Origin of the sequence: Microcystis aeruginosa NIES-2549 (assembly GCF_000981785.2) — a bacterium.
GTDB classification, from domain to species: domain Bacteria; phylum Cyanobacteriota; class Cyanobacteriia; order Cyanobacteriales; family Microcystaceae; genus Microcystis; species Microcystis aeruginosa_C.
Map to the genome: position 1 here is coordinate 2,501 of NZ_CP011304.1, position 115,343 is coordinate 117,843.

The 115,343-nt window shown below is 42.7% G+C and carries 94 protein-coding genes, 2 rRNA genes and 6 pseudogenes (2 of these 102 running past the window's edge); 45 read left to right on the top strand and 57 right to left on the bottom strand.

Translation table 11 applies throughout. From position 1 onward, the window contains the following. Positions 1-2,251, top strand: a 23S ribosomal RNA gene (locus tag myaer_RS00015); it begins 629 nt to the left of the window's first position. A 55-nt stretch (positions 2,252-2,306) separates the two neighbouring features. Next, positions 2,307-2,424, top strand: a 5S ribosomal RNA gene (rrf, locus tag myaer_RS00020). Between the two features lie 47 nt (positions 2,425-2,471). Here the strand turns inward: rrf and myaer_RS00025 are convergent. From myaer_RS00025 to kaiC, 3 genes are all read right to left on the bottom strand, one after another. After that, positions 2,472-5,096 carry a trans-splicing intein-formed DNA polymerase III subunit alpha N-terminal partner DnaE-N gene (locus myaer_RS00025; RefSeq protein WP_046660447.1) on the bottom strand — a complete coding sequence of 875 codons (2,625 nt, stop codon included), beginning with the start codon at positions 5,094-5,096 and terminating at the stop codon, positions 2,472-2,474. Positions 5,097-5,179: 83 nt separating this feature from the next. Next, positions 5,180-6,010: an amino acid ABC transporter substrate-binding protein gene (locus tag myaer_RS00030; protein ID WP_046663543.1), complete on the bottom strand. Its 831-nt coding sequence runs from the start codon at positions 6,008-6,010 to the stop codon at positions 5,180-5,182. A gap of 73 nt (positions 6,011-6,083) precedes the next feature. Further along, positions 6,084-7,604 (bottom strand): circadian clock protein KaiC, encoded by a 1,521-nt coding sequence (gene kaiC / locus myaer_RS00035; protein WP_046660448.1) that lies wholly within the window; start codon positions 7,602-7,604, stop codon positions 6,084-6,086. Between the two features lie 326 nt (positions 7,605-7,930). Here kaiC and myaer_RS21460 point away from each other — a divergent pair, with 326 nt between their 5' ends. Further along, entirely contained in the window at positions 7,931-8,080 is a 150-nt protein-coding gene (locus myaer_RS21460; protein ID WP_174236811.1) for a hypothetical protein, read from the top strand. Positions 8,081-8,158: 78 nt separating this feature from the next. Here myaer_RS21460 and myaer_RS00045 read toward each other — a convergent pair whose 3' ends face one another. From myaer_RS00045 to myaer_RS00070, 6 genes are all read right to left on the bottom strand, one after another. Then, a complete protein-coding gene (locus myaer_RS00045) occupies positions 8,159-9,085 on the bottom strand; it encodes a branched-chain amino acid transaminase (RefSeq protein WP_046660449.1) in 927 nt (308 codons plus the stop codon). A gap of 23 nt (positions 9,086-9,108) precedes the next feature. Further along, positions 9,109-10,869, bottom strand: a complete 1,761-nt coding sequence (locus myaer_RS00050; RefSeq protein WP_046660450.1) for a M61 family metallopeptidase — start codon at positions 10,867-10,869, stop codon at positions 9,109-9,111. Between the two features lie 144 nt (positions 10,870-11,013). Then, complete coding sequence (locus myaer_RS00055) at positions 11,014-13,464, bottom strand: transglycosylase domain-containing protein (RefSeq protein WP_046660451.1); 2,451 nt, start codon at positions 13,462-13,464, stop codon at positions 11,014-11,016. Positions 13,465-13,571: 107 nt separating this feature from the next. After that, positions 13,572-14,153, bottom strand: coding sequence for a rod shape-determining protein MreD (gene mreD / locus myaer_RS00060; RefSeq protein ID WP_046660452.1), 582 nt, complete (start codon positions 14,151-14,153; stop codon positions 13,572-13,574). Further along, positions 14,120-14,869 (bottom strand): rod shape-determining protein MreC, encoded by a 750-nt coding sequence (gene mreC, locus myaer_RS00065; RefSeq protein WP_046660453.1) that lies wholly within the window; start codon positions 14,867-14,869, stop codon positions 14,120-14,122. The genes mreD and mreC overlap by 34 nt, the downstream gene beginning before the upstream one ends. A gap of 73 nt (positions 14,870-14,942) precedes the next feature. Further along, positions 14,943-15,983, bottom strand: a complete 1,041-nt coding sequence (locus myaer_RS00070; protein ID WP_046660454.1) for a rod shape-determining protein — start codon at positions 15,981-15,983, stop codon at positions 14,943-14,945. Between the two features lie 222 nt (positions 15,984-16,205). Between myaer_RS00070 and myaer_RS00075 the strand changes: the two genes are divergently transcribed. Beyond that, entirely contained in the window at positions 16,206-16,556 is a 351-nt protein-coding gene (locus tag myaer_RS00075; protein WP_046660455.1) for a single-stranded DNA-binding protein, read from the top strand. Between the two features lie 56 nt (positions 16,557-16,612). Here the strand turns inward: myaer_RS00075 and myaer_RS00080 are convergent, their stop codons facing one another. Next, positions 16,613-17,422 (bottom strand): aminotransferase class IV, encoded by an 810-nt coding sequence (locus tag myaer_RS00080; RefSeq protein WP_046660456.1) that lies wholly within the window; start codon positions 17,420-17,422, stop codon positions 16,613-16,615. A gap of 29 nt (positions 17,423-17,451) precedes the next feature. On the opposite strand from myaer_RS00080, the gene myaer_RS00085 reads away from it, so the two are divergent. Continuing rightward, on the top strand, positions 17,452-19,077 hold the full coding sequence (locus tag myaer_RS00085; RefSeq protein WP_046660457.1) for an ArnT family glycosyltransferase: 1,626 nt from the start codon (positions 17,452-17,454) through the stop codon (positions 19,075-19,077). 257 nt (positions 19,078-19,334) lie between these two features. Beyond that, the gene (gene gcvP / locus myaer_RS00090) at positions 19,335-22,280 is read left to right on the top strand and encodes an aminomethyl-transferring glycine dehydrogenase (RefSeq protein ID WP_046663544.1); all 2,946 of its coding nucleotides are present in this window, start codon (positions 19,335-19,337) and stop codon (positions 22,278-22,280) included. Positions 22,281-22,319: 39 nt separating this feature from the next. Here gcvP and lpxB read toward each other — a convergent pair whose 3' ends face one another. Beyond that, a complete protein-coding gene (gene lpxB / locus myaer_RS00095) occupies positions 22,320-23,549 on the bottom strand; it encodes a lipid-A-disaccharide synthase (protein ID WP_046660458.1) in 1,230 nt (409 codons plus the stop codon). A gap of 169 nt (positions 23,550-23,718) precedes the next feature. Continuing rightward, entirely contained in the window at positions 23,719-24,555 is an 837-nt protein-coding gene (lpxA, locus tag myaer_RS00100) for an acyl-ACP--UDP-N-acetylglucosamine O-acyltransferase (RefSeq protein ID WP_046660459.1), read from the bottom strand. A gap of 502 nt (positions 24,556-25,057) precedes the next feature. Here lpxA and myaer_RS00105 point away from each other — a divergent pair. The 9 genes from myaer_RS00105 to myaer_RS00145 all read left to right on the top strand — a co-directional run bounded on the left by myaer_RS00105 (position 25,058) and on the right by myaer_RS00145 (position 35,375). Then, positions 25,058-26,377: a four-carbon acid sugar kinase family protein gene (locus tag myaer_RS00105; protein WP_046660460.1), complete on the top strand. Its 1,320-nt coding sequence runs from the start codon at positions 25,058-25,060 to the stop codon at positions 26,375-26,377. Between the two features lie 195 nt (positions 26,378-26,572). Continuing rightward, the gene (locus tag myaer_RS00110) at positions 26,573-26,923 is read left to right on the top strand and encodes a hypothetical protein (RefSeq protein WP_046660461.1); all 351 of its coding nucleotides are present in this window, start codon (positions 26,573-26,575) and stop codon (positions 26,921-26,923) included. 12 nt (positions 26,924-26,935) lie between these two features. Next, on the top strand, positions 26,936-27,763 hold the full coding sequence (gene minC, locus myaer_RS00115; protein WP_046660462.1) for a septum site-determining protein MinC: 828 nt from the start codon (positions 26,936-26,938) through the stop codon (positions 27,761-27,763). Positions 27,764-27,943: 180 nt separating this feature from the next. Then, positions 27,944-28,744, top strand: coding sequence for a septum site-determining protein MinD (minD, locus tag myaer_RS00120; RefSeq protein WP_002764793.1), 801 nt, complete (start codon positions 27,944-27,946; stop codon positions 28,742-28,744). Positions 28,745-28,773: 29 nt separating this feature from the next. Further along, positions 28,774-29,049, top strand: a complete 276-nt coding sequence (gene minE / locus myaer_RS00125; RefSeq protein WP_002802177.1) for a cell division topological specificity factor MinE — start codon at positions 28,774-28,776, stop codon at positions 29,047-29,049. A gap of 8 nt (positions 29,050-29,057) precedes the next feature. Further along, the gene (locus tag myaer_RS00130; protein ID WP_046660464.1) at positions 29,058-29,246 is read left to right on the top strand and encodes a hypothetical protein; all 189 of its coding nucleotides are present in this window, start codon (positions 29,058-29,060) and stop codon (positions 29,244-29,246) included. 279 nt (positions 29,247-29,525) lie between these two features. Further along, on the top strand, positions 29,526-32,582 hold the full coding sequence (ppc, locus tag myaer_RS00135; RefSeq protein ID WP_046660466.1) for a phosphoenolpyruvate carboxylase: 3,057 nt from the start codon (positions 29,526-29,528) through the stop codon (positions 32,580-32,582). Between the two features lie 366 nt (positions 32,583-32,948). After that, on the top strand, positions 32,949-34,232 hold the full coding sequence (glyA, locus tag myaer_RS00140) for a serine hydroxymethyltransferase (protein ID WP_046660467.1): 1,284 nt from the start codon (positions 32,949-32,951) through the stop codon (positions 34,230-34,232). 78 nt (positions 34,233-34,310) lie between these two features. Then, positions 34,311-35,375 carry a glycosyltransferase family 4 protein gene (locus tag myaer_RS00145; protein WP_080949691.1) on the top strand — a complete coding sequence of 355 codons (1,065 nt, stop codon included), beginning with the start codon at positions 34,311-34,313 and terminating at the stop codon, positions 35,373-35,375. Between the two features lie 65 nt (positions 35,376-35,440). Here myaer_RS00145 and myaer_RS00150 read toward each other — a convergent pair whose 3' ends face one another. The 3 genes from myaer_RS00150 to myaer_RS00160 all read right to left on the bottom strand — a co-directional run bounded on the left by myaer_RS00150 (position 35,441) and on the right by myaer_RS00160 (position 37,630). Further along, positions 35,441-35,773: a DUF5615 family PIN-like protein gene (locus tag myaer_RS00150; protein ID WP_046660469.1), complete on the bottom strand. Its 333-nt coding sequence runs from the start codon at positions 35,771-35,773 to the stop codon at positions 35,441-35,443. 5 nt (positions 35,774-35,778) lie between these two features. Further along, entirely contained in the window at positions 35,779-36,000 is a 222-nt protein-coding gene (locus tag myaer_RS00155) for a DUF433 domain-containing protein (RefSeq protein ID WP_004163945.1), read from the bottom strand. A 73-nt stretch (positions 36,001-36,073) separates the two neighbouring features. After that, a complete protein-coding gene (locus myaer_RS00160) occupies positions 36,074-37,630 on the bottom strand; it encodes an ATP-binding protein (protein WP_046660470.1) in 1,557 nt (518 codons plus the stop codon). A 357-nt stretch (positions 37,631-37,987) separates the two neighbouring features. On the opposite strand from myaer_RS00160, the gene myaer_RS00165 reads away from it, so the two are divergent. Next, positions 37,988-39,241 (top strand): competence/damage-inducible protein A, encoded by a 1,254-nt coding sequence (locus myaer_RS00165; RefSeq protein WP_046660471.1) that lies wholly within the window; start codon positions 37,988-37,990, stop codon positions 39,239-39,241. Between the two features lie 207 nt (positions 39,242-39,448). Next, the gene (locus myaer_RS22230; protein WP_002757361.1) at positions 39,449-39,580 is read left to right on the top strand and encodes a hypothetical protein; all 132 of its coding nucleotides are present in this window, start codon (positions 39,449-39,451) and stop codon (positions 39,578-39,580) included. A gap of 83 nt (positions 39,581-39,663) precedes the next feature. Here myaer_RS22230 and myaer_RS00170 read toward each other — a convergent pair whose 3' ends face one another. After that, on the bottom strand, positions 39,664-41,259 hold the full coding sequence (locus myaer_RS00170; protein WP_046660472.1) for an Hsp70 family protein: 1,596 nt from the start codon (positions 41,257-41,259) through the stop codon (positions 39,664-39,666). A 191-nt stretch (positions 41,260-41,450) separates the two neighbouring features. Here myaer_RS00170 and myaer_RS00175 point away from each other — a divergent pair, with 191 nt between their 5' ends. Both myaer_RS00175 and myaer_RS00180 read left to right on the top strand, forming a co-directional pair. Next, positions 41,451-42,050 (top strand): Uma2 family endonuclease, encoded by a 600-nt coding sequence (locus myaer_RS00175; RefSeq protein WP_046660473.1) that lies wholly within the window; start codon positions 41,451-41,453, stop codon positions 42,048-42,050. 99 nt (positions 42,051-42,149) lie between these two features. Beyond that, positions 42,150-42,617: a DUF29 domain-containing protein gene (locus myaer_RS00180; protein ID WP_002784916.1), complete on the top strand. Its 468-nt coding sequence runs from the start codon at positions 42,150-42,152 to the stop codon at positions 42,615-42,617. 77 nt (positions 42,618-42,694) lie between these two features. On the opposite strand, the pseudogene myaer_RS00185 reads toward myaer_RS00180, so the two are convergent. Continuing rightward, positions 42,695-42,859, bottom strand: a pseudogene (locus myaer_RS00185) (Uma2 family endonuclease); the annotation flags it as partial. Positions 42,860-42,994: 135 nt separating this feature from the next. Here myaer_RS00185 and myaer_RS00190 point away from each other — a divergent pair. Beyond that, on the top strand, positions 42,995-44,491 hold the full coding sequence (locus tag myaer_RS00190; RefSeq protein ID WP_046660474.1) for an IS5-like element ISMae6 family transposase: 1,497 nt from the start codon (positions 42,995-42,997) through the stop codon (positions 44,489-44,491). A gap of 50 nt (positions 44,492-44,541) precedes the next feature. Here myaer_RS00190 and myaer_RS00195 read toward each other — a convergent pair. From myaer_RS00195 to accC, 3 genes and pseudogenes are all read right to left on the bottom strand, one after another. Further along, positions 44,542-44,958: pseudogene (locus myaer_RS00195) on the bottom strand (Uma2 family endonuclease); the annotation flags it as partial. 26 nt (positions 44,959-44,984) lie between these two features. Beyond that, positions 44,985-45,554, bottom strand: coding sequence for a Uma2 family endonuclease (locus myaer_RS00200; RefSeq protein WP_080949692.1), 570 nt, complete (start codon positions 45,552-45,554; stop codon positions 44,985-44,987). 43 nt (positions 45,555-45,597) lie between these two features. Then, positions 45,598-46,944 (bottom strand): acetyl-CoA carboxylase biotin carboxylase subunit, encoded by a 1,347-nt coding sequence (gene accC, locus myaer_RS00205; RefSeq protein WP_002802160.1) that lies wholly within the window; start codon positions 46,942-46,944, stop codon positions 45,598-45,600. A gap of 276 nt (positions 46,945-47,220) precedes the next feature. Between accC and hisD the strand changes: the two genes are divergently transcribed. After that, positions 47,221-48,477, top strand: coding sequence for a histidinol dehydrogenase (gene hisD, locus myaer_RS00210; protein WP_046660475.1), 1,257 nt, complete (start codon positions 47,221-47,223; stop codon positions 48,475-48,477). Between the two features lie 5 nt (positions 48,478-48,482). On the opposite strand, the gene myaer_RS00215 is transcribed toward hisD, so the two are convergent. Continuing rightward, a complete protein-coding gene (locus myaer_RS00215) occupies positions 48,483-49,697 on the bottom strand; it encodes an ABC transporter permease (RefSeq protein WP_046660476.1) in 1,215 nt (404 codons plus the stop codon). Between the two features lie 404 nt (positions 49,698-50,101). Further along, positions 50,102-51,676: a glucose-6-phosphate isomerase gene (locus tag myaer_RS00220; RefSeq protein ID WP_046660477.1), complete on the bottom strand. Its 1,575-nt coding sequence runs from the start codon at positions 51,674-51,676 to the stop codon at positions 50,102-50,104. Positions 51,677-51,876: 200 nt separating this feature from the next. Between myaer_RS00220 and dusB the strand changes: the two genes are divergently transcribed. Continuing rightward, on the top strand, positions 51,877-52,884 hold the full coding sequence (gene dusB, locus myaer_RS00225; protein ID WP_046663547.1) for a tRNA dihydrouridine synthase DusB: 1,008 nt from the start codon (positions 51,877-51,879) through the stop codon (positions 52,882-52,884). A gap of 281 nt (positions 52,885-53,165) precedes the next feature. Here the strand turns inward: dusB and myaer_RS00235 are convergent, their stop codons facing one another. The 12 genes from myaer_RS00235 to crtO all read right to left on the bottom strand — a co-directional run bounded on the left by myaer_RS00235 (position 53,166) and on the right by crtO (position 67,754). Then, complete coding sequence (locus myaer_RS00235; RefSeq protein ID WP_046660478.1) at positions 53,166-53,369, bottom strand: type II toxin-antitoxin system HicB family antitoxin; 204 nt, start codon at positions 53,367-53,369, stop codon at positions 53,166-53,168. Positions 53,370-53,580: 211 nt separating this feature from the next. Then, complete coding sequence (locus tag myaer_RS00240; RefSeq protein WP_046660479.1) at positions 53,581-53,856, bottom strand: hypothetical protein; 276 nt, start codon at positions 53,854-53,856, stop codon at positions 53,581-53,583. Then, positions 53,853-54,080, bottom strand: coding sequence for a hypothetical protein (locus myaer_RS00245; protein ID WP_002735837.1), 228 nt, complete (start codon positions 54,078-54,080; stop codon positions 53,853-53,855). Before myaer_RS00245 ends, myaer_RS00240 begins: the two co-directional genes overlap by 4 nt. 402 nt (positions 54,081-54,482) lie before the next feature. Beyond that, positions 54,483-55,775 (bottom strand): hypothetical protein, encoded by a 1,293-nt coding sequence (locus myaer_RS00255; RefSeq protein ID WP_046660480.1) that lies wholly within the window; start codon positions 55,773-55,775, stop codon positions 54,483-54,485. Positions 55,776-56,402: 627 nt separating this feature from the next. Further along, positions 56,403-57,689 carry a glutamyl-tRNA reductase gene (locus tag myaer_RS00265; RefSeq protein WP_046660481.1) on the bottom strand — a complete coding sequence of 429 codons (1,287 nt, stop codon included), beginning with the start codon at positions 57,687-57,689 and terminating at the stop codon, positions 56,403-56,405. 184 nt (positions 57,690-57,873) lie between these two features. Continuing rightward, positions 57,874-58,911 (bottom strand): class II fructose-bisphosphatase, encoded by a 1,038-nt coding sequence (gene glpX, locus myaer_RS00270; RefSeq protein WP_046660482.1) that lies wholly within the window; start codon positions 58,909-58,911, stop codon positions 57,874-57,876. Positions 58,912-59,408: 497 nt separating this feature from the next. Further along, a complete protein-coding gene (locus myaer_RS00275) occupies positions 59,409-60,170 on the bottom strand; it encodes a sulfite exporter TauE/SafE family protein (RefSeq protein WP_046660483.1) in 762 nt (253 codons plus the stop codon). Beyond that, a complete protein-coding gene (locus myaer_RS00280) occupies positions 60,171-60,722 on the bottom strand; it encodes a DUF2854 domain-containing protein (RefSeq protein ID WP_046660484.1) in 552 nt (183 codons plus the stop codon). Positions 60,723-61,015: 293 nt separating this feature from the next. Further along, positions 61,016-62,698 carry an alpha/beta hydrolase gene (locus tag myaer_RS00285; protein WP_046660485.1) on the bottom strand — a complete coding sequence of 561 codons (1,683 nt, stop codon included), beginning with the start codon at positions 62,696-62,698 and terminating at the stop codon, positions 61,016-61,018. A 347-nt stretch (positions 62,699-63,045) separates the two neighbouring features. Then, the gene (locus myaer_RS00290) at positions 63,046-64,356 is read right to left on the bottom strand and encodes a mechanosensitive ion channel family protein (RefSeq protein WP_046660486.1); all 1,311 of its coding nucleotides are present in this window, start codon (positions 64,354-64,356) and stop codon (positions 63,046-63,048) included. Position 64,357: 1 nt separating this feature from the next. Then, positions 64,358-65,650: a sugar ABC transporter substrate-binding protein gene (locus myaer_RS00295; protein WP_046660487.1), complete on the bottom strand. Its 1,293-nt coding sequence runs from the start codon at positions 65,648-65,650 to the stop codon at positions 64,358-64,360. 457 nt (positions 65,651-66,107) lie between these two features. Next, a complete protein-coding gene (gene crtO / locus myaer_RS00300; protein WP_046660488.1) occupies positions 66,108-67,754 on the bottom strand; it encodes a beta-carotene ketolase CrtO in 1,647 nt (548 codons plus the stop codon). Between the two features lie 145 nt (positions 67,755-67,899). Here crtO and myaer_RS00305 point away from each other — a divergent pair, with 145 nt between their 5' ends. Beyond that, the gene (locus myaer_RS00305) at positions 67,900-68,226 is read left to right on the top strand and encodes an STAS domain-containing protein (protein WP_046660489.1); all 327 of its coding nucleotides are present in this window, start codon (positions 67,900-67,902) and stop codon (positions 68,224-68,226) included. Here the strand turns inward: myaer_RS00305 and myaer_RS00310 are convergent. Further along, positions 68,223-69,359: a SpoIIE family protein phosphatase gene (locus tag myaer_RS00310; RefSeq protein WP_046660490.1), complete on the bottom strand. Its 1,137-nt coding sequence runs from the start codon at positions 69,357-69,359 to the stop codon at positions 68,223-68,225. The genes myaer_RS00305 and myaer_RS00310 overlap by 4 nt on opposite strands. A gap of 170 nt (positions 69,360-69,529) precedes the next feature. Between myaer_RS00310 and myaer_RS00315 the strand changes: the two genes are divergently transcribed. The 3 genes from myaer_RS00315 (at position 69,530) to myaer_RS00325 (ending at position 71,726) form a co-directional block, all read left to right on the top strand. Then, entirely contained in the window at positions 69,530-69,973 is a 444-nt protein-coding gene (locus tag myaer_RS00315; protein ID WP_046660491.1) for an ATP-binding protein, read from the top strand. Then, entirely contained in the window at positions 69,942-70,766 is an 825-nt protein-coding gene (locus tag myaer_RS00320) for a sulfurtransferase (RefSeq protein ID WP_046660492.1), read from the top strand. The genes myaer_RS00315 and myaer_RS00320 overlap by 32 nt, the downstream gene beginning before the upstream one ends. Positions 70,767-71,174: 408 nt before the next feature. Further along, a complete protein-coding gene (locus myaer_RS00325) occupies positions 71,175-71,726 on the top strand; it encodes an NYN domain-containing protein (protein WP_002802138.1) in 552 nt (183 codons plus the stop codon). A 111-nt stretch (positions 71,727-71,837) separates the two neighbouring features. On the opposite strand, the gene myaer_RS00330 is transcribed toward myaer_RS00325, so the two are convergent. Next, positions 71,838-73,013: an esterase-like activity of phytase family protein gene (locus myaer_RS00330; RefSeq protein WP_046660493.1), complete on the bottom strand. Its 1,176-nt coding sequence runs from the start codon at positions 73,011-73,013 to the stop codon at positions 71,838-71,840. 37 nt (positions 73,014-73,050) lie between these two features. On the opposite strand from myaer_RS00330, the gene myaer_RS00335 reads away from it, so the two are divergent. Then, positions 73,051-74,235 carry a tetratricopeptide repeat protein gene (locus myaer_RS00335; protein ID WP_046660494.1) on the top strand — a complete coding sequence of 395 codons (1,185 nt, stop codon included), beginning with the start codon at positions 73,051-73,053 and terminating at the stop codon, positions 74,233-74,235. Positions 74,236-74,519: 284 nt separating this feature from the next. Here myaer_RS00335 and myaer_RS00340 read toward each other — a convergent pair whose 3' ends face one another. Beyond that, positions 74,520-74,909 carry a hypothetical protein gene (locus myaer_RS00340; protein WP_002733765.1) on the bottom strand — a complete coding sequence of 130 codons (390 nt, stop codon included), beginning with the start codon at positions 74,907-74,909 and terminating at the stop codon, positions 74,520-74,522. A gap of 160 nt (positions 74,910-75,069) precedes the next feature. Here myaer_RS00340 and queA point away from each other — a divergent pair, with 160 nt between their 5' ends. From queA to myaer_RS00365, 5 genes are all read left to right on the top strand, one after another. Beyond that, the gene (gene queA, locus myaer_RS00345; RefSeq protein ID WP_046660495.1) at positions 75,070-76,167 is read left to right on the top strand and encodes a tRNA preQ1(34) S-adenosylmethionine ribosyltransferase-isomerase QueA; all 1,098 of its coding nucleotides are present in this window, start codon (positions 75,070-75,072) and stop codon (positions 76,165-76,167) included. A 131-nt stretch (positions 76,168-76,298) separates the two neighbouring features. Further along, on the top strand, positions 76,299-77,987 hold the full coding sequence (locus myaer_RS00350) for a serine protease (protein ID WP_046660497.1): 1,689 nt from the start codon (positions 76,299-76,301) through the stop codon (positions 77,985-77,987). A gap of 595 nt (positions 77,988-78,582) precedes the next feature. Then, positions 78,583-79,689, top strand: coding sequence for a glycine cleavage system aminomethyltransferase GcvT (gene gcvT / locus myaer_RS00355; protein ID WP_046660498.1), 1,107 nt, complete (start codon positions 78,583-78,585; stop codon positions 79,687-79,689). Between the two features lie 157 nt (positions 79,690-79,846). Further along, entirely contained in the window at positions 79,847-81,577 is a 1,731-nt protein-coding gene (locus myaer_RS00360; RefSeq protein ID WP_046660499.1) for an Rqc2 family fibronectin-binding protein, read from the top strand. A 724-nt stretch (positions 81,578-82,301) separates the two neighbouring features. Continuing rightward, positions 82,302-84,113: a proline--tRNA ligase gene (locus myaer_RS00365; protein WP_046660500.1), complete on the top strand. Its 1,812-nt coding sequence runs from the start codon at positions 82,302-82,304 to the stop codon at positions 84,111-84,113. 369 nt (positions 84,114-84,482) lie between these two features. On the opposite strand, the pseudogene myaer_RS00370 reads toward myaer_RS00365, so the two are convergent. The 9 genes and pseudogenes from myaer_RS00370 to pdxH all read right to left on the bottom strand — a co-directional run. Then, positions 84,483-84,653 (bottom strand): annotated as a pseudogene (locus myaer_RS00370) (nucleotidyltransferase domain-containing protein); the annotation flags it as partial. 185 nt (positions 84,654-84,838) lie between these two features. Continuing rightward, positions 84,839-85,060, bottom strand: a complete 222-nt coding sequence (locus myaer_RS00375; protein ID WP_046660501.1) for a hypothetical protein — start codon at positions 85,058-85,060, stop codon at positions 84,839-84,841. 27 nt (positions 85,061-85,087) lie between these two features. Then, entirely contained in the window at positions 85,088-85,582 is a 495-nt protein-coding gene (locus tag myaer_RS00380) for a nucleotide-binding protein (protein WP_046660503.1), read from the bottom strand. After that, a complete protein-coding gene (locus myaer_RS00385; RefSeq protein ID WP_008203693.1) occupies positions 85,566-85,856 on the bottom strand; it encodes a UPF0175 family protein in 291 nt (96 codons plus the stop codon). The genes myaer_RS00380 and myaer_RS00385 overlap by 17 nt, the downstream gene beginning before the upstream one ends. An 82-nt stretch (positions 85,857-85,938) precedes the next feature. Continuing rightward, the gene (locus tag myaer_RS00390; RefSeq protein ID WP_002739840.1) at positions 85,939-86,208 is read right to left on the bottom strand and encodes a type II toxin-antitoxin system RelE family toxin; all 270 of its coding nucleotides are present in this window, start codon (positions 86,206-86,208) and stop codon (positions 85,939-85,941) included. After that, entirely contained in the window at positions 86,201-86,449 is a 249-nt protein-coding gene (locus tag myaer_RS00395; protein WP_002739617.1) for a type II toxin-antitoxin system Phd/YefM family antitoxin, read from the bottom strand. Before myaer_RS00395 ends, myaer_RS00390 begins: the two co-directional genes overlap by 8 nt. Before the next feature lie 67 nt (positions 86,450-86,516). Next, positions 86,517-90,596, bottom strand: coding sequence for an NB-ARC domain-containing protein (locus myaer_RS00400; RefSeq protein ID WP_052734149.1), 4,080 nt, complete (start codon positions 90,594-90,596; stop codon positions 86,517-86,519). A gap of 118 nt (positions 90,597-90,714) precedes the next feature. Further along, on the bottom strand, positions 90,715-91,017 hold the full coding sequence (locus tag myaer_RS00405) for a trypco2 family protein (protein ID WP_046660507.1): 303 nt from the start codon (positions 91,015-91,017) through the stop codon (positions 90,715-90,717). Positions 91,018-91,248: 231 nt separating this feature from the next. Next, positions 91,249-91,893 carry a pyridoxamine 5'-phosphate oxidase gene (pdxH, locus tag myaer_RS00410; RefSeq protein ID WP_002787824.1) on the bottom strand — a complete coding sequence of 215 codons (645 nt, stop codon included), beginning with the start codon at positions 91,891-91,893 and terminating at the stop codon, positions 91,249-91,251. A 51-nt stretch (positions 91,894-91,944) separates the two neighbouring features. Here pdxH and myaer_RS00415 point away from each other — a divergent pair, with 51 nt between their 5' ends. From myaer_RS00415 to myaer_RS00425, 3 genes are all read left to right on the top strand, one after another. Next, positions 91,945-92,715: a segregation/condensation protein A gene (locus tag myaer_RS00415; RefSeq protein ID WP_046660508.1), complete on the top strand. Its 771-nt coding sequence runs from the start codon at positions 91,945-91,947 to the stop codon at positions 92,713-92,715. 717 nt (positions 92,716-93,432) lie between these two features. Then, positions 93,433-94,887 (top strand): DNA methyltransferase, encoded by a 1,455-nt coding sequence (locus tag myaer_RS00420; protein ID WP_002778098.1) that lies wholly within the window; start codon positions 93,433-93,435, stop codon positions 94,885-94,887. Between the two features lie 37 nt (positions 94,888-94,924). Then, positions 94,925-96,031, top strand: coding sequence for a hypothetical protein (locus myaer_RS00425; RefSeq protein ID WP_046660509.1), 1,107 nt, complete (start codon positions 94,925-94,927; stop codon positions 96,029-96,031). A gap of 309 nt (positions 96,032-96,340) precedes the next feature. Here the strand turns inward: myaer_RS00425 and tadA are convergent, their stop codons facing one another. From tadA to myaer_RS21805, 5 genes and pseudogenes are all read right to left on the bottom strand, one after another. Then, a complete protein-coding gene (tadA, locus tag myaer_RS00430; protein ID WP_046660510.1) occupies positions 96,341-96,829 on the bottom strand; it encodes a tRNA adenosine(34) deaminase TadA in 489 nt (162 codons plus the stop codon). Continuing rightward, a pseudogene (locus myaer_RS00435) lies at positions 96,814-96,906 on the bottom strand (glutaredoxin); the annotation flags it as partial. The pseudogene myaer_RS00435 and the gene tadA, both read right to left, overlap by 16 nt. A gap of 85 nt (positions 96,907-96,991) precedes the next feature. Then, the gene (locus myaer_RS00440; RefSeq protein ID WP_046660511.1) at positions 96,992-97,981 is read right to left on the bottom strand and encodes a transposase family protein; all 990 of its coding nucleotides are present in this window, start codon (positions 97,979-97,981) and stop codon (positions 96,992-96,994) included. A gap of 71 nt (positions 97,982-98,052) precedes the next feature. Beyond that, positions 98,053-98,220 (bottom strand): annotated as a pseudogene (locus tag myaer_RS00445) (glutaredoxin domain-containing protein); the annotation flags it as partial. A gap of 653 nt (positions 98,221-98,873) precedes the next feature. Beyond that, a pseudogene (locus tag myaer_RS21805) lies at positions 98,874-98,942 on the bottom strand (glutaredoxin); the annotation flags it as partial. Positions 98,943-98,974: 32 nt separating this feature from the next. Between myaer_RS21805 and myaer_RS00455 the strand changes: the two are divergent. The 4 genes from myaer_RS00455 to myaer_RS00470 all read left to right on the top strand — a co-directional run bounded on the left by myaer_RS00455 (position 98,975) and on the right by myaer_RS00470 (position 101,944). Further along, positions 98,975-99,535: a 5-formyltetrahydrofolate cyclo-ligase gene (locus tag myaer_RS00455; protein WP_046660513.1), complete on the top strand. Its 561-nt coding sequence runs from the start codon at positions 98,975-98,977 to the stop codon at positions 99,533-99,535. Positions 99,536-99,779: 244 nt separating this feature from the next. After that, complete coding sequence (locus tag myaer_RS00460) at positions 99,780-100,097, top strand: hypothetical protein (RefSeq protein ID WP_046660514.1); 318 nt, start codon at positions 99,780-99,782, stop codon at positions 100,095-100,097. A gap of 221 nt (positions 100,098-100,318) precedes the next feature. Continuing rightward, on the top strand, positions 100,319-101,332 hold the full coding sequence (locus tag myaer_RS00465) for an aldo/keto reductase (protein ID WP_046660515.1): 1,014 nt from the start codon (positions 100,319-100,321) through the stop codon (positions 101,330-101,332). A 171-nt stretch (positions 101,333-101,503) separates the two neighbouring features. Continuing rightward, positions 101,504-101,944, top strand: coding sequence for a hypothetical protein (locus myaer_RS00470; RefSeq protein ID WP_046660516.1), 441 nt, complete (start codon positions 101,504-101,506; stop codon positions 101,942-101,944). On the opposite strand, the gene nagA is transcribed toward myaer_RS00470, so the two are convergent. After that, positions 101,900-103,051, bottom strand: a complete 1,152-nt coding sequence (gene nagA / locus myaer_RS00475; protein WP_046660517.1) for an N-acetylglucosamine-6-phosphate deacetylase — start codon at positions 103,049-103,051, stop codon at positions 101,900-101,902. The two genes, myaer_RS00470 and nagA, sit on opposite strands and share 45 nt — an antisense overlap. A 643-nt stretch (positions 103,052-103,694) precedes the next feature. Between nagA and myaer_RS00480 the strand changes: the two genes are divergently transcribed. From myaer_RS00480 to myaer_RS00490, 3 genes are all read left to right on the top strand, one after another. Continuing rightward, the gene (locus myaer_RS00480) at positions 103,695-104,489 is read left to right on the top strand and encodes a metallophosphoesterase family protein (protein WP_080949796.1); all 795 of its coding nucleotides are present in this window, start codon (positions 103,695-103,697) and stop codon (positions 104,487-104,489) included. A gap of 78 nt (positions 104,490-104,567) precedes the next feature. After that, entirely contained in the window at positions 104,568-105,386 is an 819-nt protein-coding gene (locus myaer_RS00485; RefSeq protein WP_046660519.1) for a SirB1 family protein, read from the top strand. Positions 105,387-105,547: 161 nt separating this feature from the next. Further along, the gene (locus myaer_RS00490) at positions 105,548-106,012 is read left to right on the top strand and encodes a VOC family protein (protein ID WP_046660520.1); all 465 of its coding nucleotides are present in this window, start codon (positions 105,548-105,550) and stop codon (positions 106,010-106,012) included. On the opposite strand, the gene myaer_RS00495 is transcribed toward myaer_RS00490, so the two are convergent. From myaer_RS00495 to myaer_RS00515, 5 genes are all read right to left on the bottom strand, one after another. Then, on the bottom strand, positions 106,009-106,776 hold the full coding sequence (locus myaer_RS00495; RefSeq protein ID WP_046660521.1) for a hypothetical protein: 768 nt from the start codon (positions 106,774-106,776) through the stop codon (positions 106,009-106,011). The genes myaer_RS00490 and myaer_RS00495 overlap by 4 nt on opposite strands. 3 nt (positions 106,777-106,779) lie before the next feature. Continuing rightward, the gene (gene fabZ / locus myaer_RS00500; RefSeq protein ID WP_002740973.1) at positions 106,780-107,259 is read right to left on the bottom strand and encodes a 3-hydroxyacyl-ACP dehydratase FabZ; all 480 of its coding nucleotides are present in this window, start codon (positions 107,257-107,259) and stop codon (positions 106,780-106,782) included. A 93-nt stretch (positions 107,260-107,352) separates the two neighbouring features. After that, a complete protein-coding gene (locus myaer_RS00505) occupies positions 107,353-108,492 on the bottom strand; it encodes a SpoIID/LytB domain-containing protein (protein WP_046660522.1) in 1,140 nt (379 codons plus the stop codon). A 218-nt stretch (positions 108,493-108,710) separates the two neighbouring features. Then, entirely contained in the window at positions 108,711-109,364 is a 654-nt protein-coding gene (locus myaer_RS00510; RefSeq protein WP_046660523.1) for a Coq4 family protein, read from the bottom strand. Positions 109,365-109,435: 71 nt separating this feature from the next. Further along, positions 109,436-109,726, bottom strand: coding sequence for a YiaA/YiaB family inner membrane protein (locus myaer_RS00515; RefSeq protein ID WP_046660524.1), 291 nt, complete (start codon positions 109,724-109,726; stop codon positions 109,436-109,438). A gap of 149 nt (positions 109,727-109,875) precedes the next feature. Between myaer_RS00515 and myaer_RS00520 the strand changes: the two genes are divergently transcribed. The 3 genes from myaer_RS00520 to hcp form a co-directional block, all read left to right on the top strand. Continuing rightward, positions 109,876-110,871, top strand: coding sequence for a hypothetical protein (locus myaer_RS00520; protein ID WP_046660525.1), 996 nt, complete (start codon positions 109,876-109,878; stop codon positions 110,869-110,871). Between the two features lie 445 nt (positions 110,872-111,316). Beyond that, positions 111,317-114,139, top strand: a complete 2,823-nt coding sequence (locus myaer_RS21810) for a tetratricopeptide repeat protein (RefSeq protein WP_235614785.1) — start codon at positions 111,317-111,319, stop codon at positions 114,137-114,139. 441 nt (positions 114,140-114,580) lie between these two features. Continuing rightward, positions 114,581-115,343, top strand: the 5' portion of a protein-coding gene (gene hcp / locus myaer_RS00535) for a hydroxylamine reductase (protein WP_046660526.1). It continues 866 nt past the right edge of the window; 763 of the gene's 1,629 nt are visible here — the first part of the coding sequence; its start codon is at positions 114,581-114,583; its stop codon lies off the right edge, out of view.

Genomic DNA, 115,343 nt, shown 5'->3' on the forward strand with positions numbered 1-115,343 from the left:
GGGGAAGACCCCACAGCCCCAGCGAAAGCGAGTCTGAATAGGGCGAAGCGTCATAATTTGTAGACCCGAACCCGGGTGATCTAACCATGGCCAGGATGAAGCTTGGGTAAAACCAAGTGGAGGTCCGAACCGACTAATGTTGAAAAATTAGCGGATGAGCTGTGGTTAGGGGTGAAATGCCAATCGAACTCGGAGCTAGCTGGTTCTCCCCGAAATGTGTTGAGGCGCAGCGGTAGTGGAAGTTTAGTCGGGGTAAAGCACTGTTTCGCCGCGGGCTGGGAGACCGGTACCAAGGCGAGGCAAACTCTGAATACGGCTAAAAAAACTACCAGTGAGACGGTGGGGGATAAGCTTCATCGTCAAGAGGGAAACAGCCCAGACCACCAGCTAAGGTCCCCAAATGATAACTAAGTGAGAAAGGAGGTGGGAGTGCATTGACAACCAGGAGGTTTGCCTAGAAGCAGCAATCCTTAAAAGAGTGCGTAATAGCTCACTGGTCAAGCGCTCCTGCGCCGAAAATGAACGGGGCTAAGTTATCTACCGAAGCTGTGGACTACATTGTAGTGGTAGGGGAGCGTTCTATAGGGGGTGAAGCAGTAGCGGCAAGCAGCTGTGGACTCTATAGAAGTGAGAATGTCGGCTTAAGTAGCGAAAATGTGGGTGAGAATCCCACACCCCGAAACCCCAAGGTTTCCTCCGCAAGGCTCGTCCGCGGAGGGTCAGTCAGGACCTAAGGCGAGGCTGAAAAGCGTAGTCGATGGACAACGGGTTAACATTCCCGTACCGATTAATGATTGTGCCGGAGAACGGAGAAGGTCAACGTCAGCTGGATGTTGGTTACCAGTGCAAGCAGTCGAGGCGATGAGAGGTGGAGAAAACACCAGGAGCTAAGACGCGAGTCCCACCTCCCACGGGAGGGAAGTGGCGCTGATCAAGCTTCCTAGAAAAGCCCGAACCACGTTAATCATTAATTGCCTGTACCCGAAACCGACACAGGTGGGGAAGTAGAGAATACTAAGGGGCGCGAGATAACTCTCTCTAAGGAACTCGGCAAAATGACCCCGTAACTTCGGGAGAAGGGGTACCCTCGCAAGAGGGTCGCAGTGAATAGGCCCAGGCGACTGTTTACCAAAAACACAGGTCTCCGCCAAGTCGTAAGACGCAGTATGGGGGCTGACGCCTGCCCAGTGCCGGAAGGTTAAGGAAGTTGGTCAGGAGTAATCTGAAGCTGACGACCGAAGCCCCGGTGAACGGCGGCCGTAACTATAACGGTCCTAAGGTAGCGAAATTCCTTGTCGGGTAAGTTCCGACCCGCACGAAAGGCGTAACGATCTGGGCACTGTCTCGGAGAGAGACTCGGCGAAATAGGATTGTCTGTGAAGATACGGACTACCTGCACCTGGACAGAAAGACCCTATGAAGCTTTACTGTAGCCTGGAATTGGCTTCGGGCTTCGCTTGCGCAGGATAGGTGGGAAGCTTTGAAACTCTCCTCGTGGGGAGAGTGGAGCTAACGGTGAGATACCACTCTGGCGAGGCTAGAATTCTAACCCTGACCCCTAATCGGGGCGGGAGACAGTTTCAGGTGGGCAGTTTGACTGGGGCGGTCGCCTCCTAAAAGGTAACGGAGGCGCGCAAAGGTTCCCTCGGTCCCGTTGGAAATGGGACGATAGAGTGCAAAAGCAGAAGGGAGCTTGACTGTGAGACCCACAAGTCGAACAGGGACGAAAGTCGGCTTTAGTGATCCGACGGCACCGCGTGGAAGGGCCGTCGCTCAACGGATAAAAGTTACTCTAGGGATAACAGGCTGATCTCCCCCAAGAGTTCACATCGACGGGGAGGTTTGGCACCTCGATGTCGGCTCATCGCAACCTGGGGCTGAAGTCGGTCCCAAGGGTTGGGCTGTTCGCCCATTAAAGCGGTACGTGAGCTGGGTTCAGAACGTCGTGAGACAGTTCGGTCCATATCCGGTGTAGGCGTAAGAGCATTGCGAGGAGCCTTCCTTAGTACGAGAGGACCGGGAAGGACGCACCGCTGGTGTACCTGTTATCGTGCCAACGGTAAACGCAGGGTAGCCATGTGCGGAGCGGATAACCGCTGAAAGCATCTAAGTGGGAAGCCCACCTCCAGATGATTGCTCTCATGGCATTAAGCCAGTAAGGTCTCGGGTAGACTACCCGTTGATAGGCTCTAGATGGAAGCTCGGTAACGAGTGCAGTCGAGGAGTACTAACCGACCGAGGGCTTGACCTGATTCTTCTTTCACCACTTTTTCCCTAGCTTTTGCAGTCTTGAGGGTTCTACCCTTCCTGGTGTCTTTAACGTGATGGCACCACTCCGATTCCATCCCGAACTCGGTTGTGAAACTTCACCGTGGCCAAGATACTTGTCGGGTTGCCGACCGGGACAATAGCTCGATGCCAGGATTATTCTTTCCTTCCCCTCAATCTCACCAGATTGGGGGGTTTGGTTTTTAGGAAAAATCAGAGGATTTTAAATCTAAACCTCGCTCAAATATTGTATCTATGGCTAACATTTCTCCGTCGCTAGTCATAAATTTATGATCTTTGGTTGCTTGGATAGTTTGCCCATTTTCTAGGGTGTATTCAAAGACCTCTTGTAAACCCCGCTCGTGCCATTGAGAGATTGGTTGACTATAAACAAAACCATTTTTATCTACACTATAAACAGTGCAGTTAATTTCTTCGCTCACAATTTTAGCAATTGGTAATAATCCGTACTCCTCAGTTAAAATTAACGTCTCACCTCCCAGACAATATTCGGCAAAATTTACCATCTGTTCAAAGAGATTTTCAGCGATTCTTTTTTCCACACCATTTTTAGCAGCACCATCGATAAACATCTCCCTTTGTTTCTGCATTTCGGAAGCTTTTTTCTTACCCATTGCCCGACGCAATAGATCCGCTTCTCCTAGGGAATAACCCGCTAAATCCTGCGCCATTTTCATAATCTGTTCTTGATAGACTAAAACTGCGTAGGTTTCCTTAAGAATTGGTTCCAATAAAGGATGATCATAACGAATGGGTTCTCTACCGTGTTTTCTGCCAATAAAGAGAGGAATTAATCCCGCATCTAAAGGTCCGGGGCGATAGAGTGCTAGGATTGAAGATATGTCCTCAATACCCGATGGTTTTAACTCTTTAACGATCTGTTTCATCCCCGAAGATTCTAACTGGAAAATACCTTCTAAATCCCCCTCTTCTAGTAATCCGTGGGTTTTGAGAATATCGGGAGGTAGTTTTTTATGTTCTCCTTTAGCACGAATTTGCAGGGCTTTTCTTTCATCTAAAGGCAATTGATCCAGATCGATATCTATGCCCTGATTTTGTTTAATTAAATCGGCGGTTTTTTTCAAAGTAGTTAAATTTCTTAACCCTAAAAAGTCCATTTTTAACAATCCCAATGATTCTAAATCCTCCATGAAATATTGGGTAATTACCGCCCCATCATTATTTTTCTGGAGGGGAACCACTTCATCTAAAGGTTGGGAAGAAATGACGACTCCCGCAGCATGAACTCCGAAGGTTTTGTTAGTACCTTCGATACGAATTGCCATATCTAACCAATGACGCACATGGGGTTCCGTATCGTATCTTTCTTTAAATGCCGGTTCGGGAGTTTCATCGGAAATCATCACTTTTAAAGGTGTGGGTTTACCGCGAGAAACGGGAATCATTTTCGCCATTTTATCCGATTCGGCATAGGGAATATCTAACACCCGCGCCACATCTTTTAAGACAGCTTTTGATGTCATACGGTTAAAAGTAATGATTTGAGCAACATTAGCCTCCCCGTATTTTTCCGTAACGTATTGGATCATTTCATCCCGTCTCTCGATACAGAAATCCGTATCAATATCAGGCATAGATTTCCGTTCAGGATTGAGAAAACGCTCAAATAATAAACCGTGATGAACGGGATCAATATTGGTTATTTTTAAAGAATATGCTACCAAAGAACCCGCCGCAGAACCGCGTCCTGGACCGACGGGAATATCATGATCTCTAGCATATTTTACATAGTCCCAAACGACGAGAAAATAGGTAGAAAATCCCATTTTCTGTAGCATTTTTAATTCGTATTCAAGCCTTTCTTTGTAAACAGGCTCAATCTCATGACGAGAAGGACATTTTAATCTTTCTAGTAATCCTAACCAAGCAATTTCTTCTACATAACTATCAGCAGTATGTCCCGCAGGAACTGGATAATTAGGCAGTCTCGGTTCATTAAATATGTTATAAGGTTCGACTTTTTCTGCTACTTCTAAGGTGTTATTAATCGCTTCTTCAATCACATCTTCTGGCAGATGATCACGGAAAAGTAAGCGCATTTCATCAGCAGATTTTAAGTATTCTGTGCCACTATAACGGAGGCGTTTGTCTTCAGTAATTAACTTGGCAGTTTGAATACAAAGCAAGGCATCGTGTGCCTCTACATCGTAACAGGAAATAAAGTGAGAATCGTTAGTAGCAACTACTTTAATTCCTAATTCTTTAGCAATTTTAACTATTTCTACATTGACAATCCGATCTTCTTTGGAACCGTGGTCTTGAATTTCTAAGTAAAAATCATCACCAAAAAGTTTTTTATACCATTTAGCAGTTTCCTTAGCCAGTTTCCTGTTATTAGCTAAAATCGCTTGGGGAATCTCTCCACCCAAGCAAGCACTGGTAACTATCAATCCTTCGTGGTATTGTTGGAGTAACTCTTTATTAATACAAGGACGAGCAAAAATCCCTTTACCCTGAATACCTTTCAGATTAGAAATAGTCGTTAATTTAACCAGATTTTTATAGCCTTGCGTGTTTTTGGCTAAAACAACTTGATGATATTTTCGGTGGCGAAGATTGACTTCAATATCGCCATTGACTACATACATTTCGTTGCCAATAATTGGTTTTATTCCCTTATTACGGCAGGTTTTAATTAATTCGATCGCACCATACATAACTCCATGATCGGTTAAAGCGATCGCCGGTTGTCCTAATTCGATCGCTCGATCAATTAGTGCCGGTAATTGGGAAGCACCATCAAGTAAGCTATAATCACTGTGAATATGTAAACCGACAAAAGACATAATTTTTCAGGAAAAAGTGACAAAGAAAAAGAAAAAAACCTAGAATCTACTTACTTTTAATTTTCAGCAATCACAGTCTATTTTTAGGGTTGGTTGAGAATCCTATAGGGGAAAGAACTTTCTTCTAAATTAAACCATTGTTCTCGCAGTTTCTGGTTATCATTGCTGCCAACAACAGTATCAACAAATTTTTTCCATTCGGGATCGTTTTTGGGTAAAATACAGCCATAAAGTTCGGTGGTAATCGGTTGACTGGGTAGTAGCACAAATTGTCGCGGATCCTGTCCTTGTTTAACGATTTCCCCCAGTAGAAGAATTCCATCACTAACCACTGCGTTTACTTCTCCCCTTTGTAATTTTGCCACTGCCTCACTTCGATCGCTGACAGCTTGCCAATTAGCCAGAGGATAGATATAACGAATAATACTATCGGTGGTGGTGTGGGGAATATAGGCGATCGCAACTGCCGCTAAAGTGTTATTAATATCTATTTTATCAACATTTTCCCTTTTAGTTAAAAATTGCGCTCCCGTCATAAAATAGGGAATAGAAAAATTAACCTTTTCTAGTCTTTCCTCCGTGATTGTTGCCGCATTACAGGATAAATCTACTTGTCCCTGTTCCACTTGCTGAAAACGATTGTTAGTCGTCGCTTCTGTAAAGGTTATTGTAATCGGTTTACCTAATTCTTGTGCTAATCGACGTTGGACTAAGCGCATTAATTCCACTCCGTAACCTGTCCATTGTCCCGTTTTCTCATCGATATAACTAAAGGGAACAGCATCTTTTCTAGCGGCCGCTTTTAATTCTCCTGTGCGAGCAATTCTTTGTAAAACTGTTTCTGCCAAGGCTGATAAATGTAGATTATTTATCAGTAAAAGACCTAGAAAAATAAACCAAAAGTTTTTAGACATATCAAGAAAACAAGAAGGAGATAGGGAGAAAAAAGCTAACCACCGACGCGCGATTAGCAAATGCCGCTATATTTTAACTACGATCCTCAAATAATCCACTCAAACGTTCTACTTCTGTTTGTGCTGTGTACATAGGAGTTCCGGCCAGAATTCCAGTAACATTGCGGAAAGGTTGACCGATGTGCATACCTTGATGATCGATCGAAAACTCACGAATATCCTTATCGTGCATAGAACCGCGCATTTTTAAAACAGTGATACCGCGGCGCATTTCTCCATACATTTCCACATAACGCAGCAGAATAATTGAATCGGTAATTGTAGAAATATGCGCTTCTGTAATCGAGGAACCTCCTAATAAAGTGGGAGTGGTGGAAGTAAATAATCCTCCCACCTCTTTTTGCTTAATAAAAGAAGTCAAACCGATAATAAATTCCCGAAATCCTTTCAGATTAGAAACCCTTTCTAAAGCAGATAAACTATCTACTGCCACTCGATTAGGTTGAAACTCCTCGATAATTTCCTTCATCATAATTAAATGATTTTCTAAACCCGTAGTTTCGGGATAACGGCAGACTACCTTTAATTTACCTTCCTTTTCCATGCGGTCATAATCCACCCCCCAACCGGTAGCATTTCTAAATAACTGTTCGCGACTTTCCTCGAAGGCAAAAATTAAACATCTTTCCCCATTGCTTACTCCCCCGGCCATAAATTCTGTCACCATCAGGGTTTTTCCTGTTCCTGTGGCTCCCGAAACCAAAATAACCGAATCGCGGAAGAAACCACCCCCACACATTCTATCGAGTTCGAGGCTGCCGGAAGTAATACGAATATTAGAGGATTTTTGTTCTAATTCAATAGCTGACAAAGGAATAATCACGGCCCCTTTATTGGGAATAATTGTAAAAGGAAATTCTCCTTTTTGGTGATCGGTTCCCCGATATTTTAAAATTTCGATCGTCCTTCTTCTTTTCTCATCGGTTAAAACGTTGCGTAAAATCACCACATTATCGGCCACAAACTCCTCCACCCCATAACGACTGATTTCGCCGTATTCTTGGGTTCTTTCCGCGGTCATAATCGCTGTTACTTCCAATTCTCGCAAAGCGGTTGCTAGACGAAAAAGATCACTTCTCACTTGAGCGCTATCACTCAAATGGCTAAAAATTGCGCCTAAAGAATCCATAGACACCCGTTTAGCTTTATTTTTGCGGATAGCAAACTCAATGCGAGCGATTAATGCGCCTAGGTCGTATTCTCCTGTCACCATCGGCTTTTCTTCCGGTTGGGGGGAAGCATCGACAAAGGCCCATTGGCGATTCTCCTCCCACTGCCGGATATTCCAACCAAAACCACCCATATTTTTTCTCAGTGCTTGGGGTGGCTCCTCGAAGGTGACAAAAACGCCATTTTCTCCATTTTTGATGCCTTCTGCGAGAAATTGACAGGCAAAAACCGTTTTAGCACTTCCTGCCGTCCCCGCTATCAAAGTTGCTCTTCCTTTCGGTAATCCCCCTTCCGAAAGAAAATCAAAGCCGGGGATTCCTGTTTCTAACTTCTCAATCAACTCTAGGGGATTATTTTGCGTCATTTAAGTTCTCTATGAAAACGAGCTAATGTTTATTGTACCTATTTCAGTGACCAGTGATACCGGAAATTGATCCCTAGTTTGAGAGTTTGAGCATTGGTAAGAAAATTTCCAAGACATCGTTTAAATGCAGGACAGCTTCACCCAAGCATAAAGAGATTGGTTACGTTCAAGGAAAACTATATAAGCAGGTAAATCTTAGCCACAATTAACCAAAACGGTAACAAACTAATAGTCAGAATCAAAGTAAGTTTTGTATTTAGTTGATTAATACTATTCTTGACAACTTTGATAGAGTTTAAGGTATAATCATAGTTATTTGCTCTACTATGAAAAATACAACCGATAGTAATCAAAATCAGCAAAAAACCGATAATCAAAGACAAAAAATAGCAAGAGATAATAAACCCATCCTGAAGATTAATCCTAATCAAACTATACCTTACATACAGGAAGGAGCCAAACCGAAAAATGAATAATTTCCGTTCATTTCAGGGTTCCTTGAGATGCGCCATTATTTGACGCATCTCAAGGAAAAATCAAGTAAAGTTCCCTAACTATAAAGGAACTTGAGTAATCCAATCTTGATACTTTGGTTCCTGATTGAGAACGATAGAACTTAACTTTTCTTTTAACTGATAAGTAATCGGTTTAGCCGGGGGTAAAGAAAAAGTTTCAATCTTTTTAATCGGAGTAATTTTCGCCGCAGTGCCACTTAAAAACACCTCATCAGCGATAAATAACTCCGTCTTATCTACGGGTCTTTCAATAACCGGAATACCCAAATCCCGCGCGATAGTTAAAACACTATCTCTAGTAATACCCTCTAGGATATCTTGGTCAAAACTAGGAGTAATTAGCTGACCATTTCTGATGATAAAAATATTCATTCCCGTCGCTTCACAGACCTTGCCTTGAGAATTCATTAAAATTGCCTCATCAAACCCCGATTCTACCGCTTCCGTTTTTGCTAAAGCAGAAGTGATATAAGCGGCGCTAATTTTACCTCGCAACGGGAAACTTCTATCCTCCTGACGATACCAAGAACTAATCCGACAGTTAACCCCATCGGCTGCTAAATAATCATCCATTTCTAGACCATAGACTAGAAAATCCTTCTCGATACCATGCAATCGCGGTGCAATTCCCAACCCCGAACTATAGACAAGGGGACGAATATAAAAAGGTCGGTTACACTGATTCTTTTTCACAAAATCGATAATTATTTGATAGATTTTATCAGCAGAAATCTCGTAATTAAGAAACTTAGCACTTTGACTTAAACGCTGACAATGACGTTCCAATCTAAATAATAATATCTGTCCTGGATTGCTAGGGTCGGGAGTACCTCGTAAACCCCCAAAAGCGGCAGTTCCGTAGTGTAGTGCGTGGGTAGCAACGGATAATTTTGCCTCAGTAAAAGGGATAAATTTATTCTCAAAATAGGCGAGAGGAAGGAAAGGAATTTCGGCGGTAATAGACATTTTTTTGTTGATTTAACCAAGAATTAAACGGGATTTACCCATGCGGAAAAATTTTGTTTCTGGCTATTAGAAGGATTTTCTACCCTGATAATTTCATAGCGAATCGTCTGCGGGGCAGCCAGTGGAACAGCAAGGGTTCGCAATTCATCGAGATGAAAGACTGTTATCTGAATAATATCACCTGCGCGGTAGTCTTTTAATCTTCCGTTTAACTGTTCCGCCGTCACCCGCAATCCATCGATAGCCAATAACTCATCATCAGCATTAATTCCCGCTTTTTGGCAAGGGGAACCCATCTCGACAAATTTAATTATTTCTTTACCCGCTTCACTCTGTACCCGCATTCCCAGATAAGGTATCGTCTCCCCATTGCCAACACCCCGCAGATAGAGTCCAAAAGGTTCAAGATATTCATTAAAGGGTAATTCTGCCAAACCGTCGATATAACGCCGGTAGAAGTCGCTTAAATCCACTCCAGCGGCAGATTCGAGAATTGCCTGCAATTCCCCATCGGTATAACCAATCTCCTCTTTCCCGAAATGTTGCCACATCGAGCGTAAAACATCATCGAGAGAACGACGGTTATCGGTGTGGGTGCGAATTAGTAAATCGAGAAGCAGCGACAATAATTCCCCCTTGAGATAGTAGGAAATTTGACTATTATCGCTATTGCTATCCCGTCGGTAGAGTTTTATCCAAGCATCGAAACTCGATTCGCCTAGAGGTTGGACAAGACGGCCGGGTATATTGAGATAACGAGTAATTTCTTTGCTTAAAAGCTCTAAAAAAGTCTTACTATCGTATATTCCCGCCCGTAGAGGGATTACTATATCGTAATAACTGGTGGTTCCTTCGGCAAACCAGAGGGAAGAAGTATAATTTTCTGCGTCATAATCGAAGCTTTCTAAAGCTTTTGGTCGAATACGCTTGATATTCCAGAGATGAAAGAACTCATGGGCGACTAATTGCAGAAAACGATTATATTTATCCTTATCTCGTAATCCCAAACGCGCATAGTTAAGGGTACAGGAATTTTTATGTTCTAGTCCCCCGTAACCGCTGGCCGAAAGATGTAGCAAAAAGAGATAATTATCATAGGGGAGTCCACCGAACATAGCCGACTCGGTTTGAATAATTTTAGTGGTATCAGCGATAATTTGACTAGGATTGGCGTTTCCCCGTCCCCAGATAGCTAATTGATGGGGTTTTCCCTCGACGACAAAATCGTATAACTGATGAATACCCACTTCCACGGGACTGTCCACCAGGGTATCAAAATCGGGAACGTGAAAGGTGTTTTTCTGTCCGGGTAAAGATTTTAAGGCAGTGGTAACGCGCCAATCGGCATGGGGGGGGATAATTGTCAGGGTGAGGGGATGTTTTTGATAATCGGGGATATAGAAAAATAAAGCGGCCCCGTTGAAGTAACCGTGAGTATCATCGAGATGGTTGGTTCTGACGGTTAAATCGTGGGCAAAAACGCGATATTTGACCGTTATTTCGGAACTGTCACCATTGTCAATCTGCCAGTGATTTTTAGCAACTTTGCGACTCTTGAGGTTAACAGCTTGAAAATCTTGGACTAAACGGGAGTATTCCCGCACTAGATAGGAACCGGGAGTCCAAACCGGCATTTTTAGGTTTAAAATCGGAGCTTGCCAACCGGTAATTTGTAGAGTGACTTCAAAGAGGTGTGAAGTCGGTTCCGACATAGCCACTTGATAGCTGAGACTTAAACGAGTTGAGGAGATGGTAGTGGGGGAAATAAGACTGGTCATCGGCATTACACAAGCTTTTAAGTTATTATAGCGGCAAGCTTTCGGCCAATTTACCCGGTTTCGCCGCCAAAAATCCGATGGTTTTGCAAGATTTTACCGAGCAGTTTTGGCACTGTAACCCCCGCAGGATTTGCGGTTTTTTTTGCCGATTCAGCGTCTTTCTGCTGGGGGTGCGGGAGGAGCCACATCGGGGGGAGGAGTTACCGGTAGGGGAACCGAACGAGTTTCGGGAGCTGCCACAGTGACGGGAACGGTAATCGGTTCGGCTGCTGCGGGGGCCGTATTTTGAGGACGAGGAGCAGCGGCACTGGTAGGAGCAGTCCTAGTACGCCGACGACTAGAACGGCGTTGGCTCGGTTCGCTAGTATTAGAACGGACGATAGTTTGCTCACGACTTACCCGAACCCGTCGCCGTCTGCGGATAGGTCCTTCGGTGGGGGAACCCTCATCGCTGCTGGCTAAACGATTGTTAGTAGTTTGGGTAAAGTAGGTACGTCGGGGTTTAATTGGTTCCGCTTTTAATGTCACCGGACGTTTGCCTAAATTCGGTTCTGGGAAACCTTGATAGGGAATATCCTTGATTGCTTCTAACATAAATTGTCGCCACATCCAAGCGGACATGGTACTGGCTCCATTGGTGGGTTTATTATTGTCATTACCGAGCCAAATTCCCGTGACTAATTGGGGAATATAACCGATAAACCAAAGGTCGCGAGCCTTGTCAGAAGTGCCAGTTTTTCCTGCCACCGGACGACCAATTTGTGCGGGGGTTCCCGTTCCCGAATTAACCACATCCTGCAGCATCCAAGTCATCGTCGCTGCCGTGTTTTGATTGAGAGCAGTTTTCGGTTTAAAATTGGCTTGATAAATTACTTTACCATTGCGATCGAGTACCTGATTAATACCGTAAACTGGTTGATGCACACCATTATTAGCAAAAGTGCCGTAGGCGCTGGTCAATTCTAAAAGATTGACTTCCGAAGCACCCAAAGCCAAAGAATAAGTGGGTAAAAGTTTCGACTGGATACCCATATCTTGAGCTAATTTAATCACCGGATTCCAACCCACAGCTACTAACACCTGAACTGCCACCACATTCAGGGAAGAAGTCAAAGCATCGCGCATGGACACCGCGCGGCCGCTATACCTATCACCGTAGTTTTCCGGTTTATAACCATCCACCACATACTGAGCATCTTTATAATTAGAATAGGGGGATTTACCCGCCGCAATCGCCGCCGCGTAGACAAAAGGTTTAAAAGTAGATCCCGGCTGACGTTTTGCTTGTGTCACCCGATTGAACTGATTCTTATCGTGGTCAATTCCCCCGACCATAGCCTTAATTTGCCCATTTTTGGGGTCAATTGCCACTAAAGCCGCCTGTTGGAAGTTCTGCCACCTGCCATAACGAGAAACCGCTCTTTCTACCACTTCCTCCGCTTCGCTTTGCCAACGAGGATTAAGGGTAGTTTTTACCACCAATCCCCCCGCTTCTAGGGTTTTAGCGGGAACCAGTTGCGGCAGTTCTTTTTCCACATAATCGGTAAAATAGGCCGCTTGCCGTTGCAGACGTTTTAGGGGACTGGTTTTCAGTCCTAGGGGAGATGCGATCGCTTGTTCTGCTTGAGCGTTAGTAATAAATCCCACCTCGGCCATAGTTTTGAGGACGATATTACGCCGTTCTAGGGCAGATTTAGGGTTTTCGAGGGGAGAATAGAGACTAGGAGCGGGAACAATGCCAGCAAGGGTGGCAGCTTCGGCTAGAGTTAATTTATCGACGGGTTTACTGAAATATAACCAAGCGGCATCGGCAAGACCGTAGGCCCCGGAACCGAGATAAACTAGGTGGAAATAACGCTCTAAAATCTGGTCTTTTGTATATTTATCTTCTATTTTCTGAGCGATACGCATTTCGCGTAATTTGCGATCAAAACTCCTTTCTTGGGATAAAAAGACAATCCGGGCCAATTGTTGGGTGATGGTGCTGCCTCCCTCCACCACTCCCCCGGCTCTCAGGTTAGAAAAGAGAGCGCGAGCAATACCCTGGCCATCAACTCCCCCGTGTTCGCGAAAACGGCGGTCTTCACTAGCGATAAAGGCCTCCTGTACCAGTGGGGGAACTTGGGCAATTTTCACGGTTTCGTAAGTGCTAGGGCCATTTTGCTTGAGGATTTCCCCATTAGCGGCTTGAATGGTTAGGGTGCCTGGACGAGTATATGTTTGTATATCGGCGATATTTTGCGGTAGAGAGGTTTCAAGGCGATAAATGCCCCAACCTACCCCCAAAATGCCCCCAGTTACGCCTAATCCCAATCCCAAGTACAAGCCAAAGCGGGGATGTTGTCGCCATTGCGGTAAGGGGGAATTATCGAGCAGGGTAGTAAATTTGTTCTTCAGGGGTTTTAACGTCTCTAGAGCCTTGCTACTGGTTCGGGAGACTAAATTGACCTTTTTTTCTTCAGAAGCCGCTTCTACTGGCTTTTCCCCAGCAACGGGCGCAGATTCGGAGTCGATAGGATCGACTTTAGGGGGTTGCTGGGAATTCTCTAATTTATTAGCGAGATTATGAAAAAATTGACTAAGTTTTTGTTTGTATTTCATGTTAGTTGAGCGGGTGTGGGAAGTGGGGAAGTGGGGTGTGGGGTGTGGGGTGTGGGGTGTGGGGAGAATAAATAAAAATAATTTCCCGACGACCGACTCCTGACTCCTTAAAGATCGCTAAATTGTCGCCACCATTGCTGGAGAGGGTAATAGAGGAGGGGAGTCCAGAGACTACTAAGCAGAGCAGAAGTGAGGCCAATGCGTTGATAATCGAGCCAAAGATCGGCGAGATTTTTGCCTCCTTGTAGATAGTATTGAAAAGCGATCGCACCATCGGCGATTAAAGTCATAACAAAGACAATTAGGACCACGGCGATCAATTCTTCTTTAACATAACGTTGTCGGTGTAAACGGGAAGTGAGGAAGCCGATCAGACCAAAAACCATGATATGGGAAGGATAATTAGAGGTAAGACTATCTTGAATAGCACCGAGCGCTAATCCGGCCACCACACTATCGAGACAAGAGCGATTGAGACTCCAACTAACCAACCAAATCAGTAACCAATTGGGAGAGATGCCTAAAATCTCCATACCGGGCAGCCGCATTAAGGAAAGAAAGGTACAGAGAAGCAGTGAAGCGATAGTGACTAAAATATTCAGGATAAAACGAGAACGGGCTGATAAACGGCTTAATTTCAGCATAATTCCCCCTCTCACTGCTGAGGTTGCGGGTGAACGAAGACCCATTCGAGATTGTCCACAGTGGCGGTAAATTCAATTTTGGCGGTGGGGGCGGGATTTTCCTGTAAATTAAGGGAAATTATGCGACCGATGGGCAAACCTGGCGAAAAAAGACTACTAAAAGCCGAAGTCGTCACCACATCTCCCGGTTTCACATCGGGAGCTTTTTCAAAAAAGCGCAGGGTAGCGACTTGGGAATCCTGACCTTGAATCAAACCCATGGACCGACTACGATTTACCGTTGCTCCGATGCGACTTTGGGAATTACTGACCAATAAAACTTTGCTGGTGTGGGGAGTAACTTCTGTAATCCGTCCCACTAAACCGCCAATTCCCGTCACCGAAGCACCCACTGGCACACCATCGGCGCTACCCCGACCAATAATTACCTGTTGCCACCAATCATCGGCGCTGCGGCCAATAATTGGGGCAGAAATCAGGGGTTTTTTCTGGGTTTGATAATAACCAAGCTGTTTTTTTAATTGTTGATTTTGATATTCGACTTCACTTAAACGATTTTGTAATTCTCGCACCCGTTGATCGGCCAGAAGTTGCTCTTGCAGATTAGTTTCCTCTCCCTGAAAAGGGCGGGTTAATAAACCATACAATTCTAAAATCGCCCCACTTTGATAGGTGCGAATGTACCAAGCCCCCCCCAGAGCGGCAGCGAGCAGAAAAAGCCGCCATCCCTGCTGTGTCCATTTTCGTCGTGCTGAATACATGAGCGATTTTAAACCTCTTGGCTGTGTAGAGTGAGAATCCGTGTATTTTGCCGCTAACCGATCCTAGTGACCTTTAGACATTGCGAGTTGTTTCATTAACGATCCGCTCAAAGAGTTTCTGATTTTTTAACACTTCTCCCGTGCCTTTGACCACACAGCGCAGGGGATCTTCAGCGACATGGGTAACGATACCGGTTTCGTGACTGACTAGGCGATCGAGTCCCCGTAATAAAGCACCTCCTCCCGCTAACATGATGCCGCGATCGATAATATCGGCCGCTAATTCGGGGGGAGTTTTTTCTAGGGTACGTTTGATCGCATCAACGATCACGGAAAGTGGCTCATCCATACTTTCCCGCACTTCCTCCGCTTTGATCGTCACGGTGCGGGGTAAACCGGACATAAGATGCAATCCCCGCACTTCCAGAGGAGGAAATTCATCTCCGGGGGAGGGATAAGCCGAACCAAGGCGAATTTTAATATCTTCGGCCGTGCGTTCCCCGATAATCAGGTTATGGACTTTTTTCAGATAGGCGATAACTGCTTCCGTCAGTTCATCCCCGGCCACACGGACTGATTCGCTGATCACGGTCCCATCAAGACTGAGAATGGCCACTTCCGTGGTGCCACCACCGATATCGATGATCATATTACCCGTCGCTTCCGAGACGGGTAAACCGGCACCCAAGGCCGCCGCAACCGGTTCATCAATTAACCCCACTTCTCGCGAGCCGGCATTTTTGGCCGCATCCACCACCGCACGTCTTTCTACTCCAGTAATGCCACTGGGAACACCGATTACCATGCGGGGATTGCCAATCGTGCCATCGAGCGCTCGTTTGATGAATTCCGCTAACATGATCTCGCAACTGTAAAAATCGGCGATTACCCCATCGCGCAGGGGTCGCAGAGCGGTGACATGGCCCGGAGTGCGACCGAGCATTTTTTTGGCCTCCTCCCCGACGGCGACCGGGTTACGATCTTGATCGATCGCCACTACCGATGGTTCCTCTAAAACGATGCCTTTCCCTGATACATAAACGAGGGTGTTTGCTGTCCCCAAGTCTATACCTATGTCCCTTGATAAGCCTAGACCTCTAAAAAAACCCGCCACTTGTTTTCACTCCTGTTCTTATAAAACGTTGCTATAGCTAGACTTTCGATCGAATCGACTTGGATTTTATTAGGTTTTGTTTCTCAAGTCTAGTTAATTATCGCTTCTTTCTCTCCAGATTTACGCAAGTCTTCGGCCTAATTTTCTGGCTGCCCACCGGTCAAGTCCAAGGTTTCGGGCTAAAATAAACATACTATTGTACTAAATTGAGGATTTAAGACCATGAGTTTAAATCTGGTTCATTTGGTGGGACGAGCGGGGAGAGACCCAGAAACCAAGTATTTCGAGTCGGGTAAGGTTTTATGTACCTTGACTTTAGCGGTTAATCGTCGCTCTAAAAATAGCGATCAGCCGGATTGGTTCGATCTGGAAATTTGGGGCAAAACGGCGGAAGTAGCCGCTAATTATGTGAAAAAAGGCGGTTTAATCGGGATTAAAGGTTCTTTAAAAATGGATACCTGGAATGATAAAAATACGGGATTAGCTCGCTCTAAACCGGTGATTCTCGTCGATCAATTAGATTTACTCGGTTCTAAACGCGATAGTGAGGCTTATTCCGAGCGAGAATTTTAAAGCTTGAGCGGCATTATTTCCCGATTTTAGGTGTGTTACCAGAGGCTAACACACCCTTATTTATTATCTAATTGACTGGAAAAATATTGCTGTAAATCTGGTAAAATTTCTCTATAAATAGCTGTATTTATGTCTATATCCCAGCCAAGAATAGAATGAAAAGGAATAATTTCTACCACGGAATTACTATAGGCGATCCCTTGTAAAGTCCCGACAAATTCCGGAGTCCAGAGATTTTCTTGCAGGGAAATATTTTGTTTTTTTAACCAGCCGATCAAAGCCGAGCGCCCGATCCCGGGTAAAATATCAGCAGTAAGCAGGGGACTGTACCAGCAATTATCTTTCCATCCCCATAAATTGCCCGTGCTAGTTTCTAACCAATTCCCGACTCGATCGACTAATATCGCCTCTTTTGCTCCTTTTTTTTGAGCCGTTTGTGACGCTAACCAAGGGGTCAAATAATTACCCGTTTTATGTTCTCCTAAAACTCGTTGCCAAGTGGGATTATCTATTACCCACCCAATAATTCCCCGCTCTTGTCTAAGGTGTAAATCTTCAGGAAGAAATCTGCCTTTAATCCACTCCCTACCATCGGGAAAAATTGTGATTCTCAGGACAGGATAGAATAGGGATAATTTTTCTGATCCTTGGCGAATTCGCTGCCAATCGGGAGCGGGCCAGTGGAAAACCTGTAAACTAGAGTGCAGACGTTGGAGATGGTCTTGCCAATGGGTCAGGGGATGATCTAAGCTTTGTTGATAGATACGCAGGGTAGTAAAGATTGTGGCCCCATAAAGCAGTCCAATATCATCAATACCCAGACTTATTCGCTCATCCTCGATTAATTCGCCATTATACCAATACATAATCAGTTAACTGTTTACTGCCCTAGCTTATGAACCGTCAAAAATTTACTTGGGGATATTCTAGTTATAAATTGCGTCAGAGAGAAAATTTTAAAGAATTTCTGTGTTTACTGGGATTATTAATAGCGGCCTTAATTATCTATCTAGTGGGATTAGGTAATTTACCCTTGCGGGATTGGGATGAAGCGACCATCGCTCAGGTGGCCAAGGAAATTAGCCAAACCCCACTGGAACAATTGCGCTGGTTATTTCCCAGTTTTTGGGGTGATCCCTACCTGAATAAACCGCCGTTGATTCACAGTTTAATTGGTCTAACCTACCATTTTTGGGGCATTAATGAGGCCAATACTAGACTAATTCCCGCTTTTTTTACAGCTTTATCGGTGCCGCTTCTCTATCTTCTCGGTCGAGAAATTTTTCCCGCTCGTTTGCCAGCTTTACTGTCGGCCTTGATCTATCTAACTCTTTTGCCGGTGGTGCGCCATGGCCGTTTAGCCATGTTGGATGGAGCGGTATTATGTTTTGAAATCCTGATGTTTGTTGGTTTACTGCGCTCACGACGCGATTTACGCTGGTCTGTGGGGGCGGGGTTGGGATTTGCCCTCCTTTGTCTGACTAAGGGTATTATGGGGCTATTATTGGCGGGTATCGGCTTTATTTTTCTGCTCTGGGATACCCCCCGGTTATTAACGTCTGCCTATTTTTGGTCGGGTTGGTTATTGGGAGCAACCCCCGCTTTTGCCTGGTATAGCGCCCAATTTTGGCACTACGAGCGGGAGTTTCTCGATTCCCTTTTTGTTCAACAGTTAAAGCGAGTGAGTGACGATCTGGACAATCATCGCGGACCGTTTTGGTATTATCTGCTAGAAATTATTAAATATAGTTGGCCCTGGTTAATTTTCTCGGTTTGGGGTTTACGTTTAGCTCGTCAGGAATATCTCTACAGTTGGGCGAAGTTACTGTTAGTTTGGACGGGTGTTTATCTGCTGGTGGTTTCGGTAATGGCGACTAAATTGCCTTGGTATATTCTGCCGATCTATCCGGCCTTGGCTTTAGCGGCCGGTTATGCCTTGGCGCAGGTGGTTAATCTTCCCATCGATCTCCCCTATAATCCAATCTGGTCAATTATTCTGGGTATGATCGGCGTTGTGGCGGGTTTATTAGCTTTAATGGCCTATGTCCCCGGTAATTTTGCCGCTATCGAACCTATCCATCCCTTAATTATTTTAACCTTATTGTCACTTTCTCTGACCATGGTGACAACGGCGATTTTGTTAGCTCGGCGCTCGGAACAATTCAGCGTGGTTTTACTCTGGGGAATGTTGGTTTCTTTGTTTATTTTTGTCAATTCTCCCCTGTGGATCTGGGAATTAAATGAGAATTTCTCCGTCAAACCTGTGGCGATTTTAGTACAGAAATATGTGCCGGCCGATCGCCCTGTTTATATTGCTTTTGCCTACGAGCGTCCCTCATTAAATTTTTATAGTGGTCGTCGGGTTTTTCCCCTTGCTGCTGAAGAATTAATCAATCATTGGCAAAGTCACAAGCAACCTTACCTAATTATCGATCGTCAAACCAAAGAAGCTACTGATTTAGAAGGGTTAAAGGTGATCGGGTCCACGGATTCTGGTTGGTTTTTGGTGACGAAGCAGTAGTGATACTAAATCCGTTGAGTATAGGCTACATATCAGGACAGGCAAAAGGCAATAGGCAATAGGCAAAAGGAGCAATAGATAATCAGTTTTTAATAACCAGATTTAGTATGAGGTTAATTTTGTCCATAGGTGGATAGCAAATTAGCTTAGACTTTAACTTGCTGGCTTCAAATATTACAAAACTTTTACAAGTTGCGTTAAAATCACCCCTAGCGATAAAACGCAACACTTTTGTAATTGTTGAAACCGAGATTAATATGCTAAATAGGTCAATTACGGCCGAGAAAACCGAGGAATTCGCTCCTGCTGACCTGCAAGACCTGCTAGACTGTACCGATAGCTTTGTTAACCGTCACATTGGACCGACGGAGACGGAAATCGAGAAAATGCTGGCGGTTTTGGGTGTTGCTACCGTTGAGGAATTAATCGCTAAAACTGTCCCCGCAGCAATTCGTTTACAAAAAAGCCTTAATCTAGCACCTGCCTTGAGTGAATACGCCGCTCTTGCCCAATTAAAAGCTATTGCCTCCAAAAATCAGGTATTTCGCTCCTTTATTGGCATGGGCTACCATGACTGTATCACCCCGCCGGTAATTCTCCGCAACATCTTAGAAAATCCGGGTTGGTACACCGCCTATACTCCCTATCAAGCGGAAATCGCCCAGGGACGCTTAGAAGCTCTCTTAAACTTCCAAACTCTCATCACTAGCTTAACCGGTCTCGAAATTGCTAACGCTTCCCTCCTCGATGAAGGAACAGCAGCTGCAGAAGCGATGAGCATGAGTTACGGACTGTGTAAAACTAAAGCCAATGCTTTCTTTATCTCTAGTAGTTGCCATCCCCAAACGATTGAAGTTGTTAAAACCAGAGCGATTCCTTTAGGTATTGATATTATTATTGAGGATCATCGTCTCTTTGACTTCCAAACGCCGATTTTTGGCGCATTATTACAATATCCAGCCACCGATGGCGTAATTTATGATTATCGGCAATTTATCGCCAAAGCGCAGGAAAATGGGGCTTTAGTCACCGTTGCCGCCGATATTCTCAGTTTAGCTCTGTTGACTCCCCCCGGCGAATTGGGGGCTGATATTGCCGTGGGTAGCAGTCAACGCTTTGGGGTTCCTTTAGGTTATGGGGGTCCCCATGCCGCCTATTTTGCCACCAAAGATGCCTATAAACGCAGTATTCCGGGGCGCATTGTCGGGGTATCGAAGGATAGTCAGGGTAAACCCGCACTGCGTTTAGCTTTGCAAACCAGGGAACAACATATCCGCCGGGATAAAGCCACCAGTAATATTTGTACCGCACAGGTGTTACTAGCGGTGATTGCTTCCATGTACGCGGTGTATCACGGACCGGAAGGAATCAAGAAAATCGCCCAAAGAGTGCAGAAATTAACCGCTTTATTGGCAACTGGTTTAAAACAGTTGGGTTATGAGGTGGGGAAAGAACCGCGCTTCGATACGCTCAAGGTTACGGTATCCACGGGGGTTAAGGATCTCCTAGCCAAGGCAAAAACCCATAAGATTAATCTGCGTTATTTTGATGACAATAATTTAGGGATTAGTCTCGATGAAACCACCAGTCTCAGGGATGTGTGGGATTTATGGCAAATTTTTGCCCCCACCGAGGAATTACCCTTTACCACGGCGGAATTAGTCGAGAAAATTAGTCTAGAATTACCCGCTAATCTAACCCGTACCAGTGCCTATCTTACCGAGCCGGTGTTCAATCGTTACCACTCGGAAACGGAATTACTAAGATATCTGCACCGTCTGGAAACAAAGGATCTAGCCTTAAATACTTCCATGATTCCCCTCGGTTCCTGTACGATGAAACTCAATGCCGTAGCGGAGATGATTCCGGTAACTTGGGCAGAATTCGGCAAATTACACCCTTTTGCCCCGATTGACCAAGCAGAAGGCTATCAACTGCTCTTTCAACAGTTAGAGACTTGGTTAGGGGAAATTACCGGGTTTGACGGCATTTCTCTACAACCGAACGCTGGTTCTCAGGGAGAGTATGCCGGTTTACAGGTGATCCGAGCCTACCATGAAAGTCGCGGTCAAGGTCATCGTCAGATTTGCTTAATTCCTGAGTCCGCTCACGGGACTAATCCTGCCAGTGCCGTTATGTGTGGTATGAAAGTAGTGGCGGTTAATTGCGATTCTCGGGGCAATATTGATATTGATGACCTGAAAACTAAGGCCCGGAAGCATCAGGATAATCTAGCGGCTTTGATGGTAACGTATCCTTCCACTCACGGCGTTTTTGAACAGGGAATTAGCGAAATTTGCGCCTTGATTCATCAATACGGTGGTCAAGTCTATATGGATGGCGCCAATATGAATGCTCAGGTGGGTTTATGTCGTCCGGCGGATTTTGGCGCCGATGTCTGTCACTTGAATCTCCATAAAACTTTCTGTATTCCCCACGGTGGGGGGGGACCCGGCATGGGACCAATCGGAGTAAAATCCCATTTAGTGCCTTTTCTGCCCGATGTTTCCCTAGTTTTGGCGAAATTATCCCCAGAAACCGCTAACGGTAAGCATCAGGACTCGATTGGGGCAATTTCGGCCGCGCCTTGGGGTAGTGCCAGCATTTTGGTGATTTCTTGGATGTATATCGCTATGATGGGGGCAGCGGGCTTGAAAAAAGCGACAGAAGTGGCAATTTTGAACGCTAATTATATGGCTTTTCGTCTGGAGTCGGCCTATCCGGTTTTATTTAAGGGTAGCGCGGGAACGGTTGCCCATGAGTGCGTGATCGATTTACGTCCCCTGAAAAAACAGGCCGGCATCGAGGTGGAAGATGTGGCAAAACGCTTGATGGATTTCGGTTTCCACGCGCCGACGGTTTCTTGGCCCGTGGCGGGTACAATGATGGTGGAACCCACGGAAAGCGAATCTTTGGGCGAATTAGACCGTTTTTGTGAAGCTTTGTTAACTATCTATCAAGAAGTACAAGCGATCGCTAATGGTAGCATGGATCCCCACGATAATCCTTTGAAAAATGCCCCCCACACAGCCGCAGTTTTAACTGCCGATGATTGGAGTCGTCCCTATTCCCGTCAACAGGCAGCTTACCCGCTTTCTTGGCTAAAAGATTATAAATTCTGGCCGGTAGTGGGACGGGTTGATAATGCTTACGGGGACAGAAATCTGGTTTGTTCCTGTGAGGGTATGGACGCTTATAAGTAATCGTAATTCCTTGATAATATTTGGTGGGGTAGTGGCAAATTACCCCGCTTTTTTCTGGTTTTTCGGAACTTGATCCGTAAAATTAAGTACCTCTCGTGCCACTCGCTCACAACTGCCTACTGTTCCTAAACCGGCCCTAGTTTCTGCGTATTCATCTAACATTTTTTGGCGACGTTGCTGATTTAATAATAGGTCTAGACATTCCTGCATAATTCTCTCTGGATTAGCTTCCTCTTGTAATAATTCGGGAACAATTTCTCGCATTAGAACTAAATTTACCGGTGAGACAAATGGTACAGAAAGCTTCATAATATTGCGGGCAATCCAAGCAGTAACTGCACTTAAACGGTAAACCACCACCTGCGGCACGTTTAACAAAGCAATTTCGAGATTAACTGTACCAGACTTAGCCACAGCCAGATCGGCTGCGGCAATCGCTTCTAAAGTCTGATCTCGTTCCATAATGACCGCATTTAATCCATATTCCGCTACTAATTCTCGCATTTTTGGTTCGTATAAAGCTAAGGGAACGGGAATTAAAAACTTAATATCGGGTATTTTTTCCTGTAATTTTTTAGCAGCAGCGCACACCGTAGGCACGAGATATTTAAACTCCTGTTGACGGGAAGCAGGTAACAAAGCGATCACGGTTTCTTCGGGTTTTATTGCCCATTTTTGCCGCATTTCTTGCCGATTGGGAGCATTAGCCATACGATCAACTAAAGGATGTCCCACCCAAGTTACCGGTAAACCTTTTGTTTCAAAAAAACGAGCTTCGGCAGGAAAAATTGCCAATAATTTATCGGTGACGGCGATTAATTTTTCCGTATTAAATAACTTTTCTGCTGTGGACCTTAGTTTAGCTGAGGGGATATTTTCTTCCGACCAAATCCACACCTGTGGGGCAATATAATAAATAATTGGGACATCGGGAATAATTTTTTTAGCCGATTGACCGATCGCCACATTTGCCCCCACATAATCAATTAAAATAATGATATCAGGGGGATTATCTCTAAAAAACTCTTTTGCTCGTTTTTGTAGTTGTAAGGTTGGCAAAATAAAGGGGATAGATTCAATTAATCCCATGGCAGCCAGTCGAGTGGTTTTACCCAACATTTTTGCTCCGGCTAACTCCATGCGATCGCCACCTAGGGCAAAAATTTCTAACTCAATTTCCTGGGTTTTAGCCAGTTTAAAAAGGGATTCAATCAGCATGGCTGCCTGTAAATCACCCGATACCTCACCCGTACTAATAAATATACGCATTTGGATAATTATTTAATAATAAAAGAATTCAGAAGTCAGGAGATAGGAGATAGGAGATAGGATTCAGGAGATTATTTTTATTTATTTTTCCCACTTCCCTACACCCCACACCCTACACCCTACACCCCACACCCTACACCCCACACCCCACAGACTGTTCCTCAATAAATTATTTCCCCGGAATTAAACCGCGACGTTTTTCTCCTGTGGTAGAGGATTGTAAAAATTGACAGAGATGTTGAACATGGGGGTTATCGGTTAAGAGAGAAACTTGTTCTAAAGCCTCCTGAAGATTTATATTAGAACGATAGATAATCCGAAAAGCTTTTTTCAGTAAAGCTAGATCTTCATCGGTAAAACCTGCTCTTTGTAAACCGACTAAATTAAGAGTTCGCACCCGACAGGGATTGCCTTCTACTAAAGTAAAAGGGGGAACATCGCGATCAATACGACTCATTCCTCCTAACATGGCCATTTTGCCAATATGAACAAATTGATGTACTCCTAAAACCCCCCCGATAACTGCTTTTGATTCGATCTGGACATGACCGGCCAAGGCGACACTATTAGCGATAATAATGTTATCTTGCAAAATACAATTATGGGCAACGTGAACATAGGCCATTAATAAATTATTATTGCCAATTTGGGTAACTTCTCCCGTATCGGTGGCGCGATTAATCGTGACAAACTCGCGAATTTGGTTATTATCACCAATTTCCACGCTACTTTCGCCACCTTTATACTTTAAATCCTGTGGTTCATTACCAATAACAGCCCCAGAAAAAATATGATTACCCTTGCCAATTTTAGTCGGACCCTCAATGACCACATGGGCATCAATAATTGTATCAGCTTCAATTTCCACATTGGCCCCGATCACAGCATAGGGACCAACTTTAACCTTGGGATCAAGTTTTGCCGACGGATGGATAACCGCAGTGGGGTGGATTAACGTATTCAAAGGGAAGTCTCCCGCGCTCAACTTCGTCACTGTATGAATCATCGGAAATTTTGGGTCTGAAACCCCGCCGTTCTACGGCGGCTTTACGTTAGAATTAAAAGGCCAGTCTCGAAAACCAAGTGGACGGCGCAGCACCTTGAAAACTCGGCTTAGGGGGTTCCGACCAGAAAAGCTTGGCCGGGTAAAAAGTCTAAGCAACAAGTACAAGAAGCTATAGGCGGTCAACGTACCGTGGGACACACGGAATCGGGCTTCTGAAATGGGGCGAAAGTCTGTGGACTCTGTGTAAGACAGTACATGGTTTTTTAACTGTGGTATGCGACGGTGGTGGAAGCAGAAACTTAAATCGTGAGGTTTAGGAATCGCCGCACTTTTAGGGCGGCGAGGATGTCAAGGTATAGCTTATCCTATATTGGACAGATTGTGATCAAGATTGATAGCGGTTGCTTGCGGAGGGGACGACTTTAATGGGGAACCAGAACCCGATAAACTATTAACCAGATTCTCTTGGTTCCTTCGTCCCTCCCATCCTGATAAAAAATATATGAGTAATAATAGACCTAAAATTATAGTCTTAGATGACGACCCGACAGGTTCCCAAACAGTCCATAGTTGTCTGTTATTGATGCGGTGGGATGAAGATACTCTCCGCTTGGGATTGGCAGATAATGCGCCAATTTTCTTTGTTTTGACCAATACTCGCGCTTTAACCCCCGAAAAAGCCGAGTCTGTCACGCGAGAAGTCTGTCATAACCTGAAAACTGCCTTAAATAAAGAGGGAATCGAGGATTTTTTGGTGGTTAGTCGTTCCGATTCTACCCTGCGCGGGCATTATCCGATCGAAACTGATGTTATTGCCGAAGAATTGGGCGGTTTTGATGCTCATTTCCTGATTCCAGCCTTTTTTGAGGGGGGGAGAATCACTCGCGATAGTATTCACTATTTAATCATCGATGGCGTTCCCACTCCCGTCCACGAGACGGAATTTGCTCGCGATTCGGTTTTTGCCTACCATTACAGTTATCTGCCGGATTATGTGGAGGAGAAAACGAAAGGTAAAATTAAAGCAGATGATGTGGAGAGATTTTTGCTGGCAGATATCCGTCAAGGTAGTTTAGAACGACTGCAAAAGCTCAAAAATAATCAATGTGGGGTGGTAGATGGGGAAACTCAAGCGGATCTCGATCGCTTTGCTGAAGATATTTTAACCGCCGCAGGGGAGGGAAAAAAATTTTTATTCCGTAGTGCCGCCAGTATTTTAACTTCTTTGGCTAATTTAGGAACTCAACCGATCGCACCCGAATCTATGGGTAAGTATAAGCCCACGGGGGAAGCCGGGGCAATTATCGTCGGTTCCCACGTCAAAAAAACTACCCAACAATTAGATGAACTGCTTCAACAACCCAACACCGTCGGAGTCGAAATCGATGTGACGGCATTGCGCGATCGTCCTGACCAACGAGAGCAACTCCTAGCACAAGTTCTGGAAAAAGTCAAGCTTATTCACAAAAATAAACAAACCCCCGTGATCTATACCAGTCGGCAAGAGTTAACCTTTGCCTCTGTGCAGAAACGCCTTGATTTTGGGGTTGCCGTCTCCACCCTGTTAATGGACATTGTTAAGGGTTTACCCAGTGACATCAGTTTTTTAATCAGTAAAGGCGGAATTACCTCCAATGATGTCTTAAGTACGGGTTTAAGCCTGCAATCAGCCCGTTTACTCGGTCAGATTCTCCCCGGTGTCTCCATGGTCCGCACAGAAGCCGATCATCCCCTCTTTCCTAATTTACCTGTGGTTCTTTTCCCGGGTAACGTCGGTGATGTCCAAGCTTTAGCTACAGTTTATCAACGTTTGTGTCAATAGGAGGCAATCAGTAATCAGTGATCAGTTATCAGTTATCAGATGTGAGTTTTCAGTTCACTGATTACCGAAAAAAAGCTCCCCTCTCCCTTCTCTCCCCTCCCCAATTCATAATTCATAATTCATAATTCCCACTGCTGCTGGCTGCTCAAGGTTCATAATGAAAGAAACATCTATACTGATAGCCGGTTAATTTTTATGAAAACTGTTGTCGATAGGGACTTGCAAAGGCTAGAAGATTTAATTATCAACGGACAAAAAGCAATCGAAACTCGTTTCACGGCGATCGAGAATAGTATCGTCGAAATTCAGGCTGATATTGGCGAAATTAAAGCTGATATTAAGGAAATCAAGCAAGATGTTAAATCCCTAGAGATAGGACAGGCAAAATTAACCGAAAGAGTCGAAGGGATGGATAATCGCCTCAAAATAGTCGAGGGCAGTCAAAAAAATCAAATTTGGGCATTGATAACCATTTTAGGCGGTTCACTAATTACCGCTTCCGTCGGTTTGCTGATCGCTATTTTGCGCTTTGTCTTTTTTAAGTAAAAAATTATCTTTATGGATGAAACTAAAACCGGAATAAATCAAGAAATTGACCTAGAAACCGAAAAAATTGAGCCATCAGCCTCGGTAATGGAAAGATACGCCCAAATCCACCTAAAAAGTGAGGGCGAGAAATTGGTGCTAATTTTACCCAAAACTGGTGCCGGGGAGACAAGTCAGGATTGGACAGATATCTTGACAGGATTAAAATATTATCTCCGTAATAGCGGCCAAAACTGCCCCGCTAGAACACCAGTACACCTACGGGCCAACAATCGCCTGATGGATACACGGCAACTACAAGCGATCGCCACAATTTTAGACAGTGCCGAATTACCCCTGCACACCATCGAAACCCAAAGAAGACAAACCGCAGTAGCAGCGGCAACCATGGGTTACAATGTCGAACAAATGCGCTCCAATCCAGGGGTTTTCGGGGATGAGCAACCTCCCCAATCTCCCCTCGCCGAACCTTTGTACTTAAAAACTACCCTGCGATCGGGTGTAGAAATCCGTCACCCGGGTACAGTTATGGTCATGGGCGATGTCAACCCCGGCGGATCGATCGTCGCTGATGGCGATATATTAGTTTGGGGGAGTTTACGCGGTGTGGCCCATGCGGGATTCCGCGGCGATCAAGCGGCAGTAATTATGGCCCTGCGAATCGATTTAACTCAACTGAGGATCGCGGAATTAGTGGCACGGGCCCCAGCTTTAGACAGCGATCGCATGGAACCAGAAATTGCCTGTATCAGCGAAGGAGGAATTCGCATCATTGGGGCTTATAATTTTTCCAGAACCTACACCTTTAAAGATCAAGTTGGATGGGTCGAAAAAAGGTGATCAGTGACCGGTAAACAGTGATCAGTAAACGGTGATTCAGTGACCAGTAAACATAGGGATTAACTGCGTTGAAATGAAAAACTCTATCAAACCAATAACTGATAACTGATAACTGATAACTGATAACCAGTAACTGATAGCTGATAACTGATAACTGATAACTGATAACTGATATAAATTATGGCTCGTGTAATTGTGGTGACATCGGGAAAGGGAGGAGTCGGTAAAACGACGGTAACGGCGAACTTAGGTTCAGCCTTATCTCAATTAGGCTGTCGAGTCGCCCTTGTCGATGCCGATTTCGGACTGAGAAATCTCGATTTATTGTTAGGATTAGAACAGCGTATCGTTTATACTGCCCTCGATGTGGTGGCGGGAGATTGTAGCCTTGATAAAGCTTTAGTTAAGGATAAAAGACAGGAAAATCTGGTACTATTACCGGCGGCACAAAATCGTACCAAAGAGGCAATTACTGCCGATCAAATGAAGGATTTAGTCGCCCAATTGTCAAAAAGTTATGATTATGTATTGATTGATTGCCCGGCAGGAATTGAAATGGGTTTTCGCAATGCGATCGCCGCTGCCCAGGAAGCGATCATAGTTACTACCCCAGAAATGTCGGCAGTGAGAGATGCCGATCGAGTGGTGGGATTACTAGAAAGCGAGGATATTAAAAGTATCCGTCTGATTGTCAACCGGCTGCGGCCGGAAATGATTCAACTCAACCAGATGATCAGCGTCGAGGATATTCTCGACCTCTTGGTAATTCCCCTGCTGGGGATTATTCCCGACGATCAAAGAATTATTATTTCCACTAATAAAGGGGAACCATTAGTATTAGAGGAGAAGACTTCTCTCCCTTCTATGGCCTTTAGAAACATTGCCCAACGTTTACAGGGTCGCGATGTGCCGTTTCTAGATTTAATGGCCGGTCAGGAAGGTTTTCTTACCCGTCTGCGTCGTCGCTTATTTGGGCCTTAAACTCTCTCATCTCAACCCCTTAACCTACTATGAATGACCTGATCGATAAACTTCTCGCATGGCGCGGTTCGGGCAAAAGTGGCGACCAAGCTAAAAAACGCTTAAAACTCATTCTAGCCCATGATCGCGCCGATCTTAGTCCCGAAATTCTCAATATGATGCGTCAAGAAATCTTAGAAGTGGTCAGTCGTTATCTTGATATCGACACCGAGGAAACCGAGTTACTCTTAGAAAGTGACCAACGAACTACCGCCCTGATTGCTAATTTTCCGATTCGTCGCATTAAACGCCGTCCTTTAACCTAGAAATTGCCATGAAAACTAAACCGATCGAGCTTTGGCTTAGTCTAGCGGTTAGTCCCTTTCTTCTCTCCTATTTAGCCCTGCGTTCCCTCAATCATTGGTTAATGGAATTAGGCCGGGAAAGTGAGGAAGTGTTTCGGGGCGATCGCTTGCCGCTGCTCAATATTCCCGATCAGTTACCGGTCAACAGTGACCAATAATCCAAGAAAAAAGTGCTTTTGCCCCCTGAAAAGAGGCAATAATAGTGAAATTTTTGTTAAAAATCGGAAAAACTGTGATTCTTTGGCATATAATCTCATTTCTGACAAACCCTAAGAACTAATCCCAATCGATCAGTTATCAGTGATCAGTTATTGCTTTGATAGAGTTTTTCATTTCAAGGCAGTTAATCCCTATTTTCACTGATTACTGTTTACTGATTACTGATTACTGATTACTGTTTACTGTTTACTGTTTACTGATTACTGATTAGTGAAATTATGAGCGTCCTTGTCCCCTCAACCGAAACCGAACAGGATATTTTCAGTACTTCCAACCTGTTTCTGCAGCAAAGACTGAAATTAATCGAAGATTTATGGAAAGAAGTCTTGGTCTCCGAATGTGGTCAAGAATTAGTGGATTTACTGGAATTACTGCGCCATCTCTGTTCTGAGGAAGGACAAGTGACCGATGATAGTGCGGAGGCAACGATCGCCAAAATGATCGAAGACTTGGAACTAGGGGAAGCGATCAAAGTTACCCGGGCTTTTGCCCTCTATTTCCAGTTAATCAATATTATTGAACAACACTACGAACAAAGGGCTCAGCAACTACTGCGACGGACGGTGATCGGGGAAGAAAACGAAAGTCCCAAGGCGGGCCCACCGCAAAAAAGCCTTTTAGCCACCATTGTCGGGGCCGATTGGCTGGAAAAAACCCTAAACGAGTCCGATAACTCCAGCCCAAAATCGGGACTATTTCACTGGTTATTTCCCTATCTCAAACAGGTTAACGTCCCCCCCCAAGAAATCCAGCGTCTTCTCGATCAGTTAGATATCCGTCTGGTTTTTACGGCCCACCCCACGGAAATTGTCCGTCACACCATTCGCATTAAACAGCGCCGCATTTCGGGTATTCTCGAAAAACTCGACCAAGCAGAGGAAATCTTTCGCAGCATGGGGTTAACTAACTCCAGAGAAGCACAAACAGTCACCAAACAGTTAAAAGAAGAAATACGTTTTTGGTGGCGAACAGATGAACTACATCAATTTAAACCCACCGTCGTCGATGAGGTGGATTATGCTCTGCACTACTTCGATGAGGTTCTCTTCGATTCCCTACCCCAGTTAACCCTACGTCTGCAGCAAAGTCTACAATCCTCCTTTCCCCGTTTACAGGCGCCGAAAAATAACTTCTGTCGCTTCGGTTCTTGGGTGGGGGGGGATCGGGATGGCAATCCCTCCGTTACCCCCGAAGTCACCTGGAAAACCTGCTGTTATCAGCGCAATCTCGTTATTAAAAAATATCTCGATGCTATTCACGACCTGACCAGTATTTTAAGCGCCTCCCTGCACTGGTGTCACGTCTTGCCGGAGTTGCTGGACTCCCTGGACAGAGATAAACAGCAAATGCCCGAAATCTATAGCCAGTTAGCCATCCGCTACCGTCAGGAACCCTATCGCCTCAAATTAGCCTTTATTCAAAAACGTCTGGAAAATACGCGCGATCGCAATAATCGCCTTAATGACCCGGAAGAACGACAATTATTAACTAAACTCAACGAAACCAACATCTATCGCTCTGGTTCCGAGTTTTTAGCCGAATTAAAGTTATTACAGCGCAGTCTCTTGCAAACCGGTCTTTCCTGTCAAGAACTGGATCAACTGATCGCCCAAGTAGAGATTTTTGGCTTTGTCCTAACTCAGTTAGATTTTCGGCAAGAATCCACCCGTCACGCCGAATGTATCGAAGAAATCGCCGCATATCTGGGAGTTTTACCGAAACCCTACGGCAAATTAACCGAATCAGAAAAAATCGCCTGGTTAGTGGAGGAATTAAAAACCCGTCGGCCCTTAATTCCCCGGGAAATGCCCTTCTCGGAAAGAACCTGCGAAACCATTGAAACCCTGCGAGTTTTAAGAAGTCTGCAAGGGGAATTCGGTTTGGACATCTGCCAAACCTACATTATCAGCATGACCAACGAGGCCAGCGATGTGCTAGAAGTGCTGTTATTAGCCCAAGAAGCCGGTTTATACGACCCCGCCACTAGCCGCAGTTCCCTCCGCATCGTTCCCCTCTTTGAAACCGTCGATGACCTCAAACACGCCCCCGGCATCATGCAGACTTTGTTTGAATTGCCCCTCTACCGGGCAGCCCTAGCCGGCGGTTACGACCATTTAGCGGCTTTAAACGGGGAGGACGTGACCCCGGAACCGGCGATCCTCGAACCGGGTAATTTACAGGAGATTATGGTCGGTTACTCCGATAGTAACAAGGATTCTGGCTTTTTAAGCAGTAATTGGGAAATTCATAAGGCCCAGAAGGCTTTACAAAAAACCGCTAAACAATACGGCGTGGATCTACGTCTTTTTCATGGCCGGGGCGGTTCCGTCGGTCGCGGTGGGGGTCCGGCCTACGCCGCTATCCTCGCCCAACCCCGGGGAACTATTAACGGTCGCATTAAAATCACCGAACAGGGCGAGGTTTTAGCCTCGAAATACTCTTTACCGGAATTGGCCTTGTATAACCTCGAAACCGCCGTAACGGCAGTTATACAGGCAAGTTTACTGGGCAGTGGTTTCGATGATCTCGAACCCTGGAATCGCATCATGGAGGACTTGGCCACCTGTTCACGGCAAACCTATCGCAGTTTGATTTATGAAGAACCGGACTTTTTAGACTTCTTTCTGTCTGTAACTCCCATTCCTGAAATTAGTCTTTTACAGATTAGTTCCCGACCGGCCCGCCGGAAAAGTGGTCAACAGGATTTAAGTACCCTGCGGGCAATTCCCTGGGTGTTTAGTTGGACGCAAACTCGTTTTCTTTTACCGGCTTGGTATGGTTTAGGGACAGCTTTACAGATGTTTCTCGATGATTCTCCTAGCAGAAATTTGGAATTGTTACGTCATTTTTATCACAAGTGGCCTTTCTTCCAGATGGTGATTTCTAAGGCAGAAATGACTTTATCAAAGGTGGATCTACAGATGGCCTATCACTACGTCAGTGAACTTTCTAAACAGGAAGATCGAGAACGTTTTGAACGTCTGTTTGAAAGGATCAAAGAGGAATATAATCGCACCAGCGAGATTGTTCTCCAGATCACCGGCGAGAAAAATTTATTAGATAATGATCCGAATTTACAGCGCTCGGTGCAGTTACGCAACGGTTCGATCGTTCCCCTCGGGTTCCTACAGGTGTCTCTCCTGAAGCGTTTACGTCAATACAATAGTCAAGCCCAATCCGGTGTGATTCATTTCCGCTATTCTAAAGAGGAGTTATTAAGGGGCGCTTTAATGACGATTAATGGTATTGCCGCAGGGATGAGAAATACCGGTTGATTACAGATAATTAATGGTAGTTTTCGGGTGGTTATCTTGAAGGTAATCCCCCTATTTTTTGGAGTTGTCAACTTTTTGTAGAACTTCTACTAAGTTGTTATTTTTAAAGGGAAAATCACCGCTAAAATTGGGCTTTATTGCCGATTTTATCACTCAATACCCACCCGGAAGGATTCTACTGGTTAATATTACTATTATCTATTAACTAAAAATGAATATTTTACCGCTAATAGTTGACAATCGACGATCGATCCCGAAGAGAAGCAATTAAGCTCACCGGTGTGTCGGAAGATTAGAGATTGTGCCAAAATGGAGAAAGTGACCGAATGATTACAGGTAAATTGTTAAAGAAAGGATCGAGTAACCGTGACTGATACGAACTTAGATATACTATCCCTGACCGATCCAGCGATCGCAGGGATTTTGCAAAAAGAACTGCAACGTCAAAGAGATCACCTAGAATTAATCGCTAGTGAAAACTTCACCTCGGCTGCCGTCATGGCCGCCCAAGGTTCGGTTTTAACCAACAAATACGCGGAAGGACTGCCAAAAAAACGCTACTATGGCGGTTGCGAATACATTGATGAAGCGGAACAATTAGCGATCGATCGGGTTAAACGACTATTTGGGGCAAACCACGCTAACGTACAACCCCACTCCGGGGCCCAAGCTAATTTCGCCGTTTTCCTGACCCTCTTGCAGCCAGGCGATACGATTATGGGCATGGATCTCTCCCACGGTGGTCATCTTACCCACGGTTCCCCCGTTAACGTTTCCGGGAAATGGTTCCGAGTGGTACAGTACGGAGTAAGTCCCGAAAGCGAACGCCTTGACTACGATCTCATCCTTGACATCGCCCGCAAAGAAAAACCAAAACTAATTATCTGCGGTTATTCTGCCTACTCGCGCCGGATTGATTTCGAGAAATTCCGCGCCATCGCTGACGAAGTGGGGGCCTACCTGATGGCAGATATCGCCCATATTGCCGGTTTAGTGGCCACTGGTCATCATCCTAACCCCCTACCCTACTGTGATGTGGTAACTACCACCACTCACAAAACTCTGCGCGGTCCTAGGGGGGGGTTAATTATGACCAAAGACGAGGAATTAGGCAAAAAATTCGATAAATCCGTCTTCCCCGGTACCCAAGGCGGACCCCTAGAACACGTGGTCGCGGCAAAAGCAGTGGCTTTTGGGGAGGCCCTGAAACCAGAGTTTAAAATCTATTCGGGCCAAGTAATCGCTAATGCCCAAGCTTTAGCCGGTCAGTTGAAGGCTAGAGGGATTAAAATTGTCACTGATGGTACGGATAATCACTTGATGTTACTCGATTTAAGATCCGTGGGCATGACTGGGAAAGAAGCCGATCGCTTGGTCAGTACCATCAATATTACCGCTAATAAAAATACTGTTCCCTTCGATCCCGAGTCTCCCTTTGTCACCAGTGGTCTGCGCTTGGGTTCCCCGGCTATGACCACCAGAGGACTAGGAGAAACGGAATTTATCGAGATTGGCAACATTATCGCCGATATTCTCCTTAATCCAGGGGATGAAGCCCTGAGAACTGCTTGCCGTCAACGGGTAGCAAAACTCTGTGAAAGCTTCCCCCTCTATCCCCATCTCCATATTTCCGTCCCCGCCTTGGCCTAAAACGAGAGATAATAAAAACTCATAATTGGTGATTGCCTGTCAGTTGCCAATTGTGAATTAAATCGCCCCCCAATTCCCATGTCCGGAGATTTATACTATCTAATTGCCTTTCTGATCGCCCATACCGTGGTACTTTGGAGTACCCCCCTCGTCAGAACCGTCGGACTGAAAAGCGGTTACGTCGATAAACCCAACGAAAGGAAGGTCCATGAAAAGCCTATGGTTCGACTGGGGGGAGTTTCGATCTTTATCGGCGCTTTAACTGCCCTCCTGATTGTTTGGTGGTTGGGAGGGTTTGCTGGTTTAAACAGCGATCGAGAATGGGAAGTGTGGGGCGTAACCCTAGGCGGTTTGGGCTTTTTTCTCATCGGTCTAGCGGATGATCTTTTTAATCTTTCGCCCCTCAATCGTCTGGTAATGCAGTTTAGCGTCGCTTTTCTAGCTTGGCAAGCCGGCGTTAGGATCGATTTCCTCTCTATTCCCTTCGGCGATTTATTACAAATTCATTGGCTAAGTTTACCGATTACTCTCCTCTGGTTAGTGGGGATGGCTAATGCGATTAACTGGATTGACGGTTTAGATGGATTAGCGGCGGGGGTTTCGGGTATATCTGCCGTGGTGATTTTGATTGTAACTTTGGTGATGGGACAACCGGCCGCCGCTATTATCGCCGCTGCTTTAGCGGGTGGGGCCTTGGGTTTTCTGCGTTACAATTTTAACCCCGCCCAAATTTTTATGGGGGATGGTGGGGCCTATTTTATGGGTTTTACCCTGGCGGGTGTGGCGGTGATTGGATTGGCTAAAACTACTGCTGTGACTACTGTTGCCGTTACCGCCGTCCTATTACCCTATCTCATCCTCGCGGTTCCTCTCCTCGATATGTCCACGGTGATTATTTCCCGTCTCAAACGCGGAAAATCCCCTTTTGTGGCTGATAAACGTCATTTACACCACCGTTTACTGAAAGCGGGTATCTCTCACCGTCTGACAGTATTATTTATCTACTCCCTAACTCTCTGGGTGGGCAGTTTAGCCCTCGGTTTCTCCAATGTTCCCAGTGGTTGGGGTTTTGCCTTTGGTGCGACTCTCCTCCTCGGTTACGTCGGTTGGCAAGTCTGGCGCAATCGTGGCAGTGAACCGTAAGCCGTCTTAAAGTCGTCAGCTATCAGCTTTTTTCTGCGGATATCCCTTCGGCATCCAGTTTGTCACTATGAGAGAGCAAGCAATGATGAATTTTTATCTTGATAAAATAATTTGATTCTACTGAACTCTCGACGCAGTAAATTTTCAACTTGTAAAGTAGAACAGTTTCCTAGTCTCAACCAGATGACTTTGGGAGGATTCCCAAACACTAAACTTAGATCGTGCATATCGGCATCTTTTGAGACAATCATCAAATCATTATCTTTGGCATAATTCCAAACTATCGGGTCTATTGTTGCTTTCATCCCTACATCCCGAACATGAAGCGAGTCTGGAAAAATATCGCTCAAACGGGTAGATAATTTAGGGGATAAGTTTTCATCAAATAGTAATTTCATGCTGATCAAGTCGAAATCATTAACCGACGTTCACGATCAGCCGCATAAGCAATACAAGCCTTTAAATCTTCTCGCGTCAGGTCGGGAAAATCCTCAAGAATTTCTTCTTCTGTCATTTCCGAAGCTAGGTATTCAAGCACTTCATAAACTGTGATTCGCAAGCCACGCACACAAGGCTTACCACCACGTTTATTGGGTTCAATTGTTATATAGTCTCTGTAATTCATGAGGTGACGAGGGCATTTTTATTAATTTTATGATACCATTTATTTCTGCTAAAAACAGTAGTTTTGGAAACACTCAAGCTCTAATCACAGTAATTCTATATTGATTTTCTGTCACCACAACTTCAGTGGATAATCTTTCTTCCATTGGTAAGGCATTTTTTCGCCTATCAAAGATAAATAACCAACCAAAATCTAAACCCAAACGCCCTAAATAAGATTCTAATTGTTCAATTCCGTCAGCTTGCGGATTGCGTTTTTTATCCCGCCATACTTTTAATTCAATCCCTAAAGTTACATCTTTATACTGCAAACATAAATCCATTCTGTCACTACCAATTGCATATTCCCTTTCTAAAACTCCTCCACCATTAACCACACGATGTAAAAAAGCCATTAATACTATATGTGGAGCGATTTCATGATAACCAGTGCTACCTAATAACGGTTCTCCGTGCTGTCGCCAAAATTTGAGAAATGCTGTTAATAAAGCATCTATATTTAATTCACCTTTTGCTGTCAACCAACTAGGACTAATTAAAGGTAAACTGTCCTGAGTTCCTTGTACTAAAACACGGGGAATAACTTCACGATAAATGGGGTTAGAAATAACTAATCCCCCCATCGGATCACGTCGTAATAATCCTAAATCTATTAAATATTGCCTATCATCTGCTAGGGTATCGGGTAAGGTTTGCCCTGCTAAAATTGGTTCAATAATGTTTTTAACTCGTTTTTCTCTGAGTTTTTCCGCTAAACTATCTAAATGAGTATCCTGACGAGCTATTAATATTTCTTTGGCTGTTAAAATATGTTTTTTAGTAATAGTAATACTTCTATCTTTTACCATTTTTTCTACAATTTCTTTAGCTAAGGCATTGACTAGCCAAGGTTGTCCTTGGGTTAAATCAAACGCTGTTTCTATTGCTTCTGGTGTGAAAATTTGTCCAGTTGCTGCTGTATGCTGTTGATATAATTCTCCTACTTCTGCAAGATTAAAATTTCGCATGGTAAGAGAAGCAACTTTGATATTAAAAGGACTAGATGTATTTAATCTATCACTACCACCAGATGCTACTTTATAATCTCTCACATCTCGTAAACCAATTAATCCTACAGATGAGGGAAAATTTTCAGGACGGTTAGGAAACCCATCTCTTAACTGTCGTAAAATAGAAATTAATGTTTGGTCTTGTAAAGAGTCAATTTCATCTATAAATAATACTATGGGACGATTTAAAGATGTTGCCCAACTTTGTAAAAAAGCCTTAATTCTATTTCCTGGTTCTTCCTGTTGCCATTGTTTAGCAGCTGGTTGCAATTCTTTAGGTAAGCGGATATTTATTGTATTATACCATGCCCCTAAAATTGCCAATTCTGCGGCAGCAGGATCATGATTAAATGCACTTCCTACTTCCACTGATACCATGACTGCGGCATAATTTCCAGTATCGGTAAGTTGTTTTGCTAGGGCTAACATTGCGGTGGTTTTCCCCGTTTGTCGTGGTGCGTGAAGGACAAAGTAACTTTCTTGTTTAATTAAATCCTCTAAATCTGGTAATCGTACTGTGGGAGATAACATATAGTGGATATCGTCTTTACAGGGACCGGCAATATTAAACCAGCGAGTCATAGAATTTTATTATTTAGTGGACATTTTAATTTTAGATGATTTTGGTGGGGTTTGTAATGGCGGGAAGGAAGATGTGATGATCGGCAATACTTTGTTATGCTTGATTATGATCAATTATTGTTATATAAGGGAATAATACGCTGATTTTACGTTTGCTAAATCAGATACGGGCTGTTCAGCAAGAAAGTGGCATTTAATATACAAGACCTTGATTGTTGATAGCTTACTGGTATAATGTGAGAGCGCACTGATATGGTTAACTTCCATGACCATCGTTACCTAAACCCGATCGAACGATGGTGACAGGAGATCAGTTAATGATAAAAATTGAAAATCTTAAGCTAATTGTCAAAAATTATGGCCGCTGAAATTATTTGTGTAGGAACGGAATTATTATTAGGGGATATAGTTAACACTAACGCCCAATATTTAGCCTTAGAATTGGCAAAATTAGGCATTCCCCATTATTATCAAACGGTGGTGGGGGATAATGTAGAAAGACTGAAAAAAGCGATCGCTATTGCTCGAGAACGTTCCTCAATTTTAATTTTTACCGGCGGACTGGGACCTACTCCCGACGATTTAACCACAGAAACAATCGCCGATTTTTTCCAAACGCCCCTTAGAGAAGATAAAGAGATTTTAGCAGAAATCGAGGCTAAATTTACGAGTTTAGGGCGAGAAATGCCTCCTAGTAACAGTAAACAGGCTTTAATACCCGTGGGAGCCGATTTTTTGCCAAATCCGACGGGAACCGCCCCCGGCATGATCTGGCAACCACAGACTAACCTGACTATTCTTACTTTCCCCGGAGTACCCTCAGAAATGAAGAGAATGTGGGTAGAAACGGCGATTCCTTACCTAGAAAGTCAAGGATGGGGCAAAGAGAGGATTTATAGTCGTTCTCTCAAATTTCGCGGTATCGGTGAGTCAGCTTTAGCGGAAAAAGTTGTCCATTTATTTGATCTGACTAACCCCACCGTTGCCCCCTATGCTGGTTTAGGCGAAGTGCGTTTGCGAATTGCGACGAAAGCACCTTCTTTAGAGGCTGCTTTGCAGGTAATTGAACCGGTAGCGACGGAAATTAAGGAAATCGCCGGATTAGATTATTTTGGGGCTGATGATGATACTTTACCCTCGGTAGTGGGGGAACTGTTGCGGCGACAAAAACAAACTTTGAGTGTGGCAGAATCCTGTACTGGAGGAGGATTAGGGGAAATTATCACCCAAATCGCTGGCAGTTCCGATTATTTTTGGGGTGGGGTTATTTCCTACGATAATCGGGTAAAAGTTGCCCTCTTAGACGTAAATGAGCGGGATTTAAATAATTTCGGGGCTGTCAGTGCCATTGTTGCCCAACAGATGGCCCTAGGAGTGCAAAAACGCCTCGCTACCGATTGGGGGATCAGTATCACGGGTATTGCCGGACCCGGAGGTGGCAGCGAGACGAAACCCGTGGGCCTAGTTTATATCGGTTTAGCCGATCCTCAGGGAAATGTCACCGTATCAGAGCATCGTTTCGGAGAAAATCGAGATCGCTTGACAATTCGCCAGATTAGTGCTTATACCGCCCTCGATCGCCTACGACGGAATTTATTAACAATATCTTAAAAAAGAATTGCCAAGAATATATACTCAGAATAAAAAGTTATGTTAAGCTTAATATAAATACAAGATACAGATTCCCCCGCTCGTCAAATTTAACAGCCAAACGATGAAAATTAGTTAAAATTCTCTAGAATCAAGCTTTTGCGTAGCTGTTGCGGGGATCAATCGACGAAAACTCATAGCTAGTATCTCAAAGGAGCCATTTGGTCAATGGACTATTTAGATGAAGTGATAGACAAGTTGAGAGAATGGGCGCGCAAACTGATCGAGAGTGTTTTTGGTCCGGAACCCGAACCCGAACCCGAACTGATCCCGATCCCCGTGCGTGATCACAGTCGATAAAGCCACCGGTAAAACAGAATATTGCGATAACATCAGTGCAAACTTACTATGAGTCTGCACTTGATTTTTGGCTGAAGCCAATCCTAGCTTAATTTGGTGACGATTTGATTATTTAGTAACAATTCTTGACTGAGTAAATCTTCCACATTAATCCGCAGGAAACACTGATCATCAATCCAGAACTGCACTTTAATGCGATCTTTGCCAGGCAAACCTAAAGGATCGAGTTGAGCAATGGATCTTGCTCCCTCGCGATCATTTAAGGGTTGAACGCTAGTTTCTCCATTACTCAGGGAACGAGTAATTAATTTATCACCATCAAAATAGACCTCCATTGCCCCCTTTTCCGTCCCTAATTCGCCGATAATTAACTCAATGCTGGGTTGATTGTCCACGGAAGCACCTAGGACTAATTCCACGGGTTTTTCCATCGGATAGGGTTGTCCGGAGTTAATAATCGGATGCCAAGCGTGGGCATTTTTGCGACGATTCCAGTAACGAATGCCGTAGCTATGATAGAGAAAATCTTTGACTTGATAACCTTGGGCTAATTGTAACGCTCCCAAAGCGATCGCTTCAAAGGGTCGATCCTCTTTAATTTTACTACTATCAAAATACTGTCGCACCCAATCTTTTACCGCCGGAATTTGTACGGTTCCCCCGACTAATAACACCGCATCGATATCGCTAACTTCAACTCCATTGCGTCTTCCCTGTTGCAAAACTCCCGTCATTAAATCATCTAATTGATTAAAAAAGTTTTGTTGTTGGAGAATATCGGTCAATTGTTCTCGATCCAAGCTTAACTCGTAACTCTCGAAATTTTCCTCATCAAAATATACCTCCTCGGCGGTTAATTGGGAAGAAAGTTTAATCTTTAATCTTTCTGCTAGACGAGTAGTCAAGGAAGTTTTCCCTAAAGATTGCTTTTGGGCAAAATAATCGACAATCCAATCATCGATATCTGACCCCCCTAAATTTGTCCCTGCCTTGGCTAAAACTCTGGCTAGTTTAGTTTTTTGAGCCGAATTATTGCCTAAAAGTTTTTCTCCCCACTTGAGAATAAAACCTTGATTTTTTTGAGGATTATCTAAATCTAATTGTACCAAAGAAAGATCGAGAGTTCCACCGCCAAAATCTACCACTAAAATCACTTGATCCCCAGTGGTTCCATAACCCAAAGCGGCGGCCGTGGGTTCATCAATTAGGCGAATTTGTTCGATTTCCCATCCCTGACAAACATTGCTTAACCAATTGCGGTAACTTTCAAAACTATCGACGGGAACGGTTAAAACTAGCGATTGGGGGGTTTCCGGGGCGGTGTTTTTTAAGTGGTCGATGATGCTATCGAGAAACCATTGGCCAACCCCCTCGAAACTGAGGACAGTTTCCTCTAATTCCGGTAAAAATCCTTGAATTTTTGCGCCGATACCTCGTTTAAAGCAACGAAAAAAACGCGGATCTCGATCGATATCTAAACCCTGATCGCGCACTGCTTGACCGGCAATTACTTGTAGGGGATTGGCTGATTTAATATAGAGTAAACTGGGAATTAGGGGGGGATTGTCGGCTATTTGTTGGGATAACTCCGATAATTTCACGGTTTCGGCCCTATTTGTCGCCCCATTCCAACGAGTAATGACGGTATTACTGGTTCCGAAATCAATAGCGTAGAACACGATCGATGGTTTTTAGGTAAATTTAGTTAATTATTCGCTATTATAACCTGTTATTTATTGAACCCACCCGATCGGGGTGGAAGTTTCCGAAAAACCTAGGCAATTTGGTCAGCGTAAGCTCAAGAAGTCTGAGCAGAAACTTGACAAATAATCTTTAATAGTATATATGAGTTGCACCTGATCAAAGGATTATGTTAGCAGTTACTACCTCACCCGAAACCCTCTCCTTAGAAATTCCTACGGCGCTCGCTCTCTCTATCACCCTTGAACAGTTTGAAGCCCTTGCTGTGGTCAACCGTGACTTAAAATTAGAACGTACAGCCCAAGGAGAATTAATCGTGAATCCCCCGACAGGTGGCGAATCAGGACAGCGAAATTTTCGTATAACAGGACAATTGTTTCGCTGGTGCGAAGAAAATGAAGCTTTAGGAGTCGGGTTTGACTCTTCCACTGGATTTATACTACCAAATGGGGCGATTCGTTCTCCCGATCTATCTTGGGTGAGTCGAGAACGCTGGGAATCTTTAACCCCTAAGCAGAAAAAGGGATTTATTCCCCTCTGTCCCGATTTTGTGGTGGAATTGCGGTCTGAATCCGATAATCTTGACAAATTACAGAAAAAACTGCTCGAATATAGGGAAAATGGCGCAAGGTTAGGCTGGTTAATCGATCCCCAGAATCGGCAAGTTGAAATTTATCATCAAGGAAAGGAGGTAGAAATATTAGAAAATCCCACTGATTTATCGGGTGAAGATGTTTTACCCAATTTTAGCTTAAATTTAAAGCTCTGATGTTTTAAGGAGTAATCCTGCGATATTCTGCCAATCTTTTTGAGATCGGGGATTCGCTTCTAAATTATCTAAGAATTCTTTTTTCTAGGTCATCATCAAATGAGCATCGAAAAGTCTTTAGTCTCGTCAGGTAAAAGTCTTTATCAAGAAGATTTCTACGGATGGTTACAAGAAACCGCTAATTTACTCAAAGAACATCGTTTTGAAAAATTAGACTTAGAAAATTTAATCGAAGAAATTGAAACGATGGGAAGGAGTGAAAAACGAGAACTAGAAAGTCGCTTAACCGTCATTGCCGAACATTTGCTTAAATTGACTTACTGGCTAACTGAAAAGGAAGCAAATGCTCAAGGATGGCGCAGCACAATTGTTGAACAACGCCGACAAGTTCAACGCTTATTAAAAGAGAGTCCAAGTCTGAGAAGATTGATTCCTGAAATCTGGATAGATTGTTACCAAGCAGCCAGAGAAGATACTGTCAGAAAGTATCAACTTGCTGCTGATTTATTCCCGATTGAATCACCCTTCACCCTTGCAGAAATCCTTGATTATGACTATCTTCCTTAGAACTAAAGTTTGGTATTTTATCGATGAAGACAATGCCCAACAAAGCCAAGCGTTAAACGGCAATCACTACCTCTGATTTACCAAATCAAAGTAAGATTTAAACTAAATTCTGGCAGAATACTTTCCCCCGATAAACTCTCTGGATTAGTTAAAATTTCTACTGCCTGTCCTTGACGATAAATTTCTACTTCTCTCGTTTTTCTATTGATTAACCAACCTAAACGAGTCCCATTATCTAAATAGGGTTTGCTGAATAATGGTAAAAACCTTACAGGAAAGGGCTTTTAGCTTGATTGAGAGCTTCCCAAATGCACTTAAATCTGCTAGAATCTCTTAAAACCCTTGCATCACCCTTGCATCTTCTCTAATTAGTGCTAATGTACCGTAAAAGCGAGTTACCCTCAACCCCACCAGAAAACTTCGAGCTGCCCTTTGAGGGGAAATTATCCCAAGACAATCGTTGGGTAATTATGGCCAACCTCATTCCCTGGTCAGAATTTGAAGCGGAATACGCATCACTTTTTTCAGAAGAAATGGGCACACCCGCCAAAACATTCAGGACAGCACTCGGAGCATTAATTATTAAAGAAAAATTAGGAACAAGCGATAGAGAAACGGTAGAACAAATCAAAGAAAATCCTTATTTACAATACTTCTTGGGGTTTTCATCCTACAGCAATGAACCCCGGTTTGAAGCGTCAATGTTGGTTCACTTTCGAGAAAGAATCACTCTGGAACTAATTAATAAAGTGAATCGCTTTATGGTCAAAAATTCGAGAGAAATAAAAGAAGAAGAAAATACCGAAAAAAAGTTAGAGAGCGAAACCCAAAGTCAACCAGAAAATCGAGGTAAATTAATTTTAGATGCCAGTTGTGCGCCCGCAGATATTAGTTATCCTACGGATTTAAACCTGTTAAATCAAGGAAGAAAACAAACCGAAAAAATTATTGATATTCTCTATGAAACTTTAAAAGGAAAACTTGTTCAAAAACCGAGAACCTATCGTCTTCTAGCCAGAAAAAGTTATTTAGAAGTAGCGAAAAAAAGAAAACCTACCGTCAAACAAAGACGAAAAGCTCTGAAAAGACAACTGCAATATCTGAAAAGAAATCTCGACCATATTGAACAACTTTTAGCAGAAGGAGCCTCTCTACAAAGCTTGAAAAAAAGAGACTATAAGCTGTTATTAGTAGTCACAGAAGTTTATCGCCAACAACTCTGGATGTACCAAAATAACAAACAGAGTATTGAAGACAGAATTGTCAGCTTAACTCAACCCCACATCCGTCCGATAGTCAGAGGAAAAGCTGGAAAACCCGTAGAATTTGGGGCTAAATTCTCAGCAAGCTGTATAGATGGTTACATATTTTTAGACCGAATTAGTTGGGATAACTTTAATGAATCAGGAGATTTAAAAGCACAAATAGAAGCTTATTATGACTATACAGGATACTATCCAGAATCAGTTCATGTGGACAAAATTTATCGAACCAGAGAAAACCGAGCTTGGTGTAAAGAAAGGGGAATCAGAATCAGTGGTCCCCCATTAGGAAGACCAGCCAAAAATGTTAGTAAAGAACAAAAGAAACAAGCTACCGATGATGAGAGGATTCGGAATTGTATAGAGGGCAAATTTGGACAGGGGAAAAGAAGATTTAGCTTAGGTAAAGTGATGGCTAAACTTCCTCATACTTCCTTTTCAGCGATTGCTATTACTTTTTTAGTCATGAATCTTTCTAACCTGTTGAGGCAGGTTTTTTGGGCTTTTTTATGTCTGAAATGGAAAAACAGCACTTTTTCTCGGTCAATGATTAGGATAAGTTATAACTTAAAAATTAATCAACAACTAAAGCTTATGCTTGTAGCTAAGTGAAATCATTGATTAAGAGACCTGTACTTTTCAATGACTTTTTCAGCAAACCCTAAATATTCCTGCATTTTTTTCCTAGTAGTTTCTAGGCTATCACTAGGAGACATTAATTCAATGACAAAATCGGGAGATAGAGGTAAAAATCTTTCCTTTTGTTGCGGGGTTAAAGCTTGCCATTTTTCTAAAGGTATCCAAGCAGCATCGGGAGAGCGATCGGCCCCATTCGGTAGTTTAAACCCCGTGGAGGAATCAAAAACTACACCTAATTTATGTAGGTTATTCCATAACCATAATTGGGCAGTGATTCCAGCGTTAGAATTACCAGTTTTTCCTCCAGTTGGTGGCATAATAATTAAATCTCCTTTCGCGTTGCGTTCCAAACGTAAATCTCGGTTATCCTGACACAGTTGAAAAAACTGTTCATCGCTAAGTTGCCAAGATTCAAATTTAATTTCTACTACTGTCATCATAGATTCTCTTTTATAGGATTATAGAATTACCAAATATTATCAAGTTCTAAGACAAATTGAGATAAAATATTTTCCCCCGATAAACTTTCTGGATTAGTTAAAATTTCTACTGCCTGTCCTTGACGATAAATTTCTACTTGTCTAGTTTTTCTATTGATTAACCAACCTAAACGAGTCCCATTATCTAAATATTCCTGCATTTTTCTCCTAGCAGTTTCTATATTGTCACTAGGAGACATTAATTCAATGACAAAATCGGGAGATAGAGGTAAAAATCTTTCCTTTTGTTGGGGGTTTAAAGCTTGCCATTTTTCTAAAGGTATCCAAGCAGCATCGGGAGAGCGATCAGCCCCATTAGGTAGTTTAAATCCTGTGGAGGAATCAAAAGCGATACCCGTACCATTGTTATCTGACCAATTAAATAATTTTTGGGTGATTCTACCGTTACTATTGCCCGTTTTTCCTCCAGTCGGTGGCATAATAATTAAATCTCCTTTCGCGCTGCGTTCCAAACGTAAATCTCGGTTATCCTGACAAAGTTGAAAGAACTGTTCATCGCTCAGTTGCCAAGATTCAAATTTAACTTCTACTGTCATTATTATCCCCAACCTACTCTCGTCTAAAATTCATGGTAACGCCCTAGGGCAAGAGATGTTCTTGGATGAAATTAGTGTAAACATCTCCGGCTAAAAAGGCGGGAGTTTCCAGTATTTTACGATGGAAATCAATAGTCGTCGGTACTCCCGTGATCGCACATTCCCGCAGGGCCCGTTTCATGCGTTTAATCGCAGTTTCGCGATTTTCTCCCCAGACAATTAATTTCCCAATTAGGGAATCGTAATAGGGGGGGATTTCGTAATCGGTGTAAACGTGGGAATCCATGCGGACACCAGGACCGCCGGGGGGCAGATAACCGCTAATTTTGCCGGGGTGGGGGCGAAAATTGCGATCGGGATCCTCGGCATTAATGCGACACTCGATCGAATGCCCTCTAAATATCACCTGATCTTGCTTAATTTGCAGTTTTTCGCCCTGTGCCACCAGAATTTGTTCTCGGATCAGGTCTATCCCCGTGATCATCTCCGTGACGGGGTGTTCCACCTGAATACGGGTGTTCATTTCCATGAAGTAAAAATTACCGTGTTTATCGACTAAAAATTCCACGGTTCCCACCCCGACGTAATTAATCGATTTAGCGGCTTTAACGGCGGCATTACCCATTTTTGAGCGTAAATGCGGCGTTAAAAAAGGACTGGGGGCCTCTTCTAGCAGTTTTTGGTGTCGTCGCTGAATCGAACAGTCTCTTTCTCCTAAATGGATCACGTTACCGTGACTATCGGCCAAAATCTGAAACTCGATATGTCGGGGACACTCGATAAATTTTTCTAGATATACTCCCGAATTGCCAAAAGCCGCTTCTGCTTCCCCTTGGGCGGCTTTTAACATATTACCTAGTTCATCTGCACTCTTGACAAGACGCATCCCACGCCCTCCACCGCCGGCGGTGGCTTTAATCAGGACAGGATAACCGATGTCATCAGCGATACGTTTTGCTTCCGCTTCTGAGGTAATTAAACCACCACTGCCGGGGATAGTGGGAACTCCCGCTTTTTGCATGGTTTTTTTAGCGGTGGATTTATCGCCCATAGCCAGAATAGCACTGGGAGACGGACCGATAAAAGTTAACTGATGATCGGCACAAATTTCGGCAAAGCGGGCGTTTTCTGCCAAAAAACCGTAACCGGGATGGATGGCCGTGGCGTTGCGTGTTAGGGCAGCCGAGATGATATTAGGGATATTTAGGTAACTTTTGCTGCTTGGGGGCGGACCAATACAAACACTCTCATCGGCCAGTTGAACATGAAGGGCATGGCGATCGATGGTAGAGTGAACGGCAACGGTTCTAATGCCCAATTCTTCGCAACTATGAAGGATTCTTAAGGCGATTTCCCCGCGATTGGCGATTAATATCTTGGCAAACTGCATTGGACGACCACGAGATCAGGCTGGTGTAATAGGCGACTATTTAGTAGAATATCTGGTTTTGTTACCTTGGGGAAATCGGGAAGTATTTTCAGTCAACAGTGAACAGTAATCAGTGAAAACTCACATCTGATAACTGATTACTGATTCAAGGCTGCCTACCGACGGCTAAAATAACTGACTTCGTCTCCCTCCCCGGTCAAGATTGAAAGCGATAAGCTAGAGTGTGAGGAGTGAAAACTTTTTAATCTCGTTTCGCCCCTAGAGGATAATAGCTCGATGTTGCGAATTATCACAGAGCCATGGTCAGCCAGAACGGAACTGAGACGAATTCGGGAACGGTTCGACGATCCGGAAATTCGGGAAAAAGAATCGCTTGTCCGAGAGATTGTCGATCAGGTGCGACTCATTGGCGATCGCTCGTTGGTGGATTACACGGAAAAATTCTACCAACAGTCCCTTAATCTACAGCAGCTTAGGGTGAGTGGAGCGGATCTGGATGCTGCTTATCAACAGGTGTCGCAGGATTTACTAACTGCGATCGCTGTTGCCTGTGAAAAAATGGAGGCTTTTCATCGTCAGCGTCTTCCCAAAGCTTGGGTGCAGTTTCCTGAGGATGGTACGGTTCGGGGGAAACGTTATCAACCGATTAACAGTGTGGGAATTGTTGTTCCCGATGGTAAACGGGCCTATCTCAGTTTATTGCTCCAACAGGCGATTCCTGCCAAAATAGCGGGGGTTAAACGGATTGTCATGGTATCTCCTGCCGATGAGGATTTACGCATCCATCCGGCGATTTTAGTGGCAGCCCAATCGGTGGGTATTAGTGAGATTTATCGGGTGGCTGGACCACAGGCGATCGCCGCTTTAGCCTACGGCACAAAAACGATCGCTCCCGTGGAGATGATTGCTGGAATAGGTGATTTTTATACTAATTTGGCTAAAAAACTGGTTTCTGACCATGTAAAAATCGATTGTCTCTCTATTACTTCTGATTTGGTTATTATTGCCGACAGTCAAGCTAATCCCAGACAGTTGGCCCTAGATCTATTAGCGCAAGCGGAACAGTATTCCCTAGCGGCAGCGATTTTATTGACGACGGATAAGGCTTTGGGACTAATAGTACAGGAAGAAGTACAAAAACAGTTACAGATACATCCCCAGAGATTGTTAACGGAAAAAGCGATCGCTCATTATGGTTTAATCGTGGTGGTGGAATCATTGGCAAAAGCGATCGAATTATCGAATCTTTTTGCTCCTACCCATTTATCCTTAATGATTGATGAGCCTTGGGAAAAGCTATCTTCTTTGAGACAATCGGGAACTATTCTCCTCGGTTCGACTACTCCAAAAGGGGTGGCTGATTATTTAGGTTGTCCCGTGGGAGTGGAAACTTTTCTCGATTCCGCCACTTTGATCGAATATCCTGCCGATTCTTTCGCCTCCATAGCCCATAATCTGCAAATATTAGCGCAAGCGGAGGGCTTGACCGCAACGGATGCGGGTATAAAATCCCGAGGTGAGGACAAGAACTAGAAAAACTATAATCTTCTCAAAGCAACTATTGGGTCTAATTTAGCGGCACGATGAGCGGGAACAACACCGAAAATCAGACCGATGGCACTAGAAACTCCTAAAGCGAGAATTATGGCAGGGATTGAGACACTGGTGGTTAAAGCGGCAAAAATTCCCGCTAGATACATTCCTTGAATGCCGACAAAAATCCCGATAATTCCGCCCGTGGTGGCTAAAATCACGGATTCAATGAGAAATTGACCTTTGATATCCCCTTCTTTCGCTCCTAAAGCCTTTCTTAACCCGATTTCTTGGGTTCTTTCCGTGACTGACACGAGCATAATATTCATGACACCGATTCCCCCGACAAAAAGGGAAATACTGGCGATCGAGGCTAACATTCTAGTTAAACTATCGTTAGTTTCTTTGGCCATTTCTAAGACTGCGGTTTGGGGGAAAATCTGCACATAATTCTCGTCGCTGACCTGATGACGCATTTGCAGCAGGTTGCTAATCTGAAACTGAGCGGCTTTAATTTGGGCAGAGTTTTTGGCCAAGACAGAAATATGAGTCAGGGGAATGCCATAGATAGCTCTGCGGCCTTGAACCTGATTAGACATGGTAGTTAGGGGAATTAAGGCTCGATCGTCCTGATTAGTCTCAAATAAGGAGCCTTTCGCCTGTAAAACTCCAATGACTTGAAAACTAAGATTGCCCATGCGAAGATTTTCGCCGAGGGGATTGCGATTACCAAAGAGATTTTTAGCTAATTCCGATCCCAAGACAATCACGCGATTATCCCGTTTCAGGTCAGATTCCATAATAAATCTACCTTTAGATAGTTGACGGTTACGCACGTTTAGGTACTGGGATCCCACCCCAATCAGGGGACTATTACTGGTTCTATTACCGAAGGATAAAATTCTTGTACCGCTCAATTCGGGAGAAATGGCGGTAATGGCGGGAACTTGAGATGCGATCGCTTGAGCATCTTCGTAGGTGAGGGGCCGGGGATTAGGAATTGTCCGCCGGACATTGCGCGAGGAAGTAGAAACAAATAAAACATTCGGACCGAGGGCTTCAAACTGCTCGAGGGCGACTTTTTGCGCTCCTTCACCCACTCCCACTAGGGCAATGACGGAGGCGTTACCGATAGCAATTCCTAGCATGGTCAGACCACTACGCAGTTTATTGCCCATCAAAGCGGAAAAAGCCATTTTCAGGTTTTCGAGCATTTCCATGGTTAGTTACATTCAGTGATCAGTAAACAGTAAACAGTAATCAGTAAACAGGGATAAAGATAAAGATAACTAACTAGGGTTTGCTGAAAAAGTTTTTCGGTGGGGGCAGGGTGTGGGGTGTGGGGTGTGGGGTGTGAGGTTTTACCGGTTTTGAGGTGGCCAATTACCTAATTTTTAGGGAAAAAGTCCAGGGATTTTCCCCCTGATCACTCCCATACCTGGTACTTTTTGATTGACAAAAAGTCTAAAAGTCTTACCCAACAAGGTTTTTAGATTTATTCAGCAAACCCTAACTAACTAACTAATTAACTTAAAACTTACATCTGATAACTGATAACTTACATCTGATAACTGATAACTGATAACTGATAACTGATAACTGATAACTGATAACTGATAACTGATTAGCGGGTAGAGATTTGGATCGTTTCTGGTTTACTTAAATCGCCGGTAATAGTTAAACTGCGCTGATTAGCGTTGAGATGACGGACGATTTTATAGATAGCTTCAACTTGGTCACTAGCGCCGATTTTAGCCGCTAGTGTGGTTAGGTCGAGAGCGGTTCCCGTTTCCCGAACAACTTGCACGATTTTTCTTTGTAAATCCAGAATGGAAGCGGCGGCTTTTTTCCCTGCTTCTACCCCCGGTTGATGGTAGGCGTTAATATTAACTAAACTAGCATAGAAACTAACGGCCCGTTCGTAGAGGGCAATTAAGGCCCCTACCTGACGGGGAGTAACCTCTGGGATAGTGATAGTGATAGAGTGACGACTATTTTCGTATAAAGCTTGTCGAGTACCTTGCAGTAATCCTGAGAGAAAATCGCCAGCAGTGGAGCCAGTTTCCACTTCCATGGAATCTCCTTGTCGGTCTTTTAACACTTCAATAAAAGTGGCGAAGAAATTGGGAATCCCTTCGCGTAATTGTTGAACGTAGGCGTGTTGGTCCGTGGAACCTTTGTTACCATAGACGGCGATACCTTGGTAAACCTTATTACCATCGAGGTCTTTTTCTTTACCGAGGGACTCCATGACCAATTGTTGCAGATAGCGGCTAAAGAGATAGAGACTGTCTTTGTAGGGCAGAATCACCATATCTTTCTCTCCCTTGCCCTTGCCCTCATGATACCAAGCTAGAGCCAGTAGGGCGCTAGGATTTTTTTTCAGGTTATGGACGCGGGTGGCGATGTCCATTTCTTTGGCCCCGGCTAACATTTCATCGATGTCGATACCCTGCAAAGCGGCCGGGAGAAGACCGACGGCGGATAGTTCTGATGTACGACCACCGACCCAATCCTGCATGGGGAAACGAGTTAGCCAATCTTGGGCGTATTTGTCCAGTTGGCTACCAGGCATAGTGACGGCGACCGCGTGTGGCGGAAAGTCTAAATCTTGTTTTTCGTAAGCGTTGCGGACTTCTAACATTCCGTTTCTCGCTTCGGGAGTGCCGCCGGATTTACTGGTGACGATAACCAGGGTGGTAGCTAGGGGTAAATGGGCTAAGGTGCGATCGATGCCTTTAGGGTCGGTATTATCAATAAAAGCAATCTCTAAGGGGGGATTAAGGGGGGATAGAGCCTCGGCAACGAATTGGGGACCCAAAGCAGACCCCCCGATGCCTACACAGAGGATATGGCTAAATTTTGCCCGATTGGGCGGCTTAATCGCTCCGGAGTGAATTTTCTTGACAAATTCTTTGATCTGTGCTAGGGGTTCGGTGATTTCGTCCCGCAATTCCTGGTTAGGAGCGAGTTCAGGAGCGCGCAGCCAGTAGTGGCCGACCATACGCTGTTCGTCAGGATTGGCGATCGCACCCTGTTCTAAAGCTGCCATATCTTGGAAAGCACGCTCAAATTTTGCTTCTAGACCTTTGAGAAAAGCCTCATCGAAGGGAATCCGACTGACATCGAGATAAAGTTCTAGGTTAGGGTGATAGTATAACCAATCTTGGTAACGTTGCCAGAGTTGCAGATTATCCATAAAAAAAAGCGAAATTTTTGTTTAATTACTCGTTTAGGAGAGATAAGATTCTATCCTCTCCAATCATCATACAGGTAGTTTTAGACTAGAAGTTGACGGTTAAGCATATATTATGGGGTTGGCAAAATGTTAACAGTGACGGAACTATCCCCTAATTGTTCGGTTTGCTGGTGTTGGCTGTTGATTTTTTAACTGGTTCTATGGCTATCTACTCATCCCCTCTCAAAATCGGTAACTTAGAAGTGCATAGCCGCGTCTTGCAATCACCTTTATCCGGTGTCACCGATTTAGTGTTTCGGCGCTTGGTGAGACGCTTTGCTCCTGATTCCATGCTCTATACCGAGATGGTCAACGCGACAGAAATCTCCCAGCTGCAAGAGTTACCGCAATTGATGGTTATCGGGGACAAAGAACAACCAATTAGTATGCAGTTATTTGATTGCCGTCCCGATTTTATGGCTGTGGCGGCGGAAAAAGCGGTTAAAGAAGGAGCGATGACCATCGATATTAATATGGGTTGTCCAGTTAATAAAATTACTAAAAAAGGCGGCGGTTCTTCGCTTTTACGACAGCCAGAAATTGCCGAGCAAATTGTTAGGGAAGTCGTGGGAGCGGTATCGGTGCCGGTAACGGTGAAAACTCGCTTGGGATGGAACGCCCAAGAGATTAATATTATCGATTTTGCCCGTCGTTTAGAAGATGCGGGAGCGCAAATGTTGACCCTGCACGCACGCACTAGGGAACAGGGTTATCACGGGCCGGCCGATTGGCAATGGATTAAACGGGTGAAGGAGGTTTTATCGATTCCTGTCATTGCTAATGGTGATATTGTTTCTGTGGAAGCGGCGATTAATTGTTTGGAATTTACCCGGGCTGATGGGGTGATGTGTTCGCGGGGAACCCTCGGTTATCCCTATTTGGTGGGGGAAATCGATTATTACCTCAAAACAGGCAAAAAGTGGCCGAAACCCACCTCTATTGACCTGTTAAGCCTAGCTAAAGAGCATTTACAGGGGCTATGGCTATACAAGGGACAACGCGGTATTTGGCAAGCTCGGAAACATCTGGCTTGGTATTGTCAGGATTTTACCGGTGCGGCGGTTTGGCGCGATCGGTTTTCGCGCATCGAATCCCTGGGGGAGGGCTGTGATTTGATTGATGGAGCTATTGCCCAATTAAACCTTGAAAACGAGAATATTTACAGATAATGATCGCACCGACCCGCTATCATCAACCTTGAATGATATTATTAGTCTAAATCTCGGTCGGGTGCAGTGATTGGTTAGACAGATGGACTTTAGATGAAGTTTATGGAGATTTCCACTCTCCCTCTGGGATCATGGCTGTAATCATGATGTTAGGCAATGTTCCGGTGGGTAAATCTCTCCCTTGATGGTAAGGTACGATAACTTGAGTATCTTGATCCCTTCAAAGTTATACTTGCGTAATATGCGCTCAACCTCGTCAGCATTCATTCTCCCGAGTCGAGTCATCCGACCATAACCTCACGGATTACTGCTCCGGGTAGAAGGTCGATAGCATCAGGTTGTAAATAAAGCTCGATCGCTTCGCGTATATTTTTGAGAGCTTCCTCTTGTGTAATACCGGCAGATGTGCATCCGGGCAGTTCTGGACACCAAATTGCCCATTCGTTTGTATCGGGATCGGGTTCAAGTATCACTCGCCATTTCATAGGGACTAAATACTTAGAGAATTACCCAAGATGATAATAGATGGACTCCACAAGCATAATCAATGCTCAAGCCCGGGATGACTCGATAGTGGTTCACGTTGAAAGTGCCAAGGGTTCATTATGCCCAAAAGCAATATCAGGCTGATGTTCACGGTATTTACTCAACGTTCAATGACCTGTTTTTGATCCTAAGTGATTGGTTAGATCGCTCCTAATTCTTACCTAGAATCTTGTCATACTCGGAGTGCGACCCAACCCAGAACCAAACTATCTTTTCTTCATCTGACTTTTTAATCCCTAATGCTCGCCATCCAATGCCGACTCTGACTGACCAGATTTTTTCTCTTGGTTTCACCTCTTTGAACTCTAGGCTGGGGTGAAATGGATTTTCTTTCCAAATCTCGTAATTTTTCTTGGCTGTTTCTTGTACCCTTTGCGGCAAACTGAGAAAAAGTTGACGAAACCTCTTGGTTCTGGCTGACTTCATTCTTCTCCAAAGCCTTTATCTTCTGTTCTCCCCTCTTGTTCTTCTATCAGGGCTTCCTGTGCCATTGTTATTAAAGCTCCCAATTCCAGATCTTCGTTAGAAAGGCTTTGCTGCCATTTTAATTCACTTTCAATATCTTCCAGCAATTGTTGAGCGAGTTCATCCTGAAGAGACTCTGGCAGTTTCTGGATTTCTGTGAATGCTTTTTGCAACAGAGTAGTCATATTTTGTTAATGTTTTACAGGCATCGGACTATTTTACTACTTTTTCTACTCTCTATTAATTATCCAGAAACTTTCCGAATAAGGAGAGTAAGGATATGCCGAAAGTTTCCGCATATCACCCCGTTTTGTCGATTCCTGACAATCAGCCGAAATAACATCAGCTTTTCCCCCGGAATTTTAGCACCAATTGTTCAATCTGACTGCACTTCGTAACAAAAATTTACAACTCGATTATAAGCGATCGCACTCCCGTCCGTCGCTGTGCCTAGATGTTTTTAGATTATTATCATTTGCTTGAATCAATGACCATGGTGTGTTCCCCAAAATCGATCGCTGCAGCGGTAGGACTCGCATCAGGGAACGCACTTTACCATATCTACCCTAGCGGCGATCATACTGCACTTAAGAATATCTACTGTTTAACTTTTCAGCCAATGCCATCCAACTCCTAGCAGAAACTCCAAAAAAGTCTTTAGCTTCTTGAAAACTTGAAAATCTGTTTTGTAGTTCTTCAGGACTATAAGTGATTTTGATACTCCAGTCTTCTCGCATTAGTTTGAAGGCAAGCTTTGAGTTATTTTCAAATAGATCTTGTGCCAGGTTTAGCCAATCCTCTGCTTGGGATGAGAAATGCTCACGAGCAGCATAAAAATCGAAAAGCTTGTCTTCAAGTATAGAGGCTAGGTAATCAACATCACTTGGATCATAGCCAGCAAACTCTTGGGATAAATTTTCATTTGTATGGAGTAAAGTATTATCTTGTGCTTTATCCTTTTCTTGAAGCATTCTTGCAAGGTCATACCAATTGTCCGCTTCAATTTCAAAAGTCAGGCAGGCATTGTCAAAGATAATGTATTCATCCTCTAGCTCAAGAGCTAAAGCTTTTATAAGCTCTGCTTCTGCTTTTTCCCGCTCTCTGCGTCTAGCTTCTGCTTCTTGCCGAGCTACTATTTCAGGGTTCAGCTTTGTCTGAAAACTTCTTGCTTCAGTGTCTTTAAGTTTTTTCTTGAGCTTTAGATCTGCAACTGCTCTTTGTGCATTTTCATATACGTCTATTTTTTTCTGAAGGTATTTGTCAACGTTTTTAATTAGTATTATATCAATTAGAATAACTGCAAAAATGGCTCCAATGATTAGCGTAAGATTGGCTGATTTAGAGAACAAGTATATAATGATAACTACAGGAATTAGGACAGCAGATACTCTAGTAAGTAGCTGAAACGACTTATTTTGTTGATACTCTTGAAGCTTTTGGCGATCTTGTAGAAATGTTGATTCGTAACTACGTATCGCATCAAGGGACACAATCCTTAAGCATTTATTTAACTTATCTTGCACAATTGGCAAGTTGCGTTGGGCTGTTGAAAGAAAGTTGTCTAGCTCATTTAAGACTCGATCATTAGTATTGCTTATGTCTGCATTCATAGAAGCCCTAGTTGTCGATGATCCTTTGTATCGGAGGATTCGTCCATGACCTCTGGCCTGACTACGGGCTTCTCTAACCCAATATTTCAGTGCAGATTTTTCGTTGCGAATATTATTAATTGTCTCTCGGTATATCTCAATTGCTCTTAAGCAAATAACCCCTATCTTTTTAGCTGTTTCAGCGTTAATATCGTCTTTTGATATTTCCCAAATATCTTGTGTTCTAGTTCTGATCTCAGTGGGTTTTATATACTGATAGGTATATCTCATTTGTTTTATCTTTTTGTGCAGCTACAGTAGTGGCATTAAACATTCATGCTGCTGCTCATAGCTTAAGCGGCACAGATGTGAAGATGCCAGCTAAACATTAATTATACAGAAACTTTCCGAATAACCAGAGTAAGGATATGGGGAAACTTTCGACATATCACCCCATTTTGTAGATTTCTGACAATCAGCCGAAATAACATCAGCTTTTCGCCAAGGTTGCAGCACCAATTGTTCAATCTGACTGCACTTCGTAACAAAAATTTACAACTTGATCATAAGCGATCACACTCCCATCGATCACTGTGCCTAGACGTTTTTAGATTATTATCATTTACTTGAATCAATGATCATGGTGCGTTCCCCAAAATTGATCGCTGGAGCGGTAGGAGTTACATTAGGGAACGCACCCTACAGCTTGGAGATGTCCATTAATTATACCGCTCCCTGCTGCCAACTCCGGCACTCATGGACAGCCTTAACGAGTAATTTAGAGAGTCAACAGCTTAGTGGTCTGTCAATCTTGAAATTGTGGATAGGGGAATCCGGCCAAATTATTCGCCCCCAATCCCTCAAAATCATCTTAACAGACCAATAGAATCGCCCTTAATTTTTGTGGATTGTCGGCCCCTAACTATATTCCTCCCCGACACTGAGATTAAAGAGCATTTGCAGGGATTGTAAACAGCGCTTACGCGCTTCGATATCCTGTTGGGCCCGCAGTTGTACCATGGGTTCGTGAAGGATTTTATTAACGATACCGCGGGTCATTGCTTCGATAACTTCTTGGTGTTTTTCGGCGAATTCCGTCCCCAAACGGGAGAGGGCCTTTTCTAATTCCTGTTCGCGAATATCTTCAATTTTGCTTCTTAAACAGCTAATTGTCGGTACAGTGTCCAAAGAACGCCACCAAAGCTCGAAAGCTTCCACTTCCTGCTCTAGGAGTGCCTCTGCTTCCCTGGCCATCTGACGGCGACTTTCCTGATTGGCGGCAACCACCGCTTTAAGATCATCGACGTTAAAAGCTTGCACTTGTGCCAATTCCTTCACGTCGGTGTGGACGTTGCGGGGAACAGAAATATCGATTAACATCAGCGAGTTAGCAGCAATCGTCACTTCTGTCAATAAATTTTTAGTTAAAATTGGTTCCGTGGCCCCGGTACTGGTAAAGACGATATCCGATGCCGCTACCGTAGCCATCATCTCTTCTAAGCCATATAGTTGGATTGGTACGTTAGGAAATTCACAGGCCAACTCCTGGGCCCGTCTTTGGGAGCGATTGACGATCGCAATTTGCTGAGAACCCTTAGCCAGAAGGTGAGTAACTAATAATCGGGACATTTTCCCTGCCCCGATAATAGCGATTTTCTTGCTGCTGAGGTCTGCCACCTTAGCATGGGCTAACTCCACCGCCGCCGAACTGATCGATACGGCTCCCGTGCCGATGCTGGTTTCCGTGCGGACGCGTTTACCGGCAGTCATCGCTTGTTTAAACAGGCGATCGAGTAATTGGCTAATACTATTGTACTTTTGAGCTAATTTATGGGTATTTTTAACTTGAGCGAGAATTTGCCCTTCCCCGAGGACAAGACTTTCTAAACCGGCCGACACCCGGAGCAGATGACGGACAGCATCCTGATGCAGTAGGGTAAACAGATAACGACGCAGGACATTAAGGGGAATATGCCCGATTTCAGCGAGAAACTGGGTAATTTCCACCACGCCCTTTTCCGTATCCGTAACCACGGCGTAGATTTCCAAACGGTTACAGGTGCTGATAATAGCCACCTCTTGGATGTGGGGATAACCCTTGAGGTGGGTAAGGGCGGACTCGATTTTCGCTTCCGGGATACTCAATTTTTCGCGAATTTCCACAGGGGCTGTCTTGTGACTCAAGCCCACTACAGCAATATTCATTTATGTTCTCCTACAAATGTTGCTCAGGCTACAAAAATTATTGATAAAGATCAGTGCGTTATGTCTCTAATTGTTGCAATTTAGTCCCAATCGGGATGCAAATAAAAGATGTTTGAAAAAAAACTTTATATATTTTTACCAATGGGGGCGAGGTGAGCCATGCCCACCCCACCCGATCAGAGAATTATCTCAGTTGAATGTATTTGGGTTGGTCGAACAGGTGAACGGTATCGACGAAGCGAGCGGTTTTCGATTGGGTGGAGATAACCAAGCTTTGGGTACGAGCGCCACCATGGAAGAAGCGTACCCCTTCCATCAGGGTGCCGGGGGTGATCCCACAGGCGGCAAAGAGGACGGTTTGGCCACTGGCTAATTCTTCGCAACCGTAAACGCGATCGGGATTAGTGATGCCCATTTCTTGCAGACGAGCGAGATTACCCTCGCGGCTTTCGCCGATTAAACCGGTTTTGACCACTTCCGGATCATAGATTAATTGTCCCTGGAAGTGACCGCCTAGACAACGCATAGCCGCCGCCGAGATTACCCCTTCTGGAGCGGCACCGATACCCATGAGAGCATGAATATTAGTTCCCGAAAAAGCGCAGGAAATAGCGGCCGATACGTCACCATCGCTGATCAGACGAACTCTGGCCCCGGCGTTGCGGATTTCTTGGATTAATTCCTTGTGACGGGGACGATCCATCACCACTACCACCAGTTCTTCGATCGAACGATTGAGACAATCGGAAAGAACTTTCAGGTTTTCCGTCGCCGATTTATTAATATCCACATGACCTTTAGCTGCTGGGGGAGCGGCTAATTTTTTCATATAAAAGTCAGGAGCGGCGAATAACCCACCTTTTTCGGAGATCGCTAACACGGCCATAGAACCATTTTGACCGTAGGCAACCAAGTTAGTGCCTTCGCAGGGATCGACGGCGATATCGATTTCGACTAATTCGTCGGGATTACAATATTGTTTGGCATCAGCTTGGGTACAGATACCCACTTCTTCGCCAATATAGAGCATAGGAGCTTCGTCTCTTTCCCCTTCTCCAATAACGATGCGACCACGCATATGGATTTTATTCATCCGTTCGCGCATCGCTTCCACAGCGACGTGATCGGCGATATTTTTTTCGCCTTTACCCATCCACTTCGAGGAGGCAATGGCAGCCTGTTCGACCACTTCGATAATTTCTAACCCTAGCGTACTTTCCACTCGATGATCCTCCCTACAGCTGATCTATGATTTATCTAGTGAGTTTGTTTCCTTAACAGTCAAAAGTCTATCACCAGACGGGGATCATTCTTAAGTTTTTATGCAGATCATCTGGAGGAGACCGGTATAGCTAGGGAGTTTTTGCCAGCACTGTCGCCTCCATCTCAGTTATGGAGAGCTTGTTCGCTGATGGCGGCTGGCGATCGCAGAAAGGTATGTTCTTCCCCCTGTTGTGAATGCTAGACAAGGGCAGCTTTGTCGATACTAAACATCTGGTCAGGTTTTGCCGAGCAAAATTATCCACCCTATTCCGTTAATCCTTCAGTGTGTTTAACCGATGCTAGAATGCAGCAAGAGACTCGGTTATTCTAGACAAGCTAAAACCCACTTTTCTTGGCAATTGAGTTAAAACGTCATCGGGTAAGGTTTTAAACTGTTGCCTGATCTCAACAAGCAATTTAAATGCGCGGGCAGCTTAACTGCCATAAATCGGTTTGTTAACGAAGCCAATAAACTATAGCGGTAATAATACTCAGAATTACCACGGTCTGACGCAGATAACTAGGAGAGATAATTCTAGCTAGTTTTCCCCCCAATAAACCCCCAATTAAAGAGCCAATTGCTACCACTATCGCTGCCGACCAATATACGTGATTAGAAAAGAGAAAAAACCAAGATGCAGCCACATTAACCACCAAAGAAAGCAACTGTTTTAAAGCATTTAATCTCGTGAGATTATCCTTGAGAAATAAGCCCAAAATTGCCAACTTAATCACCCCTAAACCCGCTCCAAAATAACCACCATAAATTGAAGCGAGAGCGATGGGTAAAACCGCCAAAATTTCTGGTATATGACCATTTTCGTCCCCCTGTCGCCGCTGCAACCAAGAGCGTAAAGTATCTTGAAAAGCCAATAAAGCCGCCGCTAAAAGAATCAAAAAAGGAATCAGGCGCTCAAATACTTTATCACTACTATTTAACAGCAAAATACCACCGATAATGCCGCCAATAACTGCCGATGGTAGTAATAACCAAATCCGTTTTTGTTGCCCGTGCAGGTCTTTTTTTTGGGCGAGGGTTGCCCCCAGATAACCGGGGCATAAAGCGACGGTATTAGTCACATTTGCCATCACCGGTGGGATACCCACCGCCATCAGCGTTGGAAAAGTAATCAGACTACCGCCACCGGCAAGAGCGTTAATTAAGCCGGCAGCCACCGCAGCGATTGCCAAGAAGCCATACTGAATAGGCGTGAGCATTTAGGCGTTAGGGATAGTAATTAGGGCTAAATCAATTTTTTCCTCGTCAACTTGCTTAATTTCGGCTCTAATTCCTGGTCCAAAGTATCTCTCGATTTTTTCCTGTTTTGCCAGCCACTTTTCTAGGGGTAAAAGGGGCGATTCAAATTCTAGGGTGAGACAATAGGCGGAATCAACAGCAGTTTCACGAATTGCCACTAAAGTGGGTCTTTCCTCGTCCGTGGGGCTTAATCCCAGCTTTTCTAGGGCTTCATCCAGATGCACCTCCTGTCCGTAGCGATAGCGGGTGACATCGTTGCGAAGTTTGGTTTGGGTGACAGTAGCCTGTTGTTGGCGCAATTGCAAGATTTCGGGGCTACTGGGTTGACTAAAGGGTATGGGTTTGATTTCTGAAGCTTTTAGGGCTAAACCTCCCAATAATAAGGGTAATCCGTAGAAAAACCCCGCTAAATTGACCGTGGCGTTACCTTGGGCATAACCGATAATCCCGATAACCGTTAAAATACTGCCTAAAATTAAGCCAAAGTACGATAGTCTAATTTTCCTGAGCATGAAATAATTTTTTTCTTGAGTACGCTAATCCTTTAGAGATTATACAACTCAAGAGAATCTTTTTTGCAGAGGGGCAGTGGGGAGATTTTTGAGCTATCAGTAAACAGTCATCAGTCATCAGTGAAAAGAAAGCGGCGAACTTGCCACTTAATAAGTAAGTAATCTGAATTAATTGTTAGATAGTGGCACAGGCTTCTGGTTCTTTGTATTTTATCTTTGATTGTAACCAGCTACTTAGTTGATGATAGGTGGTGCGTCAGGAATTTTTGCCGTCTAACGCACCCTACGTTTTACTATTGCCTATGTACTCGCAATTTTTCAATTAATTGAGATAATTTCTGGTCAGAAGCGGCAGTAATAAAGTCTAATTTAAACTTTTGTCCCTGACTGAGATATTCTGCATAACTAGACAGAAGAAAAGGACGAAACTTGTCATTATCGGCAATATAAACTTCAAAAAAAGCGACAAATAAAGCCCCCGCGTAATCCCCGATTAAATTTTGATCGGGTAAAGTGATATTGACCACAGACTTCAGTGTTTTTTGCATTCCTGCATCCAATTCTGTAAAATTTACATGAGCTTGTCCCTCGACCATGGCCAGATATTTATCCGGGGTTTTTAACCAAGTAAAAGGAATGGCCTGTTCAAAAATCGGATTAGCTGCCGGGTCATAACTTCCCGAACCCAAGAGGACAGGAATTGCTATTTTGCTTAAACCTTTTTCCCCAAAAATACTGCGGTTAACGGGATTAGTCGCAAAGACGGCCGTGACTCGTTCATCGCGAAAATTATAGACCTGTCTAGGCAATTCCAGGGCGCGACATTCCAGTAAAATGGCGATATTAATCCCGGAGTAAGGACGATTACAATCTTGGGCGAGATTATCAAAATCAATTTGTGCGCCAGCAACAGCTAGAGATGTATAACCTCCAAAGGAATGACCCGCTACTCCCACATTAGTGAGGTCCAGTTTACCTTGAAATTGACTAGGATTACGTCTGGCTAATTCATCGATGACAAAGCTAATATCTTTGGGTCGATTAATAAACTCATTGCCATCAAAAATATTGCGATAATACCCCCCTAACATTCCTTGCAGGTATTTGATATCACTGCCGGGGTGTTGCGGTGCCGCTACTAAAAATCCGTAGGAAGCTAGATGTTCAATTGCTTGGGCATAATCTTCCGGTCGCGAGGCTAATCCGTGGGAAAAAATAATTACAGGTGTTTTGCCTTCTCGGAAAGTTTGCGGGATATAAACATCCACATATAAACTGCGATTGCGACTGCTATCGGTTAGGTTCCAAACTTCTTTTTTTACCTGAAAGCTACCGCGCTGGCGCAGATCGGGTAAACTGGTATAATTAATCGGTGGTTTAACGGCAGCGGCTTCCTCGGCTGTCCAGAGGCGCATATCTTTAATAAATATTTCCGCCACATAAACCGCATAATCGATGGTTTTAGCTAATCCGAGGATTTCTTCCCCCTGTAACTGGATATTATTGGGGAATTTTTTCAGCACATTTAAAAGGGTTAATCCTCCCGGATCGAAAGCGGCACTAACAATCGCACCCCGCAGGGCATATTTACCATTAATTCCCCCTTGAATGGTGATGCCTTTGCCCAAACGAGAGAGCATATCAGCACCCATCACACTATTAAAAAAACGAGATAGTAAAATAGGATCGATGTCAATCTTTGTTAATAAAGCCTCACGAAACTTCTCTCTTGCTTCGGGAGTTGCTCTGGCCAGAAATCTTTTTAAATTATCATCGATTTTTCCTTCTTTAGCAAAGGTTTCTAGGGATGCTACCGATACGGAAAAGACGAGGGGAGTATAGACAAATTCAATTTCTTCGGCGGCTTTTAGGGGTAAAGTGGTGATACCTGCAGCGAAAAGACCTAGAAGGAAAGCTCGCAGCCGACGGGTGGTATTATTTCTGGGAAAACGATTTTGTAACCTGGGTATAATCATAGGATTTTTAGTTAAGTTAGATGACAGAAATTAAAGGAAAAAGTGACACTGTGATTGATATCTACAGCCAACAAACATCGACAAAATTTTAGGTAGATTAGAATAAAAAATCATGAGTAAAATCTCGATGTTTACTTATTAAAACCATAGATTGCTTTCGAGGATTTTGATTTTAGACAATTAATGTTTTCCGAATATATTACCTAGTATTGACTATATATTAAAATTGGTTTTTTGTCAAGATATTAGCTATTAATAAAAAAGAATAAGCACATTAATTTAATAAGTGAAAGTGATATATTTTCAGATGAAAATAATCAGATAAGATTTCTGACCAAGATAAATTGCTAATCATTGCGAATGTAAATATTTTGTTGCGGGAAGGGAATCTCGATACCCTGTTGAGTAAACCTAGCGAGAATAGCACAATTAATATCACTAATTACTCGCTTTTTTCTGTTGACATCATCCAACCAAAACTTTAATTCAAAGTTTAAACTAGAATCACCAAAATTAATAAAAAATGCTACTGGTTGCGGGTTTTTAAGTATGTGAGGATGTTGATCAGCAATGTCTAGTAATAAACTCATCACCTGTTGTGCGTTAGAATTATAACCAACTGCGATAACAATTGAACAATAAATCAAGTTATCACTACCCGTATAGGTGGTGACATCCTCAGTAAAAAACTTTTGATTGGGAATAATTTTTTCGGAATTGTCCGTGAGTATTTGCACTGTTGTCGCTCGGATACCTAGCTTTTTTACCTGAGAAGTCTGTCCTTCAATATTAATTATATCACCGGGTTTGAGAACTTTTTCAAATAATAGTAAAATCCCGCTAATAAAATTACTGACTACTTGCTGCATACCGAAACCAATACCCACCGATAAACCGCCAGTAATTGCCGCTATTGCTGTTGCATTAACTCCCACATAACCCAAGATGAGAATAAAACCTAAGACAATGAAAAAATAACGTCCTAAAAGTAAAGTTGCTTCAATTTCACCGCGACTAGCTTGCTGATTTAAATTAGTAATACTCAGAATTATGCTCTCTATAAGAATAACAATAATTACCAGAAAATAGGGAGCTATTATCAAAATAAATATGCTTCTCAATGTGATCGGACTATTGAATAAATTAAAGGGAGATACTTGGGCAATTTCCTGAATATTATTGTAGAAACCAATCATGGTTCTCAGGAGGAATAATAGCAATAAAGGTGCTAAAAGCCGCCAATGATAATATTTAATTGTCTTGACGGAAAACTTGGCGTATAATCCAGCTAATAAACCACGATAAACGAAATAAAACCACATTAGTTTTATCGATAAACTAATCATTCCTCTTGTCCAGTTTTGACCCAAAAAAATTAGATAACTTAAGTCAAGTAAAATTAGGCTAATAACTGGAAAATTAAGAAACTGTATCAGGATAGCAAAATATTGACGGAGGGTTAACTTTTCATCACTATGGATCAAACTGGTAACGTGAGGAAATCTTTTTTCTAAGTAAGACCATAACCATTTTGATAATAACCAAGCAAGAATTAAAGACAGAAAAATGATCGTTAATTGATTTTGAACATTTCTGCGTCCTAAAAATAATAATTGGTTAGCAATTATCTCCGAAAGAGAGGGAATATTGTTGTTCATATTAATTTATTTTCCTGACTTCCTGATCAATATCTGATTGAATATAAAGTGTCAGTTTTTCGGCTGCTGCTGAGGGAGATATTTCACCAGCGATCGCTCTTTCATACCAAAATTCTCCTTGTTCTAAAATTTTATTCAACTTTTCCCAATCATCCAGAGGAACTGCCACGGCATTTTGAGATTGTTGTAATAATACTGATTCAGTTGGTAGTAATTTTCCTTCGATCTGCACCCGTCGATTAGTGGGAATAAAACTTTCGGTTTGGGTGATTGCTTGTAATTGTTGTTCGGGATTAGTGAGAAATTTTCCTAAAGCTAATCCCAAACGATTTTCATTATCACTATTATTGCGATTAAATACCATCACCCGTGTATAGAGAATTGGTGCTGCTTTACCTTGAGTTTCTTGGGGAAGTAAAGCGACTCTGAGATCATCTTGTAGGCTATTTTTTAAATCGGCAATTTCAATAGAACTACACACATAATAGGTTAAGCGGCCTCTAGCAAAGGCATCATGGAGTAATTCCCGTTGACGATTGAGGATAAAATTAGGCTGTGACGAGGCAAATTTTAGCCATTCTAGCCATTTTGCCCAACCATATAGGCGAGGTTGCAGGCTACCCTGATCATCCCACAAATAGCCGCCAAAAATTGCCATTCCCCAAAAAGTATCTTCAAAAGAGGACACCATCCCCACAGAATAGCCTTTGCGCGCACGTTCCACTAATCCCTCTAAACTGGTGGGAGGTTGCTTCAGCAGCGGATCGGGACTAACTTGTAATTTTTTTTGATTATAACACAGTACATTGGTACGAGAACCCAAGGGAATGCCATAGATTTTTCCTTGATAGCTAACTTGTTTCAGCGTCGGGGGATAATAAATAGATAAATCTAGATTTTTCTGGTCAATTTCCTTCAGTACTCCTTGGGATACTAATCTGGGTATATTTCTCGAAAAAATTAGAATAACACTCGCACCCAATCCGCTTTGAGATTGTTTAAAAAAACGTTCGGGTATCTCATCGATAGGAATAGCTTTTTCGAGAATTGTCACTTGCGGATTTAATTTTTCAAACTCTTGCAAACCCAGACCTAGTACTTCAGTTAAATTTCTCTCTTCTGGATACCAAACCGAGAGGGTTCCTTGCAGTTGCTCCGATGATTGAGTAGGAAGATAACTAAAACAGGCATAAAGAAAAATTGGCATCAAGATAAAAAGCAATAGGAGCGATATAATTCTCCTTATTTTTTTACTTCCCCAAGCAGTTTTAACTTTGAGCCTTAGAAATTGCATCGCTCGTGATCCTTCAAAAATCTTGCCATATATTCATAGTACATGAAAAGGTGAATAATAATCTTCATCAGAAAAATAATTAACATGATCTTTTGTCAAAAGCCCCCAGTATAGAAACAATTCCAGTTAAAAATTTGTGCGAGTTAAGCTGCTGACGTATCTAAATTACCTGTTACGTCCAGAACCCTATTTATAAATCTTTGTTAAGTACAATTTATACCAAATTGGGTGAGCTTCCCCTGCATACCAAATAGGTTTTTAATAGTATGATTAACCACCGAGTTATGGATTATTTCTCCCCGCTCTCCTATACCTTTCAAATAGGATTTAGTATCAGTCCTCCTCATTTCCTCAAAATCTTTTCCCATTTGGGGCATTTAATCCCTCCTTTTCAAGGATAATTGGCTAGTGGCAATAAATATTAGGATGAGGTTCGGGATTTTGGGGAGGAGGGTATTTAGTTAAATAATCTTTGCAGAAAAGTGCTTTGATCCCGCAGAAAAACCTGAGCGCAATTACGCCCCGGCATTCCCGAAATTGAGCCGCCGGGGTGAGTTCCTGCCCCAGTTAAATAAAGGTTTTTAATGGGGGTTTTGTAGTTAGCTATTTCCGGCAAAGGACGCAGGAAAATCATCTGATCTAAGGTCATATCAAGATGATAGTAATTACCCTTATAGGAACCCAAACGATTAGCTAATTCGGCCGGACTTTCCACCCGACGAGCAATAATGGCGGATTTGAGATTGGGGGCATAATTGGCCAGTTTATCAAGAACTCGATCGGCCACGCGATTTTTTAATTCTTCCGTCCATCCCGTGCCGTTTAATCCCGTTCCCTCAGCCCCGGCAATCTGATAGGGGGCAAAAAATTCGATCCAGAGGGTATGCTTGCCCTGGGGAGCCATGGAGGGATCGAGAATAGTGGGGACATCTAGGTACATCGAGGGATTTTCGTCGGGAATCTGCCCCAAAATCGTTAAAGCGTGGGCTTGTTCAACGTGACGCACGGAATCGGCGATGAGAATCGTTCCCTGTAAATACTCCTCTTTGTGATCATAAGCCTCGAACCTTGGCGCTTCGGCGAGGGCGCAGTCAATTTTAAGAATTGTTTCATTGTTATTGACAATTCGCCGTTCTACCCTTTCTCGCAATTCCGGATCGGCGGCATCCACATCGGCGGAGGCGACTAACTGTAAAAAAACTCGTCTAGCGTCAATATTAGAGATAACACCCGCTTTGGCCAGATATTCCTGTCCAGAGTCCACCCTAACCCCGATCGCTTCTCCTTCCTCGATTAGAATCTGTTTAACTTTCTGCTCGGTTAAAATCACCCCACCGAGACTAACAACGCATTTCACCAGAGCCTCGGTTAGTGCGCCCGTACCACCACGAGGGCGAGCCACCCCGGGGGAATGACGCATCGCCATCATCATCATCCCGGAGGTAATGCCTTTTTGGGAGGGAGGAGCGCCAATTTCCGCCGCTAGACGAGCCAGGGGTGCTTTGACAAATTCGCTTTCGAACCACTCATTAAGGACATCTTCGGGGGAAGTAATCATCGTGCGGATGAAGTCGAGCAGTTTCTTTTTCGAGCCGATCGCTTTCCAGACACTAGCTAAGGCACTAGAGTTATAATTGCGGGCGATTCTGAGCAAATCTTGGGGCGGAGCGTTAAACCAAGGACCGATCGCATTCATCAACTGCGCCCAATAGTCGATAAACTGAAGGTAGCGATCGGCATCTCGCGGACAAAACTGGGCAATTGCGGCGTGAGTTTTTTCCAGAGAGCGATAGGAAAGAAAATATTGGCCGGAGGGATGGGGACAGAAAACGGTAGGATCGAAGAATAAATACTCTAATCCGTGCCGTTTTAGCTCTAATTCCTCAATTACTGGTCCCAAAAAGATAAATTCGTGATCGATCGCACAGAGATTAAACTTAAAATCGGGGGCTAGATCTGGGATAACCGCTTCTGTGGTAGCCGCTCCTCCTGGTACGCTACGCTGTTCCAGAAGGAGGACGCGATAACCAGCTTTGAGGAGATAGGCGGCACAAACTAAACCATTATGCCCCGCACCGATGAGGATGACATCGTAACTTTCCATGCAGTTTCAAAAATTCCTATTTTTAATTTTGCGCTTTTCTTGGCCTTAATATGTTAAAAATAGTTAAAGATTCGCTGCTGTCAGCAGATTTCAGCGAGCAGTTATGAGTGAGCAGGTAGAAAACATTTAATTTTTCCTTTTTTTTATGAGTTCTTCCATCAAAGTTATTCAACCATCGGGTATTTTAGATGGCAACCAAGCCAGCCAATTTCGCCAAGAAATTGCCGAAGCCGTGCGGGGAGGTTCAGAGGTTATTATCGTTGATTTCAAGGATGTCACCTTTATGGATAGTTCTGGTTTAGGGGCGCTAGTTTTATCCTTAAAAACCGTGCGTTCTGCGGGGGGTAAACTATTGATCTGCTCGATTAATGATCAGATAAAAATGTTATTTGAATTGACCGATATGGATCGAGTTTTTGAAATTTTTAATAACCGAGAAGAATTAGAACAAATAATCTCGGAAATTAATTAATAAAAATCCACCTGCATGATCGAAAGATCATCCTTAAAATTACCATCGAATTGTAAAGCTTGAATTTCTTCAATAAAATTATTGAGATTTTTGGCGGAATTACAGTGATAATTTCGCAAAGATTGAATAAATTTCTCTAGTCCCCACATCCTACCATCAGCACAATCGATCTCGTAAATTCCATCGCTAAAAAGATAAAGGCTACTGGGTAAATTCAGGCATTTAACCTGATTAATATATTCCGCTTCTGGAAACATCCCGATGGGAAAACCGGGGGCTTTCAGTCTGGTTTCCATCACCTGGCCAAAAGGTTTTTGAGTCAGGAGAACTGCCGGGGGATGACCGGCACTGGCATAGGTTAACTGTTGTTGTTTCCGATCATAAATTCCGTACCAAATAGTAAAATATTTATCATTCCTAGGACTGATTTGATACACTTGATTTAACCCCTGTAAAACCTGATTAGGTTGATAGTAATTCACCTGACTTAAACCACGAGAACGGAGTAAATTAATCACCGAAAGAGAGGGTAAAGCCGCTCGCAAACCATGGCCCGCCACATCTAAAAGATATAACACCAAATGGTCATTATCTAACCAATAATAATCAAAGCCATCCCCCCCCAATCGACGAGAAGGAAGGAAGCGAAAATCGATAGCAAGTTTTGGAGAAATGAAAGGCTCTGGTAACAGCGATCGCACATATTCCGCCGCTTCCGCTAACTCCATTTCTAGTAATTGTTTTTGCGCTCGCAGATCATGACTTAATTGATGCAAACGCATTCCCGCCCGCACGCGCGCTCTTAACTCATTAATCTCGATCGGTTTACATAAAAAATCATCTGCCCCCGCATCCAATCCCTTCACCCGATCCCCCACCGATCCCAAAGAAGTTAAGAGGATAAAAAAAGTCGTTGACAGTTGGGGATTGAGCTTAATTTGCCGGCAAACTTCCAACCCATCGATCCCCGGCATCATCCAATCACAAATAATCATCGCCGGTTTTATTTGCCCCGCTTGCTTTAATCCTTCTTCCCCATCACTGGCAACAAAAACCTCGTATTCCTTCTGCAAAGCGCGGCTCAAAAACGTTTGAATTACTCCATCATCATCAATTACTAGAATTCGTACCATCTTTTTTGTGACTCGACTATCTCAATCTTACTGCTTACACTAGAGGGGAGTGGACGACTTTGCTTGTACCTCAAGACAGGATTAAATCCAGAATCGAGCTAATACATCAGTCATAGTTTGGGAAAAATGGTATAACTTCTAGCGTAAGGCATTGCAGAGGTAAACCGGGGGTGAAGATTTCTTTTCAGGTAGATAGCGATCTCAGGTCCTTAGATACCGTTTTAAAGTATTTTGAGCAACTCGAACCGGCGGGCATTCCCCAAAAAGACTGGCTCCAGTGTCAGCTTGCTCTTGCCGAAGGTTTTACCAATGCTGTCCGTCACGCTCACCGACACCTCCCCCCCGAAATCCCGATCGAGATCGAGATCGATATTACCCGATCCCAGATGGAACTTCGCATCTGGGATCGGGGTTCCGTCTTCGATTTAGAGGGCTTTATCGAGAAAAACGCCCATCTTCGCCATAGTTTCTCCGGTCATGGGCAAGGACTGCCGATCCTCCAAAAAATCGCCGATCAACTCAGTTATACTCGCAGCGAAGATCAGCGCAACTGTCTGTTAATTATTAAACAATTTTCCCGCCATGAATCCGATCGCGCCCCTCGTTTCTCCTAGTTGGTTAGTTAACAATCTCGATCGCCCCGATCTGATGGTTATTGACTGTCGTTTTCAATTAAACGATCCCGATCTCGGTTATCAAGAGTATTTAGCCAATCATATTGAAAATTCCTTCTATTTACACCTAGACCGCGATTTATCGGCTCCCGTTGCCCCTCATGGCGGACGTCATCCTTTACCGAATCCGCAGACAATAGCCGCTAAATTAAGCTCTCTAGGGGTGATTTCCGGCCAAACCCATGTCATCGCCTACGATGCCTCCCGTTTTGCCTTTGCCAGTCGTCTCTGGTGGTTATTGCGTTATCTGGGCCATGAAAAAGTCAGTATTCTCGATGGTGGTTGGCAAAATTGGTTAAATGCGGGTTATCCCGTCTCCAATCAGATACCTGTGCCGAAAACCGGCGCTTTTCTCCCCCAAGTTCAAGAGGATTGGGTAGTCACAATTGAGCAGGTAAAAAGGCACAAAGAGCAAGCGGGAGTGGTGTTAATTGATGCTAGGGAAAGCGATCGCTATCGGGGTGAAAGGGAACCGATCGATCCGATCGCCGGCCACATCGAGGGGGCGCTGAATTATCCCTGGTTGGAAGTCACCGATAGTCAGGGTTTTTCTCAACCCCAGGACCAGCAAACACAACGTTGGCAAGAGCGGCAAGGCGATCGAGAAATTATCCTCTACTGTGGTTCAGGAGTGACAGCCTGTGTTAATATCTTTTCCCTTACCCTAGTCGGATACGAGAATGTTAAGCTATATTCTGGAGGTTGGAGTGATTGGTGTTCCTACCTGATCTAACCGGCCCTATTGATACCCATCTATCGAGAAAGATTATCAAAATGACCTAATTACTGTACAATCCCTCTATTATCACTTTTAATTATTCCGAAACTATTATCTAATTTGTCTCCTAAGTGGGTGGGTGGAATTAAATATAAGATGAACGTAGGTTGGTCTTCGGCCGTGAGCTTTTGCCGAACGGTTGAAGCATGAAACCCAACGCCAGATTATGTTACGCTACCGCTAACCCATCCTACAAATAATTGTGCCGCCCTACTTAGACAAAAAAGCTAATTTTTATTTTAGTTGCTATCTTTTTGCTCTCAAATCACCGCTATTCCTCAAAGAATAGTCATTTTCCCCCGTAAAATTACTAAAAAGTAATTTTATAGTTAAACTCTATAAAAAATTAGGTATGTATTTTGTATGACAGAAGCCGGTCTTTGTCATTGTAATGGTGGCACCCGTCCGAAAGATCGCCTTTCGATTTTTGTGGATGGCAATAATATGTTTTATGCTCAACAAAAAAATGGTTGGTTTTTTGACCCGCGCAAGGTGTTAAATTACTTCACTAATGACCCGAATATTATGTTAATTAATGCCTTTTGGTACACGGGTTTAAAAGATTCCCAAGATCAAAGAGGTTTTCGCGATGCTTTAATTAGTTTGGGTTATACGGTGAGAACAAAAATTTTGAAAGAATATTATGATGATAGTTCCGGTCGTTTTTCTCAGAAAGCTAATTTAGATATCGAAATTGTCGTCGATATGTTTAATACCGTCGATCAATACGATCGAGTGATTTTATTTAGTGGTGATGGCGATTTTGAACGAGCGATCGAACTATTGCGCTCTAAAAATACTCATATTACCGTAGTTTCTACGGAAGGGATGATCGCTAGGGAATTGCGAAATGCCACCGATCGCTATATTGACCTGAATGATCTTCGCAAAGATATCGAAAAAAGTGATTATTAATCGGCCGTTTTGTCTTTAAACCGGCTATTTATCCCATTTTTCTTTATTGGTATTCCTCACCCCAATCCCTCTCCCAGAAGGGGATAGGTGAGGCAATTAACCATCTCTTGTTTATTTTTCCTTGAGTCGAAAGAGTAAAAACTGATTGACCTGATTCGGATTAAAATTATCATCACTGACTAAAATCAAAGAGCGACTACCATCAGCTAATCTTGGACCGAGGGTCATTCCTTCTAAATTATCTAAATCAATCCCCAAAGTCCCTAAATCTAGTAATAATTTTTTCCGCAAGGGTTGCACCTGTAAAGCTTCTAATTCTCCCGGTATCCGAGCAATTTTCGACGTATCAGTGGCACTACCATTAACTACCTGAAATAGTTTCGCTCCAAAACCTTCTAAACCAAAAGTTCGCTCTAAACTGAGAAAATAACCCTCTTTTTCTAAAGCTAATAATTCCGTTAAACCGTAGTATCTCGCACCACTGGGCGGCTCATCTAACACATACAATTGTTCTGATACTAACACCGGCGCACCAATCGGATCAATAACATAATGAAGAAGTCGCACTCTGAGATTTTCTGCTCTTTTTCCCGTGGGACTATCTTGAATTAAAGCGTTTTCTGTGGCAGTAAACAAACGAAAAGGATCGTCTTTGAGAGTGCTGGTAATCCCTAAAGTTAAGGATTCAAACCCTAAATTATCCTCTATTCCCTTTTGATTGCTATCATCTGGTAAAAAGCGATTAGGAATTAACAAAGACTCCTTTAATTGTCCCTGCAAATCAAATTCAGCAATAAAAGGAGCAATTCCCTCTTTAACCGCACCTTCACTGGAAATAAATAACGTTTGTCGGGGCGAAAAAGCGATACCTTCCGGGTCGATCGATCCCTTTTTAAACGTTTCTCCCTTGCCATCTTTTAGGAACGTGACCGCCTCTAAATTCACTTTTTCGATTTTTTCATCATTTATCTGCAAACTAGCCGTATAAAAGCGGGCCGGAGCTTTCTGAGAACGATCATCACTGAGGAGATAAAAGCGGTTATTGGCACGATCATAGGTAATTGCCGATAATCCCCCCACTCTTGTCTCCTGATAATCCGCTTCTGGTAATTGATATTCTCCCAAAAACTCGACCGAGAGGGGTAGAAACATTCGTTGTTCTGCCAAAACTTGTGGGGAGACACCACAGGCAGCCAGAGTAAAGGTTACAATCAAACTAGCAATTAAACCCAAAATTGGCAAACGCAAATTTTCGGCAGTCAGTCTCTTATAGAATCGATCAATCACAAAATATCACCCTCTACTACGCTCCTATCAATCTATTATGCTACGTTTTTCTCTCGGTTTATGGCTCTGTTTGATCGGTACTTCCCTTCCTCTCCTAGCACAAACAGAAACCCCTGCACCCAATCCCCTCGAAACTCCCTTAAAAAGTCCTTTATTACCCGCAATCGATCGCCCTTTAACTCCCTTGGAGCGTCGTCAACTGTTATTATACATCGATCAACGCGATGCTGAAGCTCAAGCTAAATACGATGCGGGATTAAATGAGGAAGCTTTTCCCATCTGGTATGAAGTGATTAAATTAAATCGTTATTTAGGGGCCAAAGAAGAAGTAAAATCTTTGGGAAAAGTGGGGTTAGCCGCTTGGAATCGAGATCGAACCGAGGATGTTAAATTAATTACTGCTCGTTTAAAATCTCTGCAACAAACCGCAGAAACTAACCAGACAATGGACGGGGAATTATTAGCATTACTAGGTACATCCTATCAACAGGTACGAGCTTTTAATGAGGCGATAATCATCTATGATCAAATTCTAGCTAATGCCAGACAATCTGGAGATAACGACGCAGTAGAAGCAACTCTAAATCAACTTGGTCAAATTCATTTATCCCGTTTTGATTATCAAAAAGCCGCCCCAGTATATGAGGAATTATTAACTATTTCTAAGGGGCAGAATAATTCTTTAACTCAAGGAATTTATTTGCAAAGACTAGCAGAAATTTATCGAGAATCTTTGCAACCAGCTAACGCAGTAAAAATTAAAGAAGAAATAGCTGAAACCCAGATCAGAAATCAGCAAATACAGTTAATTCCCGCTCTAAAAATTCAAATTGGTTTAGATTACCAAGCTTTAAAAGATGCAAATAAAGCCAGCCAAAACTTTCAAGAAGCCTATTCTCTCGCTTTTGCTTTACAACAGTACGGCACCGCAGGAGAAGCTTTAAATAAGTTGGCAGAACTTTATAAAAGTTATCAACAGGTAGATTATGCCCTACAAATCTATCAAGAACTAATTAAAGTCCATGAATTGGGTTATAATTACTACGGTTTAATGAACACCTACGATCAAATCGGTCAAATTTATCTAGAGAGAAAAAATTATCCCCAAGCTTTACTCGCTTTCCAAAAAGGTGCGGAATTAGCCCAAGCTATCCGTTATCGTGAACAATATTTTCAAACCCAAATCACCCAAGTTAATCAAGCAATAAATAATCCTGAATAGTGATCTTTAAGTCTTTGAATAGTTAACTATCAGATGGACGGGGAAATGGAGAAGTGGGGAAATGGGGAAGTGGGGAAATTTCAACTCATCCCCTAAAACCCTAAAACCCCCCGCAACGCGCACGCAGTGACCACCCCAAAACTCTAACACCCAAAACCCTAAGCGGGGAACAGAGCGAACAAATTAACCAAAACTTCGGCGATATCGTAGTTAAGGGGAAAATCGAACCTAAGGACTTGAGTCCTCTAGTCGCCCTCGAAGAGCATCCCGAAAGAAAATCAACCCTAGGCCAGAGTTTCCGGACAGTATCCTAAACCCTTAGTAAATTGTTGGCGAAAAGCCTCTATATCTTGCTGATCCGGGGTACCATGGGAGACGATCGCCACTTGGTAACGACGCATGACATCAATGGGAGATTGTCCCGTTTCCAAACTCCAAAAAACCATCTGGAGACGCATTTCCGGTTGATAGGGAATCCCTAACTCATTCATGTAGGCGCGAAAATCACCGTGTTGGCAAGGAGTGAGCATTTGATTAAACTTGACCTTGACTACCCAACCGTTAATCTGATGAATAACCGTCATGACGGAGGAGGGCAGATGAGTCATCGATCGCAGGTATTCGGTGACTCGTAGCGTTAAACTAGCATTAGCAAGAAAATAGAGATAGTCCATAGTGGCCGCTGGGCTGTTGGCTAATAGTCACAATTAGTGTTATATCTCTAGTCTGACGATAAACCGTTCCATACACCAAGGGGAGAAATCCCCGATTTAGTGAAGTTCGCCTGGGTAGGATTACCCAACTTTTGCGAAGATCTTTATTATGATAATGATGATGATCCCTGACCAATTACTCTCCAGCTACGATTATCACCTTCCTCCGGAGTTAATTGCCCAAAATCCCGCAGAACCCCGAGACAGTTCCCGTCTTTTGGTGGTAGATTCTCCCAATAGTCATAATTTGGCTATTTTTCGGGATTTACCCACCTGGTTAGAGTCGGGGGATTTGCTGGTTTTCAACGATACTCGCGTGATTCCAGCCCGTTTATTTGGACGTAAAACCACGGGCGCCCCCGTAGAAATATTACTACTAGAAGAACAGGATGACCATCGTTGGTTATCCCTAGTCAAACCGGGAAAACGCTTTAAAGTCGGTTCAGAAGTCCTTTTTTATCCGAAAACAGGGCGAACAGAAGACGAAGCAAAATTATGGTTAGCGAAAATAATCGACCGAGATATGAATACCGGTGGTCGTCTGCTGGAATTTCAACGTCATCCCGGGCGCAGTTTTTGGGATATGTTGGAGGAGTACGGTCATATTCCTTTCCCCCCCTACGTCACCGAATCGGAGGCGGAAGAAGACCGTTATCAAACAGTTTACGCTGATAAACAGGGTTCTGTGGCCGCTCCCACGGCCGGACTACATTTTACTCCCGAATTATTCCATAAGCTCGCCCAGAAGGCCATAGATACCGCCTATATCACCCTTCATGTGGGAGTGGGAACCTTTCGTCCCGTGGAAGTAGAAAATATTGCAGAACACATAATGCACCAAGAATTTTTAGAGATTTCCGCCGAAACTGCCGAAAAAATCGCCCAAACAAAGGCCAGAGGTGGCCGGGTTATTGCCGTGGGAACCACCGTAGCCCGGGCCTTGGAAGGGGCGATTAAAGAAAGTAAGAGCGAGAAATTAACCGCTTTTCAGGGAAAAACGAATTTATTTGTCTATCCTGGTTATCAATGGCGGATTATCGACGGCATGATCACTAATTTTCACCTACCTAAGTCTAGTTTGATGATGTTAGTTAGTGCCTTAGTCGGACGGGAAAGACTACTGGCATTGTATCAAGCAGCTATCCAAGAGCGTTTCCGTTTCTATTCCTTCGGTGACGCTATGTTAATCCTACCCAGCGCTTGCAGCAGTAATCGGTAAGTAGAAGGAGGAGCAGAACTGCGGAAAGGACAACAGGGAAGGGAAAAATATGTGTAAGCTGCCCGCGCATCTAAATTGGTCTAGGTCAATTATCGAACCACCTCTACCCTGTTGTCTATCCCAACCAAGAAATGAAAAGAAAAGAGCTTAAAATCGGTCGCCGCTATTCTGGCAAATCCTGGCAAATATTTGTAATTATTGCCTTCATCGCCGCCGCTCCCTTCGCTATTTTTTATCTGATTGCCTTGGCTTATCTTTGGCAAGGCGATCAACTTTTGGCCGCGGGGGAGAAGGAATCGGCTCTGTCTGCTTACCAAACAGTTTTATCTTTTCACGAAAATTCAGTCCAAGCCCATATAAAAATCGCTCAGGTCTTACAAAGTCAAAAACGCTATTCTGAAGCCTTACAAGCATATAATCGTGGCTTTATCATTAATGATAAACCACCGATGGAACCCTCCCTAAGTAATCATTTAGTCGCTTTGGGAGATATTTTCGCCCAAGAGGAAAAATGGTCAGAGGCGATCGATGCTTACCAAAAAGCAATGATCATTAAACCAACTTTTAAAGGGCAATTTCAGCTAGGAAAAGCCCTTTATAGTTTACAACGTTGGGATGAGGCGGCGAAAGCTCTGCAAGCAGCGGTTTTTCTCGATCCTAGTCAGGGAAAAGCCTATTTTTATCTGGGAAAGGCCTACAGTGAACAGCAACTCTGGCAAGAGGCCAGTTATGCCTATCAGCAAGCTCTAGAATTGATACCTAGTCAGGGTGAAATATACAAAAAATTAGGAGAAACCCTAGCAAAACAGGGAAAATGGGAGCAAGCAGAGCAAATATATCGACAGGCTCTAATTTACTCCCCTAAAGATGGGGATATTTATAATTATTTAGGGAAAGCTTTAGCGGAACAGGGAAAACTAGGGGAAGCCATGGCAGTTTTTCAACAGGCACGCCAAATTAGCCCCAAAAATGCCGAGATTTACGAAAATCTCTGTTATACCTATATCGATAGTGGTCAGATCGATGAGGGTCTAAATTGGTGTCGGCAGGCCGTAGAAATTGATCCCAATTTATCAGAAGCTAGATTTATTTTACAGGAAATCCAACGGGGGCGATTAATTCACGACAATCCCGAATTATTAAAAATGCCAGAGATAATTCCCAGTGTTAACAGTGATCCTCTGGTGAATTTAAAACGCTCAATTGTTAAAATTGTCATTCGCGGCAAAAATAACAATGGGATCGGCACTGGTTGGTTATTAAAACGAGATCAAGATAGAGCTTGGATCGTGACTAACCGTCATGTGGTGACGAATTCCCGTCAGGAAATCGATGCAGGAGCGCGCATTTTTGTCGAGTATTATAGCCAACCCCCCCAGGGAAAAATTCGCAAGCGTTCAAAAGCTAAAATTCTCCACACTACCCCCCCTAACGATTGGCTCGATTTAGCAGTATTAGAGGTAAAAAATCCCCCGCCAGATTTAAAACCTTTAGCTTTAGCACCCCTACCAATTGCCCCTAATCAACCGGTAATCTCGATCGGTAATCCTTTTAATCAAAAAGATTGGACTGTCAGCAAAGGCACGGTTAATGATAATAACGAAAAATCCTTAAGTTTGTCCATGTTTGTCGTTTCTGGACAGTCGGGAAGTCCAGTTTTAAACGATAAAAATCAAGTGGTGGGAGTGATTTCCCAAGCGAGTTTATTTTGTGATAATCCCTCCACTCCTAAACCCCTAGAAAATGCCGTTAGATTGGGCTGCGGTTTAGCGATTCCCATTGACAGAGTGCGAGAAAGGTTAAGGGAGTGGCAATTATAAATTATGAATTATAAATTATGAAGTGGGGAACTTTTTCAGTTATCAGTGAACAGTAATCAGTAATCAGCTTCTGAAGGCAAGAGGTAAAAGAAAGAATCTGGCAATTCTCCTACCTAAAAAGAAGGTTATAAACTAAGTACATCAAAGCTTTTAGCTTAACAAATTAGGTTTTAGTTTCGGCCTTTGTTATCAGTTATCAGTGGATAGTGATACTAAATCCAGTTATTAAAAACTGATTATTTATTCCCCTTTGCATGAGTGCCTCTTGCATGACTGCTTCTCCGCATAACTAGCCTGTACTCAACGGATTTAGTATGATTGATCACTGTTTACTGTTTACTAAGTAGCTGGTTATAATTAAATTAAAAATGGATTTTAGGTTCGATCCCCCCTTAGTCCTAGGCTTGATTCATAGTAGGGTTGATTCATGAATCAACCCTACCCTTAGTCCCCCTTGATAACGGTGGTGTCTGATAATTTTTAACGCCTACCTACTTATTTACTGTCTCCTGGTTACTGATAACTGATAACTGGTTACTGATAACTGATAACTGCTATGCTAGTCTAGGCAGAAAACCAGTCGATCGAAATCACCGTGGCTAACCAAGAAGCAACTTCCCCCGCTATTCGTACCCCTTTATACGACCTAATTGCCCAACAAACCAGCAAATTTACCCCTTTTGCGGGTTGGGAGATGCCGATACAGTTTAGCGGCCTAAAAATCGAACATAATGCTGTCCGCAATGGTGTCGGGATGTTTGACATTTCCCACATGGGCAAATTTATCTTAACTGGAGATAATCTGGTTCAATCTCTCCAAACCCTAGTTCCCTCTAATTTAGCCCGTTTAAGGGCAGGAAAGGCACAATATAGCGTTTTACTCAACCCGGACGGCGGTATTATCGATGATATTATCTTTTACTACCAAAGCGAAAACCAAGGCGTATTAATTGTTAATGCTTCAACCACCGATAAAGATCGAGAGTGGATTTTAGGCAATTTAGAGGGATCGGGGGTCAAATTAAAGGATTTATCCCGAGAAAGGGTCTTAATCGCCCTGCAAGGACCCAAGGCGGCGACAATTTTACAGCCCTTGATCGGGGAAAAATTAAGCGATTTTGGGCTATTTAATCACTGGGAAAGCCAGCTTTTCGGGGAAAAAGTTTTTATCGCTAGGACCGGTTACACGGGAGAAGATGGTTTTGAAATTATGGCCCCCCCTGAAATCGGACAGCAACTTTGGACGGAATTTTTAAATTTAGGGGTGACTCCCTGCGGTTTGGGGGCGCGGGATACCCTGCGTTTAGAGGCAGCTTTAGCCCTTTATGGACAGGATATCGACGATAGCACGAGTCCTCTAGAGGCTGGCTTAAATTGGTTGGTTCATCTGCCAGAAAAAGGCGATTTTATCGGTCGCAATGTCCTCGAAGACCAAAAACTTAATGGTGTGAATCGGCGCTTGGTGGGATTGCAGATGTCCGGCAAACATATCGCTCGTCACGATTATCCGGTAGTATTCGCCGGGGAAGTGGTGGGTAAAGTCACCAGTGGCACTTTATCACCAACTTTAAACACAGCGATTGCTTTAGCCTATCTTCCCACACCTTTCGCCTCGATCGGACAGGCGATCGAAGTGGAAATCCGCGGCACCACCTACCCCGCTACCGTCGTTAAAAAACCCTTTTACAAAAGTAAAAAGTAGGGTGCGTTGCTAACCATTGGTGTCAATCCAGTAGGGTGCGTTAGTAACGCACCGAGAAAAAAGGAGCAATAATTTGGTGGGTTACGGCGAACACAAAATCAATACTAAACTGTAGCAGTTACCGTCGCCTAACCCACCCTACAGCTGAATCCTGAAAATGCAATCCGTAGACTTTACCACCCTCAGCGCCACTTGTGCCGAAATTGCCGCCACTTGGCTACCGGCGAGACTAGAACAAGTGTATCAAATTGATCGCCAAACGATCGCCCTCTATTTACGAACCTTCGATCGCAAGGGATGGTTAATTATTTCTTGGCATCCCCAAGGAGCGCGGCTGCATATTGGTGAGCCACCGCCAAAAGTCCCTGATACCTTCACTTTCAGCGATCAATTGCGTCATCAACTCAATGGTTTTGCGCTGACAAAATTAGCATTTGTTGCCCCGTGGGAAAGAGTCGTCGATCTACAATTTGCCCAACGTCCCGATGATCCGGCGCTGTGGCATTTGTATATAGAAATTATCGGCAAATATAGCAATGTGATTTTAACAGCTGCCGATCGGCAAATTGTCACCGTTGCCCATCAAGTCAATGCCACCCAGTCCAGTGTTCGCACCGTACAAACGGGACAAATCTATCAACTACCCCCCGTTTTATTGGCAACAGATCCCAGTTTAGAAGAATCCTTGAGCAGTTGGCAAGCTAGGGTTAGTTTAATCCCTAAAACTCTCGAAAAACAGTTAGTTAGTACCTATCGTGGGGTTAGTCCAGTCATCGCTCGATCGCTGTTGCAAAAAGCCAAGATTAACCCGAAATTAAACACGGATCAGTTAGATAATACTGATTGGGAAAAGCTCTTTTCAGCTTGGCAAGAATGGTTAAAAATGCTCGAAAATAAAACCTTTCAACCGGGATGGACAAGAGAAGGTTATACAGTGATCGGTGGGGAGATACTGGCAACGGCTAAAAATGTTCAAGAATTATTAAACCGTTATTATAGCGACCAAATTAATCAAGAAAGCTTTCGACAACTACAGCAAAAATTAAACCAAAAAGTCATCTCTTTACTGACTAAACTGCAAACCAAAGCCGCAGGATTTCAAACAAGACTAGCAGAATCTGCTGATGCTGATCGCTATAAAGAGCAAGGGGATTTATTAATGGCCAATCTGCAACAAATACAGCAGGGAATGACTAGCATTACTTTGGCAGATTTCCAGACAGGAAAACCTGTCATTATTCCTCTCGATCCCGAAAGAAATCCCGTACAGAATGCCCAATATTTTTATAAACAACATCAGAAATTAAAAAGAGCGCGGTTAGCGGTGGAACCTTTATTAGAGGAAGTGGTCAGTGAAATTAATTATCTCGAACAAGTGCGATCGAGTTTAAGTCAACTAGAGAATTATAGCAGCAGCCAAGATTTAGAGGCATTAGATGAGATACAAGAAGAATTAATTCAACAAAAGTATCTAGAAAGCAATTACCAGCGTAATCGGGCGAATAACAAAGAATCAGAACCCATGCGCTTTACTACTCCCTCTGGAGTAGAATTATGGATTGGCAGAAATAACCGTCAAAATGATCGGCTAACTTTTCGTAGCGCCGGCGATTACGATATCTGGTTTCATAGTCAAGAAATCGCTGGTAGTCACGTTTTACTCCGTTTAACCCCCGGTACAGTTCCAGAAGCCACCGATCTGCAATTTGCCGCGGATTACGCCGCTTATTATAGCCGCGCTCGCCATAGTGAACAGGTTCCCGTCGTCTATACCCGTCCCAAATACGTCTATAAGCCCAAGGGCGCCAAGCCAGGTATGGTGGTTTACAAACAGGAAACGGTAATCTGGGGCTGTCCTCAGAGGGTTGAGGATTACCGCAAAAAATAATTTTTTACCAAATTGTTTACTTTTTTTTACACAAAATGGGTATTGTCTGTTACAATTGTTACTAGAGAGACAAATGCAGTTCAGGCGCTTGGGAACGCAAGAACTATATTTCCTCGGATTACAACAACAAACAACAGCAAACCAGTGGTAGCAGCCGATAGTCTCGGGAAAGACACAAAAAACCGACTATTTAGGTGGTATTAAAGCGACCACTGGTATTTTATCTTCACCTAACTGGTTCTGTCACATTTTGTAGTCGTGCAAAATTAATTTCCCTGCAGCCAGAAGGCTTTAAAACATCTAGCCTTTTCCTTGATCCCAGCCATGTAAACTTTGATTAAGAGAAAGATTTCTAGCTCCGCTCCGATGTTATATTAATAATTGAAGCTAAAGAAAAAAGCTTCCCTGACAGATCAACTGGCAAGGTTATAAAGGTCAAGTTCACAAAGGAGTAAACCCTGTTAAAGTTACATTCTGTCTCGATAACGACGATAACAGCGATCGACCTGAACGCTCATATTTCCTAGAGTAGAGAACAAGGGAGTTAGGCAATTGGAACTAAGGTTCAATGCTTCTCCAACCAGTCTCAAGTTATGAGGGGAAATACCTGAGAATCGGTAAACTGATCGCTGTTATTGTTTGTCAACACAAGTAATTGATAATTGCAGTCGTTCTCCTTTGGTGAGATAATAGAAAGTCTTCTGTTCAAAAGGATATCGATAGGATGCGACTCTCTCAACAGCTTTTTGTCACTCTCCGGGAAGACCCGGCCGAGGCGGAAATCCCCAGTCATAAATGCTTGGTCCGTGCCGGTTACATTCGTCGCATTGGCAGCGGCATTTACGCCTATTTACCCCTGATGTGGCGGGTTTTACAGAAAGTCTCCCAGATAGTCCGGGAAGAAATGAATAAAGCCGGCGCCCAAGAATGTTTGCTTCCCCAACTGCAACCGGCGGAACTCTGGCAAGAATCAGGCCGTTGGGACACCTACACAAAAGCAGAAGGGATTATGTTTGCCCTGACGGACCGGCAAAACCGGGAGTTAGGATTAGGACCGACTCACGAAGAAGTAATTACTGCCGTCGCTCGTGATTTAATTCGTTCCTATCGACAATTGCCGGTTAATTTATATCAGATTCAAACTAAATTTCGCGATGAAATTCGCCCTCGTTTTGGTTTAATGCGGGGACGAGAATTTATTATGAAAGATGCCTATTCTTTCAATCTCGACGAGGAATGTTTAAAGAAAACCTATCAAGCGATGGATATAGCTTACCGGAATATTTTCCGCCGTTGTGGGTTAGCTTTTCGGGCAGTAGAAGCCGATTCTGGAGCGATTGGCGGTTCCGCATCCCAAGAATTTATGGTCTTAGCTGATGCTGGAGAAGATGAGGTTTTATTTACTGCCGATGAAAAGTATGCGGCTAATGTGGAAAAAGCCGTTTCTTTGCCAGCAGATAAAGTGGCTTCTCCCTTTAAAAAGTTTACTAAAAAAGAGACTCCTAACACCAACACTATCGAAAGTTTAGCTAAATTTCTCGATTGTTCTGCCACTGCTATCGTCAAAAATGTTCTCTACGAAGTGGTTTATGATAGCGGCATAACTGTTTTAGTTTTACTGCATATTCGCGGTGATCAAGAAGTTAACGAAGTTAAACTACAAAATGAATTAGTTAGACAGGCGGGCCGTTACAATGCTAAAACAATTTTGGCTTTAAAAATACCCGATGCTGCCGCTCAACAGCAATGGGCAACTAAACCTTTACCTTTAGGTTATATTGCTCCTGACTTAGAAGATAATTTGCTCAAAAAAGCCAGCGATATCGCTCCTCAGTTTTTACGCATAGCAGACAACACAGTGACAGACTTAGAAAACTTTATCACTGGTGCTAATGAAACTGGGTTTCATGTAGTGGGGGCGAATTGGGGTAAGGATTTTATCTTACCGGAATTAATCGTCGATCTACGCAAAGCCCGGGTAGGCGATCGAGCTATTCATGATCCTAATCAAACCTTGCAAAGTGCCAGAGGAATTGAAGTCGGTCATATCTTCCAATTGGGCTATAAATATTCTCAAGCTATGAATGCTTTTTATACTAATGAAGCGGGAGAATCTACCCCCATTTGTATGGGTTGTTATGGTATAGGAGTATCGCGTTTAGCCCAGGCAGCCGTAGAACAATCCTACGATAAAGATGGCATTATTTGGCCCGTAGCTATTGCCCCCTATCAAGCGATTGTGGTTATTCCTAATTTAGCCGATGCCGAGCAGGTAAAAACCGCCGAAAGTTTATACAATGAGTTAAATCAAGCGGGCATTGAAACCCTTTTAGATGACCGGAATGAACGTGCAGGTGTTAAGTTCAAAGATGCGGATTTAATTGGGATTCCCTATCGCATTGTCACGGGTAAATCTCTCAAATCGGGTAAGGTGGAATTAGTCGAAAGAGCCAGTAAAAAAGCGTCAGAAGTAGCAATTAATGAGGTGGTTTCCTATTTAAAAACTGCTATTTCAAAGGTAAATGCTTCTGATTAAGTGATTAAATATACAGATAATTTTGCCTGTTTATAGTTCTGATGATCGAATATGAGTCGGGGGACCTCCTGTTATAAAGGGCATCTCAAAAGCTATTGACAATTGGCCAATTTTGTGATCCGCGTGGGCATTTTAAGTGATACCAGTCAATCAGAATAGTTACGAACTCGACCTATTTGGTCGATTGTTGCTTAACAATTGAGATGGCAAATTCTACTCAAATATGCCTGAATTGCCCTCTGGGTAGGCAACCCACATAAAGTTCATTTTGTCAAGGATTGTTAGGATGCGCTTACCCTGTTTGCTAGAGTGGGAGCATTCCATTTGAGATAATAATTTTTTTCAAGTAATAGGGTGGCCGCTTCTAAGGGAAATGGGCCCCTTTAATACGACCATAATATCAATATCTGAGTCCTCATTGGCGTTACCCCGCGCTTGTGAACCAAAAAGGATGAGTTTTACTAACCGTTTTCCATAAAACTTTGCTAATTCTTGGCGAAATTCTTGTAGTATAGGCATTAGGGTTTGTAATTGAGCCATTGTTTTATTAGCTAGAAATTATTTTTTGTAATAAATTGTATTGATGGATGTCACTTATTCACTATTTTATCGGATTTTTGCGATTGCGTAGGGAGTGTGGAAAGATGGGGAGGAATGCGATCGCCAATGAAATGTGGATGGGTCATTCATTCGACGGCTCATAGCGTTCTAAACTTTTAATAAAATCATCGGTTTTCTTCTCGCCATGCTGCTTGACGGATAGATTTAGGGGTGATATTTCTGTCTTCCCACAATCCTGCCAGGGCAAAGAATTCTTGCTCGTTATCAGATAATGTTGTTTGATCTTCGATGATTTCTACAGAGTCAACAAAATCTAAAGCAGTTAAAATTTTAGAGAGTGTTTCTGCTTTTTCTTGGTCACGAATGTGTACGATTAGTTGTTTCATGGTAGTTTATTTTGCATTGATTTGATATTAATGATCATTGTCTAATTCTGTTTTTAGCCAATTAAGAATCGGAGAACTAATACGAATTCCATAATTAACTAACTGTTGTGATAAATCTAAAATTTCTTGTTTAGATAGATAACCTGCATAAAAACCAACCAAGAGAATTCCTAATGTTCCTTTGACGGTTAATTCCATAGCTTTGGCAACTCTTCTTGCTAATTTCTCATCTATAATTACCCAGTCTAGTTTAATTGAAATTGCCAAGAGAATAACTTCTAATTCTCCTCGATCTAATCCTAGTAATAGCGGTTCAAGAGGAGATGATGATGCAACTTCTTGAACTTGAATCCAATTGGCATTTTTGAGTTCTTTTGCCCCCGGTTTATTATCTCCAGCGATGACAATTTCTTGATAAACTGCCCAAGGAATAATCACTTCATTAAATAGCTGATTAAGAAGATCTAATTGATTAATCAAAGATAAGGCGATGATCGGTGTAGAATTAACAATTATCTTCATTCTCTTGGATTTTTTGGGCTAATTTACGGCTGGTTTGTATTTCTGATTCCCATTCTTCTGCTGTGTAATCAATAATGGAAAAACCATACTCAGAGAGAAGTGTATAAAATGTATATTTATCGCATCCTAATACTTGTGCGCCAATTCCTGCTGAAATTTTTCCTTCTTGATAAAGATGCCCTAATGTATAAATTATGACTTTACGAGAGAATGCTTCTTTTTCTTCTCTGGCAGCAATGAGGAGTTCTTCGGGAAATGTTACATTAATGCTCATGAGTGTTTAAAGATAATTTGTTTTTCTTGATTTTAGCAGGAATAATATCGCTAATTAATTGATGGTTGATAATTAAGATTCTCTATATTGTTCTCTTTAGTTGTTTATAAATTTCATCATCGTTTCGTTTGTCAATCAGCAAGATTTCTAGTGTTTGCTCCTCAACACGATAAACGATTCGATATTCACCAATATCGGCTCTATGATAGGAGTATCCTTTTAACTTTAGAGAATCTTGGGGATAGGGATTTGTTCTCAGTTCGGTTATTTTTGTGGCTACTTGTTTGGCGTGTTTATCTGGCAGTTTTTTTAAGCGTTTAGTTGCCTGTCGAGATAGGTTAATCTTAAGCATTTAAAATTTCTGACAGTAAAGCCTCACTTTCTGTTGTTCCGATAAAACCTTCTTGATGAGCTTTTTCTGCCTGTAAAGCCAAAAGTTGATTTTCTAACTCGGAAAATCTCTCAAATTCCTCGATTGACAGCACGACTGCAACATTACGTCCCTTTTTTGCTATCTTTACTGGTTCTCTTCGAGCCAAGTCTAACAGTTCGCCAAAGCGATTTTTTGCTTCTGAGGCTCCTAATGTTTTCATAACTAACCTTTATAGAAACTAGCCATTATGACCATTTTAGCTATTATAGCAATTATTGACAGGAGAATCACCGCCACCAGCGGCTGACTTCTCTAATTGCTTGATGGATTTCTCTTAAAGCGACCTCTCCCCCAAAATGAAGGATTAAAGGCGCTAAGTTGGGAATAGTTTCGAGGAAATTAGGACGAGTGAGAGTACCCAAAGCCTGAAGGACATCTTGCCAGAAAGATAAGTCAACATTAGCAGGGGTTAAGGTGGCTGTTAATGCTTCTAATGCCTCTGCACGAGATTCTTCAGACCCAATCCCTCTGGCAATTTCTAAGGCTTCGGGTAACACTTCAGGTAAATGGGGAGCTAACCGTGTCAATGCCCTTGCACGCAAGTATTCATACTCAATCCCTCTGGCAATTTCTAAGGCTTCGGGTAACACTTCCGGTAAATGGGGAACTAAATTGGTCAATGCCCATGCACGGTTATCTTCATCCCTAATCCCTCTGGCAACCGCTAAAGCTTCGGGTAACAAACTGACCGGTAAATGGGGAGCTAACTCTCTCAATGCCTCTGCACGGTTATCTTCATCCCTAATCCCTCTGGCAACCGCTAAAGCTTCGGGTAACACTTCCGGTAAATAGGGAGCTAACCCTGTCAATGCCCTTGCACGGTAGTATTCAGACCCAATCCCTCTGGCAATTTCTAAGGCTTCGGGTAACACTTCCGGTAAATAGGGAGCTAACCCGGTCAATGCCCTTGCACGGTAGTATTCATACCCAATCCCTCTGGCAATTTCTAAGGCTTCGGGTAACAAACTTTCCGGTAAATGGGGAGCTAACTCTCTCAATGCCTCTGCACGGTAACGGTAGGACAAAATCCCTCTGGCAATTTCTAAGGCTTCAGGTAATAAACTGGGCAAATGGGGAGCTAACCCTGTCAATGCCCTTCCACGGTCGTATTTATCCCAAATGGCTCTGGCAATTTCTAAGGCTTCGGGTAACACTTCAGGTAAATAGGGAGCTAACCCTGTCAAGGCTTCTGCACGAGAAAATTTATCGTCAATGACTCTGGCAAGTTCTAAGGCTTCGGGTAACACTTCAGGTAAATAGGGAGCTAACCCGGTCAATGCCCTTGCACGGTAGTATTCATCCCTAATCCCTCTGGCAACCGCTAAAGCTTCGGGTAACAAACTGACCGGTAAATAGGGAGCTAACCCGGTCAATGCCTCTGCACGGTCGTATTCATCCCTAATCCCTCTGGCAATTTCCAAGGCTTCGGATAACACTTCGGGTAAATAGGGAGCTAACCCGGTCAATGCCCTTGCACGGAAGTCTTCAACCCGAATCCCTCTGGCAGCTTCTAAGGCTTCGGGTAACAAACTTTCCGGTAAATAGGGAGCTAACCCTGTCAATGCCCTTGCACGGAAGTTTTCAACCCGAATCCCTCTGGCAGCTTCTAAAGCTTCGGGTAACACTTCCGGTAAATAGGGAGCTAACCCGGTCAATGCCCTTGCACGGTAGTATTCATACCCAATCCCTCTGGCAATTTCTAAGGCTTCGGGTAACACTTCCGGTAAATAGGGAGCTAACCCGGTCAATGCCCAAGCACGGTTGTATTCATACCCAATCCCTCTGGCAACTTCTAAGGCTTCGGGTAACACTTCAGGTAAATGAGGAACTAACTCAGTCAATGCCCATGCACGGTCAGATTTATCCCCAATCCCTCTGGCAATTTCTAAGGCTTCGGATAACAAAGTAGAAGTAAGATAGGGACTAATTGCTGTTAATCCTCCGGCTTGCTTCTCAGAATCTGGATTTTGCCGTACATAAGCCAAACCCTGAGCAGGTGTCCAGATTTCATGTTTAATCAGTGCCGCAATTAATTCTGGTGGAATATTAGTCGCCAAACTATTAAGAGAAGTGGTGATTAAAGCATAACGCACCTGTAACCCCATAGACTCACTCTTGTTCTCAATAAAATGCTCCTCCGCCAGTTGCCAAGCCCGGGAAACATCCTTAATAAAAACTGCTGTTTTCCCTTCCCTTTCACATTGACTATACCAACCATTATGACCTTCTGCGGTTTCTTCCCTCAGTAATAGATGAATCTGGGCTATCTGTCCCGCTTTTTCCAAATGCCAGAGCAATTGATTATAAATATAGCCATCATCCTCTAAACTGTGCCAATTTGATCCCCCTAAATCCCCCTTACTAAGGGGGACTTCCACCTCTTTTCCCCCCTTTTCAAGGGGGGTTAGGGGGGATCTCTCCTTTTCAAGGGGGGTTAGGGGGGATATCTCCTTTTCAAGGGGGGTTAGGGGGGATATCTTAATTTGTCTTTGATACCGTTGTAAAAGTTGCCCATGCGCTTCAGAAATCGACAAACCTAACCCCGGTAATCGATAATCCGTTTCAGTATTAGGAGACGCTAGGATCAGATTTCGGGCTAAATCATGTAACAAATCATGGACCCGATAACTCGTTAATAGTTCACTAGAAACCCCCGTTAATAATAAAGCTTTACCCCGTAAATATCTTAAAGTTTGCCTCGCTTCTCTAACCGGACAATCCCATAAAGTCGTCGCCATTTTTTCGGTAATGGTAACATCATCGGGTAACACCCCTAACCAGCTAAATTGTCTCAATCTTTGCCCATTTAACCGCTTTAAACTGAGATTAAAGCAAGCAATTAAACTATAATGTTTTCGTTTTTCTTCATTGACAGTATCTCCAGCTTCCAAGCGATCTAAAATTTCTAAATGAGCGATTTCTGCTCGTAAATCTTCGATTAATTCAGCCCAAGGAATCCCATCTTCAATTTGTGCCGCCGTCAACTCCAAAGCTAAGGGTAAATAACCGACAATTTTGGCTAATATTTTGGCTTGTTTCTGATCTGCTAAATTTAATTCATGCTTTAAATAACCCGTTAATAAGGCTAAAGATTGGCTTTCCGTCATCACATTCAAATCATAACGAATTGCTCCTTTAACGGGAACTTCCCTAGTGGTTACTAATAATTTACATTGATTTACTGCTACTCTAAAAGGATCAATATCTTCCACATTCCAGAGATCATCTACCACTAATAAAGCCTTTTTATCTGCCAATAAAGTCCTCAAGTGTAAGGATGCCGCATCAATACCCGTCGGCTTAAAATTATAATCTCCTAAAGCTTGAATCCAGCCATGAAGAAAGGATAAAATATCTGGTTGTTGTCCTAAAGTTGCCCAGAAAATGCCATCAGGAAAATAAGCTTGAACTTCTTTTTCTTGTGCTAATGCCGCCGCTAAAGTGGATTTACCAATCCCTCCTAATCCATAAATCGCACTAATAACTAAAGTTCCAGTTTTTTCCGTTGTTTCTGACAATAAAAGTTGTTTTAATTCAATACTAACCTCTGGACGTTCGACAAAATAACTCGGTTTAGGAGGAGCTTGATTGCGATAGGAAGAAGATTTTAAAGAAGCGGATATAACGGGTTTAGGTTCAGGATCAATATCATGGTTTTCTAATATCTCACACCATTCGGGATTGTCATAAACCCTGGCCAAAGATTCAGCTTCTAAAGATGCCGGACGATCTCTAATTGGCTGTTTAGATTGTACCCCAATCACTAACCCATGACAAACAATTGCTGATCCCGATGTTCCTTGCCAAGGTGACTGATCTTCTGCTAATCTTTCTAATTGTTCATCGGTGGGTTGTATGTCTTGACTATCTTTAATATTTAATAACAACCGGTTATGAGGCGCACGATTAGACACATCGATAGTTCCCTCAATATGTAACCCTGTGGCGTATTTTATCTCATCTTCAACATACCGTAAAAATAGAGGAAAGCCCAAACAGTCAAATTTAACTTTTTTTGTGGTATTAGCATCAGGTAACACCCCAAAACCTACAGGATTACAAGTTTCGATAGTTTCTGGTAATTCAACTAAAGCTATATCTATATTATCCGGTGCTTTCCAAATTACTTTAGCGTCTATATCCTGCTTATCAGAATAGTCTGATGCTGATCTAATTCGTACTTTACAGTCGTTACTATTATCAAATAGATGCCGACAAGTCAAGAGTAAACGTCCCCCAATTCGATAGGCAGTGCCATACTTAGGGGCAACAATTTCTAAAGCGCGATCGGGTTGGAATTGGGGCATAACTTATCGGATTGATGTAACCTATTCTTCTGGGATGGCGATGGGTTACGCTTCGCTAACCCATCCTACAAATTAACTGCTTTGGGGGCAAGCATTGCGTCCCTAGGGGTATAAAATTCTAATCGGGAATATCATCACTTGCTGTCTTGATAGGTCCTCCATCTTTCCCAATGGGTTTAAGGGGAATTTTAATTCTATGGGTTATCGTATCTTTATTGGTGACACCCCCACCCATTTCTACTACCCAAAATTTCAGCCCACCTTTGCCTTCTTTCGACTGCTCAACCACAAATTGAACCTCTAATTCAATTTCACCCACTTCAAAGCGAATCTGCTCACCCTCAGAGGCTAAAATAGATTTACTCAGTTCAACCCGCAATGCTTCTAAGGTTTCTCGAAGTCCAACTTTATTGATGTCCATAATTCTCTAGTTATTTTTGAAGGATGCAAACAAAAACCCTTTCAATTCTATCGTTTTTCTGAAACTTTAGGGCAGAGAGATTGCCTTTATCCAATTGATATAATAGCCCAACCCGATCGCTAAGGTAAGCGCGGGTTGGGAAAAGAAATCGACCTAATATTATCTCAAGACTAAAATGACAAATTGAATTAGCATCGAGCTATTTTGCTAATACAAGGTGTCAAAATAAAACTAAGGAGCTAAACGTTGCCTTTGCCAACTGCCATCTTCTTGACGATAATAACAGAGACGATCGTGGAGACGACTGGGGCGACCTTGCCAGAACTCGATTAAACTAGGAATTAGGCGAAATCCGCCCCAATGAGGAGGACGGGGAACTTCACGACCCGCATATTCTTCTTTTAGTTCTGCTAGGCGTTTTTCGAGTATATCTCGCCCAGAAATCACTTCACTTTGATTGGAGGCCCAGGCCCCTAAACGAGATTCCCAGGGACGGACAAAAAAGTAATTATCCGATTCCTCCTCGCTGATTTTTTCTACAGTTCCCTCAATCCTAATTTGCCGTTGCAATTCTCCCCACCAAAACACTAGGGCAGCATTGGGATTGGCGATTAATTCCTGTCCCTTGGCGCTTTGGTAGTTGGTAAAGAGAACAAAACCGCGAGGATCGAAGTCTTTTAACAGTACCATGCGGGCCCGGGGTTTACCCTCCGGGGAAATAGTGGCTAAAGTCATAGCGTTGGGTTCCAATCTTCCCGAAGATACCGCCCGTTCTAGCCATTGTTTAAATACAATGAAAGGATCGGCAGATGTTTCTGACTCTAGCAATTCTTCAAGATTGTAGTCCAAGCGCAGGTCAGCGATCGATATGTCCATGGTTTTGCTTGCTAAATTTTATCCTTTGAGATCCTACAAGATTCTACAATCATGACTATCACCTCGGCCAGTGATGCGATCGCCTCTCTTTTAGAAATGGCGGAACAGGGAGAAATTGACCCCTGGGATGTGCAGGTTATCGATGTGATCGATCGCTTTTTGGCAGAATTGGGGTTATTAAATGATCTAGATTTAGCCATGGCCCAGGCTAATTTACCCCAATCGGGACAGGCTTTTTTATGGGCTTCTATGTTAGTTTTATTTAAGGCTGATACCCTAGAAAGATTGTCTTTGGACCAGCAAGAAGAAAGTCTGATTGATGAGGAAATTAGCGACTTAGAACGGGAATTAAGAACTTTACCCCGTTATCTAGAAAATCATATTCGCCGTCGTACTGCCGCCCCACCACCGCGAAAAAGACGGGTAACTTTGCAGGAGTTAATCACTCAATTACAACAGATTGCCCTAGAGATTGAAGCTTTACCGAAACTGTCTGTAGTTGTCCCGAAACCCCGGCCCCAATCCCGACGGGAAGCGGTACAAATTATCACGGAATTGGCCCACCAAGAAAACCTGACGGAATTGGCAGCGGAACTGGACTTTTTTTTGCAGAGAAAGTTTTTTCAATTGGAGAAAAAGGAGATAGAGTTTGAGTATTTATTAGATTTATGGCAAGCGGAAAAGCCTTCTAGTCACTCGGCAACACAGGAAAAGGTGGCGATTTTTTGGGCTTTACTTTTACTGGCTTCTCAATCAAAAGTGGAGTTAAAACAGGAGGATTTTTATCAGGATTTAACTATTTGTTTGATTAGGGTTTGCTGAAAAAGTTTTTTCTAGAGGCAGGGTGTGCGGTGTCGGGTGTGGGCTTCGGCCGTGAGCTTTTGCGTTCGACTGAGCGTTCGACAAAAGCTCACGCCGAAGTCTCACGCCGAAGTCCGAACGGGTGTAGGGTTTTACCGATTTTGAGGGGGTCAATTACCTAATTTTCAGGGAAAAAGTACCTGAATTTTCCCCCCGATCACTCCCAGTCCCGGAACTTTTTGATGGGAAAAAAGTCTAAAAGTTTTATCCAACAAGGTTTTTAGATTTATTCAGCCAGCCCTAATTAAAAACCAATAGCGACGGCAGCCTAACTAGACCGTTGTAAATTTTTGTTACGAAGCGCAGTCAGATCGAAGAATCGGTGCTATACCCGCAGGAAAAAAGCTTATGTTATTTCAGCTGATTGTCAGGAATCCAGCTAAAGGACGTTGTTTGCAGTACGCTAATCTAGCTAACAGGCTTCTGAGTTTGATATAGGGAAAAGTTCGGCTCGATCACGCCAAAACGGGGTGATATGCTCAAAGTTTCCACATATCCTTACTCTGAGGATTGTTATCGGTCAAGTTTCTGTATAATCAATAGTTGGGCGGTAAGCATAAACCACAGCTACTAGGCATTTAGAGTGCTTGCCCTTCAAGTATGTGGACTACAAGTAGTGTAGCCAAGAATGAAAACTTATATAATACCCTAGATATAGCAATCAACATAAAGTTCCCTATGGCTGCAACAACCGTCAAAGATATTAGCAATCCTGATACATATAAAGGTTTGTACTCATTCCACAAATATTGGGGTAAGAAGCCGACCGAGAGCATTTCTTTTTTTATACAAAACTATACAAGTATCACTGATATAGTTCTTGATCCTTTTTTAGGTTCAGGTCTAATTAGCCGAGAATGTTTATCTCAGAAAAGAAGGTTTATTGGAATTGATATTAATCCATTTTCAGTTGAACACACAAAGTTTCTATTAGAGCTGCCAGAAGCCACATCATTTCGTGAGACTTTCAAGAGTGTTGAAACTAATATCAAGCAGAAAATTAATGATACATACCGTACCAGTAATGGAAAGATTGCATCTCATTACCTATGGAATGGCAAAAACCTCTCAAAGATATGGATTAAACCAGAGGTAGGTAGAAGTAGAATTGAAATCGAACCAAATGAGTTTGATTGGGAAAATTTCAACTCGTTTTCTCAGTATTCAGTTCGTAATATTAGAGAGGCAATTTTTTTCACAAACTCTAGAATTAATTCTAACAACCAGATGTCCATCTATGATTTATTTACTAGCAGGTCTTTACATAATATTGATCTGATACTCGATGAAGTAAAAACACTTCCTGATACGCTTAAACGAGCTTTCTTGTTAACTCTTACTTCCTCCTCGGGGCAAATGTCATCTATGGTGTTTGCAATTACTAATAGAGGGAAAGCTAAGAAACAAGTTTCTAATAAGATTGAAGTTGGAAGCTGGGTTATTGGTTACTGGCGACCGCACTTACACTTTGAGATCAATGTTTGGAATTGTTTTGAAAGTAGAGCCAACAAATTACACAAGACTTTGCTTAACATTGGCAGACGTGAACATCCACAATGCGAGTCGATAAACAGGCTTTTAGAAAGTACTCAAGGTGCCTTGATTCTTAATGAGGATTGCTTGAGCGTGATGAAAACCATACCTGAGAAAACCATAAAGCTAATTTGTACCGATCCACCTCATAGTGATAGGATTCCCTACCTTGAGTTAAGCGAGATGTGGAATTCTATCTTAAATGAGAAAGTATGTTTTGAAAAAGAGATCATTGTTTCTAATGCCAAGGAAAGAAACAAAAAGAAAGATGAATATATTAAACAGATGAAACTATTCATCAATGAAGCGAGTCGTGTCCTTACTGATGAGGGAATATTCTTAATGTATTTTAATGCGCGCGATAAGCAAAGCTGGAGGTTTCTAGAGGTTCTCGAAAACAGTTCTGATTTAAACTTTGTCGGTACTTTCCCTATGGAATACTCTGCAAATTCGGTAGTTCAGGATAATAGGAAAGGCGGGTTAAAGACAGATTATGTTCTTGTACTTGTTAAAAAGAGATTCAATATTAAGTTCCAGCATAGGCTAGATGAAATCCCAGGATGGTCAGCTTCACTACCAAAAGTGGGTTTGGAACCATGAAATTTGACAAGATAAATAAAAGCTTTAAGAATTGATTATGAAAGATTTCACTTATTGGAAAAAACTACATGACGGCAATAATTTATTAGAGTTCAACACTGACTCTACTGGTCAGTTATGGCTGAAGATCAAATCAATTGTAAGAAGGGAGTTGTTATTAGAATTCACTGAGAGATTCTCCCTGAATTTAATTTCTACTAGCTTGAATGGGCAGTTTGAAGAGCTATTCTCTCTATTGAAGGATAATCCAACCGAAGCACATCGAAAATTAGATGCTTACATTAGAGAGAAAAATACACAACAATTACAATGCTTAAATCAGGAAGCGTTAGTTTCTGAGTTGTATAAGTTGAAAACATTTGAGTGGGGAGGAGATTATCAGAACTCTTTAGATAAATATTTGGTAACTCATTATGTAAAGGCAATTTCATCTTACGATGTATTAATATCTAAATTTGAAAAAGAGATAAATCGTGCTGTTCAGGGTTATGTGTTGAATAGTTGGTATAATCATTGGTCTAGTATTTTAATTGAACATCTCTTCAAATCTCATCCATCTGTTTTACCTACTGTTGGACAAATTAAAAGTGTAGATTTCTTTATTCAAAACTTGCCTTTTGATCTAAAGGTTACATATTTTCCCGCAGAATACCTAAAGTTAAAGAGGAGAGAGAAAGGTCTTCCTGTAGAACTCACGTTTCTTAAGCAGAAAGCACGAGAGCTTGCGATAACCTTTGATAAATCGGCAAAACCTTCTGATCTTTACTACGAGATAACTGAAAAATTAAAAGATAGAGATGACGATTTATCTTTAGATGTTTTAAACCAACTAAAGTCTCAGAATCTATCGATTGTTGGTGAAACACAGCAAAATCCAAGAACACTAATTAAGTGGTTATATGAAAATCAAGGAGAAATGCGTTTTGGTTCAGAAAATCGTTTATTTCTTGTCTTGATTGATACGAGGGACTTCTCAAATTCTTGGAAGCTCAAAAGAAATCTCGATATTTTAGCACCTGCGATAAATTCTTTTCTTGCTGATTTCAGATCAAAGACAATATCCGCTCTAACAATAGATTTTCGTTATCCTGGTAAGCCACAAACATTTAGTGCATTATCAGATGTAATTTTTGTTGTGAAATAAGTTGCTTTCTCTTGGGAACTATGAACAACAGCGAGAGCCGATCTGGTAGAGTGCGTCTGGTGAAAGAGATGTATAGAGTCGTCTAAGTTTAATCACTTGATCCCGTGAAATTATGAGAATTAAATAAATTACAGTTAAGCATCTTTTTGTCATATTTGACCAGAGAATTAACCTCAACATTGAGTAAAGAATAACTATTATTTATGGTAAAAATTGCTGCGAAAAAAACTCAACACTGCGATTAGTCAATGTTTTTTTTAATTGAGAGTCTGATGCAATAAACCGTCCCGAGAATTACTCAAATTTTTCTCATCTTTTTTTCTCAAACCATGTTTGTAATAATTCCCCGGATTCCTTGGCTAAAATTCCCGCGATTACTGGTAAACGATGGTTAGAAAAAGGACTATCAATCAAATTAGCCACAGTGCGGATAACTCCTGTTTTGGGATCGTCAGCACCGTACACTAATAATCCTAGCCTAGCCTGAATGATTGCCCCAGCACACATGGGACAGGGTTCGAGGGTGACGTAGAGGGTACAATCATTTAAGTGCCAATTGCCTAAAACTTGACTAGCGGCACGAATCGCCAGAATTTCGGCGTGAGCGGTGGGATCATGGTGTTTTTCCTTGCAATTAGCCCCTTGAGCGATTAAATGTCCCTGTTTATCCACGATAACCGCTCCCACAGGTACATCACCCCGATCCCCCGCAGTTGCCGCTAAATTTAAAGCTAACTGCATCCATTGCCGATGTTTCTCATAGGCTTTTTCATCAATAGACTTTAGATAGTCCCACATTTAGCCAATAAATTATCTAATTTTTTCTGACCATCCAAAGCATACAAATCATCACAACCACCGAGATGTTCATTATTAGACCTCTCCAAAAATTTATAAGTCAGTCACAGCAAGGAAGAGAGGCAGATTAGACCAAGAGTCAAAATTAGCTCTCAAAACCGATTAATCAGGGTTTGAAGAGACAAAATCCAATTTTGACGGAAAACTATGGCTAATTATAACGTCAATTACTTCCCCTGATTGCTCCCCTTCTATTACTTCTAAAATTAGCGCACTAATTCTCAACCTTACTAAGCCACAAACGGTCAGTAAAACCGATTTATATCGACTTTTATTTAATCTAAATCTTTCTTGAACTACTTTAAATACTTTGACAACTCGAATTAAATGCTCAACAAAAATTCGCCGAGATGATAAAACTTTATTTTCTTTAATTTGATTCTCGGTTAATTCTCCATTCTTAGGTTTTTTATCAGGAGTTCTGATTTGATTTTCTCCTAGGTAAGCTTTATCTCCAATAAAAGTTTGTTGAGAATCGAATTTGCTTAAAGTTTGCCGACAGATTTTTATGTCGCTCGTCGGACCAGGTTGACCAATAACTACATCAACAATATCTTCAGCTTTTGGCAAGACAATAAATTGACTTTTTAAAGTATGTCTTTTTTGCTTTCCCGAATAATATATTTTTTGTTCTTGATAATCGGTCGGCCTCTCCACGGGCTGTTCTGCGCTATCGACAATCAACTCATAATCCCTTAATTGTTCAATTATTATTTCCTCTTCTTGGCACTTCTTTATTTGTTCTAACAAACTTGGCGGTAACTCTCCTTCAAAAAGTTTTTGCCAATAGGTAAAGATATTATGAGCCGTTGATTCACTCACTTGAAATATTAGTCCTAAGATTTGAAAGCTTAGATGATGTCTTAAATAAACCAACATTAGAACAATTTGTTCCTCTTCTGATAATTTAGGAGGTGTTCCGCTTCCTGGTTGATTAATCCTAATTTTGGTTTTTTCGATTTCTGATTGGTTTTTCCGATGTATAAGTTTTCCAAGTGCCATCAGTTGTTCTAGTTGTTGGTAGTCAATTCCTAATAGTCTTTTAGTTTGTTTCGGATATTTTTGAATGTATTCCCAAGTGTAGTTTTTCATGGCTTTTTTGAGTTACTATTTGTTTTATTATATCCTATATATTGTGATTTAATTAAATTATGGAGAGGTCTATTAATAAAAATCTGTGGTACACTGCGTTTACCGTTGGACCGTTCGGCCATGGCTTGACGTGCGCTTTCATCCCCATCAATCTTGTATTCGGTGTATTTTACTCCTTTCCAACCCAGCAACCATTTGGCCCGAATACAGTAGGGACAAGTTGCCCAAGTTTGACGCTCCCATCGCTAAAAGCGAGGGATTCTTGGTTCAACAAGTCCACTTACTTTAGATTCCTTGCGTTATCTAAAACAGAGGTGGTTCTTTCCCCAAGCGTTACTTTTCGTGCGCCCCACGATAGTTGTATTTCTACAAAATTTGCTTTAATTGAAACGTTAGCTTCAAATACTGCTTTGTCTAGTTCCTACAAAGATTTTACCTACTCACAGGTGAGAAACTAGAACTATTGAGTAGAACCCTATATCTTTGATTGTCAAGGTGCAGAGGTTGTAGTGATTAGACTACATGGGTTTTTAGAGCGGTTGATTACCCTATCCGCTATGCTCACATAGTAGCTATTTTTCGTAAGTATGTCAAGACCCTTAAAAGAAAAAAGACTGCCGATGCTCATGACTCCGAATATGAGCAAGCGCACTTCAAAATACGCATCTAGAATGAAATTAACAATTTCAGAAGTTATTCGAGATTTTGCTCTTGAGATTAGACATTTATTTTTAGCTGTGCTTCGTGTCACTGAGCCTTTACATTGAGCCTGTCAAAATGTGTCGAAATGTGTCGAAGTGTGGACACTGAGCTTGTCGAAGTGCTGTTTTATATTGACGGAACCTTTCATCTCCGAGGTAAAACCGAGAGTTCCTTCAAGCCGACATTTAAGGTAAATTTCCACATTGGCCTTGATATTCTCGTTATAACGCCCAAAAAGCGAGTTAAATAGATTTAGCATCTTGTGACTACAGAAATATTTATCTCTATTTTATGGATTCTGCTACCAAAAAAGCCCAATTACGCAAACAACTAATTACCCAAAGACGATCGCTTCCTAAGCATATTTGGCAAGAAAATAGTCAACAACTTTGCAAAAATTTACAATCTTTACCCCTCTTTCAACACGCTAAAACCATTCTCGCTTACTTCAGTTATCGTCAAGAGCCGGATTTAAGTTCCTTATTTTGCCAACACCATCGCTGGGGTTTTCCCCGTTGTGACGGAGATAGCCTGACTTGGCACTGTTGGACTGCCGACGATCCCCTAGAATTAAATCGTTATGGCATCTACGAACCAACAGCGATCGCTCCTCTCATTTTACCGGCCGAAGTGGACTTACTGTTAATTCCTGCCGTTGCTTGCGATCGCCAAGGTTATCGCTTAGGTTACGGGGGGGGTTATTTTGATCGTCTCTTACATTCCCCCGAATGGCAAGCTATCCCCTCGATCGGGATTGTCTTTGACTTTGCCTATCTCGATACCCTTCCCCTCGATACTTGGGACCAAAAATTACAGGCAATCTGTACCGAATCGAGAACCGAAATTTTTTAACAATTATTTCCTTTTGTGTGATCGGTTTAACTTATATGGGAGCGATCGATCTTTGTGTCCTTTGTGTCTTTGTGGTTCGTTCTAGTCGTTCGCTGGCACTGTATCTTAGAATACATTTTACCCACCGACTACTCATATATTAAGTTTTATTGAATCCGATCGACCCTTAAGATAGCTTTGCTAGGATGAAATTCACATCAGGAGATGTTTAAAGTAATCACCGGAAAAAGTCAACAGGGAAGCAATGAAACACTTTCACGAACAATGGATTCAAGAATGGTGTCAAGAAAACGGCTGGACAGAGCTATTTCTCGAACGCTACAGTAATTATTGGGCATTCCCTCCCAATGCCGTGATGCCAGAACCAATTCCCCCCAAAGTGTTACAAAACATTAAGCGCCAAAAAGGTCTATCCCCTGCCGAAAAACTTTGGTTAGGAGTGGCTATCGGATTGACTCTGACAGCTTTAATTCTCTGTATCACCCTCGCTTGTCCCATGCCTATAGTTCTCGCTTTCGCTTTTGATGCTGTCACCGCAGCGCGATTGGAAGTGGAATATTAACCGGGCAAAAATTGAGCAGCAAAAACCTAAACAGGGGTAGATTTTTGCGAAGGTCTTCCCCTTTGCCGCGTTTTTCTGGACAGGGACGATCGATCTGTCTTGAATCAGTAATCGGTGATCAGTGGTCAGTAGGAGAATAGAATATTAAGTGAGCAGTATTCAATGACAGTTTTCTGCTGTCTTTTCACTGATTACTGTTTATTGTTTACTGAAAAGTCCCCATGTCCGAATCTCGTCGCTTACAGTTTACCCCCGATCTGGAAATTTGCCGTATTTTGAACGGAATGTGGCAGGTTTCAGGCGCCCATGGTTCGATCGCACCCCAAAAAGCGATCTCTAGTATGTTCTCCTATCTAGATGCCGGTTTCACCACTTGGGATCTGGCCGATCATTACGGTCCAGCCGAAGATTTTATTGGTGAATTTCGTCGTCAATTAGTCGCCCAAAGGGGCATTGATGCTTTAAATAATCTGCAAGCTTTCACTAAATGGGTTCCCCGTCCGGGTAAAATGACTAAGGAAATAGTCGCCAAAAATATCGCTATTTCCCTGCGTCGCATGGATGTGGATAGTCTCGATTTATTGCAGTTTCACTGGTGGGATTATCGCGATAACAATTATCTAGATGCCTTATATTTTTTAGGAGAATTACAACAGGAAGGCAAAATTAAACACCTGGCCTTGACTAATTTCGACACGGAACATTTAAAAATTATTCTCAGCGCCGGGATTAAAATAGTCTCCAATCAAGTCCAGTTTTCTCTAATCGATCGCCGTCCCCTCGTCAAAATGGCGCAATTTTGCCAAGAACATAACATCTATCTACTCGCCTATGGTACTCTAGCAGGAGGCTTATTAGGGGCAAAATATCTCGGTCATCCCGAACCCAATGCCATGAGTCTCAATACCGCTAGTTTACGGAAATATAAAAACATGATCAATGCTTGGGGAAACTGGCAATTATTCCAAGAATTATTAACCGTTCTTAAAGCGATCGCTGATTCCTATCATGTCACCATTCCTAATGTGGCAGTGCGTTACGTTCTCGAACAAAAAGCCGTAGCCGGGGCAATTATCGGGGTGCGTTTGGGTGTTGCTGAACATATCCAAGAAAATGCCCGTATTTTCGATTTTCAATTATCCCCCCAAGACTATCAAAAAATTGATCATGTCTTACAAAAATCCCGGGATTTATTGCAGTTAATCGGTGATTGCGGTGATGAGTACCGTCGTTAAGTAGGTAGGTGTTAAAAATTGTCAGCTTTCCCCCCTTATTAAGGGGGGACTAAGGGGGGATCGCCACACCCCTTATTAACGGGGGACTAAGGGGGGATCGGCACACCCCTTATTAAGGACTGATAACTGATAACTGATAACTGATAACTGATAACTGAAAAGAGGCTAATGATGAGATTTGAACAACCAATCCCCGATGATCCCGCTAATCAATGGCGCTATCAATTAGATCAATTTGTACAAGAAAATCAACGGGAATTAGCCGGTTTAATGTGGGGTTTACTCTCGGAATGGGGAGAAGATACCCAAGAAACCCTGGGCATCGATCTTAAACCTCAGCCCCATTTTGTCTGTTGTTCTAGGGAGGCTCTAGAGAAATTAAATCGCAAGGTTAATTGCAAAATTCAAGAGATGCTTGGGATTATCTATCGCTATAATCCCAGCGAAGAAGTAGCTATAGTTGCTATCGGTGATGGTCAGGTAAAATTGATTTATTTTCAACCCGATCTTTCCCCTCCTGAATGTTTTGATCGCCTCGAAGTGGATCTCGATACTCTCATTCAACAGTTAGAGGCCAAAATGCTGGCAGAAATCCAATCTTTCCCAATTTGATGCCGATTGCCAGCGCAAAAAGTTGGCAGGTTGTCCCACCGATAAACCCGCTAATCCGATCGCTTTTCTGGGGGATTCTGTCCCTAGAAGAATCGCCGTTTCTAAATCACATATTCCCCAGTTGACTAAATTGGCTACTCCTTGTAATAAGGGTAAGGTTGTTCCCGCTAAAGTACCGTCAAAAAGTCTTGCTGTTCCCTGTTTAACTTCAATTTCTCTCTCGTCCCAAGGATAGACACCATCCCCTAAACCGATTGGCGCTAAAGCATCACTAACTAAGAAAATTCCTTGATGATAATTACTGGCTTTTAGTAATAATTCTATCATAGTTGGATGGATGTGTTGACCATCGGCAATTAACCCACAATACACCTCGCGATTGATAATTGCTTCCCCTAATAACCCCGGTTGACGATGGTGTAAAGGAGGCATGGCATTGAAGGCATGAGTAACCATTTTTGCCCCCTGTAAAAAGGCTTTTTTGGCTATTTCTTGATTCGCCTGCGAATGTCCTAAGCTGACGGTAATTCCTCGATCGCTTAGGTATTTAATCACCGTAACGCTACTATCTAATTCTGGGGCTAGGGTGATAATTTTTATGATCGATAAGTAGTCCCCAAAGATTTTATCTACTGTTTCTATACTTGGGTTTAAAAGATATTGTCCTGGATGCGCCCCCCTTTTTTCATAGTTTAAAAATGGTCCCTCTAAATGTACTCCTAAAACCTGCGCGCTCGCTCGATTTTCCTGTTTCTGTTTTTCGATATATTTGGCAATTACTGAGAGGGATTTTTGAAATTTCTCCACGGATGTGGTGACTAGGGTGGGAAGATAACCATCAATTCCTTGATTCCAAAGATAATCGCTAATCTTATCTAATTTTTCTAGATCTGTTATTTCTAAGTCGGGAAATGCTAATCCTAATCCTCCGTTGATCTGTAAATCTACTCCTCCCAACGATAGCCAATCCCCTTCCATATCGATAATCTTTTCCCCTCTTGTCTTTCTCCCCATCTCCGTTATCCTCTCGATCTTTCCAGCAGCATTTATCTCTATTTGTTGTCGATCCTGATGGGCGGGAATTCTAGCGTTAATTAGGGTTATCATAGAAGCAGAAAACTAATTTTTTTTATTATAATCTCAAAAAAAAACTTTTTTTTGATGATGCTTGACAAGGGAGCTTTTTTTTGAGATACTTTTTTATATAATGGGAATCTTTGCGTCTAAAGTTATATGCTTAAGCCCGATTATATAAAAACTGATCATAAAAATATCATACCATAACCTGTCCGCTCCCTGCCCAGAGATTGCCAAAATACTTTACAAAACAATTACAGCCTTTCTGCCGCAGTTCTTAGAAGGTAGTGACTGTCAATAGAAGCAGAAATCTAATTTTTTTTTATTATAATCTCAAAAAAAAACTTTTTTTTTGATGATGCTTGACAAGGGAGCTTTTTTTTGAGATACTTTTTTATATAATCGGAATCTTTGCGTCTAAGATTGTATGCTTAAGCCCGATTATATAAAAACTGATCATAAAAATATCATACCATAACCTGTCCGCTCCCTGCCCAGAGATTGCCAAAATACTTTACAAAACAATTACAGCCTTTCTGCCGTAGTTCTTAGAAGGTAGTGACTGTCAGAGGGAAAGCTTTGTCCTATAATAAAATTAATACTTTATAAAAACTACTTTTTTAGCGATAAAAGAGTAGCAATGTCAGTATTGTTAGCGATGAGGGAGGGGTGCGTGTTTTTTAGAAAAATCGGGAAACAGACTCAAGAACCGCGTCGTATTATTATCGGAGATGTGCATGGCAGTTTTCAGACACTTTTGCGACTATTAAACCGAGTTGCCCCCGATAGTAAAGATGAGGTTTATTTTCTGGGAGATTTAATTGATCGAGGACAGCAGAGCTTAGAAGTGGTGGATTTCGTCATCAAAAATAACTACCAATGTCTGCTAGGAAATCATGAATATATGCTCTTAAAAGCTCTGGCAGGAAAAGAAGTTTCTGAAAAATGGTTAACGGGCTGGATCGAGAGTGGCGGGGCGGCGACACTACTAAGTTATAATAACAATATACCCGCCGAGCATATTAATTGGTTTCAATCCCTACCTGCTTATTTAGACCTAGGAGATATTTGGTTAGTTCATGCGGGAGTACACCCAGAATATCCCCTTGAACAGCAAACGAACGAGCAGTTTTGTTGGATTAGAAATGAATTTCATACCATGACCCAACCCTATTTCAAGGATAAACTAATTATCACAGGTCATACTTTAACCTTTACCTTTCCAGGTGTCAAACCGGGGCAACTAGCTCGCGGCAGCGGTTGGCTAGACATTGAAACTGGGGTTTATCATCCTCAAAGTGGTTGGTTAACTGCTTTAGATTGGACAAATCAATTAGTTTATCAAGTGCAGGCTCAAAATAAAAATTGTCGCACGATCCCTTTAGAAAAAGCGGTAGTTAATCTAGATATTGACAAGATTTCTCGCTACTCCTCCAGGGAAAGCTCATCTAAATCGCTGAATCTTTAATGGTGATCAGAAAAGAGAAAGAATAAAATCGGAAGGATCGGTTAAAATAGTTGATAATCTGATTTATACCCTTTTCTAATGACCCTTGAACTCTTATACCAAGCTTTCATCGAAACAATTCAACATCCTGACCCTGAGATAAATCTAGCTCGGGCAGCCCTGCAAATAGCCAATTTTGAATATCCTTACCTCAATATTGATCACTATTTAAATAGAATAAATTTAATGGCTGACGAGGTAAAAAAACGTTTACCCGATAGATTATATCCTTTAAAAATAGTCAATATTATCAATCAATATTTGTTTGAAGATTTACAATTTACTGGTAATACTAAAGACTACTATGACCCCCGCAATAGCTACTTAAATGACGTAATTGATCGCCGCACGGGTATCCCACTCACTCTCTCGATTATCTATTTAGAGATTGCCAAACAGATCGATTTTCCCATGGTAGGAATTGGTATGCCGGGCCATTTTATTATCCGTCCCGATTTCGAGGAAGTGGAAATTTTTGTCGATCCCTTTCACGGTGGTGAAATCCTATTTAAACAGGACTGTCAAGAAAGATTAAGTCAAGTTTATCAACAGCCAGTTAAATTAGAAGAACATTTTCTCAATATTGCTACCAATCAGCAAATTTTATTACGTTTGCTGACTAATTTAAAATATATTTACCTAAATCGTCAACAATGGTCTCAGACAATTCGGACCCTAGATCTGCTACTTTTGCTCATTCCTAATCATCCCCTAGAGCTGCGCGATCGAGGTTTAGTTTACTATCAAATTGGACAATTCACCCAAGCACAACAGGATTTAGGCTTCTATCTTGCCCTCCTACCCAACGCCCAAGATGCGGAATCCATTCGACAATTATTGCAAAAAATTAACTCTTAAGTCGCCAGCCTGATCAGTTATCAGTTATCAGTTATCAGTTAGCGGTATTAAATGAGGAGTATTAAATGACATTAATAGTGCTGTCTTTTCACTGATTACTGATTACTGATTACTGTTCAGTGAAAAATCCCCCCACCCTTTACTGATAAATGATAACTAAGATGACTATTAGCCCTTACCTAACCACGAAAAAACTCAAAATCGGTCAACTGCGAAAAGTCCATCATATCGCTTTCAACGTCAAAGATATGGAGGCTTCTCGTCATTTTTATGGGGAAATATTAGGCTTAGAGGAATTAGTGGCCGAAAAAATTCCCACCACCTTAAAAGAATTAGTTGCTCAGGGAAAAGTGGCCAATTTTATCACCCCCGATGGTACAGTAATTGACCTATTTTGGGAACCAGATTTAAACCCTCCCGACGACAATCCGGAAATCGCTTTTACCCGTGCCAACCATTTAGCCTTCGATATTGCCCCCGAAGGCTTCGATTTTGCCCTAGAAGTGCTACAAAGTCAGGGAATTACCATTGCTAGTGGACCCGTGACCCGGCCCACTGGTAAGGGGGTTTACTTCTACGATCCCGATGGCTTTATCGTCGAAATTCGCTGTGATCCGGCATCTTAACGACTCAGAGGGCGAAAATTGCCGCGAAAAACCAGAAAAGTTAGGGTAATCGCTAATATAATCGCCGTTACCGCAATTAGAGGCAGAGAAATATGTTTAACAGCGATCGCCAAGAAAGCCCAGATAAAAACCCCGATAAAAGCCCGATCTTTTCGGTTTAAACCGACTAAAATCGCGATTATTGCCCCGATAACCAGAATTATTACCGTCCAGATTTGGTCAGTTAGACCCCATCGCTGCCAGTCGATCCAATCTAGCAGCGAAGCGACGTTAACAATCGTGGCTACGGTAATCCAAGCGAAATAGATACTAATAGGAGCATTAACTAATAAACCCTGTTTACGATTGACAATAAAGCGATTAATTTCTAAGCGGAGATAAAGCCGGATGAGAGAAATTAAAATGCCTAGCATTGCCAGTAAAGACAGGGCAAAAAAACGGGATTGAAAGAGAATTACCCAGAGAATCTGACAAGCACTAGCGATGGCTAATTCGTAGCCTAACCGACGCAAACGCGGTTCAGTTTTATTGAAAGCCAAAGCTTGGTAAATTCCCAGACTAATTAAACCCAGATAGATTAATCCCCAGATAGCAAAAGCATAATTAGCGGGAATAATTAAGACATCTTGAAAAACTGTATTCGAGATAGCCCCGATATTTTCGCCGTTGAGAGGGAAAATATTAGCGAAAATATTGGTGATAAAAGCCCCTAGAATAGCAAATAAATTTAGTTCTTGTCGGAGACGATCTCGATCAAAATTCATAGGTCAATCAAAGATGGAAAACATCATTTCGCCCTGGGCGGCCAATTGCCCATCGACTCTTGCTTCCCCTTGCATTTTAGCAATTTTATTCATCTTGAAGGACAATAATTCCACCGTCATGATCAATTGATCCCCCGGCACCACGGGACGACGAAAACGGGTTTTATCAATGCCTGCGAAGGCAAAAAATTTCCCTTTCATCCCGGGTAATTGCGTCAAAATCACTCCCCCCACTTGGGCCATAGATTCAACAATTAACACCCCCGGCATCAAGGGACGACTGGGAATATGACCGGGAAAAAAAGGCTCGTTGATCGTGACATTTTTGAGGCCAACGGCTTTTTTACCTGGTACATAGTCAATAATCCGATCGACCAGGGCAAAGGGATAACGATGGGGCAGTAGTTGGCGAATTTCCTCGACGGTGAAGGTAGTTTTTATGACTGGTTCCAACTCGGTTAAGGCTTCGGTAACGATGGTCATGCAAGTCAAAAATTACAAGTGAGATCAGATATTATCTCACAATCAGTTATCAGTTATCAGTTATCAGTTCACTGGAAATGGCTGACAGCCTTTTTAATTGGGCATTTCAGTTAAACGAGCATTTTGATAATAATGGCTGAGAATGCGGTCATAAGTCACCCCTTGATCGGCGAGGGAAAAAGCGCCCCATTGACTTAAACCGATCCCATGACCGAAACCGCGACCATTGATGGCAAAAGTACCGTTATTAGCTGAAATCGTGAATAGGGTACTACGCAGCTCCAGTATTCGCCGTAATTGGGTATCAGAGATTAATTTAGAGCCTTGATCGCCCACTATACGCATTCTAATCACCCGTCCGTGGGGAGTGGTTCTTTCGGGAGATAGCGATCGCACGCGACCGACACCACCGATTAAACGGCCTAATTCATTGGCGCTAAAGTTTTTTGACCATTGAAATACCGGGGCGACTTGGTCGTAATCGACGACACCGCGCAGGTAGGGTAAGGGGGAATTCCAAACATCCTCGACATTTTCCGTATGGCCCCCAGAGGAGGAGTGAAACACCGCTAGAATCGGTTTGCCGTTGAAGCTCATAATTTGCCCGGCGGTGGCATTAACCGCCTCGTGGGTGCTAGTAAACTCGCTTTCTAGACCCTTATAAACTTGGGTGCGGGTGGTAGTATCAAGATCGTAGATGCGATTGCCGGAAGTATTCATTTGGTAGAGGGCATAGGTACGCGCCGCCACGGATTGGGCTTTTAAGGCCTCTTGCGGCCAGGAGGGAATCGCCTCCGCACCGACGACACTATAGAGATATTCCTCTAAATCGACTAAATTTAGGGCTGTCACCCCAGAACCTTGCCGAATGATCCTTGTTCGTCCTCGATACCAGCGATCGTTAATCCAGACGTAACCATCATTCTCCGGTTCGATGATCAATTGACTGGCCTGCCAATCGGCCAAACCCACCGCTTTTCCTCTGGGATTAGCATTGAGGGCATTCATGGCGGTCAATTCTCCTAGGACTCTGCCGGCCCCATCTTTCACCACAGCATCGGTGGAACTGCCCACGGAGACGGCACTAACACCTTTACTGATGGCAATGCGTAACTCGACAGCAGCCTGGACTGGAGCGATAATCAAAGCCCAAAAAACTAGGACGAGCCAGCTATGGGCAGGCAGACGCTGCAGGTAACTACCCAGCAGCCTGGCTGTGTGTTTATTGGTCATGGGGGTCGGACTCCTCACACAATCGATCGATAATCAATTTTAACCGGACTGGGATTTTTTTGCTACTCCGGTTCGGAAAAATTTTTCCCTTGTCACTTTTTCCCGATTGTCTGAGAATTTTTCTGTCCTAGGGACCCTGAATGGGCAAATTGCCTGATTTTGTCCGATTAACCTGGATTTATTCGGTTTAGTCGATTATTTTAATTAGTCCAGCAAAATTAATTTCCTAGGTTCGAGTGGACAATCGCCAATTCTTGCCGCCAAACTACCAGGGATTTCTCCCAAGCTAGTTCCCATTTTTGCGCTAAAAAAGGTCGAGTATTTTTGCCCAAATTATAGGCGATGACAATCTCTTCCCAGAGAGAATGTAAAGAAAGTGGGGAAGAAAATAAAGCTCCCAATAATCCCCCTAAAAGTATGACAATAGCTAGAGGGCGACGAGTTTGACTTAATTCAAAAGCTTTCAGTTGCAATTCTCCCATGCCATCGACACCAAAACCCGTTACTATATGCCAGATATCGTGAGTTTGCCGTAGGCGAAGCAGCAGATAATCTGTGTCGGAATTGACCTGAATAGACCGATAAAAATTAGGATCAAAATTGAGACTAATTAGGTGAGTAGCATAATGATAACCCAGGGAATCTTCTGGGAGTTTTAGCAGGGTTTCTAAACAGGGACTAGCGGCTAGATATCTTTGGGCAATTATTTGAGCGGTAGCTCGATCGCTTTTAACATATTGCAAAGATAATCGCTGTAACCAACTCTCTTTTAAGCCATCTTCAATATCATATACAGACATAATGTTACTGGGATTTTGTAAAAGAGAAATTATTCCTTTGGTCACACTGATTAGATTAGTTGTGAATAGCATATAAACTCTCCTAAGTCAGAAAAAAGAGTGAGAATAATCGAAAAAAACTGATAACCAATAACTGGGAAAAACTACTCCTTATAGGGATCGTACTGACTCAATATCCGTTCTAACTTTGCTTCATCAATGCGATTAATTAAGCGTTTAGATTCTTCGACATCGCGGACAGTTTTTGATAAATTAATGGTGGAACCGACGCTAAATAGTAAACCCATGCCTAAATAACCTTTAATCCACGGATCTACTGGTAGATAAATAACTCCTAAAGAAGTGGCGGAAATAGAAATAATAAAAGATAACCAAGTTTGAAAAATCCACGCTTGAGTATGACTGGGAGCAGTACCGTATTTTTTATCGTTCATAATCGTCTCCTAAATGATTCTACACCCATTTTGTCCGTTCTAGAGGTGCAACAACAATGAGTGCTATCTAGTAGGGAGAGGGTTGAGAACTGGGGTGAAGTGGGGTGAAGTATCAAGTATAATCGTTGTCAGAATCTAGGACCAAAAAGATGGAGAGCAAACACCTAAAAATTTGGTATTCTTGGGAAAAACAAGAACAAATGATCGAGCGCTTGGTAGGGAGAGTGGGATTAACCCGGGTGCGTGCCACTTGTTTTCTGCGTCTCTGGATTTATGCGATCGCCAAGGAGGGACAGGCAAAACCCCCTTTATCCCAGTTAATTTTTCCCACCACTGCCATTATCTGTACCCATCGGCAAGCATCGGATTTATTTTATCAGGATCAGGACCAGGGCAGCGAACGATCGGCGGGTATGATGTTAGATAAATTAGCAGCCCTTGGTTTAATTGAAAAAATTTTTGACGGCAACACAACCAGAATTAAAATCAAGCCAATTACGGGTATTTTAGAGCCTGATAGCTCGGAATCATCTGTAGAATTGCAATTAGATCAATTTAATCCCCGTTGTGATGCGATTCCTGTGGCTAACTTGCTGACACGCAATTATAACTGGATGAATCGCAATGCTGAAGCAATTCCCCATCGCATTTCTCGTCTGTTGCGGGGTTGGTCAAAAGATTACACCACAGGTATGCGAGTTTTGCGTCGGGTAGATAATCTTAATCCCGTCGGTTTTTATCTCCTCTATCCCACCGCAAACGAGTCGGAAGCCAATTTTTTTACCTCTCCTAACAAGAGTTTACATCTAAGTGCGATCAACGAACAGGATCCTTTTAAAATGGCATCTGTGGGAGATGAAAATTGTCTTTCGGTATTTATTCGCAGTTGGATGATCGATGCTAATTATTTAGATAAATATCGTTTAATTTTTCTGCAAGATGCCCAAAAAACTCTCCAGAGAATGACCTTAGATTTTCCTAATCTCTGCGATTTACATACTTTGATTATTCATCCCGATTATGAGAAATTAGCCGCAGCCTTGGGATTTCAAAAAACTATTCAGGAATCCCCAAACTCTATTTATTGGATGTATTTAGGACTCGATCGCTTTTTATCCCTAGATATGAGTGAAATTCAATTTTAATCGGGAGTGGGGAGTAGGGGGAAAAAATCCATAACTGGGTTTTTGAAGTTCGATCGAGAGTTAGTCGTAATATTAAAAGCCGATTTGGTATAAATCTTCTTTTGTGGGATTTTTAAAACCTAGATACAAACTAACTTTTCGATGCGGTGCAAAGTTGGCATTCATACCTTAATTCAGTAACACCAATACTGTTAGCAAGGAACGAAACCCAAACCGACAGCAGCTTTTGTCAAGGATTGTTAAGATGTGCTTACCCTGTAGATATCGATTCTTGCCTGTGGCAATATGTTGGTAATAGGGACTTACAAGCAGCTAAAATTTGCCTTATCGTAACGAGGAGGAAAAATATTCTCACCGGTGAAAAGAAGTCGAATTAATTTTCTACAAATCTTTAGACACACATTCCGCCATCTCAAATCTAAAATCTCAAATCTAAAATAGGCTTATGTGGAATTATATAATACAATTATATCAAACTAATAAAGACTGGATTGACAATCTTCTTTCGGGAGTAATTGCTGTAATTCCAGTTATTATTGGGGTAATCTGGGCCGGGTTTTGGTGGTATCTACAGCAAAAACGAAAAGTCCGAATCATTGAACCGTCTTTACCCTTTACCAAAATTGCCTCCCATAGCAATGTAATCCCGATTATCTACAAAAAGGATGAAAAGGATAAATCTCCTTTAGCGGATCATAATATTATTTACCAACACCGAATGGCTGACCGAAACTTTACTAACGAACTTCTGCAAAATCTGGAGGAAAATCGCTGGTTAATTATTCTCGGACCCACAGGAATCGGCAAAACTAGAGAAGCTGCTGAAGTAGCGCAACGCTTGAATCATGAAGGCTGGACGGTATTAGTATTAAAATTAGGAGAATGGTTAGAGCGACCTGAAAATAACCAATTAGAGGCGATCGGAACAGATAGAAAATTACTATTTTTCCTCGACGATCTTAACTCATATATGCGCCGTAGTTTGAAAATCGACCAAAATCCCCAAGCAAAAGATAGTCCTCTTGCGGCGATTAATATTCCCTTACAAGAACGACTATTAAAAACTCTAGAAGCTTATGAAACCCATTGTACTCGTCCCGAAGAAGTGCGAGTAATTGCCACTGCGAGAGATGAAAAAGAACCCGAATCACCAGGACAGCCGAGTGAATGGGATAAGTTACAGTGGAATAAATACCCAAAACTGTGGAAACGTTTTCAGGTGGTAGAATTGCCATCACCGGAAGACGGTGCAATTGTCGAATTATTGCAGGATACTATCCCGCAAACCAACATTAAAGCCGAAACTGACTACAGCAGCATTGCTGCCTGTAATGATTCTACCTTTCGCAATGTGGTAGAAAATCTGGTGCGCCTTGACAACCGACAATTACCCCTCAATACTGACAACTATCAAGCTACTTTACGAGGCAACTGGCAAAAACGTTATCAGGATGCAATTAAAAGGGATACTCTGGCGGAAGATATCTATGCTGCGGTGGATTTGTTGCGCCAGTGTAATGTTTCCTTAGAACCGTTTATTGTTGAACCCACTGCCAGATTTATCGCCAAGGAAAATATGTGGCAACAACTCTGGTATCGCTGGAAAATCAAGCAAAGTTTGGCTGATTTAATTGCCAGAGAAAACATTTTAGAACCCCGCGACGGACAAATTGAAGCCAAGGGAGAGCAGGTAGAATTAAATGACTATTTACGTCCTCTAAAACAGTTAATTTGGCAGTTATTTAAACAAAAACCAAGAGAAATGTTGCCCTCTCTAGAAGGATTTACTCTTAAACTATATGAATTAAAACGCTATCGAGATGCCTTAAAAGGGTTCAACCGTCTAGTTAGTTTGGCCCCCCAACGGGAAGACGGTTGGTTTTATCGAGGTACTACTTTTTATTATCTCGAACAATACCAAGAAGCGATCGCCTCCTACGATCGAGCTTTAGAAATTGAACCCGATGACCATCAAGCTTGGTACAACCGAGGGAATGCGTTAGGTAATTTAGGCAGATTTGAACAAGCGATCGCATCCTACGGCAAAGCTTTAGAAATTAAACCCGATGACCATCAAGCTTGGTACAACCGAGGGATTGCGTTAGGTAATTTAGGCAGATTTGAACAAGCGATCGCATCCTACGGCAAAGCTTTAGAAATTAAACCCGATGACCATCAAGCTTGGAACAACCGAGGGAATGCGTTAGGTAATTTAGGCAGATTTGAACAAGCGAGCGCATCCTACAACAAAGCTTTAGAAATTAAACCCGATTACCATCAAGCTTGGTACAACCGAGGGATTGCGTTAGGTAATTTAGGCAGATTTGAACAAGCGAGCGCATCCTACGACAAAGCTTTAGAAATTAAACCCGATTACCATCAAGCTTGGAACAACCGAGGGAATGCGTTAGGTAATTTAGGCAGATTTGAACAAGCGATCACCTCCTACGATCGAGCTTTAGAAATTAAACCCGATTACCATCAAGCTTGGAACAACCGAGGGATTGCGTTAGGTAATTTAGGCAGATTTGAACAAGAGATCGCATCCTACGATCGAGCTTTAGAAATTAAACCCGATTTCCATGAAGCTTGGTACAACCGAGGGATTGCGTTAGGTAATTTAGGCAGATTGGCAGAAGCGATCGCATCTTATGATCGAGCTTTAGAAATTAAACCCGATTTCCATCAAGCTTGGTACAACCGAGGGAATGCGTTAGGTAATTTAGGCAGATTTGAAGAAGCGATCGCATCCTACGATCGAGCTTTAGAAATTAAACCCGATAAGCATGAAGCTTGGTACAACCGAGGGGTTGCGTTAGGTAATTTAGGCAGATTGGCAGCAGCGATCGCATCCTACGATCGAGCTTTAGAAATTAAACCCGATAAGCATGAAGCTTGGTACAACCGAGGGTATGCGTTAGATAATTTAGGCAGATTAGAAGAGGCGATCGCATCTTACGACAAAGCTTTAGAAATTAAACCCGATAAGCATGAAGCTTGGAACAACCGAGGGATTGCGTTAGATAATTTAGGCAGATTAGAAGAGGCGATCGCATCCTACGATCAAGCTATTAAAATTAATTCAAATTATGCTAATGCTTACTACAATAAAGCTTGCTGTTATGGCTTACAAAACAATGTGGAATTAGCTATCGAAAACTTACAACGCGCCATCAATCTTGATGTCGAATATCAGGATATGGCGAAAACAGATAAAGATTTTGAGCAGATTCGGGGAGATCAACGGTTTCAATCATTGCTAAGTTAAGTAAATAAAAAAAGAGATAACTATCTATGTCTAAAGCAATCCCATCATCAGAGTTAGGCGATAATAACTCTTAAGTTCCAACTTTCTATCCTAATCAGGAGACCGATTGCTATGACACTGGCAAATACCCACCTAAAAATCGAAAATTTCGCTCATTATATCATAAAAATCACCAAAAATACTTAATTTATTAAGACAAATAAATAATTGTTTAATCGGTAATTCTTGAGGAAATCTAAAATCAGAACTCAACCAGCAAAAAGGGTGAGATAATAAAAACATAGTTCAGAGAGTAGAGGCTGTCAAGACAAGCTTTCCAGTCGTAAAATCCATAATTCCTGCCGGGTGAGGGCTGATAACTAACTTTCAAAAAAGCAGAATTCAATTTAGTAGAACAAATCGCAACAATCTGTCAATCTACTGAAAAAAGAGAGAAAACTTATGTTTTGTGAACAATGCGAACAAACCGCTAGTGGTAATGGTTGTCATCAGTGGGGTGCCTGTGGAAAAAGTCCCGAAGTCAACGCTGTTCAAGACTTATTAGTTTATTGTTTGCGGGGATTAGCATCGGTGGTTTTAAAAGCCAAAGAAGCGGCAATATCTACTCGCGAAGCCGATATTTTTACCTGCGAGTCGCTTTTCGCCACCATGACCAATGTGAACTTCGATCAAAGACGTTTTACCGATTATATTCAGCGTTGTTTAGAGATTCGGGAAAATTTAAAAGCACAATTGGGATCGCTGGACTGGTCTGCACTTGCTAACTATCAGCCTAATTTTAATGAGAGCCTAGTCAGCCAAGGTCAAGAAGTATCCTTAGAACTAATTGAAAAAGTACAAGACCTCGATATTTTTTCCCTAAAGTTAACCGCTATCTACGGAGTTAAAGGTCTTGCTTCCTATACTTTCCACGCTCAGGAATTAGGTCAAGAGGATGACTCAGTTTATCAGGTTATCCAAGAGACTTTAGTGGCGATTGACCGGGGAGATTTAAACCTTAATGATTGGGTGGCAATCTGTCTAAAAGTCGGGGCAGCAAACCTGCGGGCCATGGAATTATTAGATCAAGGTCATACCGAAACCTACGGTCATCCCATACCGACAAATGTTCCCTTAAATCCACGTTTAGGTAAAGCCATTTTAGTCTCCGGCCATGATATTAAACAATTAGCGGCTTTACTGGCACAAACTGCCAATACTGGGA

Bases quoted from the DNA above. Each gene is read 5' to 3' on its own strand.
- myaer_RS00175 (WP_046660473.1), top strand. From the start codon at position 41,451: ATGTTAGCAGTTACTACCTCACCCGAAACCCTCTCCTTAGAAATTCCT.
- myaer_RS00380 (WP_046660503.1), bottom strand. From the start codon at position 85,582: ATGAAGATAATTGTTAATTCTACACCGATCATCGCCTTATCTTTGATT.
- myaer_RS21810 (WP_235614785.1), top strand. From the start codon at position 111,317: ATGTGGAATTATATAATACAATTATATCAAACTAATAAAGACTGGATT.
- myaer_RS00365 (WP_046660500.1), top strand. From the start codon at position 82,302: ATGCGACTCTCTCAACAGCTTTTTGTCACTCTCCGGGAAGACCCGGCC.
- myaer_RS00085 (WP_046660457.1), top strand. From the start codon at position 17,452: ATGAACCGTCAAAAATTTACTTGGGGATATTCTAGTTATAAATTGCGT.
- myaer_RS00360 (WP_046660499.1), top strand. From the start codon at position 79,847: ATGCAATCCGTAGACTTTACCACCCTCAGCGCCACTTGTGCCGAAATT.
- myaer_RS00255 (WP_046660480.1), bottom strand. From the start codon at position 55,775: ATGAGATATACCTATCAGTATATAAAACCCACTGAGATCAGAACTAGA.
- myaer_RS00310 (WP_046660490.1), bottom strand. From the start codon at position 69,359: ATGGTACGAATTCTAGTAATTGATGATGATGGAGTAATTCAAACGTTT.
- myaer_RS00265 (WP_046660481.1), bottom strand. From the start codon at position 57,689: ATGAATATTGCTGTAGTGGGCTTGAGTCACAAGACAGCCCCTGTGGAA.
- myaer_RS00240 (WP_046660479.1), bottom strand. From the start codon at position 53,856: ATGAAGTCAGCCAGAACCAAGAGGTTTCGTCAACTTTTTCTCAGTTTG.
- myaer_RS00105 (WP_046660460.1), top strand. From the start codon at position 25,058: ATGAGTAATAATAGACCTAAAATTATAGTCTTAGATGACGACCCGACA.
- kaiC (WP_046660448.1), bottom strand. From the start codon at position 7,604: ATGACGCAAAATAATCCCCTAGAGTTGATTGAGAAGTTAGAAACAGGA.
- myaer_RS00520 (WP_046660525.1), top strand. From the start codon at position 109,876: ATGGAGAGCAAACACCTAAAAATTTGGTATTCTTGGGAAAAACAAGAA.
- myaer_RS00505 (WP_046660522.1), bottom strand. From the start codon at position 108,492: ATGACCAATAAACACACAGCCAGGCTGCTGGGTAGTTACCTGCAGCGT.
- myaer_RS00320 (WP_046660492.1), top strand. From the start codon at position 69,942: ATGAATCCGATCGCGCCCCTCGTTTCTCCTAGTTGGTTAGTTAACAAT.
- myaer_RS00415 (WP_046660508.1), top strand. From the start codon at position 91,945: ATGACTATCACCTCGGCCAGTGATGCGATCGCCTCTCTTTTAGAAATG.
- myaer_RS00280 (WP_046660484.1), bottom strand. From the start codon at position 60,722: ATGCTCAGGAAAATTAGACTATCGTACTTTGGCTTAATTTTAGGCAGT.
- myaer_RS22230 (WP_002757361.1), top strand. From the start codon at position 39,449: ATGGACTATTTAGATGAAGTGATAGACAAGTTGAGAGAATGGGCGCGC.
- myaer_RS00340 (WP_002733765.1), bottom strand. From the start codon at position 74,909: ATGGACTATCTCTATTTTCTTGCTAATGCTAGTTTAACGCTACGAGTC.
- myaer_RS00245 (WP_002735837.1), bottom strand. From the start codon at position 54,080: ATGACTACTCTGTTGCAAAAAGCATTCACAGAAATCCAGAAACTGCCA.
- myaer_RS00180 (WP_002784916.1), top strand. From the start codon at position 42,150: ATGAGCATCGAAAAGTCTTTAGTCTCGTCAGGTAAAAGTCTTTATCAA.
- myaer_RS00350 (WP_046660497.1), top strand. From the start codon at position 76,299: ATGAAAAGAAAAGAGCTTAAAATCGGTCGCCGCTATTCTGGCAAATCC.
- myaer_RS00305 (WP_046660489.1), top strand. From the start codon at position 67,900: ATGAGTTCTTCCATCAAAGTTATTCAACCATCGGGTATTTTAGATGGC.
- nagA (WP_046660517.1), bottom strand. From the start codon at position 103,051: ATGATAACCCTAATTAACGCTAGAATTCCCGCCCATCAGGATCGACAA.
- myaer_RS00130 (WP_046660464.1), top strand. From the start codon at position 29,058: ATGAAAACTAAACCGATCGAGCTTTGGCTTAGTCTAGCGGTTAGTCCC.
- myaer_RS00055 (WP_046660451.1), bottom strand. From the start codon at position 13,464: ATGAAATACAAACAAAAACTTAGTCAATTTTTTCATAATCTCGCTAAT.
- myaer_RS00290 (WP_046660486.1), bottom strand. From the start codon at position 64,356: ATGAACAACAATATTCCCTCTCTTTCGGAGATAATTGCTAACCAATTA.
- myaer_RS00045 (WP_046660449.1), bottom strand. From the start codon at position 9,085: ATGTCTATTACCGCCGAAATTCCTTTCCTTCCTCTCGCCTATTTTGAG.
- myaer_RS00470 (WP_046660516.1), top strand. From the start codon at position 101,504: ATGAGATTTGAACAACCAATCCCCGATGATCCCGCTAATCAATGGCGC.
- myaer_RS00190 (WP_046660474.1), top strand. From the start codon at position 42,995: ATGTACCGTAAAAGCGAGTTACCCTCAACCCCACCAGAAAACTTCGAG.
- gcvP (WP_046663544.1), top strand. From the start codon at position 19,335: ATGCTAAATAGGTCAATTACGGCCGAGAAAACCGAGGAATTCGCTCCT.
- myaer_RS00050 (WP_046660450.1), bottom strand. From the start codon at position 10,869: ATGCCGATGACCAGTCTTATTTCCCCCACTACCATCTCCTCAACTCGT.
- myaer_RS00220 (WP_046660477.1), bottom strand. From the start codon at position 51,676: ATGGATAATCTGCAACTCTGGCAACGTTACCAAGATTGGTTATACTAT.
- myaer_RS00295 (WP_046660487.1), bottom strand. From the start codon at position 65,650: ATGCAATTTCTAAGGCTCAAAGTTAAAACTGCTTGGGGAAGTAAAAAA.
- myaer_RS00145 (WP_080949691.1), top strand. From the start codon at position 34,311: ATGTCCGGAGATTTATACTATCTAATTGCCTTTCTGATCGCCCATACC.
- myaer_RS00150 (WP_046660469.1), bottom strand. From the start codon at position 35,773: ATGAAATTACTATTTGATGAAAACTTATCCCCTAAATTATCTACCCGT.
- myaer_RS00425 (WP_046660509.1), top strand. From the start codon at position 94,925: ATGAAAGATTTCACTTATTGGAAAAAACTACATGACGGCAATAATTTA.
- myaer_RS00155 (WP_004163945.1), bottom strand. From the start codon at position 36,000: ATGAATTACAGAGACTATATAACAATTGAACCCAATAAACGTGGTGGT.
- myaer_RS00455 (WP_046660513.1), top strand. From the start codon at position 98,975: ATGGATTCTGCTACCAAAAAAGCCCAATTACGCAAACAACTAATTACC.
- myaer_RS00485 (WP_046660519.1), top strand. From the start codon at position 104,568: ATGACCCTTGAACTCTTATACCAAGCTTTCATCGAAACAATTCAACAT.
- myaer_RS00510 (WP_046660523.1), bottom strand. From the start codon at position 109,364: ATGCTATTCACAACTAATCTAATCAGTGTGACCAAAGGAATAATTTCT.
- lpxB (WP_046660458.1), bottom strand. From the start codon at position 23,549: ATGCGTATATTTATTAGTACGGGTGAGGTATCGGGTGATTTACAGGCA.
- myaer_RS00375 (WP_046660501.1), bottom strand. From the start codon at position 85,060: ATGAAACAACTAATCGTACACATTCGTGACCAAGAAAAAGCAGAAACA.
- hisD (WP_046660475.1), top strand. From the start codon at position 47,221: ATGTTGCGAATTATCACAGAGCCATGGTCAGCCAGAACGGAACTGAGA.
- myaer_RS00385 (WP_008203693.1), bottom strand. From the start codon at position 85,856: ATGAGCATTAATGTAACATTTCCCGAAGAACTCCTCATTGCTGCCAGA.
- myaer_RS00325 (WP_002802138.1), top strand. From the start codon at position 71,175: ATGACAGAAGCCGGTCTTTGTCATTGTAATGGTGGCACCCGTCCGAAA.
- myaer_RS00165 (WP_046660471.1), top strand. From the start codon at position 37,988: ATGGCCGCTGAAATTATTTGTGTAGGAACGGAATTATTATTAGGGGAT.
- myaer_RS00420 (WP_002778098.1), top strand. From the start codon at position 93,433: ATGGCTGCAACAACCGTCAAAGATATTAGCAATCCTGATACATATAAA.
- myaer_RS21460 (WP_174236811.1), top strand. From the start codon at position 7,931: ATGAAAAATACAACCGATAGTAATCAAAATCAGCAAAAAACCGATAAT.
- myaer_RS00460 (WP_046660514.1), top strand. From the start codon at position 99,780: ATGAAACACTTTCACGAACAATGGATTCAAGAATGGTGTCAAGAAAAC.
- myaer_RS00335 (WP_046660494.1), top strand. From the start codon at position 73,051: ATGCTACGTTTTTCTCTCGGTTTATGGCTCTGTTTGATCGGTACTTCC.
- queA (WP_046660495.1), top strand. From the start codon at position 75,070: ATGATCCCTGACCAATTACTCTCCAGCTACGATTATCACCTTCCTCCG.
- pdxH (WP_002787824.1), bottom strand. From the start codon at position 91,893: ATGGACATATCGATCGCTGACCTGCGCTTGGACTACAATCTTGAAGAA.
- myaer_RS00285 (WP_046660485.1), bottom strand. From the start codon at position 62,698: ATGATTATACCCAGGTTACAAAATCGTTTTCCCAGAAATAATACCACC.
- dusB (WP_046663547.1), top strand. From the start codon at position 51,877: ATGGCTATCTACTCATCCCCTCTCAAAATCGGTAACTTAGAAGTGCAT.
- myaer_RS00080 (WP_046660456.1), bottom strand. From the start codon at position 17,422: ATGTATTGGTATAATGGCGAATTAATCGAGGATGAGCGAATAAGTCTG.
- myaer_RS00400 (WP_052734149.1), bottom strand. From the start codon at position 90,596: ATGCCCCAATTCCAACCCGATCGCGCTTTAGAAATTGTTGCCCCTAAG.
- myaer_RS00215 (WP_046660476.1), bottom strand. From the start codon at position 49,697: ATGGAAATGCTCGAAAACCTGAAAATGGCTTTTTCCGCTTTGATGGGC.
- myaer_RS00515 (WP_046660524.1), bottom strand. From the start codon at position 109,726: ATGAACGATAAAAAATACGGTACTGCTCCCAGTCATACTCAAGCGTGG.
- myaer_RS00490 (WP_046660520.1), top strand. From the start codon at position 105,548: ATGACTATTAGCCCTTACCTAACCACGAAAAAACTCAAAATCGGTCAA.
- myaer_RS00465 (WP_046660515.1), top strand. From the start codon at position 100,319: ATGTCCGAATCTCGTCGCTTACAGTTTACCCCCGATCTGGAAATTTGC.
- myaer_RS00160 (WP_046660470.1), bottom strand. From the start codon at position 37,630: ATGACTCGCTGGTTTAATATTGCCGGTCCCTGTAAAGACGATATCCAC.
- ppc (WP_046660466.1), top strand. From the start codon at position 29,526: ATGAGCGTCCTTGTCCCCTCAACCGAAACCGAACAGGATATTTTCAGT.
- minE (WP_002802177.1), top strand. From the start codon at position 28,774: ATGAATGACCTGATCGATAAACTTCTCGCATGGCGCGGTTCGGGCAAA.
- myaer_RS00395 (WP_002739617.1), bottom strand. From the start codon at position 86,449: ATGAAAACATTAGGAGCCTCAGAAGCAAAAAATCGCTTTGGCGAACTG.
- fabZ (WP_002740973.1), bottom strand. From the start codon at position 107,259: ATGACCATCGTTACCGAAGCCTTAACCGAGTTGGAACCAGTCATAAAA.
- myaer_RS00075 (WP_046660455.1), top strand. From the start codon at position 16,206: ATGAGTTTAAATCTGGTTCATTTGGTGGGACGAGCGGGGAGAGACCCA.
- myaer_RS00200 (WP_080949692.1), bottom strand. From the start codon at position 45,554: ATGACAGTAGAAGTTAAATTTGAATCTTGGCAACTGAGCGATGAACAG.
- myaer_RS00495 (WP_046660521.1), bottom strand. From the start codon at position 106,776: ATGAATTTTGATCGAGATCGTCTCCGACAAGAACTAAATTTATTTGCT.
- myaer_RS00440 (WP_046660511.1), bottom strand. From the start codon at position 97,981: ATGAAAAACTACACTTGGGAATACATTCAAAAATATCCGAAACAAACT.
- myaer_RS00025 (WP_046660447.1), bottom strand. From the start codon at position 5,096: ATGTCTTTTGTCGGTTTACATATTCACAGTGATTATAGCTTACTTGAT.
- minD (WP_002764793.1), top strand. From the start codon at position 27,944: ATGGCTCGTGTAATTGTGGTGACATCGGGAAAGGGAGGAGTCGGTAAA.
- myaer_RS00030 (WP_046663543.1), bottom strand. From the start codon at position 6,010: ATGTCTAAAAACTTTTGGTTTATTTTTCTAGGTCTTTTACTGATAAAT.
- myaer_RS00405 (WP_046660507.1), bottom strand. From the start codon at position 91,017: ATGGACATCAATAAAGTTGGACTTCGAGAAACCTTAGAAGCATTGCGG.
- myaer_RS00390 (WP_002739840.1), bottom strand. From the start codon at position 86,208: ATGCTTAAGATTAACCTATCTCGACAGGCAACTAAACGCTTAAAAAAA.
- myaer_RS00110 (WP_046660461.1), top strand. From the start codon at position 26,573: ATGAAAACTGTTGTCGATAGGGACTTGCAAAGGCTAGAAGATTTAATT.
- myaer_RS00275 (WP_046660483.1), bottom strand. From the start codon at position 60,170: ATGCTCACGCCTATTCAGTATGGCTTCTTGGCAATCGCTGCGGTGGCT.
- lpxA (WP_046660459.1), bottom strand. From the start codon at position 24,555: ATGATTCATACAGTGACGAAGTTGAGCGCGGGAGACTTCCCTTTGAAT.
- accC (WP_002802160.1), bottom strand. From the start codon at position 46,944: ATGCAGTTTGCCAAGATATTAATCGCCAATCGCGGGGAAATCGCCTTA.
- mreC (WP_046660453.1), bottom strand. From the start codon at position 14,869: ATGTATTCAGCACGACGAAAATGGACACAGCAGGGATGGCGGCTTTTT.
- myaer_RS00235 (WP_046660478.1), bottom strand. From the start codon at position 53,369: ATGAAATGGCGAGTGATACTTGAACCCGATCCCGATACAAACGAATGG.
- minC (WP_046660462.1), top strand. From the start codon at position 26,936: ATGGATGAAACTAAAACCGGAATAAATCAAGAAATTGACCTAGAAACC.
- tadA (WP_046660510.1), bottom strand. From the start codon at position 96,829: ATGTGGGACTATCTAAAGTCTATTGATGAAAAAGCCTATGAGAAACAT.
- mreD (WP_046660452.1), bottom strand. From the start codon at position 14,153: ATGGGTCTTCGTTCACCCGCAACCTCAGCAGTGAGAGGGGGAATTATG.
- crtO (WP_046660488.1), bottom strand. From the start codon at position 67,754: ATGGAAAGTTACGATGTCATCCTCATCGGTGCGGGGCATAATGGTTTA.